The 112,062-nt window shown below is 33.0% G+C and carries 141 protein-coding genes and 3 tRNA genes (2 of these 144 running past the window's edge); 68 read left to right on the forward strand and 76 right to left on the reverse strand.

Features of this window, described 5'->3' with window-relative positions:
• From Nisw_RS04750 to Nisw_RS04765, 4 genes are all read left to right on the forward strand, one after another.
• On the forward strand, window positions 1-846 hold the 3' portion of the coding sequence (locus tag Nisw_RS04750; RefSeq protein ID WP_141976969.1) for a thiamine biosynthesis protein. It extends 270 nt beyond the left edge of the window; only the last 846 of its 1,116 coding nucleotides appear in the window; its start codon lies beyond the left edge, outside the window; its stop codon occupies window positions 844-846.
• 30 nt (window positions 847-876) lie between these two features.
• Window positions 877-2,112, forward strand: coding sequence for a glycosyltransferase (locus tag Nisw_RS04755; protein WP_141976971.1), 1,236 nt, complete (start codon window positions 877-879; stop codon window positions 2,110-2,112).
• A gap of 153 nt (window positions 2,113-2,265) precedes the next feature.
• On the forward strand, window positions 2,266-2,577 hold the full coding sequence (locus Nisw_RS04760; protein WP_048071662.1) for a hypothetical protein: 312 nt from the start codon (window positions 2,266-2,268) through the stop codon (window positions 2,575-2,577).
• Window positions 2,578-2,588: 11 nt separating this feature from the next.
• Window positions 2,589-2,993, forward strand: coding sequence for a hypothetical protein (locus Nisw_RS04765; protein ID WP_141976973.1), 405 nt, complete (start codon window positions 2,589-2,591; stop codon window positions 2,991-2,993).
• A gap of 1 nt (window position 2,994) precedes the next feature.
• Here Nisw_RS04765 and Nisw_RS04770 read toward each other — a convergent pair whose 3' ends face one another.
• From Nisw_RS04770 to Nisw_RS09155, 3 genes are all read right to left on the reverse strand, one after another.
• The gene (locus Nisw_RS04770; protein ID WP_141976975.1) at window positions 2,995-3,795 is read right to left on the reverse strand and encodes an SDR family oxidoreductase; all 801 of its coding nucleotides are present in this window, start codon (window positions 3,793-3,795) and stop codon (window positions 2,995-2,997) included.
• 34 nt (window positions 3,796-3,829) lie between these two features.
• On the reverse strand, window positions 3,830-4,846 hold the full coding sequence (locus Nisw_RS04775) for a lysylphosphatidylglycerol synthase transmembrane domain-containing protein (protein WP_141976977.1): 1,017 nt from the start codon (window positions 4,844-4,846) through the stop codon (window positions 3,830-3,832).
• A gap of 90 nt (window positions 4,847-4,936) precedes the next feature.
• Window positions 4,937-5,089 carry a hypothetical protein gene (locus tag Nisw_RS09155; RefSeq protein ID WP_185736576.1) on the reverse strand — a complete coding sequence of 51 codons (153 nt, stop codon included), beginning with the start codon at window positions 5,087-5,089 and terminating at the stop codon, window positions 4,937-4,939.
• 130 nt (window positions 5,090-5,219) lie between these two features.
• Here Nisw_RS09155 and Nisw_RS04780 point away from each other — a divergent pair, with 130 nt between their 5' ends.
• From Nisw_RS04780 to Nisw_RS04790, 3 genes are read left to right on the forward strand one after another with little or no spacing between them, the layout of a single operon-like run.
• A complete protein-coding gene (locus tag Nisw_RS04780) occupies window positions 5,220-5,978 on the forward strand; it encodes an ATP/GTP-binding protein (protein ID WP_185736684.1) in 759 nt (252 codons plus the stop codon).
• The gene (locus Nisw_RS04785; RefSeq protein WP_141976981.1) at window positions 5,978-6,901 is read left to right on the forward strand and encodes a homoserine kinase; all 924 of its coding nucleotides are present in this window, start codon (window positions 5,978-5,980) and stop codon (window positions 6,899-6,901) included. The genes Nisw_RS04780 and Nisw_RS04785 overlap by 1 nt, the downstream gene beginning before the upstream one ends.
• 11 nt (window positions 6,902-6,912) lie before the next feature.
• Window positions 6,913-7,587, forward strand: a complete 675-nt coding sequence (locus Nisw_RS04790) for a 7-cyano-7-deazaguanine synthase (RefSeq protein WP_141976983.1) — start codon at window positions 6,913-6,915, stop codon at window positions 7,585-7,587.
• A gap of 2 nt (window positions 7,588-7,589) precedes the next feature.
• Here Nisw_RS04790 and Nisw_RS04795 read toward each other — a convergent pair whose 3' ends face one another.
• The 7 genes from Nisw_RS04795 to Nisw_RS04825 all read right to left on the reverse strand — a co-directional run bounded on the left by Nisw_RS04795 (window position 7,590) and on the right by Nisw_RS04825 (window position 11,160).
• On the reverse strand, window positions 7,590-7,844 hold the full coding sequence (locus Nisw_RS04795; RefSeq protein ID WP_141976984.1) for a hypothetical protein: 255 nt from the start codon (window positions 7,842-7,844) through the stop codon (window positions 7,590-7,592).
• A gap of 40 nt (window positions 7,845-7,884) precedes the next feature.
• Window positions 7,885-8,442 (reverse strand): GTP cyclohydrolase I FolE, encoded by a 558-nt coding sequence (gene folE, locus Nisw_RS04800; RefSeq protein WP_141976986.1) that lies wholly within the window; start codon window positions 8,440-8,442, stop codon window positions 7,885-7,887.
• A gap of 63 nt (window positions 8,443-8,505) precedes the next feature.
• Entirely contained in the window at window positions 8,506-9,219 is a 714-nt protein-coding gene (locus tag Nisw_RS04805) for a 7-carboxy-7-deazaguanine synthase QueE (protein ID WP_141976988.1), read from the reverse strand.
• A 41-nt stretch (window positions 9,220-9,260) separates the two neighbouring features.
• Window positions 9,261-9,455 carry a hypothetical protein gene (locus Nisw_RS04810; RefSeq protein WP_141976990.1) on the reverse strand — a complete coding sequence of 65 codons (195 nt, stop codon included), beginning with the start codon at window positions 9,453-9,455 and terminating at the stop codon, window positions 9,261-9,263.
• A 59-nt stretch (window positions 9,456-9,514) separates the two neighbouring features.
• Window positions 9,515-9,865 carry a hypothetical protein gene (locus tag Nisw_RS04815; protein ID WP_141976992.1) on the reverse strand — a complete coding sequence of 117 codons (351 nt, stop codon included), beginning with the start codon at window positions 9,863-9,865 and terminating at the stop codon, window positions 9,515-9,517.
• Window positions 9,862-10,869, reverse strand: coding sequence for a MarR family transcriptional regulator (locus Nisw_RS04820; protein WP_141976994.1), 1,008 nt, complete (start codon window positions 10,867-10,869; stop codon window positions 9,862-9,864). Before Nisw_RS04820 ends, Nisw_RS04815 begins: the two co-directional genes overlap by 4 nt.
• 3 nt (window positions 10,870-10,872) lie before the next feature.
• Window positions 10,873-11,160, reverse strand: coding sequence for a winged helix-turn-helix domain-containing protein (locus tag Nisw_RS04825; RefSeq protein ID WP_014964168.1), 288 nt, complete (start codon window positions 11,158-11,160; stop codon window positions 10,873-10,875).
• Between the two features lie 306 nt (window positions 11,161-11,466).
• Here Nisw_RS04825 and Nisw_RS04830 point away from each other — a divergent pair, with 306 nt between their 5' ends.
• Window positions 11,467-12,108 carry a hypothetical protein gene (locus Nisw_RS04830; RefSeq protein ID WP_141976996.1) on the forward strand — a complete coding sequence of 214 codons (642 nt, stop codon included), beginning with the start codon at window positions 11,467-11,469 and terminating at the stop codon, window positions 12,106-12,108.
• 100 nt (window positions 12,109-12,208) lie between these two features.
• Window positions 12,209-12,679, forward strand: a complete 471-nt coding sequence (locus tag Nisw_RS04835; RefSeq protein ID WP_141976998.1) for a transcriptional regulator — start codon at window positions 12,209-12,211, stop codon at window positions 12,677-12,679.
• Between the two features lie 2 nt (window positions 12,680-12,681).
• Here Nisw_RS04835 and Nisw_RS04840 read toward each other — a convergent pair whose 3' ends face one another.
• The 3 genes from Nisw_RS04840 to Nisw_RS04850 all read right to left on the reverse strand — a co-directional run bounded on the left by Nisw_RS04840 (window position 12,682) and on the right by Nisw_RS04850 (window position 15,735).
• Window positions 12,682-13,554 carry a hypothetical protein gene (locus Nisw_RS04840; protein WP_141977000.1) on the reverse strand — a complete coding sequence of 291 codons (873 nt, stop codon included), beginning with the start codon at window positions 13,552-13,554 and terminating at the stop codon, window positions 12,682-12,684.
• A gap of 50 nt (window positions 13,555-13,604) precedes the next feature.
• Window positions 13,605-14,981 carry an Ig-like domain-containing protein gene (locus tag Nisw_RS04845; protein ID WP_141977002.1) on the reverse strand — a complete coding sequence of 459 codons (1,377 nt, stop codon included), beginning with the start codon at window positions 14,979-14,981 and terminating at the stop codon, window positions 13,605-13,607.
• A 106-nt stretch (window positions 14,982-15,087) separates the two neighbouring features.
• The gene (locus Nisw_RS04850) at window positions 15,088-15,735 is read right to left on the reverse strand and encodes a Snf7 family protein (protein WP_141977004.1); all 648 of its coding nucleotides are present in this window, start codon (window positions 15,733-15,735) and stop codon (window positions 15,088-15,090) included.
• 124 nt (window positions 15,736-15,859) lie between these two features.
• Between Nisw_RS04850 and Nisw_RS04855 the strand changes: the two genes are divergently transcribed.
• From Nisw_RS04855 to Nisw_RS04875, 5 genes are all read left to right on the forward strand, one after another.
• Window positions 15,860-16,411, forward strand: coding sequence for a hypothetical protein (locus Nisw_RS04855; RefSeq protein ID WP_141977006.1), 552 nt, complete (start codon window positions 15,860-15,862; stop codon window positions 16,409-16,411).
• A 37-nt stretch (window positions 16,412-16,448) separates the two neighbouring features.
• The gene (locus Nisw_RS04860; RefSeq protein WP_141977008.1) at window positions 16,449-16,877 is read left to right on the forward strand and encodes a hypothetical protein; all 429 of its coding nucleotides are present in this window, start codon (window positions 16,449-16,451) and stop codon (window positions 16,875-16,877) included.
• 264 nt (window positions 16,878-17,141) lie between these two features.
• Window positions 17,142-17,885 (forward strand): SDR family NAD(P)-dependent oxidoreductase, encoded by a 744-nt coding sequence (locus tag Nisw_RS04865; protein WP_141977010.1) that lies wholly within the window; start codon window positions 17,142-17,144, stop codon window positions 17,883-17,885.
• A 41-nt stretch (window positions 17,886-17,926) separates the two neighbouring features.
• Window positions 17,927-18,133 (forward strand): hypothetical protein, encoded by a 207-nt coding sequence (locus Nisw_RS04870; RefSeq protein WP_141977012.1) that lies wholly within the window; start codon window positions 17,927-17,929, stop codon window positions 18,131-18,133.
• 9 nt (window positions 18,134-18,142) lie between these two features.
• Window positions 18,143-18,958 (forward strand): 3'(2'),5'-bisphosphate nucleotidase CysQ, encoded by an 816-nt coding sequence (locus Nisw_RS04875; RefSeq protein WP_141977014.1) that lies wholly within the window; start codon window positions 18,143-18,145, stop codon window positions 18,956-18,958.
• Here Nisw_RS04875 and cysC read toward each other — a convergent pair.
• On the reverse strand, window positions 18,950-19,465 hold the full coding sequence (gene cysC / locus Nisw_RS04880; protein WP_141977016.1) for an adenylyl-sulfate kinase: 516 nt from the start codon (window positions 19,463-19,465) through the stop codon (window positions 18,950-18,952). The two genes, Nisw_RS04875 and cysC, sit on opposite strands and share 9 nt — an antisense overlap.
• A gap of 36 nt (window positions 19,466-19,501) precedes the next feature.
• Complete coding sequence (locus Nisw_RS04885) at window positions 19,502-20,044, reverse strand: hemerythrin domain-containing protein (protein ID WP_141977018.1); 543 nt, start codon at window positions 20,042-20,044, stop codon at window positions 19,502-19,504.
• A gap of 115 nt (window positions 20,045-20,159) precedes the next feature.
• Between Nisw_RS04885 and Nisw_RS04890 the strand changes: the two genes are divergently transcribed.
• On the forward strand, window positions 20,160-21,617 hold the full coding sequence (locus Nisw_RS04890; RefSeq protein ID WP_141978507.1) for a sodium:proton antiporter: 1,458 nt from the start codon (window positions 20,160-20,162) through the stop codon (window positions 21,615-21,617).
• A 74-nt stretch (window positions 21,618-21,691) separates the two neighbouring features.
• Here the strand turns inward: Nisw_RS04890 and Nisw_RS04895 are convergent, their stop codons facing one another.
• Window positions 21,692-22,597, reverse strand: coding sequence for a transcription initiation factor IIB family protein (locus tag Nisw_RS04895; RefSeq protein ID WP_016939443.1), 906 nt, complete (start codon window positions 22,595-22,597; stop codon window positions 21,692-21,694).
• A 117-nt stretch (window positions 22,598-22,714) separates the two neighbouring features.
• Here Nisw_RS04895 and Nisw_RS04900 point away from each other — a divergent pair, with 117 nt between their 5' ends.
• Window positions 22,715-23,659 (forward strand): hypothetical protein, encoded by a 945-nt coding sequence (locus tag Nisw_RS04900; RefSeq protein ID WP_141977020.1) that lies wholly within the window; start codon window positions 22,715-22,717, stop codon window positions 23,657-23,659.
• On the opposite strand, the gene Nisw_RS04905 is transcribed toward Nisw_RS04900, so the two are convergent.
• Window positions 23,656-23,955, reverse strand: a complete 300-nt coding sequence (locus tag Nisw_RS04905) for a hypothetical protein (RefSeq protein ID WP_141977022.1) — start codon at window positions 23,953-23,955, stop codon at window positions 23,656-23,658. The two genes, Nisw_RS04900 and Nisw_RS04905, sit on opposite strands and share 4 nt — an antisense overlap.
• Before the next feature lie 107 nt (window positions 23,956-24,062).
• Between Nisw_RS04905 and Nisw_RS04910 the strand changes: the two genes are divergently transcribed.
• Window positions 24,063-24,290, forward strand: a complete 228-nt coding sequence (locus Nisw_RS04910) for a hypothetical protein (protein ID WP_141977024.1) — start codon at window positions 24,063-24,065, stop codon at window positions 24,288-24,290.
• Here Nisw_RS04910 and Nisw_RS04915 read toward each other — a convergent pair.
• Entirely contained in the window at window positions 24,279-24,758 is a 480-nt protein-coding gene (locus tag Nisw_RS04915; RefSeq protein ID WP_141977025.1) for an Hsp20/alpha crystallin family protein, read from the reverse strand. The genes Nisw_RS04910 and Nisw_RS04915 overlap by 12 nt on opposite strands.
• A gap of 106 nt (window positions 24,759-24,864) precedes the next feature.
• Between Nisw_RS04915 and Nisw_RS04920 the strand changes: the two genes are divergently transcribed.
• A complete protein-coding gene (locus Nisw_RS04920; RefSeq protein ID WP_141977027.1) occupies window positions 24,865-25,137 on the forward strand; it encodes a hypothetical protein in 273 nt (90 codons plus the stop codon).
• Here the strand turns inward: Nisw_RS04920 and Nisw_RS04925 are convergent, their stop codons facing one another.
• Entirely contained in the window at window positions 25,138-25,365 is a 228-nt protein-coding gene (locus tag Nisw_RS04925) for a hypothetical protein (protein ID WP_141977029.1), read from the reverse strand.
• A gap of 7 nt (window positions 25,366-25,372) precedes the next feature.
• Window positions 25,373-25,753: a CrcB family protein gene (locus Nisw_RS04930; RefSeq protein ID WP_141977031.1), complete on the reverse strand. Its 381-nt coding sequence runs from the start codon at window positions 25,751-25,753 to the stop codon at window positions 25,373-25,375.
• Between the two features lie 127 nt (window positions 25,754-25,880).
• Between Nisw_RS04930 and Nisw_RS04935 the strand changes: the two genes are divergently transcribed.
• Complete coding sequence (locus Nisw_RS04935) at window positions 25,881-26,072, forward strand: DUF1059 domain-containing protein (RefSeq protein WP_141977033.1); 192 nt, start codon at window positions 25,881-25,883, stop codon at window positions 26,070-26,072.
• Between the two features lie 173 nt (window positions 26,073-26,245).
• Window positions 26,246-27,166, forward strand: coding sequence for a transcription initiation factor IIB family protein (locus Nisw_RS04940; protein ID WP_141977034.1), 921 nt, complete (start codon window positions 26,246-26,248; stop codon window positions 27,164-27,166).
• Window positions 27,167-27,182: 16 nt separating this feature from the next.
• On the opposite strand, the gene Nisw_RS04945 is transcribed toward Nisw_RS04940, so the two are convergent.
• The 4 genes from Nisw_RS04945 to hsp20 form a co-directional block, all read right to left on the reverse strand.
• Window positions 27,183-27,617, reverse strand: coding sequence for a hypothetical protein (locus tag Nisw_RS04945; RefSeq protein WP_141977036.1), 435 nt, complete (start codon window positions 27,615-27,617; stop codon window positions 27,183-27,185).
• Window positions 27,618-27,688: 71 nt separating this feature from the next.
• On the reverse strand, window positions 27,689-27,907 hold the full coding sequence (locus Nisw_RS04950) for a hypothetical protein (protein WP_141977038.1): 219 nt from the start codon (window positions 27,905-27,907) through the stop codon (window positions 27,689-27,691).
• Window positions 27,908-27,936: 29 nt separating this feature from the next.
• On the reverse strand, window positions 27,937-30,078 hold the full coding sequence (locus tag Nisw_RS04955) for a CDC48 family AAA ATPase (RefSeq protein WP_141977040.1): 2,142 nt from the start codon (window positions 30,076-30,078) through the stop codon (window positions 27,937-27,939).
• 27 nt (window positions 30,079-30,105) lie between these two features.
• A complete protein-coding gene (hsp20, locus tag Nisw_RS04960; RefSeq protein WP_141978510.1) occupies window positions 30,106-30,603 on the reverse strand; it encodes an archaeal heat shock protein Hsp20 in 498 nt (165 codons plus the stop codon).
• Window positions 30,604-30,722: 119 nt separating this feature from the next.
• Here hsp20 and Nisw_RS04965 point away from each other — a divergent pair, with 119 nt between their 5' ends.
• On the forward strand, window positions 30,723-31,373 hold the full coding sequence (locus tag Nisw_RS04965) for an ACT domain-containing protein (protein WP_255430720.1): 651 nt from the start codon (window positions 30,723-30,725) through the stop codon (window positions 31,371-31,373).
• 73 nt (window positions 31,374-31,446) lie between these two features.
• Window positions 31,447-32,802 (forward strand): NAD(P)/FAD-dependent oxidoreductase, encoded by a 1,356-nt coding sequence (locus tag Nisw_RS04970; protein ID WP_141977044.1) that lies wholly within the window; start codon window positions 31,447-31,449, stop codon window positions 32,800-32,802.
• On the opposite strand, the gene Nisw_RS04975 is transcribed toward Nisw_RS04970, so the two are convergent.
• Entirely contained in the window at window positions 32,803-34,329 is a 1,527-nt protein-coding gene (locus tag Nisw_RS04975; RefSeq protein ID WP_141977046.1) for a peptidylprolyl isomerase, read from the reverse strand.
• 70 nt (window positions 34,330-34,399) lie between these two features.
• Here Nisw_RS04975 and Nisw_RS04980 point away from each other — a divergent pair, with 70 nt between their 5' ends.
• Entirely contained in the window at window positions 34,400-34,891 is a 492-nt protein-coding gene (locus Nisw_RS04980; RefSeq protein ID WP_141977048.1) for a hypothetical protein, read from the forward strand.
• Between the two features lie 2 nt (window positions 34,892-34,893).
• The gene (gene cbiE / locus Nisw_RS04985) at window positions 34,894-35,610 is read left to right on the forward strand and encodes a precorrin-6y C5,15-methyltransferase (decarboxylating) subunit CbiE (RefSeq protein ID WP_141977050.1); all 717 of its coding nucleotides are present in this window, start codon (window positions 34,894-34,896) and stop codon (window positions 35,608-35,610) included.
• Here the strand turns inward: cbiE and Nisw_RS04990 are convergent.
• Together Nisw_RS04990 and Nisw_RS04995 are read right to left on the reverse strand one after the other, a co-directional pair.
• A complete protein-coding gene (locus Nisw_RS04990) occupies window positions 35,607-36,509 on the reverse strand; it encodes a plastocyanin/azurin family copper-binding protein (RefSeq protein ID WP_141977051.1) in 903 nt (300 codons plus the stop codon). The genes cbiE and Nisw_RS04990 overlap by 4 nt on opposite strands.
• 76 nt (window positions 36,510-36,585) lie before the next feature.
• The gene (locus tag Nisw_RS04995) at window positions 36,586-37,092 is read right to left on the reverse strand and encodes a stage II sporulation protein M (RefSeq protein ID WP_141978512.1); all 507 of its coding nucleotides are present in this window, start codon (window positions 37,090-37,092) and stop codon (window positions 36,586-36,588) included.
• 110 nt (window positions 37,093-37,202) lie between these two features.
• Here Nisw_RS04995 and Nisw_RS05000 point away from each other — a divergent pair, with 110 nt between their 5' ends.
• Window positions 37,203-38,648, forward strand: a complete 1,446-nt coding sequence (locus Nisw_RS05000) for a DNA-directed DNA polymerase II small subunit (RefSeq protein WP_141977053.1) — start codon at window positions 37,203-37,205, stop codon at window positions 38,646-38,648.
• On the opposite strand, the gene Nisw_RS05005 is transcribed toward Nisw_RS05000, so the two are convergent.
• On the reverse strand, window positions 38,625-39,827 hold the full coding sequence (locus tag Nisw_RS05005) for a Cdc6/Cdc18 family protein (RefSeq protein WP_141977055.1): 1,203 nt from the start codon (window positions 39,825-39,827) through the stop codon (window positions 38,625-38,627). The two genes, Nisw_RS05000 and Nisw_RS05005, sit on opposite strands and share 24 nt — an antisense overlap.
• 478 nt (window positions 39,828-40,305) lie before the next feature.
• Here Nisw_RS05005 and Nisw_RS05010 point away from each other — a divergent pair, with 478 nt between their 5' ends.
• The gene (locus Nisw_RS05010; RefSeq protein ID WP_141977057.1) at window positions 40,306-40,692 is read left to right on the forward strand and encodes a hypothetical protein; all 387 of its coding nucleotides are present in this window, start codon (window positions 40,306-40,308) and stop codon (window positions 40,690-40,692) included.
• Between the two features lie 5 nt (window positions 40,693-40,697).
• Here Nisw_RS05010 and Nisw_RS05015 read toward each other — a convergent pair whose 3' ends face one another.
• The 3 genes from Nisw_RS05015 to Nisw_RS05025 all read right to left on the reverse strand — a co-directional run bounded on the left by Nisw_RS05015 (window position 40,698) and on the right by Nisw_RS05025 (window position 42,076).
• Window positions 40,698-40,859, reverse strand: a complete 162-nt coding sequence (locus Nisw_RS05015; RefSeq protein ID WP_012216180.1) for an AbrB/MazE/SpoVT family DNA-binding domain-containing protein — start codon at window positions 40,857-40,859, stop codon at window positions 40,698-40,700.
• Window positions 40,860-40,985: 126 nt separating this feature from the next.
• Entirely contained in the window at window positions 40,986-41,588 is a 603-nt protein-coding gene (locus Nisw_RS05020; protein ID WP_141977059.1) for a winged helix DNA-binding protein, read from the reverse strand.
• 125 nt (window positions 41,589-41,713) lie between these two features.
• Entirely contained in the window at window positions 41,714-42,076 is a 363-nt protein-coding gene (locus tag Nisw_RS05025) for a hypothetical protein (RefSeq protein ID WP_141977061.1), read from the reverse strand.
• Window positions 42,077-42,141: 65 nt separating this feature from the next.
• Between Nisw_RS05025 and Nisw_RS05030 the strand changes: the two genes are divergently transcribed.
• Window positions 42,142-42,894, forward strand: coding sequence for a geranylgeranylglyceryl/heptaprenylglyceryl phosphate synthase (locus tag Nisw_RS05030; protein ID WP_141977062.1), 753 nt, complete (start codon window positions 42,142-42,144; stop codon window positions 42,892-42,894).
• A gap of 12 nt (window positions 42,895-42,906) precedes the next feature.
• Entirely contained in the window at window positions 42,907-46,284 is a 3,378-nt protein-coding gene (locus Nisw_RS05035) for a DNA polymerase II large subunit (RefSeq protein WP_141977064.1), read from the forward strand.
• Here Nisw_RS05035 and glyA read toward each other — a convergent pair whose 3' ends face one another.
• Window positions 46,285-47,607, reverse strand: coding sequence for a serine hydroxymethyltransferase (glyA, locus tag Nisw_RS05040; RefSeq protein WP_141977066.1), 1,323 nt, complete (start codon window positions 47,605-47,607; stop codon window positions 46,285-46,287).
• A 103-nt stretch (window positions 47,608-47,710) separates the two neighbouring features.
• Here glyA and thsB point away from each other — a divergent pair, with 103 nt between their 5' ends.
• Together thsB and Nisw_RS05050 are read left to right on the forward strand one after the other, a co-directional pair.
• On the forward strand, window positions 47,711-49,417 hold the full coding sequence (gene thsB / locus Nisw_RS05045) for a thermosome subunit beta (RefSeq protein ID WP_141977068.1): 1,707 nt from the start codon (window positions 47,711-47,713) through the stop codon (window positions 49,415-49,417).
• Window positions 49,418-49,472: 55 nt separating this feature from the next.
• Window positions 49,473-49,751 (forward strand): hypothetical protein, encoded by a 279-nt coding sequence (locus tag Nisw_RS05050; RefSeq protein WP_141977070.1) that lies wholly within the window; start codon window positions 49,473-49,475, stop codon window positions 49,749-49,751.
• Here the strand turns inward: Nisw_RS05050 and glnA (Nisw_RS05055) are convergent.
• Complete coding sequence (gene glnA / locus Nisw_RS05055; RefSeq protein ID WP_141977072.1) at window positions 49,748-51,208, reverse strand: type I glutamate--ammonia ligase; 1,461 nt, start codon at window positions 51,206-51,208, stop codon at window positions 49,748-49,750. The two genes, Nisw_RS05050 and glnA (Nisw_RS05055), sit on opposite strands and share 4 nt — an antisense overlap.
• A gap of 54 nt (window positions 51,209-51,262) precedes the next feature.
• Between glnA (Nisw_RS05055) and Nisw_RS05060 the strand changes: the two genes are divergently transcribed.
• Both Nisw_RS05060 and Nisw_RS05065 read left to right on the forward strand, forming a co-directional pair.
• The gene (locus Nisw_RS05060; RefSeq protein WP_141977074.1) at window positions 51,263-51,820 is read left to right on the forward strand and encodes a DNA replication complex GINS family protein; all 558 of its coding nucleotides are present in this window, start codon (window positions 51,263-51,265) and stop codon (window positions 51,818-51,820) included.
• A gap of 33 nt (window positions 51,821-51,853) precedes the next feature.
• The gene (locus Nisw_RS05065; RefSeq protein ID WP_141977076.1) at window positions 51,854-52,138 is read left to right on the forward strand and encodes a hypothetical protein; all 285 of its coding nucleotides are present in this window, start codon (window positions 51,854-51,856) and stop codon (window positions 52,136-52,138) included.
• Here Nisw_RS05065 and Nisw_RS05070 read toward each other — a convergent pair.
• Window positions 52,135-52,356, reverse strand: coding sequence for an AN1-type zinc finger domain-containing protein (locus Nisw_RS05070; protein ID WP_012216169.1), 222 nt, complete (start codon window positions 52,354-52,356; stop codon window positions 52,135-52,137). The two genes, Nisw_RS05065 and Nisw_RS05070, sit on opposite strands and share 4 nt — an antisense overlap.
• A gap of 102 nt (window positions 52,357-52,458) precedes the next feature.
• On the opposite strand from Nisw_RS05070, the gene Nisw_RS05075 reads away from it, so the two are divergent.
• Both Nisw_RS05075 and Nisw_RS05080 read left to right on the forward strand, forming a co-directional pair.
• Window positions 52,459-53,199 carry an SDR family oxidoreductase gene (locus tag Nisw_RS05075; RefSeq protein WP_141977078.1) on the forward strand — a complete coding sequence of 247 codons (741 nt, stop codon included), beginning with the start codon at window positions 52,459-52,461 and terminating at the stop codon, window positions 53,197-53,199.
• Window position 53,200: 1 nt separating this feature from the next.
• The gene (locus Nisw_RS05080; RefSeq protein ID WP_141977081.1) at window positions 53,201-54,349 is read left to right on the forward strand and encodes an NAD(P)/FAD-dependent oxidoreductase; all 1,149 of its coding nucleotides are present in this window, start codon (window positions 53,201-53,203) and stop codon (window positions 54,347-54,349) included.
• Here Nisw_RS05080 and Nisw_RS05085 read toward each other — a convergent pair whose 3' ends face one another.
• On the reverse strand, window positions 54,350-54,559 hold the full coding sequence (locus tag Nisw_RS05085) for a hypothetical protein (protein WP_141977083.1): 210 nt from the start codon (window positions 54,557-54,559) through the stop codon (window positions 54,350-54,352). It abuts the gene before it with no gap.
• A gap of 56 nt (window positions 54,560-54,615) precedes the next feature.
• Between Nisw_RS05085 and Nisw_RS05090 the strand changes: the two genes are divergently transcribed.
• A tRNA-Pro gene (locus tag Nisw_RS05090) sits at window positions 54,616-54,689 on the forward strand.
• Here the strand turns inward: Nisw_RS05090 and Nisw_RS05095 are convergent.
• The 3 genes from Nisw_RS05095 to thpR are packed head-to-tail and all read right to left on the reverse strand — an operon-like array spanning window position 54,690 to window position 57,296.
• The gene (locus Nisw_RS05095; protein WP_141977085.1) at window positions 54,690-55,451 is read right to left on the reverse strand and encodes an RIO1 family regulatory kinase/ATPase; all 762 of its coding nucleotides are present in this window, start codon (window positions 55,449-55,451) and stop codon (window positions 54,690-54,692) included.
• On the reverse strand, window positions 55,426-56,757 hold the full coding sequence (cca, locus tag Nisw_RS05100) for a CCA tRNA nucleotidyltransferase (protein WP_141977087.1): 1,332 nt from the start codon (window positions 56,755-56,757) through the stop codon (window positions 55,426-55,428). Before cca ends, Nisw_RS05095 begins: the two co-directional genes overlap by 26 nt.
• Window positions 56,754-57,296 carry an RNA 2',3'-cyclic phosphodiesterase gene (gene thpR / locus Nisw_RS05105; RefSeq protein ID WP_141977089.1) on the reverse strand — a complete coding sequence of 181 codons (543 nt, stop codon included), beginning with the start codon at window positions 57,294-57,296 and terminating at the stop codon, window positions 56,754-56,756. The genes cca and thpR overlap by 4 nt, the downstream gene beginning before the upstream one ends.
• A 72-nt stretch (window positions 57,297-57,368) precedes the next feature.
• Between thpR and Nisw_RS05110 the strand changes: the two genes are divergently transcribed.
• The 3 genes from Nisw_RS05110 (at window position 57,369) to Nisw_RS05120 (ending at window position 58,791) form a co-directional block, all read left to right on the forward strand.
• Entirely contained in the window at window positions 57,369-57,917 is a 549-nt protein-coding gene (locus tag Nisw_RS05110; RefSeq protein ID WP_141977091.1) for an AAA family ATPase, read from the forward strand.
• Complete coding sequence (locus Nisw_RS05115) at window positions 57,914-58,318, forward strand: RNA-binding domain-containing protein (protein WP_141977093.1); 405 nt, start codon at window positions 57,914-57,916, stop codon at window positions 58,316-58,318. Before Nisw_RS05110 ends, Nisw_RS05115 begins: the two co-directional genes overlap by 4 nt.
• A gap of 74 nt (window positions 58,319-58,392) precedes the next feature.
• On the forward strand, window positions 58,393-58,791 hold the full coding sequence (locus tag Nisw_RS05120) for a hypothetical protein (protein ID WP_141977095.1): 399 nt from the start codon (window positions 58,393-58,395) through the stop codon (window positions 58,789-58,791).
• Window positions 58,792-58,801: 10 nt separating this feature from the next.
• Here Nisw_RS05120 and Nisw_RS05125 read toward each other — a convergent pair whose 3' ends face one another.
• Genes Nisw_RS05125 through Nisw_RS05145 form a run of 5 tightly spaced genes read right to left on the reverse strand, consistent with a single transcriptional unit; the run spans window position 58,802 to window position 64,036 of the window.
• Window positions 58,802-59,524: an NAD-dependent deacylase gene (locus Nisw_RS05125; RefSeq protein ID WP_141977097.1), complete on the reverse strand. Its 723-nt coding sequence runs from the start codon at window positions 59,522-59,524 to the stop codon at window positions 58,802-58,804.
• A 2-nt stretch (window positions 59,525-59,526) separates the two neighbouring features.
• The gene (gene rnz / locus Nisw_RS05130) at window positions 59,527-60,426 is read right to left on the reverse strand and encodes a ribonuclease Z (protein WP_141977099.1); all 900 of its coding nucleotides are present in this window, start codon (window positions 60,424-60,426) and stop codon (window positions 59,527-59,529) included.
• The gene (locus Nisw_RS05135; protein WP_141977101.1) at window positions 60,423-61,370 is read right to left on the reverse strand and encodes a TRM11 family methyltransferase; all 948 of its coding nucleotides are present in this window, start codon (window positions 61,368-61,370) and stop codon (window positions 60,423-60,425) included. The genes rnz and Nisw_RS05135 overlap by 4 nt, the downstream gene beginning before the upstream one ends.
• Window positions 61,370-62,245 carry a ribose-phosphate pyrophosphokinase gene (locus Nisw_RS05140; protein ID WP_141977103.1) on the reverse strand — a complete coding sequence of 292 codons (876 nt, stop codon included), beginning with the start codon at window positions 62,243-62,245 and terminating at the stop codon, window positions 61,370-61,372. Before Nisw_RS05140 ends, Nisw_RS05135 begins: the two co-directional genes overlap by 1 nt.
• A gap of 51 nt (window positions 62,246-62,296) precedes the next feature.
• Window positions 62,297-64,036, reverse strand: coding sequence for a mechanosensitive ion channel family protein (locus tag Nisw_RS05145; protein WP_141977105.1), 1,740 nt, complete (start codon window positions 64,034-64,036; stop codon window positions 62,297-62,299).
• A gap of 125 nt (window positions 64,037-64,161) precedes the next feature.
• Here Nisw_RS05145 and Nisw_RS05150 point away from each other — a divergent pair, with 125 nt between their 5' ends.
• The 3 genes from Nisw_RS05150 to Nisw_RS05160 all read left to right on the forward strand — a co-directional run bounded on the left by Nisw_RS05150 (window position 64,162) and on the right by Nisw_RS05160 (window position 67,774).
• Window positions 64,162-65,526, forward strand: a complete 1,365-nt coding sequence (locus tag Nisw_RS05150) for a KamA family radical SAM protein (protein ID WP_141977107.1) — start codon at window positions 64,162-64,164, stop codon at window positions 65,524-65,526.
• A 70-nt stretch (window positions 65,527-65,596) separates the two neighbouring features.
• A complete protein-coding gene (gene glnA / locus Nisw_RS05155; protein WP_141977109.1) occupies window positions 65,597-67,042 on the forward strand; it encodes a type I glutamate--ammonia ligase in 1,446 nt (481 codons plus the stop codon).
• Window positions 67,043-67,117: 75 nt separating this feature from the next.
• Window positions 67,118-67,774, forward strand: coding sequence for a hypothetical protein (locus Nisw_RS05160; protein WP_141977111.1), 657 nt, complete (start codon window positions 67,118-67,120; stop codon window positions 67,772-67,774).
• Here Nisw_RS05160 and Nisw_RS05165 read toward each other — a convergent pair.
• Genes Nisw_RS05165 through Nisw_RS05175 form a run of 3 tightly spaced genes read right to left on the reverse strand, consistent with a single transcriptional unit; the run spans window position 67,771 to window position 70,588 of the window.
• The gene (locus tag Nisw_RS05165) at window positions 67,771-69,066 is read right to left on the reverse strand and encodes an APC family permease (RefSeq protein WP_141977113.1); all 1,296 of its coding nucleotides are present in this window, start codon (window positions 69,064-69,066) and stop codon (window positions 67,771-67,773) included. The genes Nisw_RS05160 and Nisw_RS05165 overlap by 4 nt on opposite strands.
• 12 nt (window positions 69,067-69,078) lie before the next feature.
• Window positions 69,079-69,762 (reverse strand): VIT1/CCC1 transporter family protein, encoded by a 684-nt coding sequence (locus Nisw_RS05170; RefSeq protein WP_141977115.1) that lies wholly within the window; start codon window positions 69,760-69,762, stop codon window positions 69,079-69,081.
• 1 nt (window position 69,763) lies between these two features.
• Window positions 69,764-70,588: a CBS domain-containing protein gene (locus tag Nisw_RS05175; protein WP_141977117.1), complete on the reverse strand. Its 825-nt coding sequence runs from the start codon at window positions 70,586-70,588 to the stop codon at window positions 69,764-69,766.
• A 122-nt stretch (window positions 70,589-70,710) separates the two neighbouring features.
• Between Nisw_RS05175 and Nisw_RS05180 the strand changes: the two genes are divergently transcribed.
• Both Nisw_RS05180 and Nisw_RS05185 read left to right on the forward strand, forming a co-directional pair.
• On the forward strand, window positions 70,711-71,133 hold the full coding sequence (locus Nisw_RS05180; protein ID WP_141977119.1) for a universal stress protein: 423 nt from the start codon (window positions 70,711-70,713) through the stop codon (window positions 71,131-71,133).
• 97 nt (window positions 71,134-71,230) lie between these two features.
• Window positions 71,231-72,385, forward strand: a complete 1,155-nt coding sequence (locus Nisw_RS05185) for a J domain-containing protein (RefSeq protein ID WP_141977120.1) — start codon at window positions 71,231-71,233, stop codon at window positions 72,383-72,385.
• 23 nt (window positions 72,386-72,408) lie between these two features.
• Here Nisw_RS05185 and Nisw_RS05190 read toward each other — a convergent pair whose 3' ends face one another.
• Window positions 72,409-74,184, reverse strand: coding sequence for a cache domain-containing protein (locus Nisw_RS05190; protein WP_141977122.1), 1,776 nt, complete (start codon window positions 74,182-74,184; stop codon window positions 72,409-72,411).
• Window positions 74,185-74,330: 146 nt separating this feature from the next.
• Here Nisw_RS05190 and Nisw_RS05195 point away from each other — a divergent pair, with 146 nt between their 5' ends.
• Window positions 74,331-75,326 (forward strand): plastocyanin/azurin family copper-binding protein, encoded by a 996-nt coding sequence (locus Nisw_RS05195; protein ID WP_141977124.1) that lies wholly within the window; start codon window positions 74,331-74,333, stop codon window positions 75,324-75,326.
• Between the two features lie 32 nt (window positions 75,327-75,358).
• Here Nisw_RS05195 and Nisw_RS05200 read toward each other — a convergent pair whose 3' ends face one another.
• Window positions 75,359-75,658, reverse strand: a complete 300-nt coding sequence (locus Nisw_RS05200) for an ATP-binding protein (RefSeq protein ID WP_012216147.1) — start codon at window positions 75,656-75,658, stop codon at window positions 75,359-75,361.
• Window positions 75,659-75,767: 109 nt separating this feature from the next.
• On the reverse strand, window positions 75,768-76,373 hold the full coding sequence (locus tag Nisw_RS05205; RefSeq protein WP_255430721.1) for a hypothetical protein: 606 nt from the start codon (window positions 76,371-76,373) through the stop codon (window positions 75,768-75,770).
• A gap of 29 nt (window positions 76,374-76,402) precedes the next feature.
• On the opposite strand from Nisw_RS05205, the gene Nisw_RS05210 reads away from it, so the two are divergent.
• Window positions 76,403-77,545 carry an aminotransferase class V-fold PLP-dependent enzyme gene (locus Nisw_RS05210; RefSeq protein WP_141977127.1) on the forward strand — a complete coding sequence of 381 codons (1,143 nt, stop codon included), beginning with the start codon at window positions 76,403-76,405 and terminating at the stop codon, window positions 77,543-77,545.
• Here the strand turns inward: Nisw_RS05210 and Nisw_RS05215 are convergent.
• Window positions 77,540-77,797 carry an Lrp/AsnC ligand binding domain-containing protein gene (locus Nisw_RS05215; protein ID WP_014964098.1) on the reverse strand — a complete coding sequence of 86 codons (258 nt, stop codon included), beginning with the start codon at window positions 77,795-77,797 and terminating at the stop codon, window positions 77,540-77,542. The genes Nisw_RS05210 and Nisw_RS05215 overlap by 6 nt on opposite strands.
• Window positions 77,798-77,872: 75 nt before the next feature.
• Here Nisw_RS05215 and Nisw_RS05220 point away from each other — a divergent pair, with 75 nt between their 5' ends.
• Together Nisw_RS05220 and Nisw_RS05225 are read left to right on the forward strand one after the other, a co-directional pair.
• Window positions 77,873-78,514, forward strand: a complete 642-nt coding sequence (locus Nisw_RS05220) for a cyclase family protein (RefSeq protein ID WP_141977129.1) — start codon at window positions 77,873-77,875, stop codon at window positions 78,512-78,514.
• Between the two features lie 43 nt (window positions 78,515-78,557).
• A complete protein-coding gene (locus tag Nisw_RS05225; protein ID WP_141977131.1) occupies window positions 78,558-79,052 on the forward strand; it encodes a dual specificity protein phosphatase 23 in 495 nt (164 codons plus the stop codon).
• Between the two features lies 1 nt (window position 79,053).
• On the opposite strand, the gene Nisw_RS09160 is transcribed toward Nisw_RS05225, so the two are convergent.
• The 3 genes from Nisw_RS09160 to Nisw_RS05230 are packed head-to-tail and all read right to left on the reverse strand — an operon-like array spanning window position 79,054 to window position 79,929.
• Window positions 79,054-79,200, reverse strand: coding sequence for a hypothetical protein (locus Nisw_RS09160; protein WP_185736577.1), 147 nt, complete (start codon window positions 79,198-79,200; stop codon window positions 79,054-79,056).
• Window positions 79,201-79,209: 9 nt separating this feature from the next.
• Window positions 79,210-79,362 (reverse strand): hypothetical protein, encoded by a 153-nt coding sequence (locus tag Nisw_RS09165; protein WP_014964094.1) that lies wholly within the window; start codon window positions 79,360-79,362, stop codon window positions 79,210-79,212.
• A gap of 30 nt (window positions 79,363-79,392) precedes the next feature.
• Window positions 79,393-79,929 (reverse strand): hypothetical protein, encoded by a 537-nt coding sequence (locus Nisw_RS05230; RefSeq protein ID WP_141977133.1) that lies wholly within the window; start codon window positions 79,927-79,929, stop codon window positions 79,393-79,395.
• Window positions 79,930-79,980: 51 nt separating this feature from the next.
• Here Nisw_RS05230 and Nisw_RS05235 point away from each other — a divergent pair, with 51 nt between their 5' ends.
• Genes Nisw_RS05235 through cobJ form a run of 6 tightly spaced genes read left to right on the forward strand, consistent with a single transcriptional unit; the run spans window position 79,981 to window position 85,142 of the window.
• The gene (locus tag Nisw_RS05235) at window positions 79,981-80,259 is read left to right on the forward strand and encodes an RpoL/Rpb11 RNA polymerase subunit family protein (RefSeq protein WP_012216139.1); all 279 of its coding nucleotides are present in this window, start codon (window positions 79,981-79,983) and stop codon (window positions 80,257-80,259) included.
• A 2-nt stretch (window positions 80,260-80,261) separates the two neighbouring features.
• Complete coding sequence (locus Nisw_RS05240; RefSeq protein ID WP_141977135.1) at window positions 80,262-80,579, forward strand: transcription factor S; 318 nt, start codon at window positions 80,262-80,264, stop codon at window positions 80,577-80,579.
• A gap of 34 nt (window positions 80,580-80,613) precedes the next feature.
• Entirely contained in the window at window positions 80,614-81,360 is a 747-nt protein-coding gene (gene pcn, locus Nisw_RS05245) for a proliferating cell nuclear antigen (pcna) (protein WP_141977137.1), read from the forward strand.
• Between the two features lie 35 nt (window positions 81,361-81,395).
• Window positions 81,396-82,799, forward strand: a complete 1,404-nt coding sequence (locus Nisw_RS05250; RefSeq protein WP_141977139.1) for an aspartate kinase — start codon at window positions 81,396-81,398, stop codon at window positions 82,797-82,799.
• A 38-nt stretch (window positions 82,800-82,837) separates the two neighbouring features.
• A complete protein-coding gene (locus Nisw_RS05255; RefSeq protein ID WP_141977141.1) occupies window positions 82,838-84,316 on the forward strand; it encodes a hypothetical protein in 1,479 nt (492 codons plus the stop codon).
• A 28-nt stretch (window positions 84,317-84,344) separates the two neighbouring features.
• Window positions 84,345-85,142, forward strand: coding sequence for a precorrin-3B C(17)-methyltransferase (cobJ, locus tag Nisw_RS05260; RefSeq protein ID WP_141977142.1), 798 nt, complete (start codon window positions 84,345-84,347; stop codon window positions 85,140-85,142).
• Here cobJ and Nisw_RS05265 read toward each other — a convergent pair.
• The gene (locus tag Nisw_RS05265; protein ID WP_141977144.1) at window positions 85,136-86,182 is read right to left on the reverse strand and encodes a tyrosine--tRNA ligase; all 1,047 of its coding nucleotides are present in this window, start codon (window positions 86,180-86,182) and stop codon (window positions 85,136-85,138) included. The genes cobJ and Nisw_RS05265 overlap by 7 nt on opposite strands.
• A 94-nt stretch (window positions 86,183-86,276) precedes the next feature.
• Here Nisw_RS05265 and Nisw_RS05270 point away from each other — a divergent pair, with 94 nt between their 5' ends.
• Window positions 86,277-86,486, forward strand: a complete 210-nt coding sequence (locus Nisw_RS05270; protein ID WP_141977146.1) for a hypothetical protein — start codon at window positions 86,277-86,279, stop codon at window positions 86,484-86,486.
• Between the two features lie 8 nt (window positions 86,487-86,494).
• Here the strand turns inward: Nisw_RS05270 and Nisw_RS05275 are convergent, their stop codons facing one another.
• Together Nisw_RS05275 and Nisw_RS05280 are read right to left on the reverse strand one after the other, a co-directional pair.
• Complete coding sequence (locus Nisw_RS05275) at window positions 86,495-86,683, reverse strand: C2H2-type zinc finger protein (protein WP_141977148.1); 189 nt, start codon at window positions 86,681-86,683, stop codon at window positions 86,495-86,497.
• Between the two features lie 45 nt (window positions 86,684-86,728).
• On the reverse strand, window positions 86,729-87,307 hold the full coding sequence (locus Nisw_RS05280; RefSeq protein ID WP_141977150.1) for a hypothetical protein: 579 nt from the start codon (window positions 87,305-87,307) through the stop codon (window positions 86,729-86,731).
• Between the two features lie 34 nt (window positions 87,308-87,341).
• On the opposite strand from Nisw_RS05280, the gene Nisw_RS05285 reads away from it, so the two are divergent.
• Window positions 87,342-88,475, forward strand: coding sequence for a DegT/DnrJ/EryC1/StrS aminotransferase family protein (locus tag Nisw_RS05285; protein WP_141977152.1), 1,134 nt, complete (start codon window positions 87,342-87,344; stop codon window positions 88,473-88,475).
• Complete coding sequence (locus tag Nisw_RS05290) at window positions 88,468-88,944, forward strand: tetrahydromethanopterin S-methyltransferase subunit A (protein ID WP_141977154.1); 477 nt, start codon at window positions 88,468-88,470, stop codon at window positions 88,942-88,944. Before Nisw_RS05285 ends, Nisw_RS05290 begins: the two co-directional genes overlap by 8 nt.
• Here Nisw_RS05290 and Nisw_RS05295 read toward each other — a convergent pair.
• From Nisw_RS05295 to Nisw_RS05305, 3 genes are read right to left on the reverse strand one after another with little or no spacing between them, the layout of a single operon-like run.
• On the reverse strand, window positions 88,941-89,288 hold the full coding sequence (locus Nisw_RS05295; protein ID WP_141978514.1) for a dUTPase: 348 nt from the start codon (window positions 89,286-89,288) through the stop codon (window positions 88,941-88,943). The two genes, Nisw_RS05290 and Nisw_RS05295, sit on opposite strands and share 4 nt — an antisense overlap.
• A 39-nt stretch (window positions 89,289-89,327) precedes the next feature.
• Window positions 89,328-90,221 (reverse strand): PfkB family carbohydrate kinase, encoded by an 894-nt coding sequence (locus Nisw_RS05300; protein WP_141977156.1) that lies wholly within the window; start codon window positions 90,219-90,221, stop codon window positions 89,328-89,330.
• An 11-nt stretch (window positions 90,222-90,232) separates the two neighbouring features.
• A complete protein-coding gene (locus tag Nisw_RS05305; RefSeq protein ID WP_185736578.1) occupies window positions 90,233-90,682 on the reverse strand; it encodes a hypothetical protein in 450 nt (149 codons plus the stop codon).
• A gap of 131 nt (window positions 90,683-90,813) precedes the next feature.
• Between Nisw_RS05305 and Nisw_RS05310 the strand changes: the two genes are divergently transcribed.
• Complete coding sequence (locus Nisw_RS05310; RefSeq protein ID WP_141977158.1) at window positions 90,814-91,290, forward strand: hypothetical protein; 477 nt, start codon at window positions 90,814-90,816, stop codon at window positions 91,288-91,290.
• 229 nt (window positions 91,291-91,519) lie between these two features.
• Window positions 91,520-91,675 carry a hypothetical protein gene (locus Nisw_RS09170; RefSeq protein ID WP_185736579.1) on the forward strand — a complete coding sequence of 52 codons (156 nt, stop codon included), beginning with the start codon at window positions 91,520-91,522 and terminating at the stop codon, window positions 91,673-91,675.
• Here Nisw_RS09170 and Nisw_RS05320 read toward each other — a convergent pair.
• Both Nisw_RS05320 and Nisw_RS05325 read right to left on the reverse strand, forming a co-directional pair.
• Entirely contained in the window at window positions 91,662-92,558 is an 897-nt protein-coding gene (locus Nisw_RS05320) for a hypothetical protein (RefSeq protein WP_141977162.1), read from the reverse strand. The two genes, Nisw_RS09170 and Nisw_RS05320, sit on opposite strands and share 14 nt — an antisense overlap.
• Complete coding sequence (locus Nisw_RS05325) at window positions 92,559-93,035, reverse strand: peptidylprolyl isomerase (RefSeq protein ID WP_141977164.1); 477 nt, start codon at window positions 93,033-93,035, stop codon at window positions 92,559-92,561.
• Window positions 93,036-93,271: 236 nt separating this feature from the next.
• Here Nisw_RS05325 and Nisw_RS05330 point away from each other — a divergent pair, with 236 nt between their 5' ends.
• The gene (locus tag Nisw_RS05330; RefSeq protein ID WP_141977166.1) at window positions 93,272-93,502 is read left to right on the forward strand and encodes a hypothetical protein; all 231 of its coding nucleotides are present in this window, start codon (window positions 93,272-93,274) and stop codon (window positions 93,500-93,502) included.
• An 84-nt stretch (window positions 93,503-93,586) separates the two neighbouring features.
• Window positions 93,587-94,048: a hypothetical protein gene (locus tag Nisw_RS05335; protein WP_141977168.1), complete on the forward strand. Its 462-nt coding sequence runs from the start codon at window positions 93,587-93,589 to the stop codon at window positions 94,046-94,048.
• A gap of 390 nt (window positions 94,049-94,438) precedes the next feature.
• On the opposite strand, the gene Nisw_RS05340 is transcribed toward Nisw_RS05335, so the two are convergent.
• From Nisw_RS05340 to bluB, 3 genes are all read right to left on the reverse strand, one after another.
• Window positions 94,439-94,963 carry an NADPH-dependent FMN reductase gene (locus tag Nisw_RS05340; RefSeq protein ID WP_141977170.1) on the reverse strand — a complete coding sequence of 175 codons (525 nt, stop codon included), beginning with the start codon at window positions 94,961-94,963 and terminating at the stop codon, window positions 94,439-94,441.
• A 43-nt stretch (window positions 94,964-95,006) separates the two neighbouring features.
• Window positions 95,007-95,099 (reverse strand) — tRNA-Arg (locus tag Nisw_RS09175).
• 24 nt (window positions 95,100-95,123) lie between these two features.
• Window positions 95,124-95,834, reverse strand: coding sequence for a 5,6-dimethylbenzimidazole synthase (gene bluB / locus Nisw_RS05345; RefSeq protein WP_141977172.1), 711 nt, complete (start codon window positions 95,832-95,834; stop codon window positions 95,124-95,126).
• 82 nt (window positions 95,835-95,916) lie between these two features.
• On the opposite strand from bluB, the gene Nisw_RS05350 reads away from it, so the two are divergent.
• Window positions 95,917-95,990, forward strand: a tRNA-Val gene (locus Nisw_RS05350).
• Window positions 95,991-95,998: 8 nt separating this feature from the next.
• On the opposite strand, the gene Nisw_RS05355 is transcribed toward Nisw_RS05350, so the two are convergent.
• The gene (locus Nisw_RS05355; RefSeq protein ID WP_141978518.1) at window positions 95,999-96,475 is read right to left on the reverse strand and encodes a hypothetical protein; all 477 of its coding nucleotides are present in this window, start codon (window positions 96,473-96,475) and stop codon (window positions 95,999-96,001) included.
• A gap of 99 nt (window positions 96,476-96,574) precedes the next feature.
• On the opposite strand from Nisw_RS05355, the gene Nisw_RS05360 reads away from it, so the two are divergent.
• Window positions 96,575-97,072, forward strand: a complete 498-nt coding sequence (locus Nisw_RS05360; RefSeq protein ID WP_141977174.1) for a CopD family protein — start codon at window positions 96,575-96,577, stop codon at window positions 97,070-97,072.
• Here the strand turns inward: Nisw_RS05360 and rtcA are convergent.
• Window positions 97,052-98,074, reverse strand: coding sequence for an RNA 3'-terminal phosphate cyclase (gene rtcA / locus Nisw_RS05365; protein WP_141977176.1), 1,023 nt, complete (start codon window positions 98,072-98,074; stop codon window positions 97,052-97,054). The genes Nisw_RS05360 and rtcA overlap by 21 nt on opposite strands.
• A gap of 62 nt (window positions 98,075-98,136) precedes the next feature.
• Here rtcA and Nisw_RS05370 point away from each other — a divergent pair, with 62 nt between their 5' ends.
• Genes Nisw_RS05370 through Nisw_RS05380 form a run of 3 tightly spaced genes read left to right on the forward strand, consistent with a single transcriptional unit; the run spans window position 98,137 to window position 100,606 of the window.
• Window positions 98,137-98,631, forward strand: coding sequence for a nicotinamide-nucleotide adenylyltransferase (locus Nisw_RS05370; RefSeq protein ID WP_141977178.1), 495 nt, complete (start codon window positions 98,137-98,139; stop codon window positions 98,629-98,631).
• A gap of 40 nt (window positions 98,632-98,671) precedes the next feature.
• Window positions 98,672-99,817 carry an alanine--glyoxylate aminotransferase family protein gene (locus tag Nisw_RS05375; RefSeq protein ID WP_141977180.1) on the forward strand — a complete coding sequence of 382 codons (1,146 nt, stop codon included), beginning with the start codon at window positions 98,672-98,674 and terminating at the stop codon, window positions 99,815-99,817.
• Window positions 99,818-99,859: 42 nt separating this feature from the next.
• On the forward strand, window positions 99,860-100,606 hold the full coding sequence (locus tag Nisw_RS05380) for an FKBP-type peptidyl-prolyl cis-trans isomerase (protein WP_141977182.1): 747 nt from the start codon (window positions 99,860-99,862) through the stop codon (window positions 100,604-100,606).
• A 1-nt stretch (window position 100,607) separates the two neighbouring features.
• Here Nisw_RS05380 and Nisw_RS05385 read toward each other — a convergent pair whose 3' ends face one another.
• Window positions 100,608-101,672 carry a sn-glycerol-1-phosphate dehydrogenase gene (locus tag Nisw_RS05385; RefSeq protein ID WP_141977184.1) on the reverse strand — a complete coding sequence of 355 codons (1,065 nt, stop codon included), beginning with the start codon at window positions 101,670-101,672 and terminating at the stop codon, window positions 100,608-100,610.
• A 68-nt stretch (window positions 101,673-101,740) separates the two neighbouring features.
• Between Nisw_RS05385 and psmB the strand changes: the two genes are divergently transcribed.
• Both psmB and Nisw_RS05395 read left to right on the forward strand, forming a co-directional pair.
• Window positions 101,741-102,382 (forward strand): archaeal proteasome endopeptidase complex subunit beta, encoded by a 642-nt coding sequence (gene psmB, locus Nisw_RS05390; protein ID WP_255430723.1) that lies wholly within the window; start codon window positions 101,741-101,743, stop codon window positions 102,380-102,382.
• 7 nt (window positions 102,383-102,389) lie between these two features.
• Entirely contained in the window at window positions 102,390-104,330 is a 1,941-nt protein-coding gene (locus Nisw_RS05395; protein ID WP_141977188.1) for a beta-CASP ribonuclease aCPSF1, read from the forward strand.
• Here the strand turns inward: Nisw_RS05395 and sepF are convergent.
• Together sepF and Nisw_RS05405 are read right to left on the reverse strand one after the other, a co-directional pair.
• Window positions 104,322-104,600 (reverse strand): cell division protein SepF, encoded by a 279-nt coding sequence (sepF, locus tag Nisw_RS05400; RefSeq protein ID WP_141977190.1) that lies wholly within the window; start codon window positions 104,598-104,600, stop codon window positions 104,322-104,324. The genes Nisw_RS05395 and sepF overlap by 9 nt on opposite strands.
• Window positions 104,601-104,673: 73 nt before the next feature.
• Window positions 104,674-105,687: a DUF814 domain-containing protein gene (locus Nisw_RS05405; RefSeq protein WP_141977192.1), complete on the reverse strand. Its 1,014-nt coding sequence runs from the start codon at window positions 105,685-105,687 to the stop codon at window positions 104,674-104,676.
• A gap of 71 nt (window positions 105,688-105,758) precedes the next feature.
• Between Nisw_RS05405 and Nisw_RS05410 the strand changes: the two genes are divergently transcribed.
• Entirely contained in the window at window positions 105,759-106,823 is a 1,065-nt protein-coding gene (locus Nisw_RS05410; protein ID WP_141977194.1) for a Xaa-Pro peptidase family protein, read from the forward strand.
• A gap of 2 nt (window positions 106,824-106,825) precedes the next feature.
• Here the strand turns inward: Nisw_RS05410 and Nisw_RS05415 are convergent, their stop codons facing one another.
• The 7 genes in view from Nisw_RS05415 to Nisw_RS05445 are tightly spaced (at most 15 nt apart) and all read right to left on the reverse strand, a layout consistent with a single transcriptional unit that may run on beyond the window.
• Window positions 106,826-107,308, reverse strand: a complete 483-nt coding sequence (locus tag Nisw_RS05415; RefSeq protein ID WP_141977196.1) for a hypothetical protein — start codon at window positions 107,306-107,308, stop codon at window positions 106,826-106,828.
• 15 nt (window positions 107,309-107,323) lie between these two features.
• Window positions 107,324-108,166, reverse strand: coding sequence for a methyltransferase domain-containing protein (locus Nisw_RS05420; protein ID WP_141977198.1), 843 nt, complete (start codon window positions 108,164-108,166; stop codon window positions 107,324-107,326).
• Complete coding sequence (locus Nisw_RS05425; protein ID WP_141977200.1) at window positions 108,163-108,342, reverse strand: hypothetical protein; 180 nt, start codon at window positions 108,340-108,342, stop codon at window positions 108,163-108,165. The genes Nisw_RS05420 and Nisw_RS05425 overlap by 4 nt, the downstream gene beginning before the upstream one ends.
• Window positions 108,339-109,583 carry a bifunctional phosphopantothenoylcysteine decarboxylase/phosphopantothenate--cysteine ligase CoaBC gene (gene coaBC / locus Nisw_RS05430; RefSeq protein WP_185736685.1) on the reverse strand — a complete coding sequence of 415 codons (1,245 nt, stop codon included), beginning with the start codon at window positions 109,581-109,583 and terminating at the stop codon, window positions 108,339-108,341. The genes Nisw_RS05425 and coaBC overlap by 4 nt, the downstream gene beginning before the upstream one ends.
• Window positions 109,573-110,412, reverse strand: coding sequence for a 3-methyl-2-oxobutanoate hydroxymethyltransferase (panB, locus tag Nisw_RS05435; protein ID WP_141977204.1), 840 nt, complete (start codon window positions 110,410-110,412; stop codon window positions 109,573-109,575). The genes coaBC and panB overlap by 11 nt, the downstream gene beginning before the upstream one ends.
• Window positions 110,405-111,169 carry a 4-phosphopantoate--beta-alanine ligase gene (locus tag Nisw_RS05440; protein WP_141977206.1) on the reverse strand — a complete coding sequence of 255 codons (765 nt, stop codon included), beginning with the start codon at window positions 111,167-111,169 and terminating at the stop codon, window positions 110,405-110,407. Before Nisw_RS05440 ends, panB begins: the two co-directional genes overlap by 8 nt.
• Window positions 111,170-111,179: 10 nt before the next feature.
• A protein-coding gene (locus tag Nisw_RS05445; RefSeq protein ID WP_141977208.1) for a pantoate kinase crosses the window boundary here: on the reverse strand, window positions 111,180-112,062 show its 3' portion. 29 nt of this gene lie beyond the right edge of the window; the window shows 883 of its 912 coding nt (coding positions 30-912); the start codon falls outside the window, past its right edge; the stop codon is at window positions 111,180-111,182.

Below are 112,062 nucleotides of genomic sequence, written 5' to 3' on the forward strand. Positions count from 1 at the left end.
GGAGGTAATTTACTATTAAAAGGTGAAAAATTTCTAGTCAAAGTTGAAGGGATCTCAAAAGGATTTCTTGTAAAAGATGTAGAGATTGCAGCAACTTCAAGTATTATTGAAAAAAAATCAAAGTTAGGTGCTCATCCAGGAACAGAGCAAGGATATGACAAATTATTGTATACGTATTTGACAAAGAATAATGCATACATCTGTATTTTTTCGGATAAAGGAAAAGGAGGAATACCATATCAATCACAAAATGAAAAAACAATTTGTGCAGTATATGATGAATTATCAGCAGTTTCTTGTTATGAAACCATAAAGCAAGGATATGATACAAAGGTAATAGTTTGTTATAGACAAAAATCAGAACTGATGAATCTAGCTAAAATACTAAATCAGATAATTCCAAGATTAGTTCAAGAGAAAATAGAGTTAGAATTCTTTCATCTAAAAATAAACCCAAATGGAATTAAAAATTATTTGACATATGTAAATTCAATTTTGGAGATAATGTTGCAATTCCCAAATAAGCGAGTCTCATTGGCTATATCACCACAGATATTTTCATCAGATTTTATAGATAATTCTCTAAAACTAGTATTTTCCAAAAATAAAATTCCACTTACTCCATTATCGGGTGTAGATACAAGTTTGTTTGATGAAGCAAAAGAGATTGGATTAGAGAGAAACATCAACAAGTTAGAAAAAATTGTGACTGGTAGTTCAAAAGAAATACCTGTTTTTGCAAGAAAAGAGGTAGAAAATGCGCTAAAAACAAAAAAAGCCATTTCCATTCAAGTAGGACCAAATAATGTACATGACATTTTAGATTCATTAGAAGAGAATCATTGAGAATTTAAACAGCATTTTTGTTGCAATATTGTGCTCAAAATAGGTGAATTCATCTACCCATGGGGAAGTGGTCATTATTCTAGAATGATGAGGCTAAACGAAGTTCTCGGTGACCATATAAAAGAAGAATTTGAGATTCATTTTTCAAGCAAAGATCATGTATATGAAAAATTATTGAAGAAATTTCCAAATGAAAAAGAAAAGATTCATGAAATTTTGATGCCAACTCCAATTGATGGAAAGTTTGGTCCAAGTGTTTCAATGTCATTAATGAATTTGTTATTGCCAATTTCAAAAAATCCACCTTTAGTTAGACAAATTGCAAATTATCTCAGAGAAGAAAGAAAGCTCTACAACAAGGAAAAATTTGATTTGGTAATCAATGATGGGGATATGGGATCAAATATTTTAGCGAAAAATAGAAACATACCAAGTTTATTTATAACAAATCAGTTTAGACCAAGATTGTACAATTCTAGATCATATCTATACCCATCATTGATATTTGTTGCAAAACAAATTCAAAAAGCATCAAAGATTCTTGTTGCAGATTCTCCACCACCTTATACAATGTGTGAATATAATCTAAATTTCATAAAAGAAGCTGAAGATAAAGTAACGTATGTTGGTCACTTTACAAATAGTAAAAAAATTAAGAAAGTAGAAAGTTCCGCTCTTGAAAAATTGGTTGAAAATAATGAATTTGGTTACTGGATGAGAACTGGAAATAAATCAACAAATGATGGAACTGGTCAGAGATATGAAGAAGTTTTTCAACAAGATGAAATGAAAAATGAAAAGAGGATTATTTCTCATGCAAGAAATGATCCAAAAATTGATTCAGTCATAGGAAAAGATGGAAAAAGATATTCCATTACTGATGCATTAGATAAAAAAATAGATTGGATTCAAATTGATATCGGATTTCTTTCAGAACAAGAAAAAGATACAGTATTGGATTCATGCAAGTATGCTGTAGTAAATGGTTCACATACCGTAATGGGAGAAATTATGGGTGGAAAATCAAAACCAATTATTGGAATTCCCATCTATGATGAGCACACAAACAACATCAAATGGGCCGAAGAGAAGAATTTGGGAATACTAGCCACAAAAACAAAACAGGTAATTGAAGGAATAGTGAAAATTAAAGAGAATTACGAGAATTTTGAAGAGAATTTAGATGAATTTTCAAAGAATTTTGTCCCAAATGGGGCTGAAAATTCAGCAAAAATTGCTGCTCAAACCTTAGAAGAAAAGAGATAATACATTATTTTTAGAATTTCGCTCATCTGGCACGCGGGATTTCGATGGGCGAACGGACCGAAAGGGATGATGAAAAAATCCGCGTGTCAGATGTTTATCGATCAATTAACAATGTGGGAACGCTTTTATGGAAAAAATTAAGCCAAATCATCAGTGCCTAACTGTCCAGAATGTACACATAGAGAGAAAAAAAAGATTCAAGAAAAATACGAGTCTGAAGTTCCTGAAGAAGAAAGAAGCAGAGAAGATCTTTTCAAATTATACGATGAAATTGACATTCCAATGAAAATGGATGAGAAGAATAGAAGAAATTTTGTATGTAAGCGATGCGGTCTTTATGCCACTAGAGAACAAGTTTCAGACATTAGATACAAACTCAACCAAAAAGAAAGAACACGTGATGATAAACATGACGACTATTTAGAATGGTGGTCAAAAAGCAAAAAAGAAAAAGCTGAAAACTAGCGTGAGTTATTATGGTAAAAAAGAAAAAAGAAGATGAAATTCCTGAATGGGTTACTGATGAAATTCAAAATGCAAAATTCAAGAAACCTGAAGAATTAAAAAAATCAGGATATATCCTCGAATTTTATTATGAAGATAACAAGATTGATGTTCAATTGTATGATGCTGTAGAAGATGGCAGACATATTGTAACAATGGACGTTCCAAAAAGTGTCAAGATGGATGACTTGTTAAAAGGAGAAGTCTATGAGTTTGTTTTTGACCAACACAAAGCACCACTAAGCAAAAAAGTTTCAGAATATTTAGAAAAAGAAAAAGAGATCGAAATGAATGCAATTTATCAATTTGAATTAAAATCACTTGAATTGTTAGATGTAGGCTCCAATGAAGCCGAAGATGATGATGCTGAAGAATAATTCAGGATTTCTGTACAGAATCTAATTGTTTTTTGAAAGACTTTCCAATTATAGGATTTATGAAATAAGGAAATGTATGTTTTAGCCAAACAGCACTTCTAACTACAGAAGGAACAATAATTTCTAGTCTAGAAGAATTTGCAGCTTTTAGAATTGCTTTTGCAACAGTTTTGGAACTAAGCGATGTTGGAGAATATTTTGGTATTTTTACAAAAGAAGGGTGATCAAAAAAGTCTGTCCTGACCATTATAGGACTAACAACTGTGATTCCAACTCCAGTGCCATTTAGTTCATGTTTAAGGCCCTCTGAGAATCCAAGCATAGCAGACTTTGATGCACAGTAAGATGCAATTCCTGGAAGGCCAAAGCTAGCAGCAACAGAAGCTACGTTGACTATATGACCTGATTTTTTCTCCAACATTGATGGGAGAAAATTTTTAATGCAATACATCATTCCAAAATAATTTGTCTCCATTTGAGATTCTATTTCATCAATGGACAAGTCTTTAACAGAACCATATATTGCAAAACCTGCATTATTTACCAGTACATCAATAGAATGAAATTTTTCTAAAACGATTTTTGACATTTCTTTTACTTGTTCTTTGTCAGATACATCACATTTACAAACAAGTGTCGACACGTTGAATTTTAGTAATTCATTCTCAAGTTCCTCGAGTTTTTCTTTTCTTCTTGCAACTAAAATTATGTTGGCACCAAGTTTTGCAAATTCTATTGCACTTTGTTTTCCAATTCCAGATGAAGCCCCAGTAATCAAAATTGTTTTATTTTTGAAATCCACAAATCAAAAAAAATGTTTTAAGATAAAGTGGTTTCTATGTGGCTTGAGGTTTTGAGATTCTACTCAAAGCCAACTTTACTAAAAGTAACCAAGTAATAGCAATTGGTACATAGTATGTTGCAATTCTCCAGCCTATTACTGCATCCCAGGCTAGACCCCCTTGAGAAACATCAAAGTCAAATGGATTTAGATTGTTAAGGTATGCTACAATTCCAAATTCGGCAAGACCAGAACCACCAATAGTTATTGGAAGATTTCCAATTGCATTTGCACCCATTACAGCCATAATAGAATCAAATGCATTGATAACATATCCTGTTCCCATTGCAATTATCATAAATGAAATTCCATAAAATGACCAAGATGCAAGTGAAAACAAAAATGACACAGTAAAAACTTTCTTTGATTCAGACGTTTTTAGATTTTCTCTACTCATAGTACATACTTCTTCCATCCAAGAGTTTGTTTGCTCGATGTATTTTACTCCTTTTTCTTTTCCAAATCTTTTTGCCAGACTTCCCAAAACTTTAGGAACTTGGAATGTACGTTTAGAAGACAAGAAGAAGAGTACCATCCATAAAGCAGTTACAGTAATGCTAGTTCCCAAAACTACTGCGGCAACAACATATGCTCCATTTAGTAGTGCGATTATTCCTGCCATTATAGATAGTAAACCAGCTGCAAATACTTCAGTAACAATATCCATAATTGCAATCCATGTTGATTTAGAAGGCTTTACTCCTTTTTTATGCAGATAATAGATTACAATGAATTCAGCACCAATAAACATTGGAGTTGTGAATTTGATGAATTCACTACCTACACGAACACCAGTTAATTTCAAAACAGAATCAAAATTACCAAGATATTTTCTTGTAATGTATGCAAATTTGACTCCTTGAAGACCTAATTTGATCATCATCGCTACGACGGCACCAACAAATGGAAAGAAACCGATTGCTAGAACATCTTCTAATTTGATATCAAATTGAATAGCTATAATCAAAATAGGAATTAAAGTAACAGGAATGGCTACTAGTCTCCAGTTCATTTGATGATTTCTTCGAGGGATCAAATATGAAAGTTGACAAAATTAGTTAAAGTAATTCTTTATGCCTGAAAACAGGCATGAATTTTGTGCTTAATTGAGGGTTTTTTGACGGTTTTGAAGCTCTTCTTTAATTTCATTAAATAAAGAATCCAATAATTCAAAATCTTTCAGATTTTTTTCTTCTAATAATTTTATAACCAATTCTTTGAGATGGGCTTCTTTTTCAAGAACACTTTGAATCATAATGAATGTATAATTTTGTTAGTTAAAGATCAGATGGAATTTTTTTGTGTTTTTTAGTGCCAAACTGGTATTTCATAGATCAAAAAATCAAGCTAGTTTGAAATATGAGCAAATAATGAATCAGACAGGATTGAAGACCATTTTTGTTTCTGGGACTGCTGGTTCAGGAAAATCATTACTATCATCAAAATTGTATGATTACTATACAAAGAATGGAGCATTTACATCCATTTTGAATTTAGACCCAGGAGTAGAGAATTTACCATACAGTTGTGATATTGATGTAAGAGATTTTGTAGATATTGTTTCTATCATGCAACAATATGATCTTGGTCCCAATGGCGCACTAGTTATGGCAGCTGATTTAATTGCATCAAAGATTGATGAGATTCAAAATGAAGTAAACAGAGTTAATCCAGATTACCTTATAGTTGATACTCCAGGACAAATTGAATTATTTGCATATCGTTCTAGTGGACGTTTTCTCATAGATAACATCACATCTGAAGAAAAAACAAGTATCTTTCTTTTTGATGGTGCTTTAATTACTACACCAGTAAATTTTGTTTCAATTGCACTTCTTGCAACATCAATTAGATTACGATTGAATTTACCCACAGTTAACGTACTAACAAAAACTGATCTTATTGGAGCAAATCTCAAAAAGATTCTACAGTGGTCAACTAGTTTGAATACGTTAGAAAATGCTATTGCAAAAGACGCTGATGGTGATACCTATGCTTTGACTACAAATATTTTGAGAGGGTTAAATCTTAGTGGATTTGCACAAGGATTAATTCCAATTTCAAATGTAACAGGTGAAGGATTTGTAAATCTAGAAGGAGCTCTAAGCAGAATTCTTAATTTGGGTGAGGAGGTAGAAGACTAGTGGTATCAAAAATTACAGTAAAAGCACCTTCTTCTACAGCAAATTTAGGTCCAGGATTTGATGTGTTTGGGTTGGCAATAGATGCATTTTATGATGAAGTAACCTTGACTAAAACTAAAAGCGGGATAACAATTGTAACCCAAGACAACATTCCAACAAATCCAGAAAACAATACTGCAGGATTAGTTGTAAAAAATATGAAAAAAAAATTCAAGATAAAAAATGGAATAGAAATTAAAATCAAAAAAGGAGTTCCTGCAGGGTTTGGAATGGGAAGTAGTGCCGCATCTGCAGCTGCTACTGCAGTAGCATTTGATAAGTTATTTGGATTAAAGTTGGATGGAAATTCTTTGGTAGAGTATGCAGGATATGGTGAAAAAGCTAGTGCAGGATCAGTTCATTACGACAATGTTGCAGCCTCTGTTTTGGGTGGATTTGTAATTGTAAAAACAAATCCATTACAAGTAACTAGAATCGAACCACCAACAAATCTTAGAATGTGCGTTGCTGTTCCAAAACTTGATGTACCAAAAAAGAAAACCAAAGTTTCTAGAGGAGTTATTCCAAAGAAAATAAAATTAACAGACAGTATTTTGAATTTATCAAATGCGTCAACTATTGTGGCAGGATTTTTGAAAAAAGATCCAGAATTAATTGGAAATTCAATTAAAGATGTAATTGTAGAACCTGCAAGACAACATATGATTCCAGGATTTGCTAAAGTCAAACAAAACGCTCTAAAAGCAGGTGCATTAGGCGTGACAATTAGTGGTGCAGGACCTTCAGTAATTGCATTTTCAAAGAGTTCTGCAGATTTAAAAAAAATTAGCTTAGCAATGTCAAAAGGATTTTCATCAGCAAACACAAAATGCCAAACAGTAATCTGTAAACCAAGTAAAGGCGCTGCAGATAAAAGAAAATAATTTGAAGAGTCATGAAAAAAGCTGTAGTTGTATTTAGTGGAGGGGTTGACTCTGTTTGTGCAGTATCATTTCTAAAATCAAAGTATGAGTTGTATGGAATTACATTTTCATATGGACAAAAAGCAAATATGGAAATTTCTGCTGCAAAATCTTTTGCAAAGAAACTAGGACTAAAACAACACAAGATTATAGATATTGGTTTTATGAAAGAATTGTATGGCGATTCTAATGTTTTGACGAGTTCCAAGAGAAAAATTCCGAGTAAATTCGAGTATTCAATAGTAGTACCAATTAGAAACGCAGTTTTTCTCTCAGTTGCATCTGCATGGGCATATACTCTAAATGCATCTCTAGTTGTGTATGGCGCACATACAGGAGACAAACATTATCCTGATTGCAGACCTATTTTTGCAAAGAAACTAGAAGCTGCATTCAACCAAGGTGAAATTGATGGAATTAATTCAAAATTAAGAAAGAAGATAGAGATTTGGTCTCCTTATAGAGAAGGATTATCAAAAAGTGATTTGCTAAGGAGGGGTAAAACAGTGCTAGGTGATTCTATCTTTAGAACATGGAGTTGTTATTCAAACAAAAAACTTCATTGTGGTGTTTGTGAGTCTTGTAATAACAGGAAAATTGCATTTGAAAAAGCAGGAATTTCAGATAAAACAAAATATCTAAAATAATTCTAATATCTGTTTTTTAGAATTTTCTTTTTTAGAACAAATCCTCTTATTCCAATATACCATGCTAAGAAGATCAATCCAGTGATTCCCCACCAGATGTAGTTCTGAATTTCAGGAGAAAGTTCTGTGAGAGTTCCAACAACTTCTCTTGCAACTAACATACAGATTGCAAGTACTATTGCAAATTCAATTGCGTACCAAGTAAAACTAGGCCACGATTCTTTTGGAATATGAGCAATTTTTCTTCCATCATCCATGATTTTTTTGAAATAGAATCGCTATTTAATTTTTCAGATGTTAAAAGGAGGAATCAGAAGCACGTTTTCTAATTAAGGTCATAATGCCTTCTTTTTCGTCTTTATTTTCATAAATTCCTCTAAATGCTGAGGAGGAGAGAGTTGCATCGTTTCTAACACCACGCATCTTCATACAAAGATGTTCTGCATCAGCTAAAACTACAACTCCTTTAACACCTTGAGAATATAGTTCATCTGCAATGTTCTTTGTTAATCGTTCTTGAATTTGTAGTCGTTTTGAGTATTTTTCTACCAATCTCACAAGTTTGGAGATTCCAAAAACTCTACCATTTGGAGAATATGCAATGTGAATTTTACCAAAGAATGGAAGCATATGATGCTCACACATGGAATAGAATTGAATATCACGTGCTACAACCACATCAGAATCTTCTGAGAATTGAACAGCTAATTCCGAATCAGAATCATATCCAGAGAAAATTTCTTTGTACATGTTTGCAATTCTTTCGGGAGTTTCTCTTAGACCCTCACGGGTAGGATCTTCGCCAACTTCAATTATCAACTCTCGGACAAGTTTCTTTACACGTTCTTCATCCATTTTGATGATTTGAGACGATTTTTCTAGTATTTGAACCTAATCTGATTATTAGGCTGGTGGTAACTATGGTGCACCAATGAATTTGTGTAATTGAGGAACAACTTTCACTTCATTATAGTGTGGAAAAACAACATCATACAAACTCAACAACAAATCTAGCGAAGGCTCTGCAACACCATATGTTGGTTGGATGATGAATCCATCAATATTATCTTTTGATACAATATCAAAGATTTGATTTACTAATTCTTGAAAATCACCAGGTTTGGTTTTAGAACTAACAACTACTTTGATGTAAGTTGTTTTCTTTGCACGCACAGATGATTCTAAACACTTCATAGTATGACCAATTAATTTCTCATAGTGTTGAGAGTCAACAAAATCTGAATCTTTTGTTTTGAATTCAATTTTTACAATATCAATAAAGGGCAAAACATGATTGAATCTATCAATATCAAAGCAGGATGATTCTAGATATGTTGGAATTTTTTTGTCTTGAATGTGTTTAGCAAGTAGTGCAACTGCTTGGTGTTGAATGAGTGGGTCACCACCTGTGAAATTTACTTTGTATGTTTGGTTTTTCAGATTAGAGTCAATTAGTTGATTTGCTTCTTCAATAGAATATTCTGTTCCAGAGTCAAGTGGAAGAGATTCCTTTGTATCACAGTAAAAACAAGTAAAAGGACAACCAGCTAGTCTTACAAAAAGTGTCTTTGTTCCATAAAGAATACCTTCTCCTTCTACAGATGTAAATATCTCAAATAGTCTGACTTTCAAGTAATAATGGTAATTTTTTTCATTATTTATTCAGTGAGTTTCTAATGCATCACAGGTTCTTTTGTGTAGAATAATCCACAGATAAAGAACACTATGCCTAGGATTCCAATTGTGCTTCCAATTAGTTCTACCTGATTTTGAAGATCTCCTTCCATAGGAGCCCATAACCATGCCATCAATGCACCAACTACAATCATTGGAATTCCTACTCCAACTGTAATTGCCTTAGATGCCATGCTCAATCCTGTTTGGAAAATGTATAATAAGTTTATGATAAATTTTAGAGATTTGAAAATTATTGGTTAAGATTGACTATGAGTTGTTTTGCAGTGATGATGTTATTTTGAGAATCATAGCTAATCACATAAAGTAATGCATATGAGCCATTAGGAAATGGTGTAACATCATGGATGGTCATATTATTACCAGTTGTAAATTCTACAACATTTGGAGTACAGCTAACACAGCCAACTTTGTAGTTTTTAGCTGAATTATCATTGTTCCAAGTAATCTTTACAGTTGCTGAATCACCATCATAGTTAGAGACGGAAGTTCTAACATCATCTAATGGCTCAGCAAATACTTCGTTTGTAGAAATGACACCTACTGCCAAAAGCAATAATGCCAGTAATGCTAAACTCTTCAATTTTCTTCCTCCAAATCGTTTCGTAATTTGACCATATTTAGAAGATCTTTTTTGTAGATTTCAACTACGCCTAGTCTTTCTAGTCTTTTGACTGCTCTCCACATGGTGGTTCTTGGTTGAAGGAACTTTTTTCTCAAATCACTTTCAAACACTTCACCACCATTCTCAGAAATGAATCTGACAATCTCTTTATCATCTTCTCTCATGTCAGGTCTAAGACTGAAAATTGTATCAGGATTTACTGAATCAGTTGTTGATTTTGGAGTGATTTGTATAACTTCGGTTTGCAATTGAGGTCTTGATTGTCTCTTTTTTGCTACAATTACTGAAGCGATTGCAGCTGCTGCAATTGGACCAACTATCAGACCAATAGTAACAGAATCAAATGAAGATTCTGATGTGGTTGTAGGGGTTTCGATTGGAGTGCTAAAGATATAATCAATTTTTGCAGGACCAACAGGGATTTCTAGTTTAATTTGGGAATCTAATTGCTCCATATTTTCAGGTAAGATATCCATTCCCACAATTACAGAATTTTCTGGCATTAATAGAGAGTATTTTGTAGGAGAATCAAATGAAAATGTCCAGACTCTGCCTTCCTTAGAAATTAGATCATGAATATCATAGTTAACGGTAATAGAAGAATAATCACTTGTTTGAATCATTACCTTGTCTTCAATAATATTTCCAGATAGAACAGTACCATCTTCTCCAAGTGCAACAAAATTATCAATAGATGGACCAAAAAGACTTAGTTCAAAGTTTGAAGAATCTACATCAATTTGAGATGAGATATTTGTAGAACCATCAGAATTTATGATTAGATCAAGAGTTCGAGTAGTGGCAAATGAGGTCTGCAAAGGCATCGTTAGTGCTACAACTAGCAATCCTGCAACGATAAGAGGTGCATTAACCATTGTATCGATGATATTATCAGTCCTTACAAAAAGCATTCCATCTTCTCGAGACTCTGTCCTATGAATTGGTACGATTTGGGGATTCATTGGCTAATACCTTAGGTTCATGCTCTCCACGAGTCCCTGAAATCTCTTGAATTCCTGGAAAAACTGAAGTCCTTTTTCAGTGATTTGAAAGACTCTATTTCTGTCGTTTTTGACAGACTCGACTAAGCCTGCTTCTACCAGTTTCTCACATTTGTCTAGTACTGCATAGTGAGATAGGTTGGCTTTGCGAGATATTGCAGATACAATGATTCCTTCACGACCGCCATCAGCAGTAACGTTTAGGATATCACCCATGATGCCCATTTCGGACCTGTATTGTTGTTTTGACATGGTATAGTATACAATCAATTAGTTATTGAGGAATGTTTTGAAACACTATAGCGGAACGCATAGCGGAACACCATTTTTACTCAAAAAATTGGCTGATTTTTGGCAAAATCATTGCGGGAGAGAAAATTCCTAGAAATTTTGTGCATGGTTTTTTGTCTAAAAAATACCCGTTTTCATGTAAAAAACTGACTTTTAGAAAATTTGAAGAAAAATGTCTTGATTTTGTAGATTTTGCAGAAATTTAGTATATAAAGAACAGAACAATTCCTATCCGTTCCTAATCTATCATTTTGAGGTATACCATTCATGGTAAAACCCCAAAACAGAACTATTGGTGTTATTGCTGTCCTTTTGATGCTTGGTGCATCTCCAATCACTGTAACCTACTCGTTTGCAGATGATACTGGAGTGTATGAGCCAAAAGGAAGTTCCAAAGATGAGGGATTAGGAGTAATCGTGACCGAAAAAATGGTTGATGGAAAGCTCAAAGTCCAACATTATGCCTTGCCATCAGATACTACAAAGGAAGACATGAAGAGAATTTTGTCTACCAAGGTATCAGGGTGGGCTATAATGAATAACAAGGCTTACAATGCTGGAATTACTCTCTTTGATGGAAAGGCAATAAAGGTCGGGCAAGACTTGTGGAAGATTTCAACTAGTGGAGTACTAAGTCTTGGAGAAAAAGAGTTTGACCTAGAATTAAGTGGAAAATCCAATGGTTCCCATGTAACTATGCATGGAACAGCCTCAGATGAGGATCTCAGTTACAAAGTTGTATTTTCTGGCAAGTTTTCAGAAAAAGAGAATGTTTTTGAAATTTTCTTTAATTCTGTAGTAAATCCTGAGATGGGTCAAAATATCAAATTTCTTCAGATTGGAACTACCAGTTTTGAAAAATCAGTTGATTCTAACCAAGAGTTCAGAAATTCAATTTCGGTGAGATAATTCACCACATTTTTCCTTTTTTTGAGTAAAAATCATTCACCTTGTCAGCTTTGGGATTCATAGTAACTTTTTATTCCCATTTTAGAAAGAAAATCATAAAATGTTTGATAAATTCAAGAAAGAAGAGGGCGAAGAAATGGTAGAAGAGAGACCTGATGAAAATACTGTACAAGGGACTTCAGAATCTACAGTTTCAGAGACTCCAAGTCAGATTGGAATTGGAGAATTAATGGGAAAACGCGCTCAGCTTGAAGAGGCAATTGATTATGTTGGTTTAATGATTAAGAATCTCAAAGACAAGCGAACTATACTTGAAAAAGACATTGAAGAGGAGTCAGTAGATATCAAGAATCTCAAAGAGAAACTCCAAAAGGTCAACGAGTACATTGAGGAAGAAAACAGGGGAATTTCAGAACTTGCTGAGAAGAGAAAGCAGGTCGAAGCCGAAGCTGATGAAGTAGGTACCATAATCAATAATTTACGGGAGAAACTATCAGGTGTTGATAGAATTATTGATGATGAAGGCAGTAGAGTCAGAAAAATAAAAGAATCTCGAGAATCATCAGAGTAGTTCTAGTTTACAATTAAAATTCTGTTTTCTACCAAAAATTCAATTCCTTTAACAAATTCATCTTCAGAAATTAATCCTTCTGACCACCAACTAGCAGTATTCTTTATCCAACCAGGAATTGGTGTTGGTAATCCAACTGCTTCTTCGATAGTATAATCAGGATAGTTATTATCAAACCATTCTTTGTATTGTTCTTCATTGTTGTATCTATCAATGTAATGTTGAGGATCTTTAGTTTCATCTACAAAGTTTGGTCTTGCTTTTTCCGAAGCTTGTTCTGGTAAATCTGGGATGTTTACAATTTTTTCTTTCATTAAATGTTGTATTCCTCCAACAAAGGTATCATCATCAATATTTCCCTCTGACCACCATTTTGCATTATTTTTTATCCATGTTGGAACTTTTTCTTTTTCCAGTTCTACTGTAGACTTCTCTGGTGAAGAATCTTGAGATATTACATGTACCTCTAATTCAATTGGCATTATCAGATCTTTCTTGTCTCCAAGATTATTCCATGCTCCAAAAATTAGCGTATGTTTTCCTTCTTTTTGCGGATTCCATGTTAAAGCAAGTGTAAAGTCTTGATCAGGATTAATTGATGCTGAAAAAGAATTCAACTCTATCAATTTATTGCCATCATCAACTAGAGCATAAAAGGTAAAATCTACAGGGGATGTTCCAGTATTCTTCAATACTGCAGATGGTTGATAGGAAAAAGGTACGCCATCAATTGGGGCGAGAATTTCATCTACAATATTGCCAAGACTATTAACAATTTTTGGTTCAGAAATTTCTAATTCAGTATTTTCTGCATAAGAAGCTACAGGGATCAAAATAAAGGATAGAATTAGTCCAAAGATTAGATAATTTTTCAACTTTGAACCTCACAACAGAGTGATATTTAGATTATCAGCCAAAATGGGAATTATTTGGATTTTGGTCCATTTTCCTTTGATTCTAATTTAGATAACTTCTCTTTTTCTTTCTGAGCTTTCTCAGCATCTCTTTGTTTTTGGTCAGCTTGTTGTTTTGCTAGTTTTTCAGCTTCTTGAGCAGCTTTCTTTGCATCTCTTTGTTTTTGGTCAGCTTGTTGTTTTGCTAGTTTTTCAGCTTCTTGAGCAGCTTTCTTTGCATCTCTTTGTTTTTGGTCAGCTTGTTGTTTTGCTAGTTTTTCAGCTTCTAGTTGAGATGTAGAATTAGGAGTACATTGACCTAGATAGTCATCATCATGATGCTCCAAGTGATGTCTTGCAGCATTTCCTGGGAGAGATAGAGTTGCTTTTCCGTTGTGACATACATCAACTTTCTCATTTGAGAATGTGATTTGTGGTGTAACAGGTGATGTTACGGTTGAAAATGAGTTAGAGGAAACATCATTTGTACAGTTACCTTTTGTATCACCATGATTAAGATGTGCAAGTAATGCATTTGTAGAAATTGTTATAGTGTTTTTACCTTTATGACAGATGGTTACCTTTTCATTATTTCCTGATGTCTCAGTTCTATGAAATGCTTCAAGTGTAGAAATTCTTTCTTCAAGTAAGGCATTTTCTTCTTTGAGTTGAGTTATTTCATTTTCTAATGCTAGAACTTTATCAAAAATTAATTGGATTTGCTCAAAAATTTCCTCAAATAGAGAGTCATTTGATTCCTCATCAACTTCAATTACAGATATTGTTACATTTGCAGAATTACTGATATCTTCTCCATCAGATGTCCAATAAGAAAATGTCGTATTTCCAACAAATCCTGCTAGAGGGGTAAACAAAACTTCAGATTCTTGGATTTCAACAAATCCTCTAATTTCTGATGGATCATTTTGTAAAAAGATATTCAATGAATCATTATCTACATCAAAATCATTTTCAAGAACATCTATACGAATAGGGACGTTTTGTTGAGTTTCAACATGATCATTTTGTGCAACAGGTGCATCATTAATTGGATTAACAAAAATTATTACGGTAGCTTCATTGCTGTTGTCAGTTCCATTATTTGCTACATAAGTAAATGAATCAGTATTAACAGAATTTTCATTTGGCTGATAAGTAAAATTACCATTATGATGGAATGTCAAAGTTCCAAAATTAACATCAGTTAGAAGAATTGCATTTAATGGTTCATTTGTGGTGTTGGTATCGTTTCCCAATATTCCAATAGGCTCAACAGTTAGAAGGGAATCCTCATCAACAGAGTAAAAGTCATCTTCTGCAATTGGAAATTCTTGAGCAAACGCAAAACTAGAGAATAAACCTCCTGAAATTAGTACAGTATACAAGAATATTCCTGGAACTTTTTGCATTATTGAAAAATCTCAAAATAGCATTTAACCAACAAGCAGAAAAGCTCAGTATCAATACAGAGTAATGGTTATAAGAAAAGATTTTGAAAAAAATAATTTATTTTTTCTAGTAAAATTTGGAGGAAGATTCTGTAGATGCAGTTGATTGTGTTGGAACTGATGGGAACATTTGTCCTGCAGAACTCTCAGCTACTGCTGCAGCTTCTTTGAGTATTGCATCAGATTCAGCGTTTGTAGATTCATCCATTCCAAATGCTGCATCACCTGAGAAACTCTCAGTCATAAATCCGCCTAACATTTCAGCCATTTGGCCAATTTCAGCTTCTGCTCCAGGCATCACTTTACCTAGTGATGATTTGAGATTCTTCATTAATCCCATTGTCGGCATGATAGCTACCACAGTATCTCCAAGATCACTAAATGTTGTTAATCGTAATTCAATTTGTTCAAGAGCAATTCTTGCACTGCTCATAATTTTGATAACTTTTCTAATTTCTGCTAGTTCATTTCCTAAAACTTTACTTGTTTGAGTATCATGTTTCTGAGTTGCTTCTACAATTCTTGCAAATAGTTGTCCGTCACGCTCTTGTAATCCAGATAACATTTTATCTAATTTTTGAATCTGTAATCGTAATCTTTTGACTCCTTCTTGAACTCGTGGTTTTAGAGCGCCTTTTGGCTTTACAGTATCACTAATTTTTTCACCTATGCTAGTAGTAGGTGGTTTTGTCCACTTGTTACTCAAATTAGCCATGATTTGGGTTTAAGAAAATGTACTTAATTTCAGGTGTAAAGAATGATTCACAGTGTGTGTAACTTCACTAACAAAGGCAAAATTCAATCCAAAAATCTATTTACCATTTTCCTAGGCATAACTCATGAGTGAACATTTTAGTTTTGATTTACCAGACAATTCCAAAGAGCTAACAGATAGAGAATATGTCAATTTAGTAAACCGAATTCGAGGTAATTTTCTTAGTTATGTTTCAGTGTTAGACTCAACACTTACTGTAATTATTTCAGATCTATTTTTGCGAGACAAGAACGACTTTGCATTATGGGCAAAAACAGTATTTGATGAGGATAGAACTGCATCTTTTGGAACAAAGATTGTTTGGATATCAAGAATAATGAAAAACCATCAAGATTTTCAAAAAGCAATTGATGAAAAAACTAGAGTAAAGATTCAACAAAAGCTAAATGAAATTAGGGAAATTAGAAATGATTTTGCACATAATTTTGCACATAACAAAAAGATAGAAGATAAAAATGTCAAAAATAGAATTATCAAATTGTATGATTTTGAAGAAGGAATGACTACTCCAAAATTATTCAAAATGGAAGAAATTATGGATTTGATAAATGATCCATGGATTTTAGAGCAGCTTGAAAAAATAGAAGTATTAACAAAAAAAATAAGAGAAAAATAGAAATTTATTTTTATAATGGAATTTCTAAAATGTTTTTGTGAATAAAAAAATCATCATCATTTCCATTATAGTGATTATAGGATTTTTTACAATATTATCGTTGGATTCATCTGAGAAAAAAGATAATGTTGTTTTTCATGTGACACTAGCAGATCCACAATTATATGAAAATGGTGAATATACAGAAAGTTTTGAGATTAAGAATGGTGAATATTATTTCAGATTTGTTCCAAATGGAAGTAGTCCTGAGATTTTATCCATATCAATAAAAGGAAAAGATTTTGGTTTTGATGAAGATTTTCAATTAAGAAATACATTACACCAAACTGGAATTTCAGAATATTACACATGGGAATATGATGGTACATCTTCTTTCAAAATACATCAATCAGATGAAGTCATGATTATTATCAATCCAAATGGAAATGTAATGGGTTCAGTATCTGTAGATATTTTACAAAATTAAGAGGCGTAATCCCCTTCATTGCAGAACTTTGAGAGATTCCCTCTCGTTGTCAAACGACCTTAGCGCCTGATTACCTTTATTGTTCTGCGGGGATACGCAATTTTAGTCGATAGGAATTATATCCATCGGCATTAATTATTATAGGAACTACAAGTATTTAAGATTTAATATAATAAATTACAAATAATTCTTTAATTATTAAAATATTTTATTCCTATTTCTTAAAAATCGATCTATAAATTACGAATTTTCATGTAAAAGCTATTGAGTTTATCAGGTAAAGTTGCCCTTGTAACTGGTGGAAGTAGAGGAATTGGATTTGCCACTGCAAAAGTTTTGTCAGATAATGGAGCCAGTGTAGTAATTACAGGAAAAGATCAAAAGCGATTAGAAAAATCAGCTTGTGAAATTTCTAATTCGTTTGCAATAGTAGCTGATGTTAGAAAAACAGACGATGTAAAAAATGCAATAAAAAAAACTGTAGAGAAATTTGGAAGGTTAGATATTCTTGTAAACAATGCAGGAGTGTTTCCAAGAATCAAAAAATTACATGAAATTGAAGAAGAAGAATGGAATGAGGTTTTAGACGTAAATCTTACAGGACCATACAGAGTTACAAAAGAGGCAATTCCTCATTTACAGAAAACATCTGGTTCAATAATTAACATTTCATCAGATGCTGGACTAAAAGCATATCAAGGATTTAATGCTGATGCATATTCTGCAACAAAGGCTGCATTAATTGTACTAACAAAATGTTGGGCACTTGAATATTCCAAAGATAAGATTAGAGTTAATTGCATTTGTCCTGGAGTAGTAGATACAGATATGACAAAACCATTTGTAAAAACTCAAAAAGATAGAGATTTTATGGATGCAGAACACCCATTAGGCAGAATTGGAAAACCTGAAGAAGTAGCAAAGGCGGCACTTTATTTTGCCTCAGATGATGCATCGTGGACTACAGGAGCAATTTTAGCAGTAGATGGAGGAGAATCTACAAAATAAATTCACATGAATTTAATAGCACCCAAACACAGTGAATTATGATGAAAGATAGGAAAGCAAAAGCAAAGTTGATTATATTATTAGGAATTATTTGGATAATTGTATCATTACCACTTCCTTGGATAATAAACAATCCACAAGTTTCAGAATCCCAATTTTTCACAATTCTCGGAATTATTGGAATTATTTCCATTCCATTTATTGCACTTGGAGTGGTATGGACATTAAAGCCAGAACTTACAACTTAGGAATACATTTTGAAAGACATACCAATTTCTGATAAGATTCCTGAATTAGATATTGCTATCAAGGCAGCATTAGGTGCTGGAAATACAATTTTAGAGATCTACAAAGGAGAATTTGAAGAGTTTACAAAAAAAGATGACTCCCCAATCACGGAAGCGGATCTAAAAAGTAATGAAATAATCAAAGGAATTCTGTCTCAAACAAAACACAAAATTCTATCTGAAGAAGATAATGATGATCAAACTAGGTTATCTGAGGACACAATCTGGATAGTTGACCCATTAGATGGCACTTCTGACTTTATTGATAAAACGGGTGAGTTTACCGTTATGATAGCACTTGTAAAAAACAAAAAGCCAATTCTTGGTGTAATAGGTTGGCCAACTGAAAAAACATTATTTGTTGCACAAGAAGGGAAGGGTGCATTTAGGTATTCAAATGAAGAATGGAGAAAAATTAGAGTAACTACAACTAAGGAGATTCCAAAATGTAGAACTGTGGGTTCAAGACATCATCTATCAGATAAAGAAAAAGCCTTTATCAAAAAATTGGGAATTGAAGATTTTACAAGTATAGGGAGTTCATTAAAAGTTGGAAAAATTGCATCAGGTGAAGCTGAAGCATACATTACAACTACAGACAAAATGAAAGAATGGGATTCAGCTGCATCACATTGTATAATTTCTGAGGCTGGAGGAAAAATGACAGATATGTTAGGAAATGAGATTTCATATAACAATAAGGAAGTTCACCACAAAAATGGAATTCTAGTTACAAATGGGATTATTCATCAAACAATAGTTGATGAATTTAAAAAATTAGAGTAGGTTTCTTGATTTAAGAAATTCCTTTACTTTGTTTGCACTATCATCAAGTGATTCATTTTCTGTATCAACTATGAGGTCTGCTTTTTCAGGAGCTTCATAAGGATCATCAATTCCTGTAAATCCTTTGATCTCTCCTTTTCTTGCTTTGGCATACATGCCTTTGACGTCTCTTTTCTCACATTCTTCTAGTGAACATTTGACGTAGCATTCTGCAAACTGATCACCTGCATCAATAATAGCTCTAGCATTTTCTCTATTCTCAAGATATGGTGAAACTAGAGATACTGCACTTGGAACACCATGTTTTAACAATAGTTTTGCCAAGTGTGCAACTTTTTTGTTATGTTCATCACGTCCTGCTTTGGAGAAATCTTTTGGAGAAAACCATTCTCTGAGTTCATCTCCATCAAGCATTGCCAAATTTGGAATATCTTTTTGCAAGTCTTTTACGATGGTAGTCTTTCCTGAACATGGAAGACCAGTCATCCAAAGAACAAAAGGTTTCATATTAAAAATTTCTAATTTGCCCATAAAGAGCTTACGTTAATTTTGAACCCAAGATTGATTTTCTAAATATTCAATCTCTTTAATCATATCTTCCAATTTTTTTGAAATTGTCATAACAGATCTGAATTGCTCATACATGTCAATCTCTTCTTCTTTTGACAAAACTTCAGCTTCTGCTTTATCAAAAAAATCTTCTTCCTTATTCATATGATCCATAAGATACACAGAATATGTCTTGAGATATCGAGCAACAGGTTCTCTTGCATCCTCACCTTCTTTCCATCTTTTAAGATGTTTTTTAATTTGTAATGCAATTCGTCTAGAAAATTCATGCTCAATTAACAAGCCTCTAATCTCTTGTTTTAGGTGATCATATGTTGCAACACATGGAAAATAGGAATCTTCTTCTCTAGAATAGTGAATAGAATCTAAAAATTCTTCAATAATTAATGTGATTTTATCAATATCAGAAAAAGGAATATCTTTTCCTGCATAAAGTTCTGTATAGCATTTTATGATGACTTTTTCTAATCTTCGTATTTGTTTATGATCTTCGCGTAATGTCTCAGTGCCACTCAATTAAGGAAATTATATCCTAGTTGATTTAATGTGTATCTAAAATTACAACTGAGCCTAAAACAGTAGACCAAATCTAGTTTAATTTTTATCCGAAGAAAATGAGATGCAATCAGAAATGAATCCAATAGTGTTATCTATTTTAAAATTAATGACAGGTCAGATTAACGATATACCATTAGGTAATTTTGATTCAAGTTTTATTTTTGAAAAATTTACGGAGTTACAGAATTCAGTTGGAACATTGTCATCCTCTCAGGATGGGTTTATTGCACCTGCTCATGTAATTTTACTTGCAGCAGGAGTAGTAATCTTTCTGGGAGTTGCAGGTGAGGCATTTTTCAAAAGAACTGGAATTCCAGATGTAGCGTTTTTGATGATTCTAGGAGTAATTTTGGGTCCAGTACTTGGATTGATTCAACCAGAAGCTGTAATTCAAGTGGTTCCATATTTTGCAGCTCTTGCATTGATAATTATCATGTTTGATGGTGGATTGAATTTAGATATCAAGCATGTCATCAAAACAGCACACTTTTCATCAACACTGGCCATTCTTGGTTTTGTTTTATCAGTTGGAGTAATTGCAATAGGTGCACATTATGCATTAGGGTGGCTTTGGTTAGAAAGCATATTGCTAGGTTCAATTGTCGGAGGAAGTAGTTCTGCAATTGTATTTGGGCTGGTCAGAAATGTCAAAATTTCTGAAGAAACAAAGTCAATGCTAAGTTTTGAATCTGCATTAACAGATATTTTGGCTACAATAGTAGCATTCATTCTATTTGAGGCAGTGCTTGCAGGAACATTTGATTTACAAATCTTACAAGAAACTATTGGAAGAGCAGTTGTTGTAGGTCTAGTTCTTGGATTTGGTGTAGGAATTCCCTGGATGTATGTGTCAACAAAGCTTGGAAATGCTCAACACGCATACATGCTCACATTAGGAATTTTGTTTGTGCTGTTTTTCTTGGCAAACTCATTTGGAGAGTCAGGTGCCTTGACTGCATTGGTATTTGGTTTAATGTTGGGAAACAAAAATCATCTATCACGAATTCTTAGATTTAAACTGCCAAAAATTGAAATGGACGATCCAACTCACAACCAACTTACATTTTTGGTAAGAGCATTTTTCTTTGTGTTTGTTGGATTAATGGCAAGTTTTGGACAAATAGAATACATGGTATTTGGAATTTTGATAACAATTGTAGTTTTCTTTGGAAGAGGAATTATTGCAAAAGTAACTTTAACAAAAAGATTCTCCAAATTAGATAAAGCTGTTACAAACTCTATGATTCCTAGAGGGTTAGCTGCAGCAGTGCTTGCAACATATCCAATAACCATGGGATTACCAAATGCTGAAGCTTATCCACAAATAATATTCTTCATCATTTTGTCATCAGTAATTATTACAACAATTGGAATGGGAAGATCAAAAAATATTCCACCACCTGATCCAGTAAAAGGGGGATTTGTAAAACCACCTGAAGATTCTGATGATGCATCTAAAAATGAATCAGAAGATATTATTGATGAGTCAAATGAAGGCGGATTTGTTAAAAAAATAAATTCTCAAGAATAACTAGGTAGAACTATGCAATTTTGTTTAATGAGCATAAGAAATATTGTCCTTTAAATTCAAACTAATTTGAAAAATTAAAGGTCTAGTGACTCTTTGAGTCCTTTGTACCTATTTCTGATAGTAACTTCAGTCACATTTGCAGCCTCTGCAATGTCTCTCTGAGTTTTATCCTCACCGTTTTTGACACATGATAGGTACAATGCTGCAGCTGCTAGACCCATTGGATCTTTTCCTGCAGAAACCTCATTTTCTTGTGCTTTTTTGAGTACTTTTACTGCATATCTTTTTGTTTTCTCTGCAATACCAATTCTGCTTGCAATTCTTGCAACACACTGAATTGAATCTGTTACTGGCATTTTCAAGTCAAGTTCTTTGACAAGTAATCTGTAACATCTTGCAATATCTTTTCTTTTGATGTTTGCTGCTTGTTCTACATCTTTTAGATTTCTTGGGGTTTCAGTATCACGACATGCAGCATAAAGTGCAGATGCCATCAAAGCTGAAATAGAACGTCCTCTAACAAGTCCCTTATCTAGTGCTTTTCTGTAAATGTAAGCTGCTTTTTCAATTACTGCATCAGAAATTGCTAGTTTGTCTTTAAGTCTATTTAATTCACTAAATGCTTGTCTAAAGTTTCTATCAACTGGTTCATGAACTTGACTTCTACTATCCCATGTTCTTAATCTCTCAATAGTACTTTTCATAGAAGCTGTAAGTGGTCTTCCAGATGCATCTTTGTTTACTGGATTAATTATTGTAGCAAGACCCATGTCATGCATAGTTAACGAAGTAGGAGCTCCAGCTCTTGCTCTATCACCGTGTTCATCTTGTGTAAAGGAACGCCATTCAGGACCTGCTTCTTGTAATTTTTCAGTGATAACAAAGCCACATTTGGAGCAAAACATCTCGCCGGATTCATTATCAGTAACTAATTTTCCCTGTGCACATCTAGGACAGAGTTCTTTTGTTTTACTTACCATAGTTGATTCTGGAATCCTAGGATTGGTGGTATTTATGAATCAACAAGTTATTTTTGGTAATTTTTGAGCCTACAATTACCCAGAATAGTCATAATGCAGTTGTAATAATAAAAAAATATGAATCAATTTTGGATTACGCCCTTTCTAGTAGGGTTATTCTTTCTGATTCCCAGTATTCATGCAGAGACACTAGTTCAGAATCTAGAAGGAGGGATGGACATTGAGATAACACACCCTGATGAAATAGTTGAAGGACGAGAAGGAATTATTTCAATTTTAGTAAAAAATAACGGATGGGAAGAAAAACGAGATATTTCATTCGAGTTCTTATTGTCTGAATTTCCAGGATTAATTGTAGAGCCAAAAAATGTGAGAATTGATAAGCTTGCCCAAGGCGGTTCGTATGGAGAAAATGTTAATTTACGAATTACAAATGATGCAAGTTCAGGAATTCATTTTCTTAACATAAAATATTCTCAAGTTCTAGTTTCAAATAACGAAATACCACAAAAACCATTTTATCACGATATTGCGATTCCAATTACAATAAAAGAAGATCCAAGTATAACAATCTACACAAAGACTCCTGAATCAATCTTTGCTAATGCAGAATTTCCAATTGAAGTTGAAGTAATATCTGAAGATATTGACATTACGGATGTTAGAATCAAAATCATTCCACCTAAAGATATTGAATTTAGAGGAGAAACAATGCATTCATTTTCAAAAATTGAAAAAAATATTCCTGTAGGAATAACATCAAGAATTATCACTCCAACTGAAGAAGTAAATACGGAATACAAACTTCCATTTGAAATTATTGTACAATATACAGATGATATTGGAGAACAAAAAGAAGATTCACAAACTGTTTCAGTTGTTCTAAGACCCAGAACATTTATGGAATTGACAACCGATGGTGGAATTTGGATTGGAGATTTTTTTATTGCACCCTATGTTAGTCTTGGGACAATTATAGGAATTCCAGCAGGTGCAATCATAACACTATTGGCAAAAAGAAAAACATCTACAAAAAAACGTCCCAAAAAGAAGAAAACTTAGGATTCTAATTTTTCTTTAATTTTTTGTATGTATTTTTGACTATATTTGGTAAATAATTGAATTTTAGGTTGTGATAAAGCCATTGCACCAGGCCTACTGTTTACATGTGCCTCTGCAGTTTTTTGTTGTTCTAAGAGTTTTTCTAGATTCTCTTTTGGTTGTGAGTCTAGTTCTGAAATTAAAGTTGCAAGTTCATTTTCTAAAAGATCTTTTGTGTCAGGATCTTCAGGTGGTTCTGCTCCAATGATTTCTTTTGTTGTAATCTTGCCAAATACTTTTTCGTCTAAATAATGCAACAGTCAGAAATGGAGACTAGTGTTATAAATTCAATTTGGATAAAAATCAAAATCTGAATGGCACTGCAATCAAACCTTTTATTTTTGAATAATTTGAGTCAATATTGATGACTTATTGTATAGGTAAGTGTAAAGAGTACAAAGCACTAAAGCCATCACAGATTGGAAGATATGCAGCAGGTCAAAAGAGATGTAATTATTGTGAAGTATTTGTAGAATATGACGGCCTTACTTGTCCTTGTTGTAATAGACAGTTAAGATGTTTGCCTAGAAGTAGAAAAGGAAAAGAAAAGTATCTATCCCAAATTATAGTTAAAAAACAATTATTGAACTGAGACAGATTTCTTTTTTTGAGTCTTTGTAGGTTTAGATTTTGGCAATGTTATATCTAAAACCCCATCACTAAGTTTTGCTTTTACTTTTGATGCAACTACATTTTCTGAAAGAGGTAATGTTCTATAGTAAGATATTTGACTGCGCTCTTTTGTAAGGTAGTTTTTCTTCTTTTCTTCAGATTCCTCTTTGTGTTCACCTGATATTTCAAGTGAATTTTCAGTTACATTGAGTTTTATTTCATTTTTCTTTATTCCAGGAACATCCATTTTAACACGGAATTGTTTTCCTTCATCAATAACATCACAAGATGATTGTGGCATTTTTGGCATAGATATTGATGGGAATGAAGAAAATGCTTTTTCCATCTCCTTTCTTAAATTGTCAATGGACTTGTCAATATCAAGCCAGCTTGATGTTAGAAATGGAGACATAGCAGGACTTTTTTTCACAGGTTTTTTGGCTGCCATGAATTTTGTATGTTGTTTTTTTTTATAAAGGATCCATTGACTATCAATACTGATTCTAAATCCGGAATCAAAGATCTACTTATAAGAAATCAAATTAAATGAAATTATGGCAATACCGTCAGATGTAGAAGATTTTGTTGAGAGGCACATAAAATTAATGATTTCTCAAACAGAATCATATTTACCATTTATCAAAGTTGCATTTCCATATTCAAATAATGTGGCTGATGGTGTATACAATCTAATCATAGGTAGTGCTCTATCTGTATTTGTAAACCAATATGCAATGAGAATGATAAATCCAACCGTAGAAGATTTTTCAGATTTTGGAAAGATTGCACTAAAATACAGAGATCAGGTTGATCAATTTTTTAAATAATTAGGATAGTTCGCCTAGAAAATGTACAGTATCATTTGTAACAATTACAGTTCTATCTTTTGGAACACGGTATAGTTTTTTTGAATCATTTGTTTGAACAATTAATTTTGAAAATGGATCCTTTAGTGATTTGTACAGTATTCCTTTATCACCTGCAGATTGGGACCAATGAGTACCTTGAACAAATGAGATTGTTTGAAATTTTATAACTTGATATGAATAAACCATTTCCTAATTAATTAGATATTATCGCACTCATTAAGGATTTTCCTCCAATTAGTGCTCCAATAGATAGTCCAATGTTTGCAACAATGTTGATTGCTAGTGTTCCATAATGACTATTTTCTAACAAATTACTAGAGTCAAGGGCAAATGAAGACATTGTTGTTAAAGAGCCACAAAATCCTATTGCTGCAAACAGTGAATATCTTCCATCAAGATTCCATTGTTCTGAAACAACAATGAATATTCCAAGAATAAATGCGCCAATTACATTTACTATCAAAACGTTTAGTGGTAATGTATTGAAAATCAAAGGAGATTCTGTTACTTTGTACCTCAGAAATGCTCCAAGAACTGAACCTGCTGCAAGGAAGACAAACTCTAATCCTTTCATATTTTGTTGATAGTATCAGGACGTTATTAGTGCTATTTGGGACATTTTAGGTTCAAAATACCTAATTTCGTTTTTGTGTGAAATTAGGTCCATGGTTTTTATAGGTTTGACATTTTTTCCAGACTACATGACTATCAAACTAAGATGTGAAGATTATGGTTTTGAATGTCAATACGAAATTGATGAGGAGAAATCTATCAGCACAATTGAGAAATTAAGAAATCATTTTGAAGAAGAACACGGAATTGATTATACCATTGAGGCAGTCACACAAATGATTCAAAATCGTGGTCACTCTTTAGAATCAATTAAAAAATAATTTCAAAAAATTATTTTTCATTTTTAACATTTAATACAATGTACGTTGTATTCATTTTAAGAAGTAATTTTTCTAAAAAGATTAGGAATTTTTTGTTTGTAAAGTATAGTTTTGATTACAAAATTTCCTGTAACAATTTCTTTTTATTTTATGTTTACCAATCATAGTTAATAGTGGTAGAAAATTATTCAAACGATTATGATGTCAAGTGTGAACTAGATGCTTGCAAAACCTACCCTGCAATAACAGATTCTGAACGAGGAGAAATTGTTTGTGGGGGTTGCGGTCTTATTCTAGTGCAAAACTTAGCTGACGCATCATATGAAAACAATGGTTACACTCAGGAAGACTTTATGAAGCAAGCAAGAACAGGTCCTGCAACATCGCTAACGATGTTTGATAAAGGATTATCAACTGTTATTGGAAACAATAAAGATTCTTCAGGAAATGCATTATCCAGTAAAACAAAATATGAATTCAATAGACTCAGAACATGGGATCAAAGAAGTAAATCAAGAAAAACTGCTACTTTGAGTAAGGCCTTTACTTTACTTCATTCAATGAAGACAAAGTTAGGAGTACCAGATAATGTGGTAGAAAATGCTGCCTATATCTACAGAAAAACTGTTAGTGCAAAATTAACACGAGGAAGAACAATGGCATCATTGATCTCAGCCTCATTATATGCAGCATGTAGAGAAAACAACATCCCAAGAACATTAGACGATATTGCCGAAGCTGGTAATGTGGAAAGAAGAATACTTTCCCGAGATTTGAGAACCATAATCAGAAAGCTTGAATTGAATCTTAATCAGTATGATACTTCCTCGTTTATCTCAAAGATTTCAAACAACATGAATTTGAAAGAAAAAACAAAGCGTGGAGCATTTGAGATACTAAAGCGCTGTGAAGAAGAAGAAATTACTGCTGGAAAACACCCAGTAGCACAAGCAGCTGCTTCGTTATACATTTCATGTATAATTAATGGAGAAAAAGTTAGTCAAAAGAAATTCTCAGTAGAAGCAGGAGTAAGTGATGTAACAATTCGAAACAGAACTGCTTTGATTAAGAAAATACTAAAGCTTGATGAGTAGAAAATCCAAAAAAGTCCTACATGTTAATTGTAGGAGAAATTATTTTTTCATAAAAAACATCTTTTAGTCTATTTACCAGATCCATAATTACACGAATTTGCTCCATTGTGATTTGTTCCAAATCCTTTATCCTGTCATGCAAATGAGATATTTGAGATTGCAGTCCTGATTTTTCATTTTTTAAAGTAGATACTTGACCTTGAAGGTTTTTGTTTTGTTGTTTTAGTTTTTCATTTTCTTCAGTTAGTCTTTGAATTTTTTCTGATTCAGTTTCTCCTGGAAATGGATCTGGAACAGGTTCAGGTTCAGGAAGTGGAATTGGTTCAGGTTCAGGTGAAGGTTCCGGAAGTCCTGGGGGCTCAGGTTCTTGATCAGTCTCAACACCAAACGAAGAGGGCATGCTAAACAAGAAGGTAATTGCAATCAAACCAAATAGAAAATTTATTTTCATTTTATATCAAAAAGTTTAGGATAATTTTGTATATGAATATGATTACTGGTTGTTAAGAATGAAAAAGAAGATTATTTGTAGAAATCAGGTTCTTGATCTCTTTTTTGTTTTGGAAGATCATTCATGACGGCTTGAACCACTTCATTGTGATTATATGTCAAATGTCGGAGAAATTTTGCAGATTCATCTGCTCTAGTTTTCTCATCTGCAAATAACATCTCAGGGCTACTAAGCTCTGCCATCATTGTATTGCATTCTTGGCAAGGGTCAAAGTCAAGATACAGTTTCATGTTTTGTCTCATTTTCCTTAGTATTTAGACTATTTTATGGATTGAGCAAGTGGTGCCTCTTTTTTCTGAGGCTTTACCTTGTCAATTGCGTCAATTAGTTCTTGTTGAGATATCTTGATGTCTTTGATATTTTGTGTTTTACCACCAACATATTTTTTGAGAGCTGCAACTGCTGCTCTGTTTGCAACTGCTGCAATTTCTGCTCCACTGAATCCATCAGTTAATTCTACAAGTTTTGCAATATCTACATCACTTGCAAGTGGCTTCTTTTTGGTATGAATCTCAAAGATGTTTTTTCTTCCTTTTGCATCTGGATTTGGAACTTCAATAATTCTGTCAAATCTTCCAGGTCTAAGTAATGCATCATCTACAATATCTAGTCGGTTTGTTGCACCAACTATCAACACATTATGTAGTTCTTCTAATCCATCAATCTCAGTTAGTATTTGAGACACTACACTTTCTGTGACATGGGATTCTGAGCCTCCACTACCTCTTCTAGGCACAAGTGCATCTACTTCATCTAAAAAGATGATACATGGTGCTGCTTGTCTTGCCTTTCTGAAGATTTCTCTGACTCCTTTTTCAGATTCACCAACCCATTTTGAGAGTAGTTCTGGTCCCTTTATGCTGATAAAGTTTGATTCTGTCATTTTTGCGAGTGCTTTTGCAATCAATGTTTTGCCAGTTCCTGGCGGGCCATGAAGTAAGATTCCTTTTGGCGTTTCAACATCAACATAATCAAATGCTTCTTTGTGTTTGATGGGCCATTCAACTGCTTCGCGTAATTCTTCTTTTAGTTCATCAAGACCACCAACATCATCCCAACTTACATTAGGAATCTGTACTTGAACTTCACGCAATGCACTTGGTCTGACTTCTTTTAGTGCATCTCTAAAGTCTTCACTTGTAATCTCTATTTTTTGAAGAATTTCTGATGATATCTTATCTTCATCAAGATCTATCTCAGGAAGAATTCTGCGGAGTGATCTCATTGCAGCTTCTTTTGATAGGACTTCCAAGTCAGCTCCGACAAATCCATGGGTTGTCTTTGAGATTTGTTTAAGATCTACTTTTTCATCTATTGGCATTCCACGTGTATGGATTGAAAGAATTTCAAATCTTCCTTCATCATCAGGAATTCCAATTTCAATCTCTCTATCGAATCTACCAGGTCGTCTAAGAGCAGGATCAATAGAATCTGGTCTATTGGTAGCTGCAATTACTACAACTTTGCCTCTAGATTTCATTCCATCCATCAAAGTCAAAAGTTGAGAAACTATTCTCTTTTCAACTTCGCCTGAAACTTCGTCTCTTTTTGGAGCAATAGAATCAATTTCATCAATGAAGACTATACTAGGAGAATTTTCTTCAGCTTGATTGAAAATTTCTCGTATTTTCTCTTCACTTTCGCCATAGTATTTTCCCATGATTTCAGGGCCACTAAGTGAGATAAAGTGAGCATTGGTTTCACCAGCTACTGCCTTAGCAAGTAAAGTCTTTCCTGTTCCTGGAGGACCATACAATAAGACGCCTTTTGGAGCTTCCACACCTATTTTATCAAACAATTCTGGATGTCTCATTGGTAATTCAACCATCTCACGAATTTTTTGGACTTCGTTTTTGAGGCCACCTAACTCGTCATAGGTTATTCTTGGAACAGATGCATCAACTGATTTTGTCATTGTGCCAAGTTTGAAAACTGTATTTTCAGTAACTATAACTGGTTTTGATGGTTTAGTACTAGTTACAATGAATTGAACTCTTCCACCCATTTGAGTATTAAGAGATAATGTATCTCCAGTTGTAAATACATGATTAAGATAATTGTAAATCATGTATTCTTGTAAGCCTTCAGCAGATATTTTCTCAGTAGGAGACAAGACAATTTGTTCAGCATTGGAAGCTTCAACTGATTTTAGAGAAATCTTATCACCAATTCCTGCTCCAATATTTTGTCTTGTCATTCCATCAATTTTGATAATTCCTGTTCCATATTCTTCAGGATTACCTGGCCAAAGTTTTACATGTGTTTTTTTGTTATATGTTAATTCTAAGATTTGGCCAGTATTCCATTTTTGATCTTCAATAATTTTTGGATCAATTATTGCTCTTCCTCGTCCAACATGTTGTTGCGGAATTTCATCAACTTTTAAAATAATTTCACTCATTTTTTTACCTCAAAAATCAAAGGGGGTTTATTCAACCTCCACCTTTTTGCCAGTTGGTTTTTCTTCAACTAATTTGAAGACTAGTTGTAAAATTCCATTTTTGTATGAAGCCTTTGCAGAGTTCTCATCAACTTTGTGTTGTACTGGAACTTTAACATGGTATTTTTTTTCACCATGTTCTGCAGATAGATCTACAACTTTGTTGTCAACAACAATTTTGACATCAGTTTTTTCAACTCCCGGCATCTCAGCTATGAGTTTTACAACTTTTTCTTTTTCATCAACAATTGTGTCAACTATTGGTTCTCGTGTATCAGAGGTTGGAAGTTGGCCTGGTTTGACGTTTCCATATTCTTTTACAACAGGTTTTCCATCAGGACCCACGGTCATTGTATAACCATAATAAAATGGGCCAGATTCAGAACCATTTCCCTTGAATTCTTCAAACATGTCTTCTGTGTCAAAAAAAGATCTAGACATTCTCTTGAAGATTCTATCAAATTCACTATCAAAGAACATTGTCATATTCACCTATAGTATGTAATATCTATGACATTATATAAAGATTATTGAAATTTCTTTGATTTCTTACATAATCCTATTATAACTGACATATTATAATAATTTTAATGAGATTAACAAGTATGTCTGTGCCTGAGGTTGTCAGGGAGATAATTACCAGAAATCGTTCAATTTATGATTGTATGAAGATGGATTTGATAAATTATACAGCATTGGCAGTAAAGATTCAACCAGAAATTGAAAGAATTCTTGGAAACAGTGTTAATCTCAATACAATAGTTGTAGCAATCAAGAGGTATGCAGATTCATTTGAGATCAAAGATGAGGTAAAGGAAGAACCAGTTTTGAAAAATGCGAGGTTGGTTTTGACTGATGGAATTATGGATGTTAAATTTTCAATTAAAGATTCCAATCAGATGGATCCTATGGCAATTTTAGATAAATTCTCAAAGATTACAAACAATTATGAATTTTTCAGAATGTCTGATTCATTTAGATTTCTTACAGAAGACATGGAAGATATTAGACAAATTTTTGATGATGTTTCAAATAGAGATGACATATTTAGTACAGGTCTTGCAAAAATCAAAATCACCATACCAAACTCACAAAATCAATCAGATGTGGTTTCCTATGTTGCCGAGGTATTACATGCAAATGGGATTGAACTTGTAAATGCTTTTTTCAGTCAGGATAACATCATAATTATTCTCAATGAAAGAGATGCATCTAGAGCATATGAGATTTTACACTCTGACATAATGAGAGCCTGAAAATAGGCACATACGCATAGTTTTTGAAAGTAAACTCATAGGGATATATTCAGTAATTTTCTGGGGTAAGCAAATGGCTCGAAATAAGAAGAAAATTGTCGTTTTAGGAGGAGGTTTTGCAGGTGTAGAGTGCACTAGGAAACTAGAGGAATATTTCAAGAATGATTCAGAAATTGAGATCGTTCTAGTCAGTGAAGATAATTTTCTATTATTTACTCCAATGTTACCTCAAGTAGCATCTGGAACTATTGAAACTAGACATATTGTAATGCCAATTAGAACAATTACAAAAAAAGCAACCTTCTATGAGGGCAGAGTCAAAAACATTGATCCATATGGAAAGATAGTAAATTTATGGGGGAGTGGAAACAAGAGAGGAATTTCACTTCATTATGATTTTCTTGTAGTTGCATTAGGAAGTGAAACTAACTTTTTTGGAATGAATGATCTTGAAAAAAATGCCTATCAAATGAAGACACTCAATGATGCAGTTATGGTTAGAAACAGAATGATAGACATGTTAGAACAAGCAGAAAATGAAACAAATCCAATCTTAAAACAAAGTCTTCTAAATTTTGTTGTTGTAGGTGGAGGTTTTGCAGGAATTGAAACTGCCGGAGAGATCATGGATCTTTTGTTAGATGTAAGAAAATATTATCCAAATATCAAAAAGGAAGACATTCATGTTGTAGTGTTAGAAGCATTACCAAATATCTTGCCGGGTTTTTCTGAAAGTCTTGCAAAATTTGCACAAGAAAAACTGACAGAGCATGGAATTGAAATCAAACTGCAAACAGCTGTGACTAGTTTTGATGGAGATGAAGTAATGATAAAGAGATTAGATGTAGACAAAGATGCCATAGATGATTCAATAGTAAGTTCAATTCAATCAAAAACTGTAATTTGGACTGCAGGTGTTACTCCAGTCAATACAATCAAAAGATCATTATTCAAAACAGACAAAGGAAAAATCATTGTTGATAAAAATTTAGAAGTAAATGATTTTCCAGGTGTTTTTGCGATTGGAGATTGTGCATTATTTTTAGATCCTAGTACTCAAAGACCATTTGCACCAACTGCACAAATTGCTGAAGCTCAAGCAAAAATTGCTGCAAAAAACCTTCATGCTTTGATTAGAAATGAAGAAAAAACCGAATTTACATATGAATCAAAAGGCCAAATGGCAATTATTGGTAAGAGAACAGGTATTGCATCATTTTTAGGAATGAATATTCATGGAATTTTTGCATGGTTTCTTTGGAGAAATATTTACCTCTCAAAAATTCCAACATGGGACAAACGATTTAGAGTATTTCTTGATTGGACAGCTGATGCAATTTTTGATAGGGATATCTCAAGATTAAAGTTCATGAGACGTGAACCAGAAAAAGAATACAAGGTTCTTGATGAAGTTGATGATGTTTGGTAATTAGTTTAGTTTTCGAATTTTATAGATAATTATTGCAGGTGCTGCAAAATACATTCCAACATTCATTAGAATAATTCCTACTCCATAGGAGATCATTTCTTGTTCAGAATTGATCTCAGCATAGTTTAGAATTGAGAGTGTGGATAACATTGGAGTGATTGATAGTTTTACAATTTCTTTGAATAATGGAGATTCACGTTCTAAATCAGCTATGGTTGGAGAGAATGAATAGTACAGTTGGTTAAATCCACTCATAAATGCAGTTCCAGATTCTGTTGTAAGAATAGTATTATCTCTTAATTCCCTTAACTTCTGAACTTGTGGAGCCATCTCAGAGCCAAATGTTGCAGTTGCAATCAAACAGCCACCATTTTCTTCAGTAGAATCTTCAGATAATTTTTTAAAAGAATCTATTGTTTCGTTAAATCTTTCTAGTTTAGAATCAAAATCGTCTACTCCATTACTGTATGAAAAAGTGTAGTAATTTTCTGAATCATAAATCATGACTTCTTTAAACTTTACATTGTAACTTTGGCCATTGGCAGAAAACAATCCCACTGCGTTAATCACATATGCACTCTTTCCATTAATTGTGGTTTTATCTTTTGAAATTACATTCAACTGTCCAGATTCAATAACTTCTGTTAATTGTTCAGATTTTTCTTCAATAAGATCATCTAAAGTTTTTTGTTCAGTTGGATAAATTGTTAAAGAGAATACAGGGTTCATCTCTCCAACCTTAGGTCCTACTGCAACAAAATCTGGGGAATTTTCTTGAGTTTTTTCGGGTTGTTGTAACATCCATCCTTCAGGCACATTAAATGCAATATCATATTCTTCATTTTCAAATTGTTGAGTTCCAGTAGGTGGTTCTACATTTGTTTGAATTCTTTCAGGTTCAGACAATTCTAGTAAATCAGAAATTTCAGATTCATTAACAACTGTGACTTTAGTAATTCTGACTTGTTCAGGATTCAGAGGCTCATCTCTATTTCCAGTAGAAACTGATGCAATTTTATCAAGTGTTTCGAAACTTTCTTCAGTTACAATTCTTCCAAATACAGTATATTGTTCATCAAGGAAATTGGAATCTTGATGAACAATGAAAAATTGTGAACCTCCACTATTTGGATCAGTAGATCTTGCCATTGAAACTATTCCACGATTATGTTTAATGTTGTTAAACTCAGCATTTAATCTCGTATCAGGACCACCTGTGCCCCAAGTGCTTGGATCTCCATCAATGGTGTTTGGATCACCACCTTGAATCATAAACCCTGGAATAATTCTATGAAAAAGTGTTCCATCGTAAAATCCAGAAGTTGATAGTTTTAGAAAATTTTCGACATGATTTGGTGCATCATTTGGAAAAAAGCCAATTGCAATATTCCCTAAATTAGTTTCAATGATTACTATAGGATCCATTATCTTAATTGGGTTAATTTCAACTGTTTGGGCTGTTGCTTGATTAACAATTCCTAAAAATAATAATGAAAATGTAATTGCAAGAAATATTTTCTTCAACATATTTCCCCCTTAGAATCTCACTTAAAAGCCAATTGTATTAGTTTTTAACAAAGTCAAAAAGATTACTCCTATGCAACCTGATGAAAAGATTCAGGCACATATTGTTTCAGTATGGAGAGAATCAAAAAAATTTCTATCAATTGGTGGAAAAGAAGGAATGTTGATTCTTACCGATAAACATCTAATGTTTATTCATAAAACAGAAGCCAAGATGAAATGGTGGAAAGCAATTACTCAAAGACAAGTGATAAATTTTATCAGATCAAAAAACACAATGATTCGTCATGATGGTTATGACGAAGAAGAATTAATGAATGATGTAGAGGATAAAAGAAACACAGAATTATCATTTGATGATATTTCTGATATTAGTTTTGAAGAAAAGACTTGGGGAAGTGTTCTACAGTTAGAATATGAAAAAAACGGTAAAAAAGAAAAATTTCAGTATTCCATTGCTCAAGATTGGGTAAAATATCCAGCAAAAGAGCCTACAAAATACATGAAAGTAGATTGGGCACCATTTGTGCAATATATTAAAGACAGACAGAAATTTACAAAGTAAAATTGGGAAAAATTTTCGCTGTAGGTGTAGGTCCAGGTTCACCGAAATATGTAACAGAAATTGTCAAAGAGATAGTTCAAAATTGTGATATTGTAATTGGTTACAAATACACCCTAAAAACAATTGAACATCTTCTTGAAGGAAAAGAAATTCACGAAATTACTATGAATAATCAAGAAAAGTCCTATCAAGAAGTTCTTCCAAGATTAGGAGACAAAACTCTAGTAATTCCATTTACAGGAGATGTGAATTTTTCAGAATCAGAGGTTGTTGATAGATTAATAGAAATTTTTGGTAAAGTGGAAATTGTTCCAGGAATTAGTTCAATCCAAGTTGCAGCATCAAGAGCGCAAGTACCACTTGATAAATCTAAAGTAATCACAATGCATGTAACAACTCCAATTGAAGACAAAAAATTGGAGCTGCAAAAGGCGTTGATTGATGGGTTTAGTGTTGTTTTAGTTCCAAGACCTTGGCCAAAACAACCAGACAAGCATTTTATGCCGTCAGAAATTGCAGTTTATCTTCGTGAAAATGGTTTTGACACTGAGAAAATTAAGGTTCATGTCTTTGAAGCCATAACGACTGAAGACGAAACTAATTTTGAAGGAACTGTAAAAGATTTGGAAGGAAAGGAATTTTCAGATTTGTCAGTAATGGTGTTTAATCAAACAAGCCTAGACTCTTACATGAATTATAGATGGCAATGGGAAAACTAATTTCCTAGATTTTGACCTTGTCCGAGAACTAGAGAATCTGAACTAGGGAAAACATATGCCACAATTTTCATCCAAGGATAATCAGGATCATACAATCTGTAAAATCCTGCATCATCAAATGTTATGTTGATAGAATCTCCTGGTGAAACATTACCAGTTGAAATTCTTCCATCAGGATCAAAGGGATCATGTCTGTCACCATAGTTTTCTTTTCCACTAAGAATGCTATGAGATACAACGTCATTATTTACTAAAGTTATTGTAGAACCCGGTTCTACTGAAATTCTATCCTTAGAAAAATACCCTAATCTTGTTGAATCCGAACCGGTGGTATCAAGTCCAATATAACTATCAGCACCTCCTTGTGAAGAAGAACCTTTAAGAATTCTAATTACAAGATTTTTTGGTTCTTCTATTGTTGATACTAAATTAATTTTTGATAAGGTAGATAATTTTGTAGTGTAGATAATTTTGTAAGTATCATCAGATGTTGTAATTCTACCAGTAAAACCATAAATTGATGCATCTTTACTTTCTGCAACTAGTCGTCCAAAGAAACTGATTGTTGTTTCATCTCCACTAGAACTTTCTATATTTCCATTAATTCGAATATAACGGCCTTCACGCAAAAACTTTCCTTCTAGATCTGAAATAATGAATTCCTCATCATCAAGTGTGAGAAATCCATCTTCTATTACAAAACTAATGGTACTCCCACGTTGGTCTTGAGAGGATAAACCTAGATCAATTTCTGTAAATTTAATTTGTTCTTCAGTTACCGCAAACCCAGATCCCTCTAAAAGAAACGCTTGGTTTTTAGAAACTTCTGCAAATGATTCATTGAAAAGAAATCCTGAAAAAACTATCAATAATGCTACTAATGATATTACTAACTTCACAATAGATTTGTCCTCTAATTTGGTTTATAATTTGCTACTAAATTATTTTAGACTCAATAGGCAAATCCTAAGGGTGTTAGATATCCAATCCAGGCATTTGGAGGCCTTGTTCTTGGGCAAGCTCAATCATATAAAATTCCAAATATCCACCTGATAATAACAACCCAACTACAATTCCAATCTCAATTATCGTGGGTTTGATGAAGGTTCTAAGATCAATTTTTTTGGTAATTCCTCTAATCAAAATAAAACTCCTAGAAATTCCTAAAGAATATGCAGTTAGTTCCATCAATCCGAATGGAGACAAAAATAGGATTGTTAGTGGAGGAATTTGTTCTAAAATTGGAGTTGTTGTAGTTATTGCTGCAAATGCAAATCCTGTCGACCAGGCTGAAAAAAGCCCCCACGCAACACCAAATCCGGGAATAAACATTGGAAGTGCTATTGTTGTATTATGAGTAAATATTCCAAATCCGTCAATATCCAATACTAGTTCTTCAAATTCTGACATGAAAACGTCTGCTTCTTCTTGGCTTACAGTAGACATTGAACCAATTTGATATGTTGCTGCAAAGATTCCCATGAAAATGAAAAACAATGAGATTCGAAGTTTATTCACAATACACTACAATTAGAACAATATTTGAGGGTTCGTAGGCGCAGATTTAATTAAACCATATCATATTTTTTGATATGAAAAAGGAACTATCCTTTGCATTAAACTATGCATTAAACAAAGGATTCCAGATTCATCCAGATGCTTTTAAAATCTTAGAAAATGTAGATGTGAAAAAACTAGAGAAAATAATAAAGGAAATTGTTAGAGAGAAAACAAAACAGAAATTATTTCAAATCAACCAAGATGATTTAGAGACATATCTTGGAATCAAGGATGACCCATCATTAGAAAATGAAGTCAAGGTTTTGTTGGATCCAACAGATAAGATAACTACTGGTGAGGGAGTAAAGGGGTATAACGCATTATTTTCTAGTAGATTTAACAAACTAAAACGAATAATTTCAGACAGACCAGAGGCTCGAATGTTAAAGTCTCTAACTTTTGTCAAAAATGAAAGATCAAAGGATGACATGTATGTTTGTGGTTTAGTGACTACAAGAAATAGTGAGAGAAATGTCACAAAATTGGTTTTGGAGGACCCATCAGGCTCATTTGAAGGGATAATCTTTGATAATGAGCTGCAAAAAACAGCAGATACGCTTCTAGCAGACCAATTTATCATGGCAAGAGTTAGTGTAGGGAAAAATTCAGGATTCATAATAAAAGATTTGATTTTACCTGATATTCCTGATCAGGCCACAAACAAGTCTGAATCAGAAGCATATGCTGTATTTCTGTCTGATTTACATATTGGAAGTAAGTACTTCATGGAAGAAGAACTAACAGAATTCATTTCTTGGATATCTAGTCCAGACCCTACTGCAAGAAAAATTCGATTTATCTTAATTGGTGGAGATGTAGTTGATGGGGTCGGAATATACCCAAATCAGAATAAAGAATTGGTTTGTCAAACCATAGAAGAACAGCTCAAAAAAGTTGAAGGTTTGATTGACCAAATTCCAAAAAATATCAAAATTATCATAATGCCTGGAAACCATGATCCTGGAAGGAGGGCACTTCCTCAACCAGCAATACCAAAAAAATACAATTCTGGATTATGGGATAGAGAAAATGTCATAATGGTTGGAAATCCAGCTGTCGTCTCATTAAATGGTGTGAAAGTAATGATGTTTCATGGGCAAAGTATTGATGATATTGTAAAGACAACTCCAGGCCTCAGTTACGACAAACCAACAAATGTGATGAAGCATCTTCTTAGGGCAAGACACCTGAGTCCAATTTACGGTAGTCAGACTCCGATTGCTCCTGAAATGCAAGATTTGATGGTCATTGAGGATATTCCAGATATTTTTCATGTAGGTCATGTCCACAAGGCCCAATTAGACATGTACAAGGGTATTTTGTTAGTTAATTCAGGCTCTTGGCAAAAACAGACACCATTTCAGGCAAGTGTTGGAATGACACCAAATCCTGGAATTGCTTTGTTAGTAAATTTGAAGACTTTTCAGGTTTTCCACCAAAATTACAATTCTAATCTAGACAATATCTTGCAAAGTTAGATCATCTTTGAAGGTTTTTTTTATCATTTCAGTGGAAACTGTTAGTTTGTATTTTTTTGTTCTACCATGAATTCCTTGATGGACAAGTCTTCCAGAGATTATTCCAGAAAGTTCGATCTCACTAAGCATTTGGGTGATTCTTCTTTGTGTCAGTTCATCTCGTCCTACTACCTTACAGAGGTTTTTGTATGATGAGTAGATTTCCCCAGTAGATGAACCGTTTGCTTTCATTATAGCAAGTATGACTAGTTTTTCGTGGAGAGGATATGATTTGAGAGATGTTTCTTCTTTGTTTTCTTCAATTTTTTGAGAGGCGTCCCTAACATGAATTTCAGTGACTTTATCTGATTGTTGTCTTTCAGCTAATTCTCCTGCAACCCTAATCAAATCAATTGCTCGCCTTGCATCGCCATGCTCTCCGCCAGCTAGGGCAGCACATAGGTTCAGGGCAGATTCATCCACAGAATCAACCTCAAATGCTTCTGATATTCTCTCCTCTAGAATCTTCTTTATTTGTTCAACATTATAATTTGTAAATACAATCTCTTCCTCACCCAGACTGCTGATCACCCTAGGATCTAGTTTTTCTTTGAATGTAAGGTCATTTGATATTCCAATCAAAGTCAGCGAACCAGTATCAAGGCTCTCATTTGCTCTAGTTAATTGATAGAGGATGTCCTTTCCAGTTTTTGATACTAATTCAGCTAGATAATCAATTTCATCAATTACAAAGACCACATTGGTTTTTTCTTGATCAATATTGTTTAGGATTCTTTTGAATACCTCACTAATAGCCAAACCAGTTGAGGGTAATTCTTTATCATTTAGGCCTAATTGACGCCCAAAACTAACCAATAATCCATAAAGTGTTGTCTCTTTTTTTGCATTTGAATAGATTAGTTTTATTGGAAAATTTGATTTTTCAACTCTCTCTTGGATTTTTGAGATGACTTTTTTGACGACAAGTGTTTTACCAGTACCAGGTTTACCATAGACAAGAAGGTTTGACGGTCTTGATTGTTTGAGAATTGGTAAGAGAGATTGGGTAACCTGTTCTTGTTCATTATTTCTATGTTGGATGGTTTTTGGGATATAGGTAAAATGAAGGATTTCTCTATTTTTGATAATTGATTTTCCAGATTCAGCTGCGTCTAACAATCTATCAATCGGATCTGACATACTCACACACCTTTGTTTCCTATCAATATCATCATATCCATATCTGAATTAAGAGAGTATAGAATAGAATAGTAATTGTAGTTTAGTTTGTAATTAATTATTTTTAGTTAGTTTTTGTTTTTTCTCAAAAAAAAAATTAAGAAAAAGAAGAGTGGAAACAAAGGTGTGTGGGTTGGTTCATAAGTTAACAGACTGTTAACATGATGTTAAGAAAATACCCAAAAAGGTTATTTTGACCCCTTAATTTCCATTCCAGGCGTTAAGATCGATGTTAACACTGTGAATATCTCAAATCTAACCCCTTTATTTCCACTCCAGGCATGATTAATTTCTAATTTAGGGGGCTTAATTATGGTTAATTGTTAATAACAAAAAAATGGTTAGGCGTGACTTAGGCAGTCAACGTTAACAAACCATTTAGTTAACAAAATTTCGCGGATCATTTGAACTGTTAACATCAGATCGATTAGATCCTAACATGGCCAAAAAACGTATTCGTATAGATATGGAAGACTCTGACGGTGCACGTTATGATATCAAACTTGAAGGTAATGTAACCAGAGATAAAGTCTTGAAAATATTTGAAATGATGGATTTGATGAATATTGAAGAAGAACAAGAGACAACAAACATAGATTCTGTAGGCTCTAAAATTTGGCATATTGTGGATAAATTCTTCCCTATGGGCAAATTCACATCTACTAACATTCTTGAAAAATACGAAGATGAATTCAATGAACCTATCAAACTTAGTGTAATTTCGACATACCTCTCAAGATTTTCATCAAAAGGCAGGGTGGATAGGATTAGAAATGGTAGAGAATGGACCTATCAAACCATAAAAATCGGCCAAAAACAACACTAAATTAATCAAGAAATAGTGATTTTTCTCACAATTAGACGGTCTTTCCCAAGTATTAATTTGACATATTCACCTTTTTGGATGTCCATATACTTTCTAAACTGTTTTGGAATGGAAATGGTTCCAGCTGATGTAATTTTTACCAAGACCTCGTTTTCCTGAATGGACATATTATGACTATAAATTAATAATATATATAATTTAATAAATTATGTTGATTATAATTGATAATAAAAAACTACTTTTTTTGCCTAAAATTAAATAAAATGACTTTGAAAAAACTTGAAAGATATCTTTTAGGCAACAGTTGGGTTTACTTCAACTTCTTCAACCTTTGCCATTCCCTTTTCAGTAATGGAATATGTATATGGTTTAGTTTCAGTATTTCTTTCAACAAGACCCTCTTCAAATAACTTCTTCATTAACCTTGAAGTGTGCTCTCTACTCTTCTTTAATGTGACTTGTATGTCACGTGATGTCATAGCTTTGTTTGTGATTAGATGCAACACATAGTTGGTAGGATTTGTGTGCTCAATATTGGGAATTTTAGGCGTGGGAACTGGTTTTTCAGGAACTTTTTCAGACTCTTGTGATATTGTGACTTCCTTTTCTTGGACTTCATTTTTTGCTAATTTTTCTAAGAACTGCTTTAACTCTAAATTTGGATCCTCTGTTTTTTGCTCAATTCCCTGTATTTCTAATGCATCTAGGCGTATTTTCATGTCAATTAACTGCCTTTCATAATATTCTAAACGCTCAGACTGTGATGCATCAACCATGTCACTTTTTGATTTTATGAATGGGCGAATCTTATAGTATCCATACAAACCTCCTAAACCTATAATGAAGGCCAATATCACACCCAAAATCACTTCTGGGTCAGGAATCTCAACTAACATCACAAATTTTATGCCTATATTGTGATTTATCGTGATAGACCAACATTATTTCACACTTTAGATTAACAAACTCACACAATTATCACAATCAATCAAATCAACTGAACTAAAGAATTATCACAACATCACATACTACATGCCTGCCTAACGAGCCTATCTATCACACTAATGACCTCTTCCTCTCTTTCTGGGAATATATCACTCTCATTTATCACACTAATCTGCTCAGATAACTTGGATATCACATCAATATCATCAGGTAAAATGATGCCTAAACCGCGTAAAAGTATGATTGAATAGAATAATGAGACTAATTTCTCCCTAGACTGCCCAACTTGCCTATAATACGCACCTTTTGAAATTGAAAACTCTGACTCAAGGAGATTCTTCTGATTTAAAATAATTTCAATTTGTCGCTCTGTAAACAAAGATTTTTTGATAATTTTCTTAATTATATTGTTAAAATTAGATCCTTCAAACTCCGACATAGCTATACAAATCTGTATAATGGCATTCCAATTAAACTTTAAAGAGCGACATACAAACCACTTCTATGACTGGAAATAAAGTTGAAACATTCCTAAAATCAGAATTAAAAAAGAAAAATGCATTATTGTTTGTTCTAATAGATTCAGAAGTATCAAATCTAGAGGCATCTGCTAAACTAGCAAAAGATGTTGAAAAGATTGGAGCGTCTGCAATCTTAGTTGGTGGCTCATCTGCTACAGATCAGATAGAGATGGCACAGGTGGTAAAAGGCATCAAAAAAGGCATCAAAATACCAATAATCCTGTTCCCTGGAAACGTTACAGGTGTTGTGCCTGACGCTGATGCCATCCTGTTTAGTTCCTTAATGAACTCTGAAAACCCATATTTTATCACACAAGCACAGGCCCTAGGGGCACCAAGTGTCCTGAAATTTGGTCTTGAACCTCTGCCTACTGCATATTTGGTGATAGGTGATGGTACAACTGCATGGTTTGTTGGCTCTGCAAGAGGAATTCCATTTGAAAAGCCCAAAATTGCTGCAGCATATGCACTCGCAGCCCAATTCCTTGGAATGAGATTTGTCTATCTTGAGGCAGGTTCTGGTGCAAAGTCTAGTGTTACTCCTGAGATGGTCAAGACTGTAAGACACATGTTTAACGGATTTTTGATTGTAGGTGGTGGTATTAAGGATGTAAAGACTGCCCAAAATTTGGTAAAAGCAGGAGCTGACGCTCTAGTAATTGGTACTTTCCTTGAGAAAGGCGGTAGTCTCAAAAAACTCGAAGAAATAACAAAAGCAATTCAAAGAAGCAAGTAATAGAACTCTATTATGTCTGAAAACGACGCAATTTCTCGTATTAGTGGCATCAAAATGCCTGACTATTATCTTGATTACTATTCTAGCCTATCTACAGAAACATACTCTATTTTTGAAAATGCTGCTGCAGCAAAATCAAGTCTGGTTGACTCCTCAGGCATAATTGAGCCGAAAATCGCATTTGATCTGGCAGATCGTGTGGCAAAAATGCACGAAATTGATATCGCTGAACCGCTTAGAGAACTTTTAAAAATTAACGGAAAAGAACTCTCTGCACTTATTCTTTCAAAAGAGATTGCACAAGGAAAATACTCCCTACCTGATTCTACATTAGAAGAAAAACTTGATCTGGCAGTTCGTGTTGGATTAGCAATTGTTACAGAAGGTGTCACCATTGCCCCTTTACAAGGAATTAGCGAGGTAAAAATAAAGAAAAACAAGGATGGTTCTGAATATCTATCAGTCTCTATTGCAGGTCCCATGCGTTCTGCTGGTGGAACAGAATCTGCCGTAACTATGCTAATAGCAGATCATGTCAGAAAGACTGCAGGATTATCAAAATTTCAAGCCAATTCTTTTGATGATGAAACTGGCCGATTTGTTGAAGAATTAAGAATCTATGAAAGAGAAGCTAGTAGTTTTCAATTCCATATCTTAGATGAAGATATTGAACATGTGATTTCAAACCTACCAGTAGAACTAGACGGCGTAGATACGGACCCTTATGAAGTTGTAAATCATAAATCTATGACACGAATCAAAACCGATAGAGTAAGAGGAGGAGCTTTACGTGTTCTAAATGACGGTCTTATTGGAAGATCCAAAAAACTACTCAAAAGAATTGAAATGTACAATCTTGATGGTTGGGAGTGGTTAAATGATCTAAAAGGTGCTGTTCAGACTGGTGAAAAACAAGAGGATGCTGCCACTAAAAGAATGCATGAAGTTATTACAGGCAGATCAGTCTTGTCCATGCCTAACAAACTAGGCGGATTTCGACTAAGATATGGCAGATCATGCAATACTGGTTTTGCTGCAGTTGGAATACATCCTGTGATAGCTGAGATACTTGATCATACGATTGCAGTTGGAACTCAAATCAAAATTGACATCCCAGGAAAAGGCGCAACTGTAGCATTTGTTGATTCAATTGAAACCCCTGTAGTTCGTTTGAAAAACGGTAATGTTGTAAAAATCAGGGATGTGAAACATGGAATTGAAATCAAAAATGATATTGAAAAAATACTTCACCTTGGAGATATTTTGATATCTTTTGGAGACTTCCTTGAAAACAATGCACAACTTGTTCCATCAGGATATGTAGAAGAATATTGGATAGAAGAATTAAAACAAAAAATCGAAAAATATGAGCCTGAAGATCAATATCTAACCCAATTTATCAACAAAATTCCAACAATAGATGAAGCACTAAAAATCTCCATTGATTTTGATATGGCTCTTCACCCTCGCTATCTCTATTTTTGGGATAAGATATCTGCTAAAGAACTTGAGTCACTTTTGGAACCTAAAAAAATCAATGAAACATCAATCCAATATCCTACACAAATAAAGAAAATTCTTGAAAACTTAGGGACTCCACATGTAGTTGGAGATGATGGAATTGTCCTTGAAAACATTGAAGCTAAAATCTTCTTTAATTTGTTATTTAGAGAACAACCCAAAATTGATGATTCTTCTGTTCCTCAAATAATTTCAAAATCTTCTGGAATTAGAATCAGAAATAAATTTTCTACATCTATTGGTGTGAGGATTGGAAGACCTGAGAAAGCAGCACCTAGACAGATGAAACCACCAACTCATGTGTTGTTTCCTATTAATGATAAAGGAGGACCAACACGAGACCTTCTAAAGGCATCTAGAAATGAACACTTTTTCACTAATATTCACAACAGACATTGCACTCAATGTAATATTCCATCAATTGGAATTAAATGCTCAAAATGTGGTACAAAAACAACTGTTACCTATAGATGCCCTCATTGTAGAGATACGCTTGAGGAGCCTTTTTGTGAGAAATGTAAACGAAACGCTCTAGCTTATTCTCATAAAGAATTTCCATTAAAATCAAAACTTCTTGAAGCTCAAGAAAAAATCCGTTTACGTGCCCAAGAACCATTCAAAGGTGTTAAGGAACTAATCAGCCAAGATAAGATTGCTGAACCTCTAGAAAAGGGACTGGTTCGACAAAACTTTGGACTAACAGTATTCAAAGATGGTACGGTTCGATTTGATGCAACAAATTCTCCTTTAACACAATTCAAACCATCATGGATTGGAACATCTATTGAGAAACTCAAGGAATTAGGATATTCTCATGATATTGATGGTAATCCACTTGAAAACTCTGAACAGATAGTTGAACTTCGTATGCAAGATGTGATTATTCCATATGAGAGTGGGAGATATCTTGTTTCTATTTGTAAATACATTGATACACTTTTAGAAAAATTCTATGGAAAAACTGCATTCTATAATGTCAGTAATTCTGAGGAGTTAATTGGACATCTAATTATTGGTCTTGCTCCTCATACTTCAGTCGGAATTGTAGGTAGAATCATTGGGTACTCTGAAACTCATGTATGTTTTGCAACCCCAAACTGGCATTCTGCAAAAAGAAGAGATGCAGACGGTGATGCAGACTCTATAATGCTCCTCATGGATAGTCTTTTGAATTTCTCCAGACAATTCCTTTCAGATGCAATAGGTGGATTAATGGATGCACCACTACTTGTTCAACCTCTTGTTTTGCCACATGAATCTCAACCACAGGCACACAATTTAGAAGTCACAAAATCACTTCCATTGGAATTCTTTGAATCAACATCACAACAAGTTAAAGCATCTGATATCTCATCAGTTGAGATAATCAAATCTAGACTTGAAACAGAAAGGCAGTTCTATGATTATTATTTTACTCACTCCACCTCATCTCTGACAACTTCAAAATCACGTAGTGCATATTCTACTCTTGGTTCAATGCTTGACAAATTTGATATGCAAGTTAGAAATGCCGAATTAATTGATGCTGTAAATACTTCAGAAATTGTTTCAGATGTAATTTCAACTCATCTTGTACCTGACATTATGGGAAATTTGAGGGCATATGCAAGACAAAACTTTAGGTGTACTGGCTGTGGTAAATCATACCGTCGTATGCCTTTGATCCAAACTTGTGTTTGTGGTCATAAACTAATTCCCACAATAACTCGTGGTTCTGTTGAAAAATATCTAAAACTTGCAAAAAGACTTGTTGACAAATATGATGTTAGTGAATATCAAAGAGGAAGAATCCATGCACTTTCTGATGAAATTGAATTAGTATTTGGGAAAAGTCCAGGCGACCAATCACTTCTTACTGATTATGCCTAATTATCTTAATTTGACGTATTCGTATCCGCCCAGTTTGTTGTCAAAACAGAATTTTACCTTTTGGTAATTCTTTCTAAATGATTTTACTTTGGAAAGAATCTTCTTTGGATCTTTCTTTTCTATTACCACTTGTTTGATGAATGAAGCAATTTCTTGCATCTCATTTTTCTTCATTCCGAGTCTAGTAATTTCTGAAACTCCCAATCTAATTCCACCTGGATGGAAATAGTTTCTTCCAGCCTTGATATCTCCTGGAATTAGTTGTCTATTTACAATTATGTTGGCTTTCTCCAAATCGGCCTCAACTTTTCCACCATCAGAATAATCTAAGACATTTACAGCAATTTGATGTGATTGTGTAAATCCTCTACTTTCACCTAAGACTTTGAATCCTGCATCACTTAATGCCTCTGCTAATGTTTTTGCATTCTTTATGACTTGTATAGCATAATCTTTTCCAAACTCTAATGCCTCAGCAAATGCAACTGCTTTTCCTGCCATGTTGTTGATGTGGTGGCTACTGGTAAGTCCTGGGAAGGTTGCTTTTTTGATTGGCTCTTCATGTTTTTCAGAACCTAAAACCAATCCTCCCTGAGGTCCAAACAAAGTTTTATGAGTACTCATTGTCATTGTATCTGCTCCTTCTCGAAGTGGATCTTGGAATTTACCTCCTGCAATTAATCCTGCAACATGGGCTGCATCATAATTGATGTGCATATCATAATTCTTTAGAAAATCTGATAGCTCTTTGACTGGATGTGGGAACAAGAATAATGAGCCTCCAAACATTGCAATTTTTGGCAGTCGTTTGTTTTTCTTTAACTCCTCTACTTTCTGTTTTGTCTTGTCAACATCAATAGTCATCTCTTCTGCATCAAATGGATAGAATTCAATTTCTAAACCATGAACCAATCCTGCAGTTCCAGAATGCTCTTTTTTACCATGTGATATGTGACCTCCTGCTGGAATAGAAGGAGCTAACATAACATCACCTGGATTTGAATAAGCAGAATATACGGCAAGATTTGCTACCACTCCTGATATTGGTCTTACATCAGCAAATTTTGCTTTGAAAAGTTTTTTAGCTAATTTCATACATTCAAACTCTACCTCGTCAATGTAGATACAACCAGCGTAGACTCTTTCACCAGGCCAACCTTCAGCATATCTATTACCAAAATCTGAAATTATGGCTTCTCTAACTGCTGGGCTGGGAATGTTTTCACTGGCAATTAATGGAATTGAATTTTCAAACCATTTGTGGTGTTCCTTTAATTTTGTAAAAATTTTATTGTAAGATTCTCTATTTTGTGATTTTGCCATATTTTGCAACTTGATTTTCCCAATTTAAAAACACCGATAGACTATCAAATTCCTCACTCTTGATCTGGAAGGTATAAAAGGGGAATCTGGAGTTTTTGCATCAATGGGTATGCAAGCTACTTCCAAAGGAAATATGCCAGTCGTATTGCTTAAAGAAGGCGGTTCAGAAACTAAAGGCAGAGATGCACAAAAGAACAACATTGCTGCATCAAAAATAGTAGCTGAAATTGTTCATACCAGTTTAGGTCCTAGAGGAATGGATAAGATGTTAGTTGATTCACTAGGCGATGTTACTATTACAAATGATGGTGCAACAATTCTCAAAGAAATTGATGTCCAACACCCAGCAGCAAAAATGCTTGTTGAAATTTCTAAAACAACTGATAATGAAGTTGGAGATGGAACGACCTCTGCTGTAGTTTTGGCAGGTGCTTTACTTGAAAATGCTGAATCATTAATTGATCAAGATGTTCACCCAACAATTATTGTTGATGGATACAGAAAGGCTGCAAGAAAAGCCAAACAATTCCTTGAGAGCATCTCAGATAAAATTTCACCAAATGATAAGAATATTCTAAATAAAATTGCTAAAACTTCTATGCAAACAAAACTTGTTAGAAAAGACTCTGATCTACTTGCAGATATCATTGTAAAATCAGTTCTTGCTGTTGCAGAAAAAGACTCAGAGAGTTATGATGTTGACATTGATGACATTAAAGTTGAAAAGAAAGCTGGTGGTTCAATAAAAGATTCAATGATTGTTCAAGGTATTGTTTTGGATAAAGAAATTGTTCATGGTGGCATGCCAAGAAAAATCAATGAGGCTAAAATTGCTTTAATCAACACTGCATTAGAAATCAGTAAAACTGAAACTGATGCCAAAATCAATATTTCAAATCCACAACAATTGAAATCATTCCTAGATGAAGAAAACAGAATGCTAAAAACAATGGTTGACAAAGTTATTGGTTCTGGCGCAAACGTAGTCTTGTGTCAAAAAGGAATTGATGATATGGCACAACACTATCTAGCAAAAGCTGGAATCATCGCTGTTAGAAGAATTAAAGAAAGCGACTTGACAAAACTAGCAAAGGCAACAGGTGCAAGAATAGTTACAAACCTTGATGATCTCTTTGAAAAAGATCTTGGTGATGCTGACCTTGTTGAGGAAAGAAAGATTGAGGAAGACAAATGGGTATTTGTCGAAGGATGTAAACATCCAAAATCTGTAACATTACTTCTTCGTGGTGGTTCACAAAGAGTTGTTGATGAAGTAGAACGTTCTGTTCATGACGCATTAATGGTTGTAAAAGATGTAATTGAAAAACCAGAAATTGTAGCCGGTGGAGGAGCTCCCGAAACATATGCTGCTACAAAACTTAGAAACTGGGCTAAATCTCTTGAAGGACGAGAACAATTAGCTGCAGAGAAATTTGCTGATGCTTTAGAAGCAATTCCATTAACACTTGCTGAGAATGCTGGAATGGATCCAATTGATACTCTTACCTTGTTACGTTCAAAACAACAGAAAGGTGAGAAATGGACTGGTATAGATGTCATGAAAGGAAAAATTGGTAACATGAAATCTAGTGATATCATTGAACCTCTTGCAGTAAAACTCCAAATTGTATCCGCATCTGCCGAAGCTGCATGTATGATTCTTAGAATTGATGATGTAATTGCTACTCAGAAATCTGCTGGTGGTCCACCTGGTGGTGGCGAAGGTGGAATGCCTGGAATGGGTGGAATGCCTGGAATGGGTGGAATGCCTGGAATGGGTGGAATGCCTGACATGGGCGGAATGATGTAAATTATTTTGAAAAGAATTTCAAAAGTTTATTTGATAACCAACTTTACGAACAACATTGAATAAAACCTCTTCAAAGTTCCTTACTGGTTTCAAGTATGTCTATTTGGTTGCATTTTTTGCATTACTTGCAGGATTCTTTCATCCATTAATTACTAACACCAGTTTTGATAGTGTTGTTGTAGGGGTTTTGGTATTGTTTGTAGGTCTTGCAGGCGGTGTATTGTTGTACAAGGCTGCAACATCAGAGAAAAGAAGAGGAATATTTCTTGGAGGTGGATTTGCTCTAATGTCAATTTCATTATACTATATTTTCCAACTTAGTGGAAGAGTCTAAACATCAAAATACAGATAAAACTCGTGTGGATGTGGTCTGATGGAAATCTCACGCTGATCTCTTCTCTCTAATTCAATGATTTTATCAATTACATCATTTGTATAAATCGGATTAAGGAATTTTCTGTCACTTTCTAACTCGTCAAGTGCTTCTCCAAGACTCTTTGGAAGAACTCCTATACCTCTCTTGTTTCTATCACCTTTTGTCATCTTGAAAATATCATCACGAACTTCATCTCCAGGATCCATCTTCTTCTTAACTCCATCCATTCCTGCAGCAGTAACTGCTGCAAATACTAGATATGGATTTGATGAAGGATCAGGGGCTCTAAACTCTAATCTCTTTAGATTTGAATAATTTTTGCCTTTCAAATGTTTTGGAACTCTAACTATTGCTGAACGATTTCCAGAACTCCATGCAATGTATGCTGGAGCCTCGTAACCTGGAACTAATCTGTGGTAGGAGTTTGTAGTTGGATTACAAATTGCTGATAATGCTTTTGCATGATTAATTATTCCACCACAAAAGTATCTTCCAAGTTGGCTTAATTCAATTTCGTCATCTGGATCATAAAATGCATTTTCCTTTCCTTTCCATAAACTAACATTAACATGCATTCCTGAACCTGAATCCATTGCAATTGGTTTTGGCATCATTGTTGCAACTTTACCATACTTTTGAGCAACGTTTCTAATTACATACTTGTAAGATTGGGCAGCGTCTGCAGCATTTGTCATATAATCATATTTGATATCAATTTCACATTGTCCTGCTGTTGCTACTTCGTGATGATGGTTATCACATAAAATTCCAAAATTTTTGTTGAGAATGTTTACACATTCATTTCTGTATGGCGTAAGAGTATCTGCAGGGGTACTAGGATAATATCCCTCTTGTAATCCCATAGGATATCCATCACCTGATTGATTCCATGGAGCTTCTTTGGATTCAATTGAGTAAGATTGTCCTTTGTATGGCGTTAGAACATCCCAATGTACTTTATCAAAAACAAAAAATTCTACCTCTGGACCCCATGTACTAAAATCAAATCCTTGTGTCTTGATGAACTCTTCAGCTTTTTGAGAAATTCCTCTGGGATCTCTTGATAATCTACCTCTGTCTTCTCCCCAATAAACATCACATAGTAATCTGGCAGTTTTATTTTCGGTCATCCATGGAATTATTGCAAATGTATTTGGATCAGGTTTTAAGAGTAAATCTGAATCATCAATACTTGTAAATCCAACAATTGATGAACCATCTAATTTTGGTAACCCATCTCTCATCTGTTCGGGAGTAAAAGTATTAGCAGAAATTGTAGTGTGATGGAAATGACCAGTTAAGCCAGTAAATTGAAGATCAATGAACTGAATTCCTTCATGTTGAATTCTTGAGAAAACCTCGTCAGATGAATACGATACTTGAATTGCTTTTCCGTGACTGACTTTATAGGGCAATTTTATACTTCAATCAAACACAAATACATCCAGCATTTAAGGATTAGGTAAGAAATGTCCGAAACAAATCAAATCGATATCAACTATCTACACCATGTAGTATTACGTGAAATTGAAGATGATTCTTTACTAGAAATTGATCCAAACTTTTACAGAAATCTATCTGACTTTATAGGAAATCTGAAGAAACAAGAATTTGATGGTGTTGAAAGCAAAATTAAAGATGCTATGATAGAAATGGCCACAGAACTAACATCTTTGTTGATAAATATTAGATTAGAAAAAATCTTAAAATCAAAAGATCTTAAAATTGGTTTTCTGCTTGATGAAGAAAAATTCATTCTAGACTCACAAGAAGAAGAAAAAGATAGAAAAGAAATGATTCTTTCTGCAACAATTAATGGAAAATCAAAATTCCTTGAATCTTTATCTCAAAATCACAAAACAAAGAGAGTTGCAGTAAGATTTTTGCAAGAAGTAGATGAAATTGTAGGTGCTGATCTTGAAAAATATGGACCATTCAAAACAGAGGATATTGCCACTATTCCATATGAAAATGCACAGGCATTAATTGCCAAAAATGCTGCAACGAAAGTTCGTTTGGAAGATTAGATAGAAATTACACCTTATTCATTTCTAATTAGAATGTCTCATACGGGCGTTGATGTAATTGATTTTTTATTCTATACAATTTATCCTGTAATTGGAATCTTTCTTGTTGAGGGTATTAGCAGAGCAGTAAAGGCCCCTAAATGGATAAAATTATGGACTCAAGCTGCAGTTTCAATTGGTTTTGGAGTATACTACTGGTTCATTTTACCAGCACCACAAAACTTTCCACTAACTGCATTGGTAATGTTTGCACTTGCTATTGCACTAATTTATCAAGGACGACGTGCAAAAATTTCTCCTGAAAAAAGTCCGTACTAAAAACGTCCAAAAATTCTTCTAAAAATATTTGGTCTATCTCTTCCTCCATCTCTGATAACTTTCTTTTCACCAAATCGTTTTGCTCGGATTTGGCTTAGTTTAACACATCGATGTTCTTCAGGAAGCCTATGTTCTGAACAAAATGGATCCTTGCAGTAATTGCATTGAAATGGCAAATCCGTTAAATCTCCACAATATGCACATTTTTCAGACTTCATAATTTCATTTACTGTTTTTCTTTTAATAAAGTTGCCAATATTTTATTTAGAATTGTTTTGTCGTCTAAACGTTTTTACGATGTGAAAATTTAGTGTGATTACTTGATTAAAGATAAAGTAGCAATAATAACTGGAGCTAGTAGCGGTATTGGGTTTGCCACTGCATTGGCATTATCAAAAGCAGGTGCTAAAGTTGCTATTGGTGCCAGAAGAGTTGATAGATTAGAAGAACTTGCAAAAAAAATAACTGAAAATGGTGGAGAAGTATTTTATCAAAAACTGGATGTCACAAAAAAATCCGAATGTGATGATTTTGCAAAAGCTGTTTTAGAAAAATGGAATTCTATTGATATTTTAGTAAACAACGCAGGACTTATGCCTCTAAGCTTCTTCAAGAATCTCAAAGTAGATGAATGGGATAGAATGGTCGATGTAAATATCAAGGGTGTGTTGTATTCTACTGCAGCAGTTATCACACACATGAAGGAAAAAAAATCAGGCCATATTGTCAATCTATCATCTGTAGCAGGAAGAATTGTATTTCCTGCTGGTAGTGTTTATTGTGCAACAAAACATGCAGTTGCAGCATTTAGTGAGGGATTAAGACAAGAATTTAGTGTTCGTTCAAACATTAGGGTGACAAGTATTGAACCTGGGGTTGTCGCAACAGAACTTAATGATACAATCACTGATGAATCATTGAAAGGTTTTGTAGAGAATACAAAAAAGATGGAAGCTCTCCAAGCTGACGATATTGCAAATGCAATTTTGTTTGCAGTAGATTCACCATCATACGTTAATGTTAATGAAATTCTAATAAGACCTACAACACAAGAACGTTAACTTGACAGATATTCCACATGTTGTTATTTTGGGAGGGGGTTTTGGTGGACTCTCTACTGCAAATGAGATAAGAAATTCATTGCCTTCATCTAAAGTGAAAATCACAATAATTGATAAAAAAGACTGGTTTATGGTAGGATTTGCTAAACTATGGATCATCAATGGAACTAGAACTTTTGAAAACTCTATTGGTCACTTGAATGAACTTGAAAAAAAAGAAATCAACTTCATACAAGATGAAATATTATCAATTGATCTGCAAAACAAAAATGTCAAAACAAAACAACAAAACATATCGTATGATTTTCTTGTGATATCATTAGGTGCAGTTTTAGCTCCAGAAAAAATTCCTGGATTAACAGAAAATGGATTCAATTTGTATGATCATGAACAACTTTCAGAAATTCATAATAAACTTGCAAATATTGATTCTGGAAAAATTGCTATTTCTATAATGGGAATGCCATACAAGTGTCCTCCAGCACCATTTGAGGCTAGTCTGTTGATAGAATCTATGCTCAGAAAGCGTGGAGTACGTGATGATGTTCAAATTGATTTTTACAGCCCAGCTCCAATTACATTACCTGCAGCTGGACCAGAAGTTAGCAAAAAAATCCTTGAATTAGTAAATTCTGAAAAAATCAACTTTCATAATTCATCTAAAATAAAATCAGTTGAATCAAACAAATTAATTTTTGAAAATGGTGAAGCTGAATTTGATTTACTATTAGCAGTTCCACCTCATATTGCCCCAAAAATCATCTATGATTCTGGATTAGCAAAAGAACCTGGATTTATTGCAATAGATAGAGACTGCAAAACTCCTTTTGAAGATGTATTTGCAATAGGTGATGTAACTAGTTTAGTTGTTACTGAAAATATAGCAGTGCCCAAAGCAGGAGTTTTTGCAGAAGGAGAAGGCATTACTGTTGCAAAAAATATTATTTCAAAACTTCAATCAAAAGAAGAATCTGAATTATTTGATGGAAAAGGGGGATGTTTTATCGAATCGGGTAGAGATACTGCTTCAGTTATTGAAGTAGATATGTTTTCACAATCAAAACCTTCCACTAGTATTTCTGAACAAACTTCTGAAAATCTTTCAAGTAAACTTGAATTTGAAAAAGAAAGACTCTCAAAATGGCTTTAATCAATCAGAATTATCTTTCTCTCTTGCTAAGTGTTCCAAAACAGCCCTCATTTCTACACTCAAATCTTTATCATTTTTAGAAAGATTCAATTTCTCGGGAATACTATTCTTAAAATCTTCAGCCTCTAATTCTATACTTCTTTTTTGAACACAATCTGTATGGTCTTCACCAGTCGCAGAGATCTTATGACAAATATTACAAATTTTCACAATTTCTGTTTGTTAATACGACGATTTAATAATTTCATTTTGTGCCTCTGTGACAAGGGATCGTCGTCTAGCTTGGTATGATACTAGTCTGGGGGACTAGTGGTCGCAGGTTCAAATCCTGCCGGTCCCATTATAATTTCAAAATTTTCAAGAGATTTTCAAAATTTTCAAGAGATTTTTCTTGTTTATACTGTTTTAGAGCCTCGATAATCTTTTCTTTGGATGGATTCCTGTAAATTTTTTGTACTTTTTTTGAAATTCCTGAACCAATAAAAATTGCTTGAGTAACTGATGTTACATTTGATGGCCTTCTTTTAACACTAGAACTTTCAAAATCAATTAGAGTTGATTTTGTTTTTCCAACAATAACATGTTTTGAGATATTGCTCAATTCACCATGATCAAAACCTATTTGATCTAAATTAAAACAGTCTTCAAGAATTTTTCTTATTGTTGATTTTAATTTTTTTGTACTACCTACACCCTTTAACGAATTTACCCAATCAATAATTTTCTCTCCTTCTATGTATTCCATAATCAAAAAATTCTTACTGACGCCAAGCATTTTTGGTCCAACATTAACTGAATTTACAAATTTCAATAAATTAGCCTCACTTTTCATTTCTTTTCTTTGTGAATCTGTTCTTCTAATTTTTAATGCAATTTCTTTACTTCCTTTTTTTGCAAGAACAACTACACCTACGTATCCTTTTCCAAGAATTTCTAATTTTCCTAATGTCATTGGACCAGTTAAGGAAATTGATTTGATTTCTAATTTTTCTAATTCACTAATTCGAGATTTTATTTGACGTGACGTTGCTTTTGGATATCCAAGAATTTCTGAGTACGGCTCATCTACAAATTTCTTAATTGAAATGAATGAATGTACCATCTGTTGAAATCAGCTCACTTGCAACCTCTTTAATTGATTTGCTTAATCCTTTTTCTCCAACATTAATTTTGAAACCATGTTTAAAGTCAGTTTCAAGGCCTTTAGGTATGCCTGTGTGAAGATTATTTTTCAAAAATTTAGTCATGAATTTACCAGCATCTGTATACTTTCTTTTCTCTAGAGAAATGATTTTTTTATTTTTGCCTACCCACATTAATTCTGCACCTGAAAGATTTTTAGAAATAAAACTTTTGGAACTACCTTCTCTAAAAAACTCTGGTCCATTTTTTACATATGTGTCAGAAATTTTAGTTGATTCTAAAAAGAAAAAGAGATATGCATCATTCTGTTGGTCAGTGTAAGCTTTACTTCTTAGTACTGTAAAACCAGCTAATTCTAATTGTGTACTTAATGATGAAGTAGCTCTCTTAATTTGTCCCCAAATTATATCTGGACTTCTAGTTTTGAAACTAAATTTTATTGATAGTAAATTTTTCCAATACTTTCTTGAAGCTTTTGCTTTCCTACTCTTAAAAAATTCTAATTTTGGATTTTCTTTAAATGCTCTACAGATAAGAATGAATTTTCCAATATTTTCATCAGAAATTGCAGCAGCCAAGTTTCTGTTACTATCTATTGGATCAATTATTACCAATGATGTATCAAATTTCTTTGAAGTTTTTCCAATTACATGATTTTCTTCAATTTTAGAAATTGATTTTATAATATTCTCAAAACTTCCAAAATGTAAAATTAAAACTTCTGAAACATATCCACTAAATCCCTGCTTTGCGATTTCTGCACCATAAATTTTATTTGCTTTTAGAAATGTTTTCAAAATTCTAACCTCGTCTCTCATTTTTTGTGTTAATGATTTTGACATGAATTTCGTGTGAAATGGTGACCTATCTGCAGCACTCTTCCATTCTCCAACTTTAACATCATAAAATGGGACAACATTGATCTTCGTATCCTTCATTTTAGCCTCAACATATGGGTGCTCAGAATATCTCACGTATGGCGAAAATTTTTTCAACGCATCAAAACCAATTTTTTTAGAAATTCTTTCAAATTTATCTTCTGATGTAGATTTTTTGAATCTTACAAAAATATCTATATCTGCATCTTTTGATAGCCATGTACCTTTAGCAAATGAACCTCCAAACTCTAGCCCAACAATTTCAGGAAATTTTGTAATTTCTTTCTTCACTAATTCTAATGCAGCTTCTGCAATTTCTTTTTTTGATCTCTCTGCTGTTTTTGTAGGAATAACACTCTTCATTACACTGGAAATAGTTTTCTTCATTTTACAGCAATTACCTCCTCTAAATCAGAATAGATTGGTCCACTAGATGTAAGTTCACTTTTTTTCAATTTTACACTGAAAATTTTCTGTATTCCAAAATCGACTAGTTTTTGTTCATTCAATTCTTTTGTTATATCTCCAATCTTCTTTTTAATCCTAAATATTGTAATGTGAGGCTTGAATGGTTTATCTGGAACTAATCCTAATGGTTTTAACACATTTTCTACTTTTTTTGCTAATTCAATTAGATTTTCTCCACCTTTCTCATCTGTTCCAATCCAAATTATACGTGGAAATTTAGGTTTAGGAAATACTCCTATACCCTTCAAGTTTATACTAAACTCAGAAAACTTGATTGTTTGCAACGACTCACTAATCTTTTCTAGCAAATCTTCGGAAATTTCACCCAGAAATTGTAATGTAAAATGTAATTGGTTTACGTCTATTGGGTTTGCATCAATTTTCAAATTATTTTGAAAATTCTTTATTGCATTTTTTACATCATTATTTGAAATTTCAATTGCCACAAAAGTACGCATTACAATTTTCTTTGATCTATCTTTATAATAATTTCCGGTAGCTTCATAGACGAGTTTAGTTTTTGATGTACAATGACAAAACTAATTGTGTGTTTAACAGGCATGCCTGGTGCTGGAAAATCCACTATTGCTGAAGGACTAAAACCAAAAGGCTATGATATTGTCAATATGGGAAATGCTGTAAGAGAAGAAGCTAAAAAAAGAAATTTGGAACCCTCAAGATCAAATCTTGGAAAATTGATGCTTGAACTTAGAGAAAAAAATGGACCTGGTGCAGTAGCTGAATTAGTAAAACCACAAATTGAATCATCTACCGCTAATGTAATTTTAATTGATGGCGTTCGTTCAAATGATGAAATTGAAGTTCTAAGAAAAATTGGAAATGTAAAATTATTAGCCATTCATGCATCAACTGATACCCGATTTGATTTCTTACAGAAAAGAGGCAGATCAGATGATCCTCAAACTAAAGAACATTTTGAAGAAAGAGACAATCGTGAATTAGGTGTTGGAATTAGTAACTCTATTGCATTATCTGATTATGCAATATCAAATATTGGATTAACAAAAGATGAATTAATAGAATCTGCATATGAAATTATCCAAAGTTGGGTAGAATGAAAACTCCAAATTTTAATTGTAAAATTGAGATGTTTTGTGCAATTAACCCTTCAGAAGATCCTAAAAAAATTCAAAAAATACTTTCGAACGTTTTTCCATATTCCACAATTAAAACTGAAAATTTCTCAATTTCTGCAGAATCAAAAGACCTGAATTCTTTAGAAAAAATATACGAGGCAATTCATTCAAAACAATCTCAAAAAACCTACAGACGAAATCTACAAAAAAACCTAAGAGATAATTCAACTTGGTTTTATCTCAACAAACAAGCAGCATTTGTAGACAAAATAGCTATTTGTGAAGAATCTGCAGAATCTCCCTTGGGACCCATCAAAGTCATTCTTACTTCATCAAAAATTGATGAAATTATTGATTGGTTTGTGTATGGCGATGAGAATTAGCTAAGAAAATTCAATCATTTTTGACTATTTTTTTTAGTATGAATCTAAAATCTATTTTTTTTGATTATTAGCAAATGTTCATAAAATTAGGCATAATTGCAGGAATAGTTATTCTTGCAGGAATGGTTTTTTCAAATGAGATAGAAACTATATTCCCATCAACATCTGCTACTGTAGTCGATTCCATAAAGAGTGATGTATCAAATCTTAGTTCTAAGGCTGTAAATTCTGTAGAACAAAGAATTGATAATTCTGTTGATAAGATCACTGAAAAAACAAGTAATGCAATCACAAATGAAATAAACGAAGTTGGAAAAACTATTCAAAGTGAAATTTCTGATGTGAAAGAATCATCTCAAAAAACTATTCAAAGTGAAATTTCTGATGTGAAAGAATCATCTCAAAAAGCAATCACAAATTTTAATCCATTAGAATCAATTCAAAATATTTTTGCAAATTGGAATTTTTTCTAGAAGTTTTTAATTAATTTGGCTTAAACAATGAAACAAATTCTGGTAGTGCATTTGCACTAGTATTTCTTATTGTGACATCCATCTCTGACGACATTTCAGTATTTTCTGGATTAATTTCTATTAGAATTGCATTGTTTTGTTTTGCATATATTGGTAGAGTGTTTGCAGGTGATACTACAAGTGATGTGCCTGCAATTATCATTAAATCTGATTGGTTTGCATGAATTATTGCTTTTCCCCAAACATCTTGTGGAAGAGATTCTCCAAACCAAACAACATCTGGTCTTAGAATATTTCCACATTTACATATAGGAGGATTTTCAGAAAACTCTGTCATAATTTCATCATGAAAATTACAAACAGTGCATTTTATTTTTACAATACTTCCATGTAATTCCAAAACTTTAGTGCTTCCTGCTTTTTGATGTAATCCATCAATATTTTGCGTTAAAACTACAACATCTGTATATTTCTCAAGTTCTGCAATTGCCTTGTGTCCTTGATTTGGTTCTGCTGAAAAAATATTATGTCTCCTTTCATTATACCACTCCCAAACTAATTTTGGATCATCATAAAATGCATCAATTGTGGCTAATTTCATAGCATCATAGTTTCTCCAGAGGCCATCTTTGCCTCTAAACGTAGGGATTCCACTCTCTTGTGAGATCCCTGCACCAGTTACAAATACGATCTTCTTTGCATTCTCAATTTGGTCTTTAATTGATTCAAACATGCTTATTTGATCTCTATTTTCAAAAGATCTTTTGCAGTAATTACTGAGTCATGAATTTCTTTTGCTTCTTTCAAATGTTCAACTTCATCTTTGTATCTTGCTGAAAAATGTGTTAAGATTAGATTTTTCACTTTGGCATTTTTTGCTACTGTTGCAGCTTGTTTTGCAGTTGAATGACATGTATCTTGGGCCTTTTGTTTTTCATTCTCAAGAAATGTGGAATCAAACACAAGATAATCACATTCTTCAAAAAATTCTTCTAATTCCTTTGTAGGCATTGTATCTCCTGAAATACCTATTTTTTTGCCTGGACGTTTTTCACCTAAGACCTCATTTGGTTTTATTGTTTTTTCATTAACCGTAATTTTATTTCCATTTTGTAGTTTATTCCATAATTCTCCTTCAGGTATTCCTAATTCCTTAGCTTTTTCAACATTAAATCTACCAGGTTTATCTTTTTCTTCAAATAGATATGAATATGCAACAATCGAATGATTTGCTTTACATGCACGTATTGAAAATTTTTCATTTTCAAAAATTTTTTCATCTTTAATTGTATTGATCAAAATTGGAAATGACAATCCAAAATTCAAGACTTTGATGTTTGCTGCAATAAACTCTTCAACTCCACTAGGTCCAAAAATCTCTAATGGCTCTGTTCTGTTTTGCATAGACATTGTTTGCAATAATCCTAAAATCCCTACACAATGATCGCCATGAAGATGTGTAACAAATATTTTCATTTTTTTATTCCACCCCAACCCTGATTTCATATATGAAATTTGTGCAGCCTCACCTGCATCAAACATGAGAACTTCACCTTCTCTCTCCAAACATATACATGATAATCCTCTATTCTCAGTTGGTTGTGCAGCTGAAGTTCCAAGAAATACTAGTTTCATTTTATCAGAATTGTCCTTGTCAAGCTTTTATGCCTATAGATTTGATATTTTTTTAATCCTTTTAATTTCAGTTTGTCTCCGAATTCCTTTTTGTACATTATAGCCATCTTCTTTCTTTTTGGGACAATAGTCACAAATCTCTTAATGATCTCTTCAGGGTTTTCTGATGTTTTTGTATTTTTTCCATATGGAAAATCTGTTACAATTCCGTCAAATTCATCAGCCATGTTCTTAATTTCTTGAAAATCTGAATGAATTACTTTTGATTTGTATCCATTTTCTTTGAGATTCTTTTTTGTGATTTCAACCATTTTTTCATCAAAATCTAAGCCAATCCCGTGAATTCCCATTGATTCAGCTTCTAGAAGTGTAGTACCTGTTCCACAGAATGGATCACAAACTGTTTCTCCTTTTTTTAGTCCAATCAGATTGATCATTGCCCTTGTTAACTTCCAATCTAGTTCATGCGGCTGTGATATTGCTTTTTTTGGTCTCTTTTTCTCCTTTGTTTTTTTAGAAAATCCGAAAAAATTTTCTTTGTTTGTAAAAATCAGATAAACTGTAATGTCTGGATTTTCAAGTTTTACCTTTGCATTAGAGAATTTTGAAATCATATCACCCATTGAATTTTCTAATTCTGGTATGTCAAACTGATTTGAAGATAAATTGATAATTCTACAAACAAATGTTTTTGCATTTTTTAATATTTCAAAATTTCCTTCATCTAAAAATAATCCAGACATTTTTCGTAATATCTGTCCTGAGGTTTTTACAAATGTCGCTTTCTTTGAAATTTCATGCCAATTAGTCTTTGATTGAACAATTACTAAATTAGAAATAACTTTAATTTTTGAAAATCTATCAAAAGTTTTGGCTATTGCAATAATTTCATCTGTTGCAATTTGTAATTGATCTTTGGATAGTACAAAAAAACTTTCTGGCATTATATTATTGCCTTTGCAATTGTATTTGATACATCTACTATTGATGTATTACCTGGAATAGTATTTGCACTTACAATTTTTGTAACTCCGGATTTTTTTATTTTCTTTTCAGCATCATTCATCAATAGTGCATGTGTACATGCTACAAAAACTCTTTTACATTTTTCTTTTTTAAGAAATTTTGTTGCATTAACTATACTTCCACCAGTACTTATCATATCATCAACTAAAATCAAATCACGTCCTATGACATCAGCTTGTTTTGTCTTGATCTGTACTTTGCCTGTTTTTCTATCTCTTTTCTTTTGTAATGCAATGAATTCTATTCCCATTTCCTTGGCAAATTCTTTTGCCCTTTCTTTTCCACCTTGATCTGGTGAAACAACTAATGGGTTTTTTAGGCTCATTTTTTTGAAATATCTTGCCAGATCTGGCACTGCTGATACATTTTTGGATTTTATGGTGAAATATTTGAGCCCAATCAAACTGTGGATATCAACTACAATTAGTTTTGATGCACCTGCACCTTTGAATAATTTAGCCAGAACTTTCATGGTAACAATTTCTCCTGGCAAAAATTCCCTGTCCTGTCTTGCATATCCCATGTAAGGAATTACAACGATAACTTCAGATGATGTTTCTTTAGCTTTTGAGATTAATGATAATGCTTGAATTAGATTTGTATCTACAGGTGGATAAATTGATTGAACAACAATTGATCTTTTTTTAGATATATTTCCCTTGAGTGTTATCTTACTTTCTCCATCAGGAAAAACCCTTACCTCAGATTTTACAAAATTTGCTTTAGTCTTTCTAGCTAATTTCCTTCCTAAATCTTCTGATGACTTTCCACAAATTACTGATAGTTTACTCAACAAGAAAATGTGAATTAATGGGATTCTTAAGTTTTGAGAAGTGGATTGAGATTAATCCTCTCCTCCACCGCGTCCAATATCTCCTATTCCGTATTCATCAATTACTTTGTCTCTATTTGAATCAAGTTTACTGATTTCTTCAAATTCTTTCTTTTCATCTCCCTGATAGACAGTTCGAATTGGCCATGGAATTCTAATATCATATTTTTTGAATTGTTCATACATAATCATCCGCATATCTGTCTGAACTTTGAATTGTGAACCGTAATCTCTAACATATACCCAAACTGAAAAATCAAGTGACGAATCATTGAATTGATTAAAACGAACAACTGGTTGGTTTAAATTTTCTATTACTTCTTTATCACATCCACAACTTGGCAAATTTTGCTCCAAGTATGGACAACTATTTTGTACAACAAGATGTCTGCCTCTTTCATCTGTAGTTTCTTTCATTGCTTTTTTTCCAACTTTTACAAGAATTGCTGCAACTTGTTTAGGATTATTCAAATATGATACTCCAACTTGTACAATTGCTGGAACTGTTTTGAGTTCTTTTGAATAATTTATTATCTGAGAATTTACCAAATTTCTAGTTGGTATTACTGCATATGATTCATTTAGTGCATGCCTAATGTATGTAACTCTAGGCGTAATTTTATGTACGTACCCGTTAAAATTTGTCTCTAATTGAATCCTGTCTCCTTCAACAAAAATTTTGTCTTTTCGAATCATTATGTATGCAAAGTAATTCTGCATTGTTTCTTGTAATGCAAGACCTAGACCTATTGCAAAACCACCAGTTGCAGTTGCTAGTACAAAAAGATCTACTCCCCACCAACTTACTACACCTAATACAACTGCAACAAAAATTCCAACTGGAAGAATTTGTTTATATGATTTTGGAAGATCTTTTCGTTTTCTTTCAGCATATCCTGCAGGACGTGCACCTGGAATTATTGGATCAAAATGATTTAATCTTTTTTCTTCTCTCCAAATATCAATTTGATAAATTTCCTCAGGTTCTTGACCTGGTTTTAGGCTTTTCCCTGACTCGTTATTTCCTGAAAAACAATCATTGTAATATTTTTCATATTTTTCACGTTCTGATTTCTTAAATTCTTCAAATGGGTTTTTCACTAAATTTTGAAATGAGCCTATAGGGTTACCTCTTCTTGTTCGAAGTAATTCGAGTTTTCTTCTACCTTCAACTGTTTCTAATAGATTTCTAAACTCTTTTTCATCTAACCCTTCAGGAGTATTTTTTGGAGGAATCCATTCAAATAATCTGTGAAACAAGTCTTCATTATCATCTTTAAAACCACGAAGTTCTTTCCATTGACCAAAGTCTTCTTTTTCAAGATTAGATTTTTCTATTTTAGTAAGTAGTATTGGGATAATGTGTGAAATCGTATAGCCTATTACTAGGATGTTAATCGTGTTTAATGTTTTTGCAAACGTATCTGATGCTGAGAATTCTTCTATAGTTAGTTCTGAGTCATTGAATAATTCTGTGGTTTGAATATACACATTAACTGATGAAATTAATGCTATAGCAAAAAAAGGCAAGATAGCAACTCGCACAAATCTAGCAAAATGCGGTCTTGTATACGAAAACTTTTGTCTTTTTGTCCAGTTTGCAAAACCTCTGTAAGCTATAACAATTCCAATTATACCTATGATTAACACGGCAATAGCAATCTGTAACGATGCGGATGATGCAATCAACTGTGGAATCGCATCAAATTGTACTACTTGTTCTGAAACTACATCAAGTACTTCTTCAGCCATATCTAATCACTATCTTCTCCAAACCTCTTCTGAATAAAACATTAAGGCATATTATCATTATTTATAGAAAATCTATGCGTAATGAGCCTGTAACCTTTAACAAGGGTAAACCTACTATTTACTAAATGACCCATCAAGAATCAGTTTGGGGTGATTCACCTTCACTAAAATCTTATACACTATCAAATTTTCGTGAACTTCCACAAATTCAGAATCTCTCTGAAGAAAAACAATTTGAAATGGAAGTTGTAGGAAATGTTTTGCCATTTAAGGCAAACAACTATGTTGTTGAACAGTTAATTGATTGGAAAAACATTCCAACTGATCCAATGTACGTTCTAACATTTCCTCAAAGAGGAATGTTAAAGCCTGAACATTATTCAAAAATGGAAAAGGTTCTAAATAATACCACTGATAAAAAAGAAATTGCAGCAGTTGCAAATGAAATTCGTTTACAACTTAATCCCCATCCTGCAGGACAAATGGAACTAAATGTTCCAACTCTAAAAGATGGTACTAAATTATATGGAATGCAACACAAATACAAAGAAACTTGTTTATTCTTTCCAAGTCAAAGTCAGACTTGTCATGCATATTGCAGTTTTTGTTTTAGATGGCCACAATTTGTAGGAATGGATGAAATGAAATTTGCAATGAAAGAAGGTGAACAACTTGTTCAATACGTTTCCGAACATCCTGAAATTACTGATGTTCTTTTCACCGGTGGTGATCCAATGATAATGAAGGCAAAAATGTTTTCAAAATATATTGATGCTTTAATTGAATCAAAATTACCAAATCTTAAAACAATTAGAATTGGAACAAAATCTCTTTCTTATTGGCCATACAAATTTTTGACAGATTCAGATTCTCAAGAAATGTTAGAAGTTTTCAGAAAGATCACTGATAGCGGCATACATCTTGCATTCATGGCTCATTTTAATCACCTAAACGAATTATCAACCGATGCTGTAAAATCTGCAATCAAAGAAGTAAGAAATACAGGTGCCCAGATTAGAACACAATCTCCACTTTTAGCTCATATCAATGATGATGCGGAAATGTGGGCAAAAATGTGGACAAAACAAGTTCAACTTGGTTGTATACCATACTACATGTTTGTAGTAAGAGATACAGGAGCTCAACATTACTTTGGAGTTCCTCTGGTTAGAGCATATGAAATTTTTAGAAAAGCTTATTCCTCGGTAAGTGGTTTAGCTCGAACTGTTCGTGGACCAAGTATGTCTGCAACTCCTGGTAAAGTACATGTTATTGGAACTGCTCAACTAAACGATCAAAAGGTAATCGTTTTACGATTTTTACAAGGCAGAAATCCTGATTGGGTACAAGTTCCGTTTTTTGCTAAATATGATGAAAATGCAATCTGGTTGGATGATCTTAAACCTGCATTAACTGAAAAATTCTTCTTTGAAGATGAAATGAATAATTTCAAAAAATCACACCCAGTTGATGATTATCCAGAATCTTAATTTACCTGACCATCTTGACAAATCTATCTTACTTGATAACATTAGTAAATTGATTTTCTAAACATATCAATTGAACGCAGAACAAGTATTACAAACTATACAAGATGAAAAAATTTCCTTCATTGATTTTTGGTTTGTAGATATTTTTGGTGAATTACATAATGTTGGAATGCCAAGCTATGCAATTGATAAAAATAGCTTTGTTAACGGTCTTGAAAAATTAGATGCAAGCTCAATTGTTGGATTCAAATCTGTAAATAACTCTGATATGATTCTAATGCCTGATCCAAATTCATTTAAGATTCTTCCATCCGATTATGATCCTGGTAATCGTAAGAATGCTAGAATATTCTGTGATTTGTATGATGGTAGTACTGCGGAAAGTTCCCGATATAACAGAGATTCAAGAGGTATAGCACACAAAGCATCAAAGAAACTTGGAGAATTTGGATTTACTCATACCAACTGGGGACCTGAAATAGAATTTTTTGTTTTTGATACCATCAATGTTTATCCCTCCCCCTATGCAGCAACACATTCGTATGGTGGTTCTGGTTATTCTATTGAATCAAAAGAATCACCTTGGGCTAAAGGAAATGTAAGTACAGCCATAGATATCAAAGAAGGATATTATCCATCCCAACCTAAGGATACGCTAGAAGGGTTTAGAAAAGATGTTTGTGATGATTTGTATAATTATTTTGGAATTAGAATAGAAGCTGAACATCATGAAGTAGCAACTTCTGGTCAATGTGAAATTAATCTTGTATATGATGAAATGATACAAATGGCAGATCATGTTATTGGAGTAAAAAATTTAGTAAAAGTGAAAGCTAAACGAAAAAATAAAGTTGCAACATTTATGCCAAAACCAATTTTTGGTGATAATGCATCAGCTATGCACACTCACCAAAGCTTGTGGAATGGAGATTCAAATGCAATGTATGATGAAAATGATCAACTTGCACAAATGAGTCAAACTGGAAGATACTATATTGGAGGAATTTTGAGTCATGCATCAGCTTTATGTGCAATTTCAAACCCAACAACAAATTCCTACAAACGTCTTGTTCCTGGATTTGAGGCACCTGTCAATGTTTGTTGGGGCTTAGGCAACAGATCTGCTGCAATTAGAGTTCCAATGTATAATAGAAATCAAGAAAAAAGTAAGAGACTTGAATACAGAGTTCCTGATCCTACTGCAAACATCTATCTTCTAGAAGCTGCATTATTACTTGCAGGCTTGGATGGAATTAAAAACAAAATTGATCCTGGTGATCCAATTGAAGAAAATGTCTACAAACTTTCTACTGAAAAGAAAAGAGAATACAAAATTGGTGCATTACCTGTATCACTAAAAGGTGCACTTGACTCTCTATCCTCAGATTCAAAATTCCTTGAAGATATATTTACAAAAGATTTTCTTGATGTATATTCTGAATTAAAGTACAAAGAATATGTTGCATTTGCACAAACTCCTACTGCATGGGAAGTTTCAATGTATGCTGATGCATAATTGGTACAACTGTCGAATCTAATAGATTCTCAAAAATAATAGAACATTTTTAAAATCAAATTTGGTTTTTTTAACATGAAACTTGAGATTCTATTTCTTTTATTGTTAATTCCAGGCTCATTTGGTCTTGCCTATGGTCATACTGTTGATGCGGTTGGAGAATATAGAGTAGAAATTGGATGGATGAACGAACCTGTTGTTTCCGGTGATACTAATGCAATTGAATTCTATGTAAGTCCATTAATTCCTTGTCCGGAAATCCCAGAACCAATCAAATGTGCTGAATCTCAAGAATTCCAAAATGGAGTAGAAGGTTTGAAAAAAACAGTAAAGATGCAACTAATTTACAAAGATGAAAGTATAACACTTCCACTTTCACCTGATCACAATATTGCTGGAAAATATTATGCCTTTGTTAATCCAACTGTTTCTGGATTTTATCAGGCAAATATGTTAGGTTCAATTAAAGATACTCCAATTAGCTTATCAATGCATCCTCCAAAAGTTGCAGAACGTGCATACATTGAGTTTCCAGAACCATCAGACATTACTATACAACAAATGATTGATGGGCATACTGCATTAATTGAAGATATTGGTGATCTGAAAGATTCTGTCAATACTCTAGAAGAAACTAAACAACAAATGGATATGGGTTATGTAGGCATTGGTGTGGGGTTAATAGGACTAGCAATTGCAGTTGTTGCACTTGCAAAATCTAAAAAGAACTAATCAGAATTTATAAAATCTTTTCTTCTTCTTAAAATTAAATACAAAACGGCTCCAACTGCAATAATGGCTAATCCTACAAGAACTACTTCTATATCGAATTGTAACGCCATGTAAACAGTTGCTCCAAATCCAAATAATGGTAAAATTGGAAATTTTCCAATATTTACTGGAACTCTAAATGGTCTTTCTAAAACTGGTTCGGTATATCTTAAAACAATCACTGCCAAATTTATTGCTGCAAAAGTAATTACTACTGCAAAAACCACTATATTTGCAACAATCACAATATCTCCAACAAAAGCAAATCCTATTGAGGTAACTAAAATTGCAATTACTGCAATCCATGGGGTTTTTGTTTTAAGATGAACTTTGCCCAAAAATTCTGGCAGAGACTTACTTTTTGCCATTCCGTATAGAATTCTAGCTCCTGCAACAAGGGTAATTAGAACAGTACTTGCTGTTGCAAAAAGGGCAATTAGTGAGAGTGTTACACTACCATTAATGCCTATGGCTGAATGAGCCACATCTGCTAATGGTGCAGAAGATACAGCTAAATCTTGCCAATTTAGAATTCTAATTGCTGCTAAAGAAACTAGAATGTAAATTATACCTGTAATGATTACTGACAAAATTATAGCTCTTGGAATTGTTTTTTGAGGTCTTCTAACTTCTTCAGCAACATTTGCCATATCTTCAAATCCAATAAATGCAAAGAAAATCAATACAAATGCAAGAATTATTCCTGTCATTCCACTTGGCGCTTCAAAATAATCAATTGTTTCTATGGGTTCCATTGAAAATCCAAGGAATATTATCAGAACAAGACCTGCAGCAGTAATCAATGCAAAAATTGTATTTGCCCATGCAGATTCTCTAATCCCAATAAAATTTACAATTGATAAAACTACAAGTAGAAAGATAGCTCCAATTGTGATTGGTAGATCTAGAAACTGAGTTAGATATCCCCCAAATCCCAAAGATACTGTAGCTGCAGTAATAATAGATGTAATTGCCGTAAGCCACCCTATTATAAAACCAAAAAAATTATTCTTGAAAGCATTTTTTACAAAAGTATACTCTGCAGCTGCTTTTGGAAATAAAGCTGATAATTCTGCATAACTTAGTCCAGCAAAAATTGCAACTATTGCTCCTAACAAAAAAGAAATCCACATTGAATTCCCTGCAAACCCTGCAGCTTCTCCAATTAAGACATAGATTCCTGCACCTAGAATTAATCCTACACCATACATGGTAAGATGAAAAAGACCCATGTGGCGATGTAATTCAGACATTCTATTGGATTCCTAATTAATTAGAACATTTAATCCATATCCAACAAAATATGCAACTATTGCCGCTCCTCCTCCTATAATCAGAGTGTTAATTCCTGAACGTAATTTAGAACGTTTTACAATTTTTCCTTTTATTACTCCAACAAGAAAGAATGCAATACTAACAGATATTGTTGAATAAGTAAAAGCTTCAGAATTAGGATCTATTCCAATCATCATGAAAATCATAAATGGAATTAATGGAATTATTCCAATTAAATTAAAACCAACAAATGTACTTACAGCACCATCAATTGGACTCTTACCTTCTTCATCAAGACCTAGTTCTTCTTTCATCATTGTATCAACCCATACCTTTCTTCTAGAAGTAATAATTCGAACAATCTCTTCTAACAATTCATCTTTGAAACCTTTTTTTCTGTAAATATCACGAATTTCCTCTTTTTCTTGTTCTTCTAAATTATCTATTTCCCATTCTTCTTGTTTTCTTTTCATTTGAATAAACTCATTTCTTGCTTTTGAGGCTTGATAATTTGCAATACCCATGGAAAAACCATCTGCAAAAAGATTGGCAAATCCCAAAATCAAAATTATTCCAGGAGATAAACCTGCACCAACGACACTTGCAACTATAGCAAAAGTTGTAACTGCACCATCTATAGAACCATAAATAAAATCATCAAAATGCCATTTCATATTATGATGCTAGTGCTTTTGTTACATCACTCTTACTAATTATTCCTGCAATGCTATTATTTCCATCAAGAACAACTAATCCACTCACATCATTTTCTAATAAAACATTACAAGCTTCTGCCAAGTCTTCATTAAATTTGATTGTGATTAATCCTTTAGTCATTACATCTCTAGCCAATGAAATATCTCCAAATCCTTCTTCTGAGAGAAATCCACGCCTAACATTGTCAAAATTTGTTCCTGAAAAATCATCCTCACTACCCAATTCAAGTGATATTCTGAACAGATCTCTGAATGAAATTATTCCCACAGGCTCTTCTTCCTGATTTTTTACAATTATTCTTGAAATTTTTCTCTCTAACATCTTTCTTACAACTTTATACAATGGTGCAGCTGTATGTGTGGATTCATAATCATGAGTCATAAAATCAACCACCTTGTTTTTCTCTGGTAGTCTTCTTGCAAAATATTTAACAAGATCACTTTTTGTGATGATTGCTTTTACTTCTTGTTCCTCTCCTATGGCCAATGAACTAATCCCTTTTTCAATCATAATCTTTGCAGCATTTTTGGGAGTTACTTCTTGCTCAACAAATTCAATCGGTTTCATAATATCTGTAATGGGTATTTCTTCTAATCCCCTTTTTGTGGTCTCTGAGAACAAAAAAAGTCCTATGTCTTTTTCAGTAATTATGCCAATATGTTTTCCGCCATCGTTTACAATTAACCTACTAATCTTTGTATTGAGAAGCATTTTGATAGCATCTGAAATTGTAGAATTTTTAATAATGGTAATAGGTTTGTTTGAAATTTCAATAATTGTCAATCTTTACTCTACAAGATTTTTTGTATAAAAACTCCAGATATAATTTTCAATTTTGATTGTAATTTAGTCTCAACATTGGAAATGCTGATTATTCTTATATTATATGGTTAAAAAATTGGGATATGGCAAAATTCAGAAAAATTCTTGTTCCACTTGATGGCTCTGCAAATTCTACACGTGGTTTGGATAGAGCAATAGAAATTGCAAAAGGTAGTGGTGCTGAAATTACCGGCTTTTACGTATTTCACTTACCTATTGCAGCTGGAATAAAATACACACAAAAAATGAAAGACGAGGCTCAAAAAAAGGCTGTTAAAGCTATTGGTCCTGCTATGAAGAAAGCACAAAATGCTGGTGCAAAATTCAAGTATCAAACAAGCGGTGGTCATACTGGCTCCGAGATTGTCAAATATGCAAAAAAAGGAAAATTTGACATGATTGTGATTGGTGCAAGGGGTATAGGTGGAGCAAAAGAAGCATTTCTTGGAAGTACATCCAATTATGTTATGCACAAAACAAACATTCCAGTACTCATTGTAAAATAAACATCTTTTACAATTTTTATTTTAAATTACTAATATTCTATAAATGTAATAAACTACAAGTATAGTGAGTTCTGCAAATATGCGGGGGAACTGAAACATGGTTGAAAGTAATTATGATATCTTGGGAATCGTTGAAGGAACTACTGAAAAAGAAATTCGTGATGCATTCAGAAGATTAGCACTTCAATATCACGCTGATCGTGGTGGAGAAAATGAACAATTCATAAAAATTAAACAAGCATATGAAGATCTAAAAATTGGAAAAAAATATCCTGAAACAGATATTGAAAAACTAAAAAACTCAAGAGTTTATTCTGATGAATCTGAATCTGATGTAAGAAGAAAAAATCAGATTCTTGGTCAACAATTATCTAAAGAGATGAAAACAGCTGAAGAATGGGCAGCAGCACATAACAGATCAAATTCAACTGGAACAAGACTATTTGGTTCAAAGACTCTGGGTGAAATGGAATTTGAAAGAAAAGCTAATGGTGCTTTATCTATTAAAGGAAATTTTATGGCAGGAAATCTAACTTATGATGGTCCTATTACAATGCAAGGAAGCATTACTAGTCCCTCCTGGACTCAAGAATTTCAAACAAACATTCATCTAACAAAAGGTGATTTCAAATTCCTTGATCCTATAGAAAACAAGTATAAAATTGAAAATGGAGCCAAAATCACTGTAGATAATGGCAATATAATAGTAGGAAATATTTTTGGAAGAAAATTTAGAGTTGAAGATCCTAATGGCAAAGTTGGTGTCTATAAAATCCTAGAACATAGAACTCAAGTTTCTGCTCCAAATGGAAAAATTGTTGCTGAAAATGCAGTTAACACTGTATCACTAAACGCTGATACAATTATTGTTTTAAATGTAGAAGATGATGTTATAATTTCTGCACGTGAGGTCTTATTTTATGGCAGTAAATTTACGTATGATTCTATCATCAAATTAAAAGAAGGTGGTTCTATCCGGTTCTTTGAAAATTTTTCAATTCAAGGATTAAGTGGTGATGCAAAAATTGAGTTAGAAAATGGCAAAAAAATTAGATTATTTGATCTTAAAACAAAAAAAATCAAAGATTTAGCTGATGAATTTGTTCCCCACAAAGAAAATTATGCAAACGATGCAACAATGGTTGGCCATGGATTTACAATTACTTATGAAATGCTTAACAATCTTTCAAAAAAGCCAACAAAAAAGCAAAAATCAAGTTGGGCATCCAGATTTGGCTTCTCTAAGAACTAATTAGATCAAAACATCATTAAGATTTATTCGGATTTTGTTCCAAAACTATCAAGTCCTTTTCTTCTAACTTCGAAAATATTGTAACCGTATTTTTGTTTTAATTCAATTATACATAATTCGGAAAATTCGTATTCTGAGAAATCTTTGAAAATATTATGTATGTTTTCACCAACCACCAAACTGTTTTTTGGACAAAGTGAATTTATTTTGAAACACCGATTTACTGTTGGACCAAAGACATCACTAATTTTTGAAGTAGTACTTTCAGCTACTTTTACAGGACCGTATGTTAAACTGATTTTATAATCTAATCTAGGCATATTTTCTTTTTCAAGTTCTTCTTGTAGTTTTCCATGTGATTCAACCATACACAAACAACATTCTAAAATATTTTTCATTTTTTTATCATTAGTTGGATCCACATTTGCGAATCTAAACATTAATGCATCTCCAATATTTTTTATAACCTCTCCTTTGTGGTTAAGAACAATCTTTGCCATAAAATTCAAAAATATTTCGTATAGTTTGCTGATATCTTTATCAGATACTTTTGATGATATTCTAGTTGAATCTGCCATGTCAATTACTCCTACACAATCATTTTCTTCACGCTGAGAGAATTTTAACACCATATCTCCTTCAAGCTGTTTGATGACTTCCTCCTTTTCTTTAATCTCAATTAATGATTCTTGTAATTTTTGTGCCATTGAATCAAACGCATGAGATAATTCTGCAATCTCATCTCTTGTTTTGATATTAGTTCTGACATCAAAATTTCCTTCTGCAATTTTATTTGCAGCTTTTTTGAGTGCACGTAATGGATGTGATAATGATTCAGCAGCAAAAAATGCAACTAATCCCATTGCCATCGTTATGAGTAAACTAGTAAGGATAATTCTAGTTTGCAAAACTTTGATTGGTTCAACCAATTCTTTTTCATCCATCTCTGCCAGTAAAACTATTCCAAATTCTGGCATACAGTAAGATGATCCATATATTGAAACTCCTCTGTAATCAGGATAAATTCCAACATACTCCATATTATTGATAAAACATTCTTGAACACCGACTGTGTCTACTATTTGTTCAAATACTGCATTTTCAAAGAATCTGGATTCAGTTAACATTAGATAGTCTCTATTAACAATATAGACTTCACCCGTTTCACCAAGTCCACTTCTATTAAGTAAAATATTATCAATTGCAGAAGTTCTCATTCTAGAAATGATAACTCCAATTGGCTCATCTCCAATTTTACTATCTACAGCATAAACAGGAGATACAACAATCATTTTTTTACCTGTTCCTGAACGTTCAAAATCAACAAAAGATCCCTTTAATCCTCTTTGAAAGTACTCATTTTTAGAATAATCTTCATTAGATATTCCTACTAATGAAAAAAACACATTTCCGTTATTACCAATTATTTTAGTATCCTCAAATCCAATTGAAAATCCAACAAGTTCTTGAAATGCCTGTACTTGAATTAGAAAATCTCTACGCTTTTCTTCTTTCATAGATTTTAATTCTAATCCTGAAATCCCATCCATTTCTGAAACCAACAATCGAATCATCGGATCATTTGCAAGAATTTTATTTTGTTCAATTCTTGATTCAAAAAGTAATCTTAATGATTCTCCTCTAATGTCGGATTCACCATGTAATAATTCTCCTCCTCTTTCTTTCAGAGTTTCAGAGGAATAATCTATACTCATGTAAGATGTAATTCCTAAAGCAGTCATTGTTACAAGCATGACAAGCAAAACAAGTTTTTTACCTAGATTTATTGAGACTGGCATTTTTGTTCTATGTTTATTTTATGTAAATATCAAGGCTTCTAGTATTTTTGGGTATATTACGCTTACAAAAAATCTTCAAGTTGATATTACTATTATTTGTGAAAATAAGGGATTCATTTAATTACAAAATTTGTATTTTTAATAATGTGAAATTTCTAGTATTATTTTCGGTTCTTGTTATTTTAGGCTCTATATCTTTTGTTTATGGAGAAGAATACATTGTTGACATTCCATTTGGAGCATATAATCCTGAACTAAATACACCTGCTGAGGTTTGGTATGATCCTCCTTTGATTAATGTGGTTGTTGGAGATACAATAACTTGGTATAATGATGACAGAGAGGCTCATACTGTAACTAGTGGTGATGGTCCAGGACGTTTTGGTTGGATGGATAACAGAGATTTTGGAACACCTGATGGAATTTTTGATAGTGGTAGATTTATGCCTGGAGAATCTTGGTCATATCAATTTGAGGAATCAGGCAGATTTTCATATTTTTGTACAATTCATCCATGGATGGATGGCATGGTAATTGTTGAAGAAGCAATTCCAGATTATCCTCATGATGCAACAGGAAAAGAAATCCAATTTCCTTTATTGCAATACACTCCAGATGGAACAATTGAAGTTAATTTAGCGTGGGATCCTCCAGTCATTAAAACTCACGAAAAAATTCAATTTGTATATCAATTCTATGATCCACAAACAAATTCTAATCTGGCAGAAATGAAATACAACTTTGTAATTTTCCAAAACGGACAAGAAATTTTTCGAGATGAAGGACTAAGTCAAATAGGTGGAGATTATAGAAATTATGTCTTTACAAATTCTGGTTCAATTATTGTTCGAATTGAAGGAATCCAAACTCCCTCTCTTTTAGCTGAAGAAAGTGTTACTGTATTTGGAGAAGTACAAAGTAAAGAACAAAGATCAGTTGATTTTACTACTGCAGTTTATGACAATCCGGAGAAAACATCTCATGAAACATATCATATTAAACCTGCACAAAGATTAACTACCTATTACGAGTTAATGATTTTCATTATTCTTGTTCCAGCTGTAATGTTTATTGTTGCATTACTTTGGTTAAAGAGGAAACCAGATACACCAAAAACCAAGCCTGGGGCTGTTAAAATATAAAATAAGAAAAAGAAATTAAAAGTTGAACTAATCTAATCGATTAATTCGGTCCAACCTTTTACGAAGACTGAATCTTTGTGGAGTGGAACTGGTTGTCCAACAGTAAAGTCCATTGGTCTCATCCAAAAGATTGCTTTTGTTGGGCATACACCGATGCATGCACCATCAGAAATACATCTTTCTGGGTAAAAGACAAATGCTTTACCTCTCTTCCAGCCTTCAACTGGTTTTACTCTAAGGACATCTGGACCAAGTGTTGTACAGATTTCTACACATAGTGCACATCCGATACACATTTGTTCGCTTATGTCTGGAATAATTCCTACTGGCATAACAAAATAAAATCTTGATTTGGCATTAATATAATTTGCCTAAAAATATCGTGTTATAACGGCGTTTGAAATTTTATAACGGCGTTTGAATTTTTGATCGCATTTTAGGTTAGATTTGTGATTGAATCTTGAAAACCTTTGAATCTTCATCTATGGAGCGAATAACTAAATCGTTTTCTATTTTCTTTAGAATGTACACTCCTGTTTTTGTAGATTTTATGATTTGTTTGCCTCCTGGAGTAAGAATCCAACCTTCATTTTCTTTTTTTCTAGCCATTGCAGTTATGATAATAGAAGAATCAGCATCTTTCCCCAAGGATGCAAGTAACATAATACATGAATTAATGAATATGGCAGATTCTAAATCTTCAAACATGTTGTATACTCCATTAAAAGAATCAATAATTACAAGAAATTTTTCTTTAGAAACTTTTGAAATTATTTTAGTGAATTCTCCTCCCCAACTTTCTTTTGTAGGGTGAAATACTGTAAGATTGTGTTTCTTTTGAATTAGACCTGACTCAATGTATCCTGTATAAAGTAGATCCATATCTACAAAAATTACTGGAGTCTCAACAGAATTGATTAATTTATTGAGAAACTCTGCTTTGTGAAATGGTTCTGAACAAAGTACTATGTTAGGTAGATTCTCTTTAAACTCATTTTGTATATGAACTAGTTTACTATCTAAAATCTGGTCAGGACTTTTATCCAACAACCATCTAGCATTTTACAGATATAATAATGAATTTAGTATCAAAGGATATTTCAGATGATTTTCCAAGCTCGGATAAAATCTATCTAAACAATGCATCAGTTTCTCTAATGCCTAATCAAAGTATTGAAGCAATGAAAGATTTTCTAATCTCATACAATTCTATTGGTCCTGATTCAAAAGAATCAGAACCATTTGTAACTGAAAAACTAAGAGCTACAAGAAAAACCATAGCAAAAATTATCTCATGTCAACCTGATGAAGTTGTACTTACGCAAAGTACTACTGATGGCATCAATATTGTAGCTAATGGTATTACATTTGATGAAAAATCAAACATAATCATTCGTGGAATGACTCATGAGCATCATTCAAATTTTTATCCTTGGTTGAAATTAAAAGAAAAAATTTCTGTGAAAAATCTTTCAATTGACAAAGATGGATTTTTCAAACTTGAAGATTTAGAATCGTTAGTTGATGATAATACAAAGTTAGTTGCTCTAAGTCATGCCCTTTACAATACTGGTTCTATCTTACCCTTGGAGAAAGTAGCAAAAATTCTTGATGTACCTCTTTTCGTTGATAGCGCACAAACTGTAGGATGTATTGACGTCAATGTTTCAAAAATAAATTGTAATTTTATGTCCTTTAATGGATCAAAATGGCTCTGTGGTCCAATGGGAACTGGTCTGTTTTATTGCAATAGAAAATCAAGTGAATTATTAGAACCGAAAACTATTGGTGGAGAGTCTGCAATAATATATGATGATACAAATTTAGCATTCAAGGAACTTCCTGATAAATTTCAAACTGGATTTCGTAATTATGTTGGAATTGTTGGATTAGAATCTTCTGCAAATTATTTGCTTAACTTTGGTATCAAAAACATCCGTGAAAAAAATCAATACTTGTCAAATCTCTTAAGAGAAGAATTATCCAAAATACCAAAAATTATTTTGTATGGACCTGAAGATCCTAATTCTAGAACTAGTATTGTTTCTTTTAACATAGATGGAATGGATTCACAAGAAGTTGTTGATAGACTGGAACGACAAAACATTATCTTAGCTTTGAGAGAAATTATGGAAAAAAAGATTGTACGAGCTTCTCCTCATTTTTTTAATACTGAATCACAAATTATGTTGGTAATTGATGCAATAAAGAAACTATAGATTTTCTTGTTCTTCTATAACCATCATGGTTAACGTAGACTGTACCTTGGTAATCTTTCTGATTTTATTGGTAATAATCGAACGCAGTTTCTCAGCATCATCTGAAGACAATTTCAAGACGATATCGTATACGCCGTAAACTCCTTGGACTTCGTAGGTTACATCCTCATCTGTAAGGATTTGTTTTACTTCGTTGATGATTGATTCATCTGATCCTAAATCAGAATTTAGTAGAACATATGCAGTAGGCACACGAAATTTTTACTCAAAGAGTATTTAACTTTTCATAATTCAAAAATTGATTAATTAGTATTTTGTCTTATTGATGTGAAACCCATAGATCTAACACTTACAATATCGAAATCTATACCATGTTTTCCTGGTTCTCCAGAACCTCAATTCATTTCTTGGTCAAATCTCAAAGAAGATGGGTATAATCTTGAACTTCTATTCCTCAGTTCCCACACTGGAACCCATCTTGATGCCCCTTTCCACTTTGTCAAGAATGGTTTCAAAATTGACCAAATTCCACTTGAGAGATTAATGGGAAAAGCCATTTTAATCAAAATGAAAAAATCAAAAAACTCTCCTATTACAAAATCAGAAATTATTGAATTTGAGAAAAAAAATGGAACCATTCCTAACAAATCATCAGTATTCTTTTTCACAGATTGGCAAAAAAATATCAAAAAAGATAATTATTTTACAGAAAATCCTGGACTGGCATTATCTGCAGCTACATATCTTGTACAAAAAAAAACGAATCTTGTTGGAATAGATTCTCCAAGTATAGATCTTGGAAAAGATGAATCATTTAGTGTTCATCATATTTTATCAAAAAATAATATCCTAATAGTGGAAAACTTGGCAAACTTGAATAAAATCAAATCAAAGGAATTTAATTTTACAATTCTTCCACTAAAACTAAAAGATGCAACAGGTTCGCCCGTAAGAGCAGTTGCACTCTAAACATTTCGTAATGCTAAAAATATAGTAGATGTTAACATCTAGTATGAGTAAGCCTGGTAATTTATGGAGAAAAGTCCATGGAAAAATTACAAAAAAACCAACAAACTTTTCTTGGTTAATTGAAGAAAAATTAGCAGGCTCCGGCATGCCTACAAGTTTTGATGAATTTGATTGGATTGTAAATCAAGGTGTAAAATCAATTGTTACCATGACTGAGAATGCTTTGCCTGAAAATTGGACGCAAAATATTGATTATCTTCATGTTCCAACTCCTGATCTAACTGCACCTGATATGGAGAAGATTGATTCTGCAGTTGATTTTATACATGAACAAATTACAAATGATCAAGCAGTAATGGTTCATTGTGCAGCTGGAATGGGAAGAGCTGGAACAATACTTGCATGTTACTTTGTAAAATACCAAAAATTTTCAGCAGAAAAAGCCATTGAAATGATTCGTGAAGAAAGGCCTGGTTCTATTCAATCTGAAGTACAAGAACTAGCTATTGGTTTTTATGAAAAACATGTAAAAAATTAGTTTAAACAAATTCTGAAACTAATTTTCCATCAACAATTTTGATTTTCAAGGTTTTATTTTCTTGAAAAATCATGGTTAGTCCACCATCTGAGTCGGGATCTTCTATCTTTACAAGTTCTAACATTTTGATTGCATCATATTTTTCCATTTATGTCACCTATTCTGGGATTGATACGGTCTCGATTTTTCCATCATTTGCTTTGATGAACAAAAATCTGTTGTCTTTAAAGATAAAGGTAATTCCTCCTTCTTTATCAGGATCCTCAACTTCAAGAATTGGTTGTCCTAATAGACCATCGTATTTTGCCATAATGATTCCATCAAAAAGTTCCTTATATCCCTAATTGATTTTTATTTCAATTTCTCTAGAATTGTTCTTGACATTTCCTGGCTCTGTAAACTCATGTTTTTGCCATGATGCAAATGCCTCAGCACTAATTTTGTGTGTACCTTTTCCCAAATCTTCTGCTTTGAAAACAAATTTCTCATTAAAATCAAATAATTCCTGTCTAACTTCTTCTTCTGTAAGTCTGATAAATGGTTCAAAATTTTTGGCTACTTGAACCCAAATTCTCCTGTCTTTCATAGGATTGACAAGTTTAGGATTTCTTGTCCAAAATATGGATGCCTTTCTGTAGGTGTCAATTGTTCTGCCTAGCTCTTTTTTCCTAAAGCCGCCTGAAGTCAGTTTCAAACCGTATTTCAATTTGAATGAAACATCGTTTTTGTTGTATGCATCAGTCCAATTTACCTCGTTAAATGCATCTCTTAGGTCACCTTCAACTGAAAATTGGACATTTATCTCAATATTTTCATCTGAAGCGTATTCATCCTTGGATTTTACCAATTCTATGTCTGAAATCCTACTTTCGCCCATTTCTACTGCTCATAATGATTTATATCCGCAATAAGTGCTTTTTCTGAATACATGAACGCACAAGTAATCAGTTCAGAAGCCAAAGAAATCAACCTCTCAATCACTGAAACCGATATTGGAATTTTGTACCTAATTCAACATGAGCTTCTAAAAGAATCAAATATTGATTTTGCAGGTGTTATTGTAAAACATCCACTAACTAACGAATGTTGGATGAGAATTAATTCTAGTTCAAAACCACTAGGTGAAATAAAGAAGGCTACCGATTCAGCAATTAAAATGGCAGATGAGTTCAAACAATTATTTAATTCAAAACTTAAGGTAAATTAGAATTGAAGTTTTGCCCCAAATGTGAGGTCAAATTAAAAAAAGGTACTTCTGGCCTTCAATGCTCCAAATGTGGTTATACTGAAGGACAAGAAGAAAAACAGACCAAAAAAATTATTGAAAATGAAGAACATGAAGAATCAATTTTAGCTTTTGAAGGAAATGAAGGAGAGGAATCTCATCCAACTATCAAAATAGAATGTGAAAAATGTGGACACGATGAAGCAATTTGGTGGATGCTTCAAACAAGAAGTGCAGATGAACCAACCACACAATTCTATCGCTGTACAAAATGTAAGAATACTTGGCGTAATTACGCATAACGTTTAACTGGAACATAAAGTCAACAAAGTTGATTTGACTTTTGAAGCAAAAACAAGTGGTTCTGATGATCTAAAGGCAATCATATCTGCAATTTCAACACTTGTTGAAGAAGCAACATTTGTTGCAACTGCAGAGGGAATTTCTTTTAGAGGAATGGATCCATCTCATGTTGCTCTTATAGATATTTCCTGGCCTAATTCTGCATTTGAAAAATACGAATGTGATAGTGATATAAAATTTGGAGTAAGAATAGATGAATTTTCAAAACTCATCAAAAGAGCAGACAAAAAAGACAGCATTGAGATTAGTATCTCTGAACAAAACATGTTGCTTGTTACAGTTGGGAAAAATAAAAAATACAAAATGCGTTTGATTGAAAGTTCTGCAACAGATACACCATTACCAAAGATACCATATGATTCTAAAATCATATTGTCTTCATCAAAATTTGATAAAATTTTAGGTGATGTTCAAGTTGTATCTGACTATTTGACAATACATACGGCTGATTCTAAAGGTGATTTTTCAGGAAAAGGGGATTCAGGAGAAGTTGTAATTGATTTAGATAAAAACGATGAAGATATTGAGGAGATTTCTTCTAAAGAAGACAGTGTCGGAACCTACAGTTTAGAGTATCTTAATCCTGTAGTAAAAGCAGTAGGAACTACTGCAGGCTTTATTACATGTGAATTTTCAAGCGCAAAACCACTCAGAATTGAATTCAAAGTAGCCAATATTGGTCGAATTCACTTTTACTTAGCTCCACGCGTGGAAAGTTAAAGCATTTAAAGATTAACTAATTCAGGTATTTTGAATTGAGACTTGTAATAAAATATGGTGGAACATCAATTTCCTCTGCAAAAGACATTCAAGGAGTAGCTAACCATCTAAATTCATTATCAAAGAAAAATCAAATTGTAGTTGTATGTTCTGCAACCAGTGGAACAACAGATGATCTAATAGAAATATCTGAATCAATAAAAAAAGAAAATAAATCAAAAGCTGAACAACTTGCAGCAAAAATAACTAATCGACATAAACAATTAGCAAAACAAACAATCAAAAAATCTGATTTACGTAAAAAATTATTAAAAAATTTTGATGACGATTTTGCAGAACTTGTTGCGTTAATTGATGGAATGGTGTTGTTGGGAGAAGTTACTCCAAGAACAATGGATTATCTTTTTTCCTTTGGTGAGAGATTATCGATAAAACTTGTTTCAATGGCAATTAGTGATTCAGGTAAGAAATCAATACCTCTAACTGGAAAAGATGTAGGAATAGTTACTGATTCTAACTTTGGTGAATCTAAACCTCTTATCGATACAACTAGATTAAGAGTCTCAAAAACTGTAGAAAATCTTTTCTCAAAGAAAACAATACCTGTTGTTGGAGGTTTTGTTGGTGCTGATCAACATGGCCACATTACAACTTTTGGAAGAGGAGGTTCTGATTATTCTGCAACAATTATTGGGACTTGCATAAAAGCAGACGAAATCTGGTTAATGAGTGATGTAGATGGTCTAATGACTGCAGATCCAAAAATAGTAAAGAATGCAAAATTACTAAAAGAAGTTTCATACATTGAGGCAATCGAGATGGCATTATTTGGTGCAAAACAGATACATCCACGCACATTTGAGCCCCTATTATCAAAGAAAATACCTATGAAGATTAGAAGTTCCTTTAATGTAAAAAATGAAGGAACTCTAGTTACAGCTTCTCCTTCGTCATCTGTGAAAAATACTGTAAAGTGTGTCAGTAATGTTAGAAACAATGGACTAATCGATATCCAAGGTGGTAGTATGGTTGGAACGCCTGGTACTGCTGCAAAAATTTTTGCAACATTAGCAAAAGCTGGAATTAATGTAATGATGATATCCCAAAACCCATCAGAATCTAGTATAACAATAGTAGTCAAGAATGCTGATCTTGACAAAGCAGTAAGTTCACTTGAAATGGAACTTTTAGGAAAAATTATCAAGAAACTAGAAGTAACAACAAATGTTGCAATTATCGCACTTATTGGTTCAGGAATGCGTGGAACTGTAGGTGTTGCCTCTAAAGTTTTTGGTGCTGCTGAGAAAAATAAAGTAAATGTTTCAATGATTACTCAAGGCTCATCCGAACTAAACTTGGCATTTGTTGTTAAAAATTCTGATACAAATGCAGCTGTTCGTGCATTGCATAATGCATTTGCATTAGACAAGATCAACTAAGACAAAATCATTTAAGGGAACAATCTCAATGAAATTTGTTGAGAAAATTACTTGCCATATTGATTATTGGAATTTTTGCAACAAGTATCATTACCATATCTTCACTGTCTGATCAGTTTGCTGATGCAGGTTCTAGGAAAAAGATCCATTTTACACAAACTTTTACATCATCTCAAGATCCTGGTCAAGGGCATGAAAATCATCAACTATCTCTAATTTTGTCGCCTAATGATGGTACGATCTATGATGGTTCTATGACATTTACCTCTAGTGAGCCTGTTCAGATTGTTGTTTTACATGAAATTAATTCAAATGATGCAAAAGGACAGCCCACATGGACAATTGATGGAGATACTGTTTATGGATTATCTCTAATTGATTTACAAGAAAAATCTGGTTCTTTTGAATTTACAGGAGCTGCACTTGGGTTACACTCACCAAATTCAAAACCATTTACTTCTACTGTAAGTGTTGATGGATGGATAAGAGGACAACCAACTGAAGTCATTATGCAAAAAATTGAATTAGAAAAAGAAGAGCCTACATCATTACTTTCAAGAGCAAATGTTCCAGCAACAATTCCTATGCATCAAGGAATCTATGACGGCGAACAAGTTTTGTACATTATTACTGATGGGAGTGATGAAGAATTTGCAAAAGAATTATCAGAAAAGCAAGAATGGAATGTAGAACTTGCACCTGTTCTAGCTGATATTCCAGAAGATGCCCTTCAAAAAATTTTTGTTTTCAAAAATGGAGTTAAAGGAGATGGCCTATATGGATTCCAAGATGAAGTGTTCTCCAATACTCCTCAACAAGAATCGAAATACAGTGCATTATCTTCTGTAATAGAAGTAACATGGAAGATAGGTCAAAAAGAAATTGTATTTGAATCTGCTACAGATGTAATTGCAGCTGAAGAAGGTGGAAGAATTGAATTCAATGAAACAGGAGTGGTACTCAATACTCCCCAGATTGTCTGGCCTGATGGACAGATGCAAGTACGCTCAGATAAAGAAATAACAGATGATATGCCCTATGGTGGAGGCCAAATTATTGAAATTAATGAAGAAGAAATGACTGTCACATTTGTTGCTCATCGAGGTTGGGGCCCTGATGGAAGAACCATTTACTATATTGTAACTGATGCCACTCCATCTGGACCTGCAGAAATGATGGGAGTAACTTCGTCTCCAACTTCAGCAAATCTGATTGCTCATTCAGGAGCAGTTGATCTATTTCAATTCAAAAATGGAATTAAAGGCACAGGCCCATTAGGATTTCAAGCTGGAATTGCCGCAGCTGCATTAGGTGATGAGAATTACAGTCCCATGTGGAGAATATATCTAATTGAATGGAATGAATCAGAAAATGCAAAAATTCTTGAAACAAAATCTGATATTGATTCATTCAGAGAAGATGATCAGATTATTGTTAGCATAGCAAGACCAACGAATAGTGATCATATAGTGAATTGTCCGTTTATTGATCCCTTTCAATATTCACTAAAGGGATAAATTACTTGCAAGTTGATTTGTTTTAAAATTGACTGGAAAATTGAACATTGTTGGTGTTGGTCCTGGAAATAATGATCATATGACATTTAGAGCAAAAGAAATAATCAGTGAAAGTGACATCATTATTGGCTATGAAACATATGTAAATTTAGTTTCAGAACTTATTGAAGGAAAAACAGTTTATCGTTATGCAATGACTCAAGAAGTTGAAAGAGCTCATCAATGTATTGATCTTGCAAAGTCAGGAAAAATTGTATCTCTTGTATCTAGTGGAGATCCCGGAATTTATGGAATGGCTGGACTAATCTATGAAACTCTAGCTGAGAGTGGCTGGGATCCAAAAGATGGACTTCAGGTAGAAGTAATTCCAGGTGTGTCGGCACTGAATTCTTGTGCATCTATTGTCGGTTCACCATTAATGTCTGATTTTGCAGTAGTCAGTATGAGTGATTTGTTAGTTCCATGGGAAGTTATTGAAAATAGAGTAGAGTCTGCAGCAAAAGGTGATTTTGTTCTTGTGATTTACAATCCTGCCAGTAAGAAAAGAATTCATCAGTTACAAGACACTAGAAAAATTCTATTAAAATACAGAAAACCTACAACACCTGTTGCAATTATTGTTGGTGCATATAGAGAATCTCAATCAATTATGATGACTGATTTAGAAAATCTACCAAATCATTCAGACAAATTAGGAATGACTAGTACAGTCATTGTAGGAAATTCATCTACATATTCTTACAAAGATTTGATGATAAATCCAAGAGGATACAAATCAAAATACAATCTAGAAGAACAGACTAATCCAGATCTTAAAGTTCAATAACTCTTCTTAATTGCTTCATGTAATTCTTCAGTAAGGTTTAGCTTGTCTCTAATTGGCGATATTATTTTCACTAAATAATTTCCAACTGTTTGCTTCAAATCCCCTGGATGTAGTTTCTTTTCAGCAAAATCTGTTTCAAGTTGGTTATAATCTTGATATGATACATTTCCACCAAATTTTTCAGGTCTTTCTACATTCATCTCATCAAACTCATGAAAAATCACCGTTTTTGCAATTTCTAACAGTGGATTATTCTGTATATTTGCCTCTTCACACCAGGCTTTGTTCATCTTTTTCTTGATTTCCTCATCTGTATTGTGAATAAAAACACCTGAATTTGGATCAGATTTACTCATTTTTCCTAAAACTTGTGAATCATCAGTGTCTGCAGGCTTGGAAAGACCTGGTAATAATTTGTGATGAACAGCTACTGGTACTTTCCACTTCATTTTAGGAAATATTTCTCTGACTAACATGTGGATTTTTCTTTGATCCATTCCCGCATGTGCAATATCTACACCTAAAGAATGAATGTCAACTGCTTGCATTGCTGGATAAAGTAATTTTGCAACATCTATTTTCTCTTCATTTTCAGAACGTCCCATAATTGTTAGTGTTCTCATTGTTCTAGCTAATGACATGTGCTTTGTGAATCTCACAAGATCTGACCAATATTCTGTTTTTTCTTCATAAAGTTTTGAACCTAAAACAATTTCAGCATCGGGACAAACTAACTTGAATGCATCTTGATAATATTTTGAAACTTTGGAAATTGTTTCCCAATCTCCTCCCAATTTATCGTTAATTAGTGTGTGCCAATCTGCAAGAAATACTGTACACTTTACACCAGCTTTTACAAAATCATTAATTTTGAATCCTGTACTAATTAGACTACCAAGATGTAAAAAACCAGAAATCTCTAATCCAATGTAATGCTTTGGTGATGAATTTGTTTTGAATAATTCAATTAATTCGTCACGTGTAACAACTTCTTCAGTTGGTGGTTTTTCAATCAAATCAACTTTTTCAGTTATGTCCAAATCAAATCAACTTTTGAGTAGTAAACGTATAAAGTTATTCAAAGAATTTTTTAAAAATTAGAACCTTTGAATAGGAGGTATCTCATTTACTATTATGACTCTTGAAGAAGGATTGGAATTAATTGATAATTACAAAAAAGGTATTGAAAAATTCTTAGAGACATTACCTGAACAATCCGTCCAATTAGGCACAGAAATGGTCAAAACTTTGACTATGAATGCAAAAAATGAAATAAAAAATCTTGAATCCATAGAAAAAGCCCTTAAACGACCTCCAAAGTATGAATCAGGTCTCTCCGAATAATCAAAAAACTATTTACAATTTTTTTTATGTTTTCTCAAATCTTCTTGAGTATTAAATTCTGTCCCACAAACTCTACATTTTTCTTTTTTCTTATTATGAGCTATTTCTTGATGTTTTTTTAATCTCTCTGAATCTGAGAGTACTGTTCCACATTTTTTACATTTTAATTCATTTTTGTTTCCGCCAAATAATCCCATGATATTATGTGGTTATACTAGAAAAAAAGTCTTAATAAAAAATTTTCAAACATCCGCTTCTGGTTCATCTAATGGTTTTCTAGGCTTTGTACTAAGATAGAAAGCATGACTGCTAATGATGAATGCTGCTAGGAACATTTTGATCGCAAAAATTGTATTCCATGGTCTTTCTGGATCTGGATATGCAATGGATAATCTATCAATATCTGGCAATACTCCATCCACGATTCCTGCAGAAACCTGAGCAGTTAATACTGTAAAGTTGTACATCACTTCAAATAAAGTGATAATAGAAAATCCTAACAACATTAATTGTAATAATGCCATTCGTGTTCCAACAATTTTGTCTCCTGCTGTTCTTCTCCAACCTATTCTAGATACACAATACCATCCAATTATTGTAGAAAAAAATATCCATGTTGATACTCTTGCAAAATTTTCAAATGGAATAGTTGTGTTGTGTATAGCTTCTCCCATTACATATGTTCCATTTTCCATCCATTCAATCATTGTAACATATACTCCAAAGATTAATGATGATGCCATAATGAATCCACAAACATAGAAAATATACAGAAAAACTTTGTACCCTTTGTCTGTCTTTTCTAGATGACGTGGTTTCATTATGCGATTGCCAAATTTTGAAATATAAAAATTCATGTGTAGTGATTGTCTTTATACAGTAGTACTAATGACAAAATTTGTGAAAATTCCAATCAACACGCCTATTTTAGGTAAAGAAGAACTCTCAGCAGTAGTTTCAGTAGTAAAATCAGGAGGACTCACTTCTGCCTCAAAAGATGGAGGAAAGAATGTACAGGAATTTGAAAAATTAGTTAGAACTTTTGTCAAAACCAAGTATGCAGTTTCCGTAAATTCTGGTACTGCAGCATTACAAGCAGCACTATATGCACTTGATATTAAAAAAGGAGATGAAGTTATTGTTCCTTCTTTTACATTTGTTGCTAGTGCTAATGCTATTGCATCCACTGGTGCAAAACCTGTTTTTGTTGATATTTTAAAAGAAAATTTTACAATTGATCCTGACTCAATTACAAAAAAGATTACTAGAAAAACTAAAGCAATAATGCCTGTACACTTGTATGGTCATATATCATCACTTGATAGAATTAGAGAAATTTCAAAAAAACATAATCTTTCAGTGGTTGAAGATGCTGCACAATCTCTTGGTTCAACTTTTAAAGGAAAACAAACTGGAACATTTTTTGAACTTGGATGTTACAGCCTCTATCCGGGAAAAGTAATAACTTCTGGAGAGGGTGGAGTAATAGTTACTAACAACAAAAAACTCTATGAAAAATTACAGATGATTAGAAACCATGGAATGGTGAAAGGATATGACTCTAAAATATTTGGGCTAAATCTAAGACTGCCTGAAATTAATGCCGCAATAGCTAAAATCCAAATTAAAAAACTACCAGAATTTATTCAATCTAGAAGACGTAATGCAAAACTATTATCTGATTTGTTATCTGATACAAAAATAAAAATTCCTTTTGAAAGAAAACATGAAAAATTTAATTGGTCATTATACACTATTGCAACAAAAAATAGAGATTCGATTTTAAAGAAATTAAACTCAAAAGGAATTGGTGCTGCAGTTTATTATCCAATACCTGTTCATAAAATTCCTATTTACAAAAATAAATCAAAATTAACAAATACTGATTGGGCATCAAAACACGTTTTGTCCTTGCCTGTTCATCCAAATGTATCTTCCAAGAATATTGAATATATCGCAAAAACTGTACGTGATTTAGTAAATGAATAGCCTTGGAAACATAATTGGCGAAATATGTAAGGTTGTTCTGCCCATAAAGCAGGAATTTTACCCTGGAAATCATGACTCACAAATAGCAATCTGCACGCTTGCAAGCATATCATTACTTGATAATTTGAAAGATTCAGGAATGTTATCTAGAGTTGCAATTATTGGTAGATTGTTTTCAGAGAATAAGGGAATTGATAACATGATACAATATGTTTATGAAAACAAAAATGTAAAAAAAATAATTCTATGTGGAAAAGAAGTTTGGGGCCATAAATCCGGTCATTCATTATTACAATTACACCAGAATGGAGTTGATGAAAATTTTAGAATAATTAATTCAACTAGTCCTGATCCTTATCTTACAGTTTCTAAAGATATGATAGAATATTTTCAAAAAAATATTACAATAGTTGATTTAATTGGTGAAACCAATATTGAAGTAATTTCTGAAAAAATTAAAATTCCTTAATAGCCGTTTCTTTGTCTTTCTCTATTTATCTCATTTTTCTTTTTGTATTCATCTACAATATCATCTGGTGTGAGATTTAATTCAAGTGATGCTTGAACTACAAAATGCCAAATGTCGATTAATTCTTCTCTTGCTTCAGATTCGTTGAATTTTGTAGGTGTTTTCCACCATTTCCAGTTGGTAGTTCTTTGCAATTCTACTGCTTCATGCATTATTGCAGTACACAATGCAGACACTCTACCTTCAGAATCTTTTGGATATCTATCTGGCTTCATCATTTCTGATAATCCTTTTTGAAGTTGAAAAATAGTATCTAATCTGTCTTCAGTTACTTCTTGTGACAATGACAAATTAATTTGAGAAATTATTGAACTTAAGTCTTTTTAGAATCTGATCATTTTTTCATACATCTTGACTCTTTTTGTAATATCTCCATTTTTGATCTTCAACAGCCCCTCTAATCCATATCTTTCAACTGCAAATGAACCTAAAACATTGCCATAAACTACTGCTTTTTTGATCTCAGAAAGACTTGTTGATTTTTTACTTGCTAGATAACCTATCATGGCACCTGCAAAAGAGTCTCCAGCACCTGTAGGATCCACTACATCTTCTAATGAAAAACCAGCAGTTGGAAATATTACATCATCATAAAACATGAGAGAACCATGTTCTCCTTTTTTAATAATTACATATTTTGCTCCCCACTGCATCATCTTCTTTGCACATTTTATCAAGTTGAACTCTTTAGTGAGAAGTTTAGCTTCTTCATCATTAATCACAACAGCATCTACAGCTTTTATCATCTTGATTACAGCATCTCTTTTAGTTGAAATCCAAAAATCAATCGTGTCACACATTGAAAATTTTACTTTGTCAAATTCTTTGATTAGTGCGGTATTTTGTTCTGGATCATTGTTTGCAAGATAAACAAATTGTGATTTTCTATATGCCTCTGGAACAATAGGTTTGAAATCTGCTAGGACATTTAGTTCTGTCTTTAGTGTTGATCTAGTACTTAATGTATCATCATATTTTCCATCATAACGAAATGTTTTTCCATTTTTGATGGAGAATCCTTCTAAATCAAGATATTTTGATAATGTTTTGTGATGTTGTTTGGGAAAATCTTTTCCAACAACAGCAATTAATCCAGTATCAACAAAATTACTAGCAGAAATTGCTGCAAAAGTTGCAGCACCTCCTAAAACATTTTTCAGTGTTTTTTTGGGAGTTCTAATCGTATCTAATGCAGTCGAACCAAAAACAGTAAGCATTTGTGAAGAAATTAATTTTGATGTATAAATTCTCTTGCTTGCTCTTCTGTTGGATAGTACACAAATGGAATTTCAATTGATGTAAAGAATGCATCATATTTTGTTAGACCTGTAATTTTTACTGATTGTGCATCGCTATCATGTGAATCGGTGTGAAAAGTTCCTTTCACATAACTGCTATCTAGAGGTTGTATTGTAAATGGTTCTAACTGGCCTTTGCCCACCATTTGGTCATCTGCAATAACAAAAAACTCAGTTGCACCGGAAGTTAGTATTAGTAAGGATGGATTTTCAAACCGTAATTCAATATTATATTCTGCTCCTTTTTCATTCTCGCTCAATAATTCACTCTGAGTAATGCTTACTCCTATTTGAGATGCTGAAGCGTACTGTGAATATCCAAAAATACTCATTCCTAAAATGAAGAGAACAACTAATCCCGCCTTCTTTGATGAATTCATGAGTATTTTTGAGAAAATTGCATTTTAACACAAAAGGGAAAAAATCCCAATAAATTGTGTAAAAGATTTGATCTACTCTTTAAGCTCCTTAGAGCTAACAAAATAAATCAAAATTATATGACTATTTGTTGATGGCTAGAATAAAACTCAAGTTAGGAGAGAATGAAATTGAGGTTGATTCTAGAGATTTCTATGTTGATAATCAAACATTAGGAGAAATTATTGAAAATATGTCAAGTCATTTACCAGAAAATCATGCAAAAGTTGTTTATGAAACTGAACCTATTGTAACGTCATCTGAAAGCTCTGTTCAGTCTGGATTAGAATCACTTGAGGATGCAGAAATATTTGAACCAGAATTTAATGAACCTGTACATATTGCTCCAAATGAAATAAAATCAAAATTACGTATTTTGGAAACTAGTAGATTCTTTGATTCCCCTAGAACAGTTACAGAAACTGTTGAACAATTACGTGAATATGGTTGGGCAGCAAGTCCTTTAGATGTTTCAAAAGCATTAGCAAAAATGGCATCAAACAAAGAGATTTTGAAAAACTCTAGTGAGAACAGAGCTCATTACTTTGTTGAAGCCCTAACAGCTAACTAGAAAAATTACATTTTTCACAATTAGAAAAAATTTCTCCATCTAAATGATCAAAATGTGTATTGCAATCATTGCATGTGTGATGCATGTCAAAATACCCATCTTTCTCTATTTGTCCAACTCTGTTGGATTCTAAATTAGTACTCTTGCATTTAATACAATGACATCCGCATTCAATTTTCATTACTTTTCGCCGATAATGTATGTATAGTTGCAACACCTATACAAATTATTGGAAAAGAAACGAGAAATTCCAATTGAGATTGATGATCATTTCAGATTATTTGGGAAAGAACCTTGGGAAGTAGATTATGGTGAAAAATGCCCTGTTTGTGACGTTAGAATTGATGAATATGGATTTTGTTCGTGTGGTTCTAGTGGAGACTAAATTTTTTCATAAAAGGCAATGCAAGAACTACAAAAAATCCTATGATTAGCGGCGCCATTATGGAAAATTCAGGTACTACAGTTGTTCCAATAATGCTAATCTGTCCTGATGTATCTGGTTTGATATTAAGCCAAACATGTGTTCCATTATTGATGTATTGATGAGCTGGGATTTTTTCATCATCCATAAATACTGTATAAGGTTCCCATAGTAATTCTAAAGGAATTATGGTTGTGACAAATCTATTTTCTCCTACAGTTTCAAATGTAATGCTTTTTGATGGTTGATCAAAATTAAATTTGTCAATACCTTTTTGATTTCTTATTTCTACAGTAAATTCTTTTTCTTCCCACTTTACATTTTCATAAGTTCTTGATTCATTTATAGAATATTCTAAAAGCATTTGGCATCCGTGACATGAAATACCTTTTTGATCATCTAGAAAAACTGGACGTTCATTTGCAAATAATAAATCAACTTCTTCAGGTAAAATGAAATTAGTTGATTCTAGATATAAAAAATCCCACGTCCATATATCACCTATTTCAGAAATAACATTGTCAAGTTCGTATTGTAAAATTGAGTCATCATTAGATGGCATAATTAACACTGCATTATCATCTCCAATTACTGAGAATTGTTTTTTATCTCCCTGTTCATCTGTAACTGAAATATTTGAAACGGTTCCAGGAATCAAATCAACCTGTTTTGGCGTATTTGCATTATCAATAACATGTATCACATGAACACTTCCTTCTGAATCTATTCTAACTTCAATTAATTTTTGGTTAGCTTTGTCTGCAATTGTGACTTGTGCATAAGCTGTAGGAATAACAGTTACAAGAGAAATAATAACTAAAATTACAAAAATCTTTGAATTCATTTATTCCACAGTTACGCGAGTCATCTGTGCTTTTTCTAAAGGACAGTCATTTCCATCTCTTTCAAGATTTACAATTTTATCTGCTACATCCATACCCTCAGTAACCTCTCCAAATACTGTGTATTGTCTGTCTAGAAAAGTACTATCAGTTGTTACTATGAAGAATTGTGAGCCTGCACTATCTGGATCTTGTGCTCTAGCCATTGAAACTATTCCACGTAGATGTGATCTGGAACTGAATTCTGCTTTTACATTGTATCCTGGACCACCCATTCCCCATGAACTTTTGTTATCTGTCTTTGTATTTGGGTCTCCGCCTTGAATCATAAATCCTGGAATTACTCTGTGAAAAAGAGTCCCATCATAAAATCCATCTTTAGCTAGCTTTTCGAAATTTCTTACTGTTTCAGGAGCTAAATCTGGTAGAAGTTTAAACGAAATTTTTCCAAAATTTGTTTCAATATTTGCAGTAGTCATCAGAAAATACTTTGTACTATTATCATAAGAGTCTTTTGCGAAAATTCATTAGATAATTCCTATAGATTGTATATCTATTTTGAAAAATCTATAATCCTCTGTACGTTTTTCGTTGATAGATAAAATTTTTGTAGACTTAGATTTTTTGCAGTAAAAAATATGAATTTCTTTTAAATTAAAATTTTGTAATTTCAAAAGTTATAGTCTTATATAGAACAATTAAAGTTTAGAATTCGTTGAATCGCACAAATCAGAGTACGATCATTAAAGAAGCAATTAATTCTTATCTTGACAAAGGGGTAACTGACAAACAAGACATCTACACCAAAGTGGTTGATGAACTTGGTGTTCCAAGACCAACTGTCAGAAGAGTTGCAAGGGATCTAAGAACTGAATTATTACAAAAAATCCAAATTCTACAATCTGATATGCCTAAAGCAACTATTGCTTCTGAAGAAGACGAGTAAATTCGGCTCTTTTTTCTTTTTAATTATTATTATTCTTTGAATTTTACCATTACTATTATAAACAATGAATTTTTCAAATCATTTATGGGATACTTGGGTAACCACCTGGCAACAATCTCCACTGGTGTCTTTGCAGCAGTATTAACTGGACTTTGGCCATACTTTGTAGACTTTGCACCCATACTGAACTTTGTATTCATTATGGCAGTACCCATCACATGGTTCCTTGTATTTACTTGCTGGATTTCACAAAAAAGTACAGATTACATGCACAAACATGCCCATCATGGCGAAAAAAAAAGCTTGAGTAGTACACAAACAATTCAAACTACAACAACTGGTACACAAGTAAGTCTTTCAGAAATTAAACAAGTTCAGACTGAATTATCTTCTGAATTAAACAATCTAAAAGAAACTGTGAAACTAAAAGATAGTGAAATTGAAAGACTAAACCAAGAAATTTCTAATCTTCAAACTCTTGTTCAGATTGAATCATTAAAAACTGAATTAGCTAATTTGAAAATGCTAGCATCTAAGAAAAAATAAACTAGAAACTTAATTCTTACAATGAGAACATACAATTCCGTGATTGCTCTTACAACCCGGACAACTTTCAGCACCTCCATAATGACATTTACATGAACATAACTCTGTAGGATCTTTTTTGTCACTCAACTGTATATTTTCTATATTTTCTTAGTATTTGACTTTTACAGTTTTACCATTTTATTTACAAATTCATAATAGAGATCATCTATATCTACAAAATTAATTTTTAAAATATGTTTATTGATAATTTTAAGAACTAACAACTATCATTAAACCATTAGTTTCTGAAAATAATTTTTGTATTTTTGAAATTTCTATACTGTTAAGAATTTTTTTAGAAATGATTCTTGATTCTATATGTGATGTATTTTTAGAAAATAAAACAGATCACTTTTCTAGCTTTTTTGCAAGTTCCAAAGTTTCATCAACCATTTCTTTTAGTCTAGCTTGTCCCTCTTCTGAAATATTATTTTCAGTTATTGATTCTGTAGTTAGAAAAACCGCCTTTGGGTTTGTGATTACTCTGAAATATGATAATAACTGAGTAATCAACGTCTGAACATCAACAAATCCTATGTTTCCTGCAGCCAAAATTACCATTCCTGCAACTTTTCCAGATGTCTCTTTGTAATTGATATATTCAAACAAATTTTTCAGGGCAGAACTAAAAAATGAATTGTAAATTGGTGAGCCTATCAGCCACACATCTGAATCTATGATGTCTTGAGCAGCATTCTTTGTTGCCTGATTGTATTCTTCATCAGGTCCTCTATAACATTCAATTTCTCCATCTGATAAATTGATAAATTTTGTATCTTGATTTTTTAATTTAGTATATTCGTAAACGTATTTCATTAAGATCTGTGTATTAGCATTTTTTCTTGGACTGCCAGAAATTACTATAACTTTCATATCTACAACCAATTGTATTTCTATTTAAATTTCTAAAATGAAACGGGCTTGGAGGGCTTCGATCCCTCGACCTGTAACTTAGGAGGCTACCACGCTATCCATGTTGCGCGTCAAATTGACTCTGCGCCACAAGCCCAGCAAAAAAAACATTCTTAATTATTTAAGCGTAGTCAAGATTTTTCTTGATCATTTCTTGAATACTTTTCCAAGTTTCATTTTCTTGATCATTCCATTTTTCAAAATACACAACATCTTTTAGTTCAAGTCTTGGTAACCAACCTGCAGTTTCAAGATCTGGTTTTTCTGCAAAGTCATCCACATATCCTAAACACAAATACGCTACAGGAACAACATGTTCTGGTAAATTCAAATTTTCTTTTAGTGTCTCATTTGATAGGATACTTACCCATCCCAGACCAACTCCTTCTGTTCTAGCTGATAACCACAAATTCTGAATTGCACAACATACACTATACAATCCTGCTTCTGGAATACTGGATCTTCCAATCACAAATGGACCAAATTTTGATGGATCATACGTTACGCACAAATTAACTGGAGATTCTAAAATTCCTTCTAGTTTGAATGAAAGATATTTGGATCTTTTTGGCTCCTCTACTAATTGTGATGAACGATTCTTCTCTTCCTCAAATGACGCTTTAATTTTCTTTTTTGTTTCAATATCTTTTATCAAAATAAAATTCCATGGTTGGGAAAACCCTACAGATGGTGCATGATGTGCTGCATGAAGAATTTTTGAGAGAATTTTATCTTCTATGGGCTTTGACGTAAAATGAGATCTTACATCCCTTCTTGAATAAATTGCCTTGTAGAATCCTCTTTTTTCTTCTTCAGTAAAATCATCTTTCAACTAATTCACGCCTTTCTTCTTTTTATTCATCCTTTCTTTTGTTAAACGTTAATAATGCCACCATTTAGTTTTGTATTTCAATGGGCCGGTAGTCTAGCTGGTTAGGATACCGCCTCGACACGGCGGTGATCGTGAGTTCGAATCTCTCTCGGCCCACTTTTTAATTAAAAACCAGTACTGAATTCTTTGTCAATAGTACTCCAAGAAGTCTGAGTGGTGAGCATTCCTTTAGCCGAAAAACTATTGATTCTTTCATTTATCATATCTTCGTAAATTTCTGGACTTGTCTCAGATTTTGTTAGAACAAATATGCTGTTCAATGGTATTTGATCACCTGAAGAAAATACTGCTCTTCCTGGTAATGCAACATCCATTGCAGAATATTGACCTGAACCTAATTCAATTCCGTCAGTAAAAAGCTGATAATCAATAACTCCAACTGTAAATGCTTTGTCACTTGGATTTTTTACAAGAAATGTAACATCAAACTTTGCTTGATTATTCACATTATCTACATCTATCAATTCAACACTAAACAATTCAATTTCTGCTTGTTCCAATTGTGCATTGTCTAAACTAGCATAGAAAACAATTCCTCCCATTAAGGCAAAAACTCCTGCTATTGCAACATAAACTGTCATTTTGCTCTGAAGTGCCATTTCAATGTATCACATTACGTATAACTAAAAAAGGTTGTCAAGATCCAAATACATAATATTTCATTCAAAATATGATTAATCATGGCAGCATTAGAGCAAGCAATTCTAACTTGGATTCATCTTGTTGCAGCTGCAATATGGGTAGGTGGTTCATTATTCATTGGAATAGTTTTTTCTCCACTTCTAAAAACTATGACAAATTCTATTGAAGAAAGAATGCAAATAATGATTCGTGTTGGAAGGCGATTTAACAAAGTAGCTGTTCCTTCTTTAATTATTTTAATGGCAACTGGATTGTATAGTTCACATGTGTTACTAAGCAAACCAGATCTTCTTGTTGCAACAAGTTATGGAACTTTTCTTATAATCAAAATACTTCTTGTAATTGCATTAATTATTACATACATTGTACATGTTAGAGTAATTAGAAAAGATGTTGAAGATAAAATAATGTCAAATCAAATGCCTGAACACCAAATTCAAAAATTGAGAAAAAAAATTATAATTCTTGGAGAAATCACTGTAGTTTTATCCGTAGCAATCTTGTTTTTTGCAGCCTTACTTGATGCTGGGGTATGATATTCCCTCAATAATTACTTCAAAACCATTTGGTAATTTCCCTATCCCATACCTACAACCTGTAATTTTTGATGTTACAAACAAGTTAGTTTCCAAATGTTTTGAAATCTCCTTTACTTGGAATGTAGTTTTACCTTTGGCCAAACTTGCTGGAACTACAATCATGTCTGCTAGGTTCTCATCTACTGACCTATCTTCTAAAAATTTCCCATAATCTAATTCAAACTTTTGAGTTTTTTTGTTATATAATGAATCAACCCCTATGATTGAATTTTCATCAACACTGTAAACTAGTAGGGATGCACCTGAATCTATCGCCTCTTGTTCTTTAATTTCTGTTTTAACAACAAAGTTTTCTTTAGTTAACCTCTCTTCAATTTTTTTGATTTCACTTTTAATTTTTTCAGGTGATAGTTTTGAAAATGTAGAGATAATTTGTACTTGATTTGTTTTACGCTTTGATAACGAAATAGCTTTTACTTTTGATGGATTAATTTCCAAATTTATTTCCCCATTTCCTTTTGGATAGTATCCTCTTTTTTTTAACTCAAGTGAAAATTGAATTCCCATTCTTGAATATACCTCTTTTAGAACATGTTGAGTATAATCAATTGTAGGACTCCATTGTACATCTGTGCCTCCTTTGATTGTAAGATCAAGTTTCTTTTCTGAAATTGCAACTATTGGGATTAAAACTTGTAAAATTAATGAAATACTTCCTGCAGTTCCAACATCTTCAAATAATTTTGCATTTTTAATTTCTCCTGGAATGAATTTTAATTCTGTAGAACCAATTTCATCTCCAATAACTTTTGAATCTGAAATTTTTTTTAAAATTTTAATTGCAGTAATATGCTGTGGCTTTAATCCTGGAACCTTCCTGTTCTTTCTGATATTTTCAATATGTATTGGTTGTTTTGTAATACATGAAAGAATAATTGCAGAGCGAATTATTTGTCCTCCTCCTTCACCAAACGCTCCGTTGATTTTAAGAAAATTCATAATTTTTTCTTTCTAGGACTCTTTATGATAGTTTTTTAAAAAGAAATTTTCTATAATTTTGTATGAATGGATTGCTAATAGGACGATTCCAACCTTTTCATTTAGGTCATCTTGAGGCGCTACGGTTTGCTTTATCCAAAGTTGATAAATTGTGGGTAGGCTTGGGAAGTTCTAACAAATCTCCAGAAAAGAACAACCCTTTTTCGGCTGAAGAACGCAAAGAAATGATTCTATCTTCAATAGATGATTCCATGAAAGAAAAAATTTCGATCTATTTTATCCCGGATTTAGATAATCATGTAAAATGGATTGAAAAAATCGATACAATAGTTCCTGAATTTGATATTGTCTTCTCAAATGATGAACTTACTAATCATTTGTATTCAAAACGAGATATTCAAGTTGTTCCAATTCCTTTTTTAAAAAGAAACGAATTATCTGGAACAAATATTAGAGATTTGATTATTGGCGATCAGAATTGGAATGTACTAGTTCCCAAAGGTACAGAAAATTTTTTGATAAATCATAATGCCAAAGAACGTCTAAAAAATCTCTAATTATAAATAAACCCCGTATAGTACTGACAGGTAGATACACATGGAATATCTTTCAATGCTTCCAGGACCAACAAACGTACCTAATCGCGTAATGAGAGCTATGTTGGCACCAATCATCAACCATAGAAGTGATGATTTTGTTGAATTATACACAGATGTCATTGACAAAACTCAACAAGTCTTTGAAACTAAAAACGATGTTGTAGCATTGTCTGCATCTGGAACTGGTGCTGTTGAAGCAGGAGTTGTTAATTTAGTTAAGAAAGGTGACAAAGTAATCATTCCAGTAAACGGTGAATTTAGTAATAGATTATCTCAATTAATTGAAGGCCAAGGAGCAAACGTAGTAAAGCTTGAAACTCCTCCTGGAGAAAATGCAACTTTTGATCAAGTAAAAGAAGCATTTGACAATAACAAGGATGTCAAAGCATTCTATGTTGTTCATAATGAAACCTCAACAGGAACTATGGTCAATTATCTTGATAGAATATCTGATTTAACATCTAGAAATGATGCATTCTATGTAGTAGACTCTGTATCTCTCTTAGGGGGTGCACCACTTCCAGTTGATAAATGGAACATTGATGTATGTATGACTGGAGCACAAAAAGCAATTGCAGCTCCTCCAGGAATTTCTCCAATCTCAGTTAGTCCTAAAGCTAAAAAATACATGCAAGAAAATCCTCCATCTACAATGTATTTCAATTTAGCAAGATACTTCAAATATTATGATGAGGAAAAACATACTCCTTTCACACCAGCATTACCTTTACTTTATGCATACAGAGAAGCATTAGCAATCCTACTTGAAGAAGGATTACAAAACGTATTCAATAGACACAAGGTATGTTCAGATGCATTGTACTCTGGACTTAGTGCAATGGGATTATCTCCATTTGCAAAAGAAGAAGATCGTTCTATCTCTATTGTTGCATTAAATTATCTTGATGGTCTTGAAGATAAGACATTTAGAAATACACTTGCAAACAAATTCAAAGTTCTTGTTGCAGGTGGATTTGGAAATCTCAAAGGTAAAGTGTTTAGAGTTGGATGTATGGGTGAAGTTAGTCCATATCATGTAATGAGAACAATTTCTGCAATCTCATCAACATTAGCAATGATGGGATATGAGGTAGATGCTCAAGCAGGACTAAAAACTGCTGAAGAAAAACTCAAGTCTCTCTAAAACCGTGTTAACTTAATATAAGGAAATTCGAGACCGATCACATTGACTTTCGATAAAGGTTCACTAGTCTTAGTTGATTATACAGCAAAGGTCAAAGATAGTGAAGAAGTATTTGATACAACTCTTGAAGAAGATGCAAAAAAATATTCTATTCATGAGCAAAATGTCAAATATCAACCAAAACTAGTTTCAATTGGCGAAGTTTCATATCCAGTTCTAAAAGGACTTGATGAGGCTCTTGCAAAAACATCTGTTGGTGACAAACTTACAGTTGAAGTTACACCTGACAAAGGCTTTGGTGAAAGAGACTCTGGTAAAGTCAGAATGATTCCAATTAGAAAGCTAGGTGAGGATGCAGAGAAAGTTTCAGTTGGTGATACAATTGAAGTTGATAATAAACGTGGAATAATTCGTTTTATTGGTTCAGGAAGAGTCCAAATTGATTATAATCATAGATACGCAGGAAAAACAATTCTTTTTGATGTTAATGTTATCAAATCTCTTGATTCTCCAAACGATAAAGTTGATGGAATTTTAAAAAATAGACTTCCCGTAGAAGACTCAAAAATTTCATTTGACTTGAAAGATAAAGAAGTTAGCATTACTATTCCTGAAGAAATTCTTCGTGCAGATGGTTTACAAATAATGAAACACTTTATCCAATTAGATATTTTCAAATTTGTTCCTACTTTAGAAAAAGTAAACTTTGTTGAAACCCATGTCAACAAACAAACTCAAGAAAAGAAAACTGAAACAAAAGAAAAATCACCTGAACAAAAGGCTGCTTAAATTAAATAACTTTAGTACTCTTAGCTAGACTTTTTGCCTTTCTTTCTGTCATCTCTACTTCTTTTAGAATTGTGTATCTTTCAGGTCTCAAGTCTTGTGCAATAACTAAAGCATCAACTATTTGTTCTTCAGTTAAACCGATTTGTTTTGCAGTTGTTGGTGCACCAACATCTTTCAATGTTTTAACAATTTTTTTCCAATCTTGTCCTTGAAGTTTACCAATCATAATAGAACCTATTCCGCATTTTTCTCCATGTAATCCCTTTCCTGGTGCGATTTTGTCTAAAGCATGTGAAAATAGATGTTCAGCACCAGAACATGGTCTGCTACTTCCTGCAATACATGAAGCAACTCCTGCACTAATCAAAGCCTCAACAATTACTCTTGCATCTAATCCCTTTTTTGCATATTTCTTTGAGTTGTCTAGTACCATCATGGCACTCATCATGGCCAATTCTGCTGAGTAAGTTCCATAATATTCTCCAGTTTTTTGATGACCTAATTGCCAATCTTTAACTGCAATAATATTTGCGATCAGATCCCCGCAACCGCTAGCAAGTAATCTTGACGGTGCTTTTTTGATGATATCTATATCTACAAAAACCCCTAATGGTGCAGATGCAACAATAGAATGTGGTTTGTCACTTTTAACTGAAACAAATGGACTTGATACTCCATCATGTGATGCTGCAGTTGGTACACTGACAAATGGAATATCTAAATTAAAGGAAATTAATTTTGCAGCATCAACAGATCGTCCACCGCCAATACCTGCAATAATATCACTATGATCTTTTTTTACATCTTTTTGAATTTTATTTAGAGTGCTAATTTGATTATCTTTTGATGTGTGCCACACAAATTTGATTTTTTTAGTTTTTAATGATTTTTCAATTTTTTGTCTAAGAACTTTTTTAACATGAATTCCTGAAATTAGAGAAATTTTTTTTGGTTTTGTTAAATTGTGTAAAAATTCACCAAATTCATTTATGTTTTTTTCACCTACAACAATCTGCCTAGGTAATTCCATTGTATGTGATTTCATGCGATCTTGATTTTTTGTCATTATTTATGATTTCCAGAGATCAAAAAGTTATTTAAAAGGGTGAAATGCCATTTACTTTATCTTAATAGGTGTATTTTTTGTCAAATAATGTCGAAGAAAAAATTCTGCACGGGACTACCACTGTAGGTATCAAGGCAAAGGATGGTGTAGTTTTGTGTGCAGATATGAGGGCAAGCGCTGGATATTTTATTGCAAACAATAACACGATGAAAATTCAAAAAATAGATGATCATGCTGGATTGACCCTAGCCGGTGGTGTTGCTGATGCACAAAACATTGTTGATATTTTACGTTATCATTCTAATCTTCATAGAGTTGAAAAACATGGACCAATATCCATTCATTCACTTGCAAGACTTTGCTCATTGATTTTCCATCAAAACAGAGGATATCCATTCATGGCTGATATTTTGGTTGGTGGATATGATGCAGAAGGTCCAGCATTGTTTAACATCGATATGTTTGGCTCAGTTGAAAAGAAATCATATGTTACAACTGGTAGTGGTTCACCAGTAGCTTATGGTTTACTTGAAGAAGAATACAGAGAAGATCTTACAGTTGAAGAAGCAAAAAAAATTGCTTTGAGAGCTGTAAAAGCAGCAATTGTTAGAAACATTGGTACCGGCGATGGAATTAACATCGCAATAATGGATAAAGATGGATTCCGTCTTTTGACTGAAGAACAAAAGAAAGCAGTCATTGAACTTTAGTGATTTAATGCAAAGAAAACAACAACAAAAAGAATTACCTCCTAGTAGCCAGAATATAATGGCCACCATACTGCAAAGTATACCTAAAGAAGCTAATGTTACAAAAATTGAATATGAGGGACCACGTATTGCACTTTATACAAATTCTCCTCGATATTTGATGGAAAATAATGAAACAATTTCAAACCTTGTAAGTGTAATCAAAAAACGAATTGTAGTTAGAACTGATGAATCAATTAGAAAGCCTGAAGATGATGCCAGAAAAATTATTGCAAGTTTGGTTCCAGATGATGCTAAATTACAAAATACTCTATTTGATACTGCAACTGGTGAAGTTTCAATTGAAGCAAAACGACCTTGGTTGTTACAAAGAAATGCAAAAGAATTCAATCATGCTGAAGTAACTGAGAAAACAGGCTGGAAAATACGTGTAAGAAAGGCTACAACCGTTCCATCTCGTACAATTCAAACCATTAATGCAACTCTCAAACAAGCTTCTGCTGAAAGAAGTAAACAACTAAAACAAGTTGGCGATGAAATTTTCAGACCTAGATTAACTCAAAGAACAGAAGTTTCACTTTATACTCTTGGTGGATTTGGTCAAGTTGGACGTTCCTCATTATTGCTCTCTACACCTGAAAGTAAGATACTCATTGATTGTGGAATAAATCCTGGTGCACGTTCTCCAATGGATGCATTTCCTAGATTGGACTCTTTGAATATCACACTAGATGATCTTGATGCTATAGTTATTGGCCATGCACACTTGGATCATACTGGATTCTTACCTACATTGTGTAAATATGGATACAAAGGACCAATCTATTGTACTGAGCCGACATTACCAATGATGAATCTAATCCAATTAGATGCAATCAAAGTTGCAGCAGCTCAAGGAAGAACTCCAATCTATTCTGAACGTGATGTAAAACAAATCATGCGACAAACAATTACTTTACCATATGGAACCGTAACTGATATCTCTCCTGACATTAAACTAGTCCTTGCAAATGCAGGTCATATTCTAGGTTCTGCATTATGTCACTTTCATATTGGAAATGGCGATCACAACTTTGTTTATTCTGGTGATATTAAATTTGGAAAAAGTATTTTGTTTGAAGCTGCCAGTTGGAATTTCCCAAGAGTAGAAACATTACTAATAGAAAGTACGTATGGCCTTAAAGAAGACATTCAACCCAGTAGACAAGAAGTTGAGTCTGCTTTCATTAATGCTGTAAACAATACCCTTGCAGATGGTGGTAAAGTTCTAATTCCTATTCCTGCAGTTGGCCGTGCACAAGAAATTATGATGGTAATTGATCATTATATGAAATCTGGTGAAATGATTGAGGCTCCAGTATTTACTGAGGGAATGATTTCAGAAGCATCAGCAATCCATGAATCATACCCTGAATATCTTGCACGTGAACTAAAACAAAAAATTCTGGAAACAGATGATAATCCATTTGATTCTGAATATTTCACAAACATTGAGCATGCAGATGCTAGAGAAGAACCTATGAGAGAAGATTCTCCTTGTATAATTTTAGCAACATCTGGAATGTTGGAAGGTGGACCTGTTTTAGAATATTTCAAAAATATTGCTCCTGACAAAAAGAGCAAAGTTCTCTTTGTATCCTATCAGGTAAACGGAACTCTGGGAAGAAGAGTTCTTGATGGATCAAAACAGGCAACCATGTTGGGAAAGGAAGGTAAAGTTGAAGTTGTCACAATTAACTGTGGTGTAGAAAAACTAGATGGATTTAGTGGACATAGTGATTATAATCAACTAATGTCCTTTGTACAAAGACTAAGACCAAAACTGCGAAGAGTACTAGTTAATCACGGTGAAAGAAAGAAATCCGAAAATCTTGCCATGAATATTAGAAGAATGCACAGAGTCCCTGCTCATTATCCTCAAATTCAAGAAGCAATAAAATTATTTTAGATCATATTCTGGTTTCCAGATCTTTATGTTTGATGGAGCAACAATAATTCTTTCCTCACCCAATCTTGCAATATCTGCACCAGCACTTTTTGCAATAGAATACAATTCTTCAACAACTTTTCGAAGCTGTTCCACATCTTTTTGAGCTAGCGGTGTCACTCTAAGAATCAAAATCATATCTTTTTTGATATCCTCTTGAATCGAGTGTACATCACTGATATCTCTAATGGTTATGGCCTTTAGAAATGTCGTATTTTCTTGCTTTTGCATTCTAATTGAAAATGCGATCTACTCCCTCAAAAACTCTTCCTTAGTTTTAACTAATTTTTTTAAAAATTCACGCCTAAATTCTAAATTTAATGTAATCTTCTTCTTCTATGCTTTTAGCACTAATTTCTTCACTAACGTCTCCCATTTTTACTAAAACAATTTCTTGTTGATTTTTTGGCGCATCTGAATATCTTAGAGTTACAGATGCTGCAAATTTTGTATGATCTTTTGCATTCTTGCCTCTTAGAATTGATGTTGGTCCAACATGATCTTTTGATTCAAGTAAAATATCATTTGGTAATGCAATTGCTTTAATCATTTCATTTTCGTCTTTGTTTCTACCAACAACAAATTTTGTTTCTTCATCTAATCTGAAATGTCTCCCAATTTTTAACAAATCAATATCATTAATTGTTGGATTTTCAACGTGTTTAAAAAGATCTTTAGCTTTAATTCCGAACTGTGGTTCTGTTAATAGACATCCACCACCAGCATTAGGAGGATTTTCAATTCCATATTTTTCTGCCATGTCTAATTGATTTCTTCTTGTTCTACCTCTTATCATTCCAAGATTTTCTCTTTTGATCAATCCTTCTTTTTCTGGAATTGTTTCTGGAAGTAATCTAGCAGATAAGGGTCTTACAATTTTTCCTTCAAGCCCAGATTCTTTTTCAATTAGTTTTAACGATGGTGCATGTTGACTCATTGGACGTTGACCTAAAACTTCTCCTGATACAATAAACTCAGCACCAATCTCTTCCATGTGTTTTTTTGCAGCATCAAACATCATAGTTCTACAATCAACACATGGATTAAATCCCGCACCAATACCATGTTTTGGATGTTTTAACATCTCGATATATTCATCACCAAGATACACCGTCTTCAAATTTACATTAAGATCGTCTGCTCTTTCTCTAATTTCAAATCCACAACCTCTTCCACAATCAAAATCACAAAATGGAGTCTTTATTGCAACTGCAGATACATCAAATCCTTGCTCTTGCATCATTCTGACAGCAAGCTGACTGTCTAGACCTCCAGACAATAATGCAACAACTTTCTTCTTCTCTTTTTCTTCAGTCACAGCGATCTAAACTGAATTTCCATATACAAACTTTGCATCATACATAAATTGAGAAACAGGTGTTTTTGTGTGTGAAACAACGTAGGAAAAATCTACTAAAAAACGCCCAAAAGATCGGGTGTGACACCTTGGTTACTTTTGAGCCTGAAAATCTCTTTTACATGACTGGATTTTGGGGTGAGGCTATTGGTCTATTAGAAAAGAATGGAAAAACTACCATTATTGCTCCAGAACTTGAGATTGGAAGGGCCAAAGATGAATCTAAAGATTGTGATGTGATTACAGCAGAACGTGGAACTGGTCTTGTTTCTTCACTTGTAAAAAAAATAAAGAAAAATCGTGTTTGTACTGATTGCCAAAACTATTCTATTATGACATCTTTAAAAAAATCTGTTCCAAAAATAAAATCCTCTACAGAACCATTTTACAATTCTCGTATAATTAAAGATGAAAATGAGATCAAAACCCTCAAAAAAGCATCTAAAATCATTGATGAAATGTTTGAAATCTGTACAAAAAAGATCAAAGAAGGACAAAAAGAGTCAGAATTACAAACAATTTTGATGACATATGCAATGGAACAACAAATGTTTGATACTGGATACAAATCTACTCTTAATCCATTGATTATTGCTAGTGGTCCAAATGGTGCATTACCACATGCTCAAGTAACAAATAGAAAATTCAAAAAAGGTGATCTAATTGTAACTGATCTTACATTAAGATACAAAGGATATGTTTCTGATGCAACAAGAACATTTGCAATTGGAAATATTTCGTCACAAGCAAAAGAAGCATATGAAATTGTTAAGGAATCTCAAAAACTTGGATTAAAAGCTGTAAAACCAAATGTAAATTGTAAAGATGTGGATTCTGCATGTAGAAAATACATTGACGAAAAAAATTATGGTCGATATTTTATTCATTCCACGGGACATGGAATTGGATTAGAAGTACACGAACTTCCAACTGTTTCGTACCGAAGTGATACAAAACTTGAAGAAAATATGGCAATTACAGTAGAACCTGGGATCTATATTGAAAATAAATTTGGAATTAGAATTGAAGATTCACTAATTGTTAAGAAAAAACCTGTTGTAATGCACAAATTTACTAAAGATCTAATTACAATTTGAGCCTAGGAAAAGGTTACAACATCAATAATGTGTTTTGATTCAGGATTGTTTGATGTAATTTCCTGAGACTCTACATTAACATTCCAATCAAAATTCATTTCTCCCTTGTATGATTTGAAATTCAAAATTACATTGTATTCATCTGAATTTACATTTGTAACTGACAAATCTAGAACAGTTTTTTTATGTTCATAGATTTTCTCATCTGGATATTCTTCATCTATTTGATTTTTTATCACTTCTTTTATCGTCAGTTTTGATTCTACACCTGCATTATAGTTCAACAAAATATCTGCTACTCTTTGCTCCTCTTTTGATAATTCTGGTAGACTGTTATCAAAATTCTTCTCTGATAATACCGTTTGAGCTGAAATTGCTATTAGTGCAATGGCTGCAAGATAAAATGGTGCTCTTTTTTTAAGAAACGCCTTTAAACCTGTTTTTTTTGGTTTATCTTCTTCCTTCTTTTTCTTGTCTTTAGCCATTTTCTTCTTAATTTTCTAGTGTTTTGCTGTTAAAATTAAAACTTCCCAAGGAAATTGAATTATTCCATTCCTTTTTGTGTATGGTTTTGTGTTTTCTTTTACCATCTCTTTGAGCTCTTTTCTTTGGGATCTTTCAAGCGCATCTAATTTTTCTTTGATTGGTTTTGCTACATATCTGAGATAATTATTCCAGTATTGCTCAAATGTACCTGGACTATATGGGAAATTGTAATCTTTTACTGTAATTTTTCTAAAACCTGCTTTTTTTATTTCATCTTTGAGTGATTTTTTTGTCCCAAATCTATCAAAATCAGGAGTTCCAGGTGGAACATAATTTGGGATAAATTGAGTTACAGCCTCAAAAATACTATCAAAATATGGGACTCTATCAGGGTGCCCATGAACGGATATTCCTAATTTGCCTGATTCTTTGAGGCTATTTTTCATATTTTTTAGAGCTTTTTGGGCATTTGGGAAAAAAAATAATGCATACTGGCATGTTATGATATCAAATTTTTCTTTGAATGAAAAATTTTCAGCATCAGCATTTACAAATAATAAATTTGAAGATTTTTTGTTCCAATTTTTTGCAACTTTAATTGCAGTAGTTGATGTATCTGCACCAACTACAAATCCTGATTTTCCTACCTTTTGATTTAATAATTTTGTAACAACACCTGTTCCGCTTGCAACATCAAGAATACGATCTCCTTTTTTAACATCAATTAATTCAACTAATTTTTTTGTACTTTGGAATGGACCTCTTTTAGCTGTTGCCCATCTTTTGTGATATCTTGGTGCAACTTCATTCCAAACTGACATGTTTCGTTTTTTATAATCAAATGGTTTTACTTTCAATTTTCTTTAAACTCTTTTAGATCTGATTTTAATGTTCTTCCTGTTTCATGAAAGTATCTATGTTCTATTTCCTTTTGTTTTTCAGCTAGTTTGGAGCTATCAGTATGTTTCTTTTTTTGTTTATTTGTAATTTCTTTGTATTGTGATACTAGTTTTCTTAGTTCAGAATTTTTCATTTTATTTTCTTTTCAATCTCTTTTCTAATCATTTTTACGATTTTTTCTTTTTTCTTCCATCCTGATGTTGTTGTTTTTTTGTCATCAACAATTATGATCTGATTATTGTTTGGATTCTTTTGATATTTTGTACCAATGTCATTTGCAATGATTAAATCCGCATTAGATTCTTTTAATTTTGTTTTAGCCGATTTGATTAGAGCAGATTTTGATAGATTTGTTTCTGCTTTGAATCCAACCAATATGGTATTTTTTTGAGATTTTTTTACTTGATCAATGATTTTTGGTGTCTTTTTGAGCCTAATTGTAAGTGATTTTTTGTTACTCTTTATCTTAGATTTTGATAATTTTTCAGGAGTATAGTCTGATACAGCTGCCGCCATAATTACAATATCGTATTTTTTCTCTAGTTCTTTTTTTGTTGCATCAAACATCTCTTTGTTTGTTGTAACATTGATTATTTTGGCACCTTTTGGTGGTTCCTCATTTCCTGGACCATAAATTAAAGTGACTTTGGCACCAGCTGAGATTAATTCTGCAGCTAATAGTACTCCTGTTTTTCCTGAACTAAGATTTGTAATTACTCTAATTGGATCAATGTATTCTATTGTTGGACCTGCAGTCATTAACACTTTTTTATTTTCTAGTGTAGATGAAAATCCAAATTTCTTTAGTACAAAATCTAAAACGTCTTCAGGTTCAGGAGCTTTAGCTTTTCCTTCAATCATTTGTGGGGAAAGAAATTGAATTTTGTTTTTTAGAAATTTAATGTTCTTTTTTACAGCAGAATTGTCATACATTGATTCATGCATTGCCAAACACATCAAAATTGGAATTTTAGAACCAAATCCCACAGTTAGAACCGTTGAAATTGGAGTATCATCAATACCATTTGCTAGTTTTCCCAGAGTATTTGCTGTAGCTGGATATACAATTACTAGGTCTGATTGATTGTAATCAGCCAATTTTATGTGCTCTAGTTTACCTGTAAGTTTTGTAATTACATCATTTCCTGTAGCCCATTTAAAATAATCAGGCTGGATCAGTTTTGTTACTGCTCCACTTGCTAAACATGTTACATCTGCACCATGTCTCATGAGTAATCTTGCAAGCTCTATTGCTTTGTATGCTGCAACACTTCCAGCTACACACAAAACAATTCTTTTCCCTGTTAATTCCACACCGTGTGATGAAACAATATCTAGTGATGGGTGTTCGTTTACTTTCTTTTTATCTGCCAATTTGCTCACGTAATTTTTTCAGTTCTTCAGGATCCATTGAAAACCAATTTTCTTCTGCAGGAAATGTACTTGATTCTACATCCTTTTTGTAATCTTCAAGGGATTTTACAATGTCTTCAGAGAGATTCATGTATCTTTTTGCAAATTTTGGTTTTATCTTGTCATACATTCCAAGTAAATCCTGAACCACTAGTACTTGCCCATCACAATTTACTCCTGAACCAATTCCTATTATTGGAACACTAACTGTTTCAGAAATTATTTGTGCAACCTCATGACTTACCATTTCTAAAGCTATACTAAACACTCCTGCTTCTTCTAATTCTTTTGCATCTTGGATTAGTCTCATTGCAGAATCTTGTGTTCTTCCTTGTACTTTGTAACCTTGTGAAAGCATTGTTGTTTGAGGTTGTAATCCAATATGTCCCATTACAGGAATTCCAACATCAACGATTGCACTAATTGTTTCAGCCATAATTGAACCTCCTTCTAGTTTAACTGCATCAGCTCCTGCTTTGACTAGTCTACCTGAATTGTTAATTGCATCTTCTATACTTGCTTGATATGACATAAATGGTAAATCTGCAACAAGTAATGCATTATTTCGTGCTCTGCTAACTGCTTCAGTAAACATACACATCTGATCCATTGTTACAGGAATTGTATTTTCATAACCAAGCATTACCATTCCTGCACTATCTCCAACTAGTAAGACATCAATTCCTGCTTTGTCACATAATGATGCTAATGTATAGTCATAACCTGTAATTACAGAGATTTTCTTTTTTTCTTTTTTCATATTTATGATATCTTGTACTGATTTATGCAATCCTTGCCCTCCGTGTTAGATTATTTTTTATCTGAATCACATTTTCTGTCAGATTTTTCTTGTTATCAAAATCTAAAATTATTTTTTGAAGACTTGTTTCATTTCTCTTTGCTAATTTTTTTGATTCAGAAATTAGTAACTCTATTGCTCGTGTTACATTATCTACAATTGTAATATTGGCAGTCTGTGCAGTTCGTGAAAGGGGGTTTAGATCAAATGTTATGACTATTTTCCCTGCATTTCTTAATGCCATAGTTCTATCACCATCTTCTAATGGAACAACTACAACATCAGCTGCAAAAATTCCATCCTTGTCTACTATTCTTCGTGCTGAATCGATTCCTGGTAATTTTGTAGAATTTGCTGAATTTGTACCTAGAATTTCTTTTGCACCATTTTTTTTGAGAGTTTTGATAATTGCTTGCTTTCTCTTCTCATTTGTATAGAATAGATTTACCTCTAGTTTGGCTTTGATTTGCTTTGATAATTTGATAATCTCCTTTGGGCACAAGGCTGCAACATTTCCATTAACTGAGATAACTGGTCTTTGAGCCTGGAGTAATTGTGCAGCTGCTGCCTTTATGGCCCGTTTTGCAGCCTGATTTGTCTTTTCACCAAGTAAATAGTCAAATGCCTCTCCTCTTCCTTGAGCCAAAAGTCCTTCTTTAGCTACTAATCCTTTGTCAAAACCACTAACAAGTTTTTCACGAATTAAAAGTGACTTTGCCCTTGGATGTGACTTTGGAATTAATGACATGTAACTTCAATTAATTATTTAGAACCCTTGCTCCAATATCATCCAACTCTGAATTTATTATTACTCCCTCAGAATATTTTTGTAAAATTTCTAAAACCTTATCCTCATTTTCTTTTGGAATCATCGAGAAAATTGTTTCACCAAAAAGTGCAATTCCACACTTGATATTATTTTGAGTCAATTCATCAACTATTTTTTGCATTCTAGGTGTCATTACATCTACATATTTTGCAAATTCCAGTGACATATCTTGAAAGTGTTGATAATCTTTTGATTCTAATAACCTGTTAACCATTTTTCCACCAAGTCCATTAATTTGAGAAAGTCTTTCTTTGATGAATTTGTTAGTTGAAATTGGTGAGAAACAAATCATGATAATTGAAATTTTATCTGTAGAAATCTTTTCAACTGTTCCAATTCCTGGTGCTCCTGGTTTTACACGAATTTCAAATCCTCCATGAAATGAAGCTAAAACATCTCCTAATCCTGTTTTACAATTTACTTCTGCATTATGTGCAATTTGTCCAATTGTATTTCTATCTAATTTTGTTTCAAGTGCTTGATCTAATGCAAATGATAATGATAATGCAACAGCACTACTAGAACCTAAACCATATCCTACTGGAATTGAAATTTCATGTTCAATATCAAAGAACTTGTCCTCAAAATTACCAATCTTTAGAAATTCATTTAATACAAATTCTGAGACATCCGTTTTGTCAGATTGATACCCCTTTGTTGTAATTCTAAAGTTTGATTCTTGATTATTTCTCTCATCAATTCGTACTTTTGTCGTGACTCCTTGTTTGATTGAAAAACCTGCCCCCATCGAGCCCAGATTTTCTAAATTGTTTTGGTTGTTCTCTAAATGAGCCTTGAAGAAACCTGTAATG

Origin of the sequence: Candidatus Nitrosopumilus sp. SW, assembly GCF_006740685.1 — an archaeon.
In the GTDB taxonomy this organism is placed as follows: domain Archaea; phylum Thermoproteota; class Nitrososphaeria; order Nitrososphaerales; family Nitrosopumilaceae; genus Nitrosopumilus.

Bases quoted from the DNA above. Each gene is read 5' to 3' on its own strand.
- Nisw_RS04765 (WP_141976973.1), top strand. From the start codon at position 2,589: ATGGTAAAAAAGAAAAAAGAAGATGAAATTCCTGAATGGGTTACTGAT.
- Nisw_RS04775 (WP_141976977.1), bottom strand. From the start codon at position 4,846: ATGAACTGGAGACTAGTAGCCATTCCTGTTACTTTAATTCCTATTTTG.
- Nisw_RS09155 (WP_185736576.1), bottom strand. From the start codon at position 5,089: ATGATTCAAAGTGTTCTTGAAAAAGAAGCCCATCTCAAAGAATTGGTT.
- Nisw_RS04790 (WP_141976983.1), top strand. From the start codon at position 6,913: ATGAAAAAAGCTGTAGTTGTATTTAGTGGAGGGGTTGACTCTGTTTGT.
- Nisw_RS04795 (WP_141976984.1), bottom strand. From the start codon at position 7,844: ATGGATGATGGAAGAAAAATTGCTCATATTCCAAAAGAATCGTGGCCT.
- folE (WP_141976986.1), bottom strand. From the start codon at position 8,442: ATGGATGAAGAACGTGTAAAGAAACTTGTCCGAGAGTTGATAATTGAA.
- Nisw_RS04810 (WP_141976990.1), bottom strand. From the start codon at position 9,455: ATGGCATCTAAGGCAATTACAGTTGGAGTAGGAATTCCAATGATTGTA.
- Nisw_RS04820 (WP_141976994.1), bottom strand. From the start codon at position 10,869: ATGAATCCCCAAATCGTACCAATTCATAGGACAGAGTCTCGAGAAGAT.
- Nisw_RS04825 (WP_014964168.1), bottom strand. From the start codon at position 11,160: ATGTCAAAACAACAATACAGGTCCGAAATGGGCATCATGGGTGATATC.
- Nisw_RS04830 (WP_141976996.1), top strand. From the start codon at position 11,467: ATGGTAAAACCCCAAAACAGAACTATTGGTGTTATTGCTGTCCTTTTG.
- Nisw_RS04835 (WP_141976998.1), top strand. From the start codon at position 12,209: ATGTTTGATAAATTCAAGAAAGAAGAGGGCGAAGAAATGGTAGAAGAG.
- Nisw_RS04845 (WP_141977002.1), bottom strand. From the start codon at position 14,981: ATGCAAAAAGTTCCAGGAATATTCTTGTATACTGTACTAATTTCAGGA.
- Nisw_RS04850 (WP_141977004.1), bottom strand. From the start codon at position 15,735: ATGGCTAATTTGAGTAACAAGTGGACAAAACCACCTACTACTAGCATA.
- Nisw_RS04855 (WP_141977006.1), top strand. From the start codon at position 15,860: ATGAGTGAACATTTTAGTTTTGATTTACCAGACAATTCCAAAGAGCTA.
- Nisw_RS04870 (WP_141977012.1), top strand. From the start codon at position 17,927: ATGAAAGATAGGAAAGCAAAAGCAAAGTTGATTATATTATTAGGAATT.
- cysC (WP_141977016.1), bottom strand. From the start codon at position 19,465: ATGAAACCTTTTGTTCTTTGGATGACTGGTCTTCCATGTTCAGGAAAG.
- Nisw_RS04890 (WP_141978507.1), top strand. From the start codon at position 20,160: ATGAATCCAATAGTGTTATCTATTTTAAAATTAATGACAGGTCAGATT.
- Nisw_RS04895 (WP_016939443.1), bottom strand. From the start codon at position 22,597: ATGGTAAGTAAAACAAAAGAACTCTGTCCTAGATGTGCACAGGGAAAA.
- Nisw_RS04900 (WP_141977020.1), top strand. From the start codon at position 22,715: ATGAATCAATTTTGGATTACGCCCTTTCTAGTAGGGTTATTCTTTCTG.
- Nisw_RS04910 (WP_141977024.1), top strand. From the start codon at position 24,063: ATGACTTATTGTATAGGTAAGTGTAAAGAGTACAAAGCACTAAAGCCA.
- Nisw_RS04915 (WP_141977025.1), bottom strand. From the start codon at position 24,758: ATGGCAGCCAAAAAACCTGTGAAAAAAAGTCCTGCTATGTCTCCATTT.
- Nisw_RS04920 (WP_141977027.1), top strand. From the start codon at position 24,865: ATGGCAATACCGTCAGATGTAGAAGATTTTGTTGAGAGGCACATAAAA.
- Nisw_RS04925 (WP_141977029.1), bottom strand. From the start codon at position 25,365: ATGGTTTATTCATATCAAGTTATAAAATTTCAAACAATCTCATTTGTT.
- Nisw_RS04930 (WP_141977031.1), bottom strand. From the start codon at position 25,753: ATGAAAGGATTAGAGTTTGTCTTCCTTGCAGCAGGTTCAGTTCTTGGA.
- Nisw_RS04935 (WP_141977033.1), top strand. From the start codon at position 25,881: ATGACTATCAAACTAAGATGTGAAGATTATGGTTTTGAATGTCAATAC.
- Nisw_RS04945 (WP_141977036.1), bottom strand. From the start codon at position 27,617: ATGAAAATAAATTTTCTATTTGGTTTGATTGCAATTACCTTCTTGTTT.
- Nisw_RS04950 (WP_141977038.1), bottom strand. From the start codon at position 27,907: ATGAAACTGTATCTTGACTTTGACCCTTGCCAAGAATGCAATACAATG.
- Nisw_RS04955 (WP_141977040.1), bottom strand. From the start codon at position 30,078: ATGAGTGAAATTATTTTAAAAGTTGATGAAATTCCGCAACAACATGTT.
- hsp20 (WP_141978510.1), bottom strand. From the start codon at position 30,603: ATGACAATGTTCTTTGATAGTGAATTTGATAGAATCTTCAAGAGAATG.
- Nisw_RS04965 (WP_255430720.1), top strand. From the start codon at position 30,723: ATGTCTGTGCCTGAGGTTGTCAGGGAGATAATTACCAGAAATCGTTCA.
- Nisw_RS04970 (WP_141977044.1), top strand. From the start codon at position 31,447: ATGGCTCGAAATAAGAAGAAAATTGTCGTTTTAGGAGGAGGTTTTGCA.
- Nisw_RS04975 (WP_141977046.1), bottom strand. From the start codon at position 34,329: ATGTTGAAGAAAATATTTCTTGCAATTACATTTTCATTATTATTTTTA.
- Nisw_RS04980 (WP_141977048.1), top strand. From the start codon at position 34,400: ATGCAACCTGATGAAAAGATTCAGGCACATATTGTTTCAGTATGGAGA.
- Nisw_RS04995 (WP_141978512.1), bottom strand. From the start codon at position 37,092: ATGGGAATCTTTGCAGCAACATATCAAATTGGTTCAATGTCTACTGTA.
- Nisw_RS05000 (WP_141977053.1), top strand. From the start codon at position 37,203: ATGAAAAAGGAACTATCCTTTGCATTAAACTATGCATTAAACAAAGGA.
- Nisw_RS05005 (WP_141977055.1), bottom strand. From the start codon at position 39,827: ATGTCAGATCCGATTGATAGATTGTTAGACGCAGCTGAATCTGGAAAA.
- Nisw_RS05010 (WP_141977057.1), top strand. From the start codon at position 40,306: ATGGCCAAAAAACGTATTCGTATAGATATGGAAGACTCTGACGGTGCA.
- Nisw_RS05015 (WP_012216180.1), bottom strand. From the start codon at position 40,859: ATGTCCATTCAGGAAAACGAGGTCTTGGTAAAAATTACATCAGCTGGA.
- Nisw_RS05020 (WP_141977059.1), bottom strand. From the start codon at position 41,588: ATGTTAGTTGAGATTCCTGACCCAGAAGTGATTTTGGGTGTGATATTG.
- Nisw_RS05025 (WP_141977061.1), bottom strand. From the start codon at position 42,076: ATGTCGGAGTTTGAAGGATCTAATTTTAACAATATAATTAAGAAAATT.
- Nisw_RS05030 (WP_141977062.1), top strand. From the start codon at position 42,142: ATGACTGGAAATAAAGTTGAAACATTCCTAAAATCAGAATTAAAAAAG.
- Nisw_RS05035 (WP_141977064.1), top strand. From the start codon at position 42,907: ATGTCTGAAAACGACGCAATTTCTCGTATTAGTGGCATCAAAATGCCT.
- glyA (WP_141977066.1), bottom strand. From the start codon at position 47,607: ATGGCAAAATCACAAAATAGAGAATCTTACAATAAAATTTTTACAAAA.
- thsB (WP_141977068.1), top strand. From the start codon at position 47,711: ATGGGTATGCAAGCTACTTCCAAAGGAAATATGCCAGTCGTATTGCTT.
- Nisw_RS05060 (WP_141977074.1), top strand. From the start codon at position 51,263: ATGTCCGAAACAAATCAAATCGATATCAACTATCTACACCATGTAGTA.
- Nisw_RS05065 (WP_141977076.1), top strand. From the start codon at position 51,854: ATGTCTCATACGGGCGTTGATGTAATTGATTTTTTATTCTATACAATT.
- Nisw_RS05070 (WP_012216169.1), bottom strand. From the start codon at position 52,356: ATGAAGTCTGAAAAATGTGCATATTGTGGAGATTTAACGGATTTGCCA.
- Nisw_RS05095 (WP_141977085.1), bottom strand. From the start codon at position 55,451: ATGGTACATTCATTCATTTCAATTAAGAAATTTGTAGATGAGCCGTAC.
- cca (WP_141977087.1), bottom strand. From the start codon at position 56,757: ATGAAGAAAACTATTTCCAGTGTAATGAAGAGTGTTATTCCTACAAAA.
- thpR (WP_141977089.1), bottom strand. From the start codon at position 57,296: ATGCGTACTTTTGTGGCAATTGAAATTTCAAATAATGATGTAAAAAAT.
- Nisw_RS05110 (WP_141977091.1), top strand. From the start codon at position 57,369: ATGACAAAACTAATTGTGTGTTTAACAGGCATGCCTGGTGCTGGAAAA.
- Nisw_RS05115 (WP_141977093.1), top strand. From the start codon at position 57,914: ATGAAAACTCCAAATTTTAATTGTAAAATTGAGATGTTTTGTGCAATT.
- Nisw_RS05120 (WP_141977095.1), top strand. From the start codon at position 58,393: ATGTTCATAAAATTAGGCATAATTGCAGGAATAGTTATTCTTGCAGGA.
- Nisw_RS05125 (WP_141977097.1), bottom strand. From the start codon at position 59,524: ATGTTTGAATCAATTAAAGACCAAATTGAGAATGCAAAGAAGATCGTA.
- rnz (WP_141977099.1), bottom strand. From the start codon at position 60,426: ATGAAACTAGTATTTCTTGGAACTTCAGCTGCACAACCAACTGAGAAT.
- Nisw_RS05135 (WP_141977101.1), bottom strand. From the start codon at position 61,370: ATGCCAGAAAGTTTTTTTGTACTATCCAAAGATCAATTACAAATTGCA.
- Nisw_RS05145 (WP_141977105.1), bottom strand. From the start codon at position 64,036: ATGGCTGAAGAAGTACTTGATGTAGTTTCAGAACAAGTAGTACAATTT.
- Nisw_RS05150 (WP_141977107.1), top strand. From the start codon at position 64,162: ATGACCCATCAAGAATCAGTTTGGGGTGATTCACCTTCACTAAAATCT.
- Nisw_RS05160 (WP_141977111.1), top strand. From the start codon at position 67,118: ATGAAACTTGAGATTCTATTTCTTTTATTGTTAATTCCAGGCTCATTT.
- Nisw_RS05165 (WP_141977113.1), bottom strand. From the start codon at position 69,066: ATGTCTGAATTACATCGCCACATGGGTCTTTTTCATCTTACCATGTAT.
- Nisw_RS05170 (WP_141977115.1), bottom strand. From the start codon at position 69,762: ATGAAATGGCATTTTGATGATTTTATTTATGGTTCTATAGATGGTGCA.
- Nisw_RS05180 (WP_141977119.1), top strand. From the start codon at position 70,711: ATGGCAAAATTCAGAAAAATTCTTGTTCCACTTGATGGCTCTGCAAAT.
- Nisw_RS05185 (WP_141977120.1), top strand. From the start codon at position 71,231: ATGGTTGAAAGTAATTATGATATCTTGGGAATCGTTGAAGGAACTACT.
- Nisw_RS05190 (WP_141977122.1), bottom strand. From the start codon at position 74,184: ATGCCAGTCTCAATAAATCTAGGTAAAAAACTTGTTTTGCTTGTCATG.
- Nisw_RS05200 (WP_012216147.1), bottom strand. From the start codon at position 75,658: ATGCCAGTAGGAATTATTCCAGACATAAGCGAACAAATGTGTATCGGA.
- Nisw_RS05210 (WP_141977127.1), top strand. From the start codon at position 76,403: ATGAATTTAGTATCAAAGGATATTTCAGATGATTTTCCAAGCTCGGAT.
- Nisw_RS05225 (WP_141977131.1), top strand. From the start codon at position 78,558: ATGAGTAAGCCTGGTAATTTATGGAGAAAAGTCCATGGAAAAATTACA.
- Nisw_RS09160 (WP_185736577.1), bottom strand. From the start codon at position 79,200: ATGGAAAAATATGATGCAATCAAAATGTTAGAACTTGTAAAGATAGAA.
- Nisw_RS09165 (WP_014964094.1), bottom strand. From the start codon at position 79,362: ATGGCAAAATACGATGGTCTATTAGGACAACCAATTCTTGAAGTTGAG.
- Nisw_RS05230 (WP_141977133.1), bottom strand. From the start codon at position 79,929: ATGGGCGAAAGTAGGATTTCAGACATAGAATTGGTAAAATCCAAGGAT.
- Nisw_RS05235 (WP_012216139.1), top strand. From the start codon at position 79,981: ATGAACGCACAAGTAATCAGTTCAGAAGCCAAAGAAATCAACCTCTCA.
- Nisw_RS05270 (WP_141977146.1), top strand. From the start codon at position 86,277: ATGACTCTTGAAGAAGGATTGGAATTAATTGATAATTACAAAAAAGGT.
- Nisw_RS05275 (WP_141977148.1), bottom strand. From the start codon at position 86,683: ATGGGATTATTTGGCGGAAACAAAAATGAATTAAAATGTAAAAAATGT.
- Nisw_RS05280 (WP_141977150.1), bottom strand. From the start codon at position 87,307: ATGAAACCACGTCATCTAGAAAAGACAGACAAAGGGTACAAAGTTTTT.
- Nisw_RS05285 (WP_141977152.1), top strand. From the start codon at position 87,342: ATGTGTAGTGATTGTCTTTATACAGTAGTACTAATGACAAAATTTGTG.
- Nisw_RS05290 (WP_141977154.1), top strand. From the start codon at position 88,468: ATGAATAGCCTTGGAAACATAATTGGCGAAATATGTAAGGTTGTTCTG.
- Nisw_RS05300 (WP_141977156.1), bottom strand. From the start codon at position 90,221: ATGCTTACTGTTTTTGGTTCGACTGCATTAGATACGATTAGAACTCCC.
- Nisw_RS05305 (WP_185736578.1), bottom strand. From the start codon at position 90,682: ATGAATTCATCAAAGAAGGCGGGATTAGTTGTTCTCTTCATTTTAGGA.
- Nisw_RS05310 (WP_141977158.1), top strand. From the start codon at position 90,814: ATGGCTAGAATAAAACTCAAGTTAGGAGAGAATGAAATTGAGGTTGAT.
- Nisw_RS05320 (WP_141977162.1), bottom strand. From the start codon at position 92,558: ATGAATTCAAAGATTTTTGTAATTTTAGTTATTATTTCTCTTGTAACT.
- Nisw_RS05325 (WP_141977164.1), bottom strand. From the start codon at position 93,035: ATGACTACTGCAAATATTGAAACAAATTTTGGAAAAATTTCGTTTAAA.
- Nisw_RS05335 (WP_141977168.1), top strand. From the start codon at position 93,587: ATGGGATACTTGGGTAACCACCTGGCAACAATCTCCACTGGTGTCTTT.
- Nisw_RS05340 (WP_141977170.1), bottom strand. From the start codon at position 94,963: ATGAAAGTTATAGTAATTTCTGGCAGTCCAAGAAAAAATGCTAATACA.
- Nisw_RS05355 (WP_141978518.1), bottom strand. From the start codon at position 96,475: ATGACAGTTTATGTTGCAATAGCAGGAGTTTTTGCCTTAATGGGAGGA.
- Nisw_RS05360 (WP_141977174.1), top strand. From the start codon at position 96,575: ATGGCAGCATTAGAGCAAGCAATTCTAACTTGGATTCATCTTGTTGCA.
- rtcA (WP_141977176.1), bottom strand. From the start codon at position 98,074: ATGAATTTTCTTAAAATCAACGGAGCGTTTGGTGAAGGAGGAGGACAA.
- Nisw_RS05370 (WP_141977178.1), top strand. From the start codon at position 98,137: ATGAATGGATTGCTAATAGGACGATTCCAACCTTTTCATTTAGGTCAT.
- Nisw_RS05375 (WP_141977180.1), top strand. From the start codon at position 98,672: ATGGAATATCTTTCAATGCTTCCAGGACCAACAAACGTACCTAATCGC.
- Nisw_RS05385 (WP_141977184.1), bottom strand. From the start codon at position 101,672: ATGACAAAAAATCAAGATCGCATGAAATCACATACAATGGAATTACCT.
- Nisw_RS05395 (WP_141977188.1), top strand. From the start codon at position 102,390: ATGCAAAGAAAACAACAACAAAAAGAATTACCTCCTAGTAGCCAGAAT.
- sepF (WP_141977190.1), bottom strand. From the start codon at position 104,600: ATGCAAAAGCAAGAAAATACGACATTTCTAAAGGCCATAACCATTAGA.
- Nisw_RS05415 (WP_141977196.1), bottom strand. From the start codon at position 107,308: ATGGCTAAAGACAAGAAAAAGAAGGAAGAAGATAAACCAAAAAAAACA.
- Nisw_RS05425 (WP_141977200.1), bottom strand. From the start codon at position 108,342: ATGAAAAATTCTGAACTAAGAAAACTAGTATCACAATACAAAGAAATT.
- Nisw_RS05440 (WP_141977206.1), bottom strand. From the start codon at position 111,169: ATGTCATTAATTCCAAAGTCACATCCAAGGGCAAAGTCACTTTTAATT.